Origin of the sequence: Chelativorans xinjiangensis, from assembly GCF_009812055.1 — a bacterium.
Classification (GTDB): Bacteria; Pseudomonadota; Alphaproteobacteria; order Rhizobiales; family Rhizobiaceae; genus Chelativorans; species Chelativorans xinjiangense.
Map to the genome: position 1 here is coordinate 285,371 of NZ_WQNH01000001.1, position 105,141 is coordinate 390,511.

Here is a 105,141-nt window from a genome sequence, read left to right on the forward strand (position 1 = left end):
GAGGATCGACGGCGGGATCAGGGCGCCGAGCGTGCCCGAGGACGCAACTACCCCGGCCGCCAGGCTTGGCGCATAGCCCGCCTTCAGCATCTCGGGAATGGCGAGCCGGCCCATGGTCGCCGACGTGGCGACCGAGGAGCCGGAAGCGGCGGCGAAACCCGCGGAGGCGAAATTGGTCGCCACGGCGAGACCGCCCGGCAAGGCACTGAACCACAGGCGCGCGGCGTTGAATACCGCCGTCGAAATGCCGGATGCATGGGCCACCGCTCCCATCAGGATGAACATGGGCACCGCCGAAAGCTCCCACTTGGCGGCCACTTCGAAGGGGGTGTTCTGCATCACCGCGAAGGCGACGCGTTCGTTGCGCAGAAGCATAAGGCCAAGAAAGGCGACGACGCCGAGCGCCACGCCGATGGGGATGCGGATTGCGATCAGCAGGAGGACGAGGCCAAGACTGCCGAAGCCCAGAAGCTCGTTGCTCATAGCTCGGAGCCCCCTTCCCGCGTATTCCCGCTGCCAAAGCCGCCGGTACCGCCCCGCGGATCCAGGCGCCCGGTGAAGCCGGCGCGAAGATCGCTGACCACATAGATGGCGAGATAGATCGCCATGAGTGCGAAACCCGCCACGACCGTCCAGCGGGAGGGCCATATCTCGATGACGCCTGTGCCGGCTTCCTGGGCCTCGCGTATGCGCGTCTTGCTTACGGCGATCTCAAAGGCCTTCCAGGCGAAAGTGGCGGTATAGGTAAGGGTGACGATACCCACGAGCCCATCGAGCAGCGTCCTTGAGCGCAGCTTCATCCAGCCCGTAAACAGATCCACGATGATGTGGCCCCGTTCGCACGTCACCAATGCTAGCGGCAGAAAGACGATGGCCGCCATGTAATAGGCCGAAACGATCTCGATCGTCCCGACGATCGGACGGCTGAAGAAAGTGCGGCCGATCGCGTCCGCCGTCACGTGGAGCATCATCAGGATGGTTGCCGCGACGGCGACCCAGGCAAAGAACCGGGTCAGCCCGGAAAGAAGGCGCTCGAGCAGAGCCATGGAACGATCCTTGTTTCACGACCGGAAAAGGCTGCCGGATGACGGGAAATGGTGCACCCCGTAGGGGTGCACCAAGCGGGCATCAAAGCGTTTCCGGGTCGACCTTGGAGTAGACCTCGCGCCACAGCGCCTTGCGGAAGGCTTCGCGGTCGTCGCCGACCTCGTTCTCAATGATGCCTTTCCATTTCTCGAAGGCCGCGAGATAGAAGTCGAGGATCGCTTCCGGATTCTTCACACCGGAATCGCGAGCGGCCTCGACATTCTCCTCGTACTGGATCGCGTCCCGCTTTTCCATCACCTCGGCAAAGGGCTCGCCTCCCTCGATGAAGGTGATACCGCGCGAACGCGCCTCCTCGACCGTCTTCTCGTCCACGGCGATTTGCGAATCGAACGTGGTCATCGTCACCAGATCGGGCGCATGGTCGATATGCGCCTTGCGCGCCTCGGGCGACATGGCTTCCCAAACGTCGCGGTTCACGTACATCATCACCGGCGGGCCGCCCATTCCCATCGGCGCGCTGATCACCGTTTCAACGACATCCATGTAGCCGTAGCTTGTAAGCCAGGCGACAGCGCCCAGCACACAGTCGAGCGCGCCGCGCTCGAGCGCCGAGGTCGCCTCGCTCGGCGGCATGGAAACCGGCGTGCCGCCCAGGATATTGGTGATGCTCACCCCGCCGCCGGAACTGCGAATGGCAAGGCCCTGCAAATCCTCGATGGACTGGAGGTTGCCGCGGCACATGAAGAGGTAGGGCGAAGTCCCATAGCCGGCGAAGCTGACAGCGTTGTTGGCGCTGAACTCCTCGTGGCATTCGTCGCAGCCCAGCATCAAAACCTCATTCATCGCGCCAACGGAGGCAAGATAGTCGTCGCCGATGAGGGACTGGCTGAAGATCAGGTTGGTGGCTGGCAGCATCCGCGGCTGATAGGGCGCCATGACGAGACCGGCGTCCATGAGATTGCTGCCCACGGCCTCGGGCGTGCCCGGCCCCGTGGCAAGCTGCGCGCCGCCGACCATCTTCCAGTCAACTTCGCCGTTCGTGGCCTCGCGCACCATGTCAAAGTAGGGCACCAAAGCCTTGGTGTTGGTATAGTTGCTGGCGCCCAACCACGAACCGTAAACAAGTTCCTGCGCGGCGAGCGAGGTCGCGCTGGAAAACTGCAGCGCGAGGGCCACACCCGTCGCCGCAACAAGATATCTTATCTCCCTAATTGGATGTCTCATGTCTTCCTCCTCCTTGCTGAACCTTCGTCCTCCCGGACGCTCGAAATCACGACTGCACGCGTGTGACTTCCACCCTCCCCGCGTCGGCATCCACGCGAACCAGGTCTCCATCGCGGATCACCTCGAAGGGATCGCGGTCGAAATCCGTCATCGCCGGCACACGGGTCACCACCGCGCCGAGCGCAATCTTGGTCGTCATGATGGTGAACAGCATGGCCGCCGGCGCTGTCCCGAGCCGTCTGGTCATGTGGAAGTAATGGGACCAGCCGGACGACCCCTTGGCGCCGGGAAACACCAGCACACGCCCGGCGAAGGATTCGCCGCGCCTTTCATGCCGCATCTCGGTGATGGTGCCGGTCGCAGCATTGATGCCGCCCCAGCCGGAGATCGTCTGGGTGGTCACGAACGCTCTCCCCTCGGCCACGCCGCCCACGACGCAGCGCCCCCGGATTATGACTGTTTCGGTCTCCACCGCCATGATCACAGATCCCCATTCCACCGTCCGGTCATGGCGGCATCGATGCAGTGATCGAGCGAGCCGAACCAGGTCTGCTTGCCCGTGATGGCCGGCAGGTAGTGCGCCTGCTTGCAGCTATCGGTGGCGATGACATTGGTGCCGGGCGGGGTGGCGCGGTTAATCGCCGGGCAACTGTCGGACATGACGTGGCCGCCGGCACGCTCGATGACGGCCGTATAGCCGCAGTCGTCGCACAGCGTGCGAATCTGGCGCGGCGTGTGAACCCAGAGAGCGACATCGGGGCTGATCTTGCGCCCGTCGAGCAACGTCGCGATCTGCCACATCTGCTCGATGGAATTGTGCGGGCAGCCCAGCATGACGAAATCGACACTGCGATTGCTTGCCTGGGCGTTGATATGCTCGAACGCCCGCCGCCGCGCTGCGGCATCGTAGACGCGTTCTTCACGTGGCGCGCGACCGCCGAGCGCCTCTTCCTCGCTCGAGGCTTCCGCCGTCACGCCGGGTATGTGGTACATCTCCACCCCGCCCGAACTCGCCGCCGCGGCGCCGAAATGCTTTAGGTGCATTGGTCGCGGCTGCGGGATCGCGCCGGAGAGAAGGGGAATGTCGTCCATCACCATCTCGCCGACGGCATAGCCCAGGAGGCCCCAGTCCATCATGGTCTCGGGCGTCGCCTCGACCCGGACCCGATGCGTCGCCAGCCGATTTTCTGTGATGTGGAGGCCAAAGTCCGGGATGAGGCCGGTGATCGAGGCCGCACCCGTCGATTCGCGCCCTTCAACATTCGTCCGCGCGCCGAGAACGGCGTTGGCATAGACCACCGCTGAACTCTCCATCCATGCGAGATGCTCTCCCTTCACCGGAACATTGCCCACCTGATAGGGCGTGCAGGTGGACGCCCACTGCACGCCGCGGCGGCCGAAGAATTCTTCCGATTTGCGCTGCAGCTCGGCCTTTTCCCGGCTGAAGCCCTGGAGCGCGTGGTTCCGTGTGTCGATGCCGTGGATCAACTGGCAGGTGGACACCACCGCCTGCGGCGTCTCGACCGTGTCGTCGGAGTCAAGATTGAAGCGGGAAAAGATCGTATCGAAATCGTCCGGCGCATCGAGATCCGCCTGCACCCATGGTGTCGTCGAAGACCACGTGCCCGCCACATTCGTGACGGCGATCAGGCGTTCGGCCCCGAGCGCGCTGCCATAGCGGACGAGAAGGTCCATCGCGCGCTGACGCGCCGGGCCTTCGGCGCCGTCCAGCATCGCCTTCTCACGGTCGTTTAGATGCAATTCGACTCTACCCTCCGTTGCTAGGTCGGATTAGATCGCATTACCCCACCGCGCGTCATCCCGGAAAGCCGCAGGCTTGTCCGGGACCCATTCCGGAACGTCGATGTCACGGAGTGGATCCCGGACAAGCCTGCGGCTTTCCGGGATGACGCGCGGTGGATAGTCCGGCCGCATCTCATCTGGCTTTGGTCCCTCCTCCCATCACGGCGCCACGCTGTCGCAGCGTTCGAGATTATCCGCCAGGCGCTCCTGCAACGCGGCGATATCGATGTCGTGCACGCTTCCCGACCCCGCGAGATCAAGGGCGTTGGCCGCCGCCCGGGCCATGGCCATGCACGGCCCCATGACCCGCACCGAGGAGAGTGCCGCCGGATCGCCGTCGATACAGCGGCCGACCGCGACGACATTTTCGGCTTCGGGCGATAGCATCGCCGACAGCGGAACATAGTGGACGTGGTCTTCGCCAAAGACCTCCCACACGAAGTTCTCCGGCGCGTTGTGCAGTTCGATGGGCCAGGCGGTGCGGGCGATGGCATCGGCATAGCGATGGCCCGATTTGACCTCCTCCGTCGTGATCTGGTGCACGCCCTTGATCCAGCGGGTCTGGCGAATGCCGGGAAAGCCGTAGCTGCGCACGCGGATATTGCCGAAAACCTCCGGAAACTCGTCGCGCAAGAGCCGGACTCCACGGTCCACCTGGTCCTTGCCGATGATGCCGGTCCGGGAGGCCTCGACGGGGTCGAGCGGCGTCTCCACATGCGTCATGTTGAGGACAGCCACATCCTTCCCCGGAAAATAGAAGACCAGGCCGTTGTGGCGGATAAGGCCGTATTCGGCCGCCTTCGCCTCGATGCGCGCCGACAGTTCCTCGCGCGAGGGCGGCTCACTGCTGCCGATGCCCTCGATCACCGCCTGCTGGCTGCCGTAGATCTTCTCCACCGGCTCACGGCAGGCGAACCCTGCGCGGTACATCAGCGCCGCATCGCCCGAGCAATCGGCATAGCTTTGCGCGCGGATCGTCACATCGCCATATCGCGTGATGAAGTGGAGACCGGTGATACGTCGGTCGTCCCGATGCACGGTGCGCAGGGTCGCACCGACGATGGGGGTGATGCCGGCCGCTTCTATCGAGCGCTCCACCCAGCGCGACAGGGCGATCTCGTTATAGTGCACCACCGTCGTCATCGGCCCATGCCGATAGTAGACCGCGTCCTCTGCCCCCAGCGCCGCAAGCATGTCGTCCACCACGCCATAGGTGAAGCGGTAGCCGTGGGTGCCGTTGCGGTAGAGCCCGCAAAACGTGCCGATGATCGAGTTGACCGCCTGTCCGCCGAGCGCGGGGAACGCGTCGACAATGGCGACCTTCATGCCCAGCCGTGCCGCTTCCAGCGCGGTGGTGGCGCCGGAGATCCCTGCCCCGACAACGCACAGATCCACCTCCAGTTCACGGCTTTCGTCGATGCCGTTCCACCGGACGATGGTGGTCTCTAGGTTGATGGGACGCGATGCGGTCATTCCTTCTCCTTCACGGCGGTTTCGATGAGCGAGGCCCCTCGGCGGAGCGATTGAACGTTCTGCCGGTAGATCCTGAGCCACCCGCTGTCGTCCGGCGGTTCAGGCGGCGAGAAGTCCGCCGCGCGGGCAGCGAGTTTTTCGGCATCCACCTCAAGATCGATACGCTTGTCGCGCACGTCGATGTCGATCACGTCCCCATCGCGAACGAGTGCGAGCGGGCCGCCATCGGCGGCTTCCGGCAGCACCTCGCCGACCACCAGCCCCTTGTTCACAAGGCCGGAAAGCTGCCCATCCGTGACCACCGCCACCTCGGCACCCATACCGGCGCCTTCCAGTGCGAAGACCAGCCGCGATGCACCGCCCATGCCGGGCCCGCCGCGAACGCCCTGCCCGCGAAGCACGACCACATCGCCAGCCACGATCCGCCCCGCCGACAAGGCTGCCTCGGCACTGGCGCTGTCTTCGAAAATGCGGGCGCGACCACGAAATGCCAGCTTGCGGTCCGGCGTCCGCAGCCCGACCTTCACGATGGCTGTTTCCGGCGCAAGGCTGCCGCTGAGGAGCACGATCGCCGCCTCCTTCGACCAGGGTCGCTCCAGCGGCCGGATGACCGTGTCATCGGCCAACGCCATGTCCGCGAGTTCGGTGCCAAGGCTCCGGCCGGTTGCCGTCAGCACTTCCGTATCGAGCTGCGGCTCCAGCCGCTTCATCACGGCGCGCGCGCCGCCCGCCGCTTCGAACGCCTCTATGGTGTCGGCGCCGATGGGGCGTACGGCGGCAAGCACCGGTATGCGATCCGACTCCCTGTCGAAGGTCTCGTAGATGTCGATGTCGACGCCCGCCTCCAGCGCTACGGCCTGCAGATGCTTGATGCAGTTGATCGAACCGGCCTCAGCCAGCACCACGCGCGCAGCATTGCGGAAGGCACCTTCGGTCAGGATCTGCCTCGGGCGGAGGTCTTCCCACACCATCTCGACAATCCGCCTGCAGCTTCGCTCGACCATCTTCCACATGCGGGGCGAATTGGCCGCGACAGGCGCGCTTCCCGGCAGCGCCATGCCCAACGCCTCGACCACCGAATGCATCGAGTTTGCCGTTCCCATGCCGGAACACACGCCCGGCGAACGAATGGCAGCATCGGCCATCGCAGTAAGCCGCTCGAGGCTGGTTGCCCCCTGCGCGTGGTGGCCGGCGTGCAGGAAAACCTCCTCGATATCCACATGCTCGCCGTCCAGCTCGCCACTAGACTGATAACCGCAGATCACGACCAGTGCGGGAATGTTGAGCCGGGCAGCCGCCATCAACTGCCCCGGCACGGTCTTGTCGCAGGAGGTCAGAAGGATCATCCCGTCGAGCTGTGCCCCTTCGACCTGAACCTCGATATCATTGGCGATCAGGTCACGGCTCGGCAGGATGAAGGTGGCGCGACGGCCTGCGGAAATAATGAAATCGGACGGAGCCGTGGTGCGTATCTCGAAGGGAAGCCCGCCCGCCTCGCGAATCCATCCCTTCGCTCTCCTGGCGATTTCATCGATATGAGAAAAACAGATGGCTATATCCGACGACGTGTTCACGACCGCGATCTTCGGCTTGAGCATGTCTTCGTCGGTGATACCGAGAGCGCGCCACTGCGCCCGCCGAACCGCCCAACGCGACGTTCCGACCTCGAAATTCGAGCGCAAGTCCCGTTTTCGGCCGCTCATCAAATCTCCTCCTCGGTCATCATTTGACCGGAGACCAAAAAGCCATAGGACGACCGACGACAGAAGGCACCGGCTGCGCCATTCACCTTTCGCGTTTCGAGAAAGATCGCGCTACGCCACCCTTCGCCGCGCCCTCCTCGGGTAGGAGAACCAGCCTGCTCAGCGCATCGCAGAGTTCGACCGCGCCGGACGGCAGGCTTCACCAGCCCCCGTCTATGCCGACCTCCATCGACGTGCTTTGAGGCAGGCGCAGCGGCCGCCGCGCGAGCCTCCGTCAACGATCAGGACGGCCGACAAGTCCCTTTTACCGCTCCGTCTTTATCGCTTCAGCGACGGGACGCCCGTAGGGCCTGGGTTGCGCATCTGCGCTGGCCACCATACGTCAACGGAGCGCTTGAATACCCCGTGTCCCGCATGCGAGCGCGTGAATGGCAGCCCAAAGGCGCTGGGGTCTCGCCGCGTGATAGCCCGGATCGTGGTCTGCGGCTCGATACGGAGGATAACCCTCGATGTCTCAGACCTACCCAGGCCCCATCGCACCGAGTGTCGCCGTCAAGGTGCAGATCGTCGTCATTGGGGCCGGCCAGGCGGGTCTCTCGGCCGCATATCACCTGAAGAGGCGAGGCTTGGCCCCGCACAAGGGTTTCGTGGTGCTCGACCAATCGCACGAGCCGGGCGGCGCTTGGCAACACCGCTGGCCCTCGCTGACTCTCAGCACCGTAAACCGTATCCACGATCTGCCGGGCATGCCCTTTTCCGAGGCGGTCGAGACCAGCGCCACGGAGGTGCCGGCCAGTTCCGCCGTGCCGGCGTATTTCGCCGCATACGAGAAGAGGTTCGAGCTTCCGGTCTACCGCCCGGTGACGGTGAAGATCGTCTGCGAGAGGGACGGTCGCTTCAGGGTCGAAACGGACCGCATCCAGTTCTCGGCACGCGGGCTCATCAACGCCACAGGGACCTGGGAGAGCCCCTACGTTCCCGACGTCCCCGGGCGCGATCGGTTCAAGGGCAGACAACTGCACACGAAGGACTACCACACGGCCGATGAGTTCAGGGGACGGCATGTCGTCGTTGTAGGGGGCGGCATCTCGGCGATCCAGTTACTCGACGAGGTCTCGCGCATCACCACCACCAGTTGGGTGACGCGAAGGCCACCGGCGTTCCGACAGGGACCTTTTGACGAGCGTGCCGGCCGCGCGGCAGTGGCGATGGTGGAGGACCGGGTGCGCCGCGGCCTGCCGCCTGCGTCCGTCGTCTCGGTCACCGGCATTCCGCTCACGCCTGCCATCGAGGCGATGCGGGCACGCGGCGTGTTGAACCGGCTCCCCATGATCAGCGAGGTCACCGAGGATGGAGTGCGCTGGCCCGACGGCACCGCGCTTCGCGCCGACGTGATCCTCTGGTGCACCGGCTTCCGCAGCTCGCTCGATCACCTCGCGCCGCTCATGCTGCGCGAGCCCGACGACGGCATTGTCATGACAGGGCGGCTGGCGACGCAGGTCGCGAAGGACCCCGAAGTGCATCTGGTGGGCTACGGCCCATCCGCCTCCACCATTGGCGCGAACCGCGCGGGCGCCGCCGCCGCGCGAGAACTTATGGCAGTTCTCGGTCTTGCGTGACGAAATCATACCCTCGCCTTTGACGACTTGAAGCAGCCCAGGCGTTCCTTGAACAGTCCGATCTGCTCGCCCATCTCGTTTGGAAGTTGCTGACGTTCGAACACTTCACGGGAACTGCACAGCCATTGTATTGGCGCCGCAGATCAGGACGGCAACGCGCTCGCCCGCGGCGGGCACGTACCTTCCGCCGAGGAGGGCGGCAAATGCTGCCGCCCCACCTGGTTCCACAACAATCCGCGCTGTTTCCCACAGCGCGGCCTGCGCGAGCCTGATCTCCTCGTCGCTGACGAGGATAGACCGCTCCACGAACGCTTGTGCGATCGGGAACACCAGCTCGCCGACCCGCCTCGGCGCAAGGGAATCGGCGGCAATTCCCTCGGCAGGCGCGTCGACAGGCTGGCCCGCATCCAGCGCCATGCGCAGCGTCGGAGAGCCTTCCGGCTCGACCGAGACGATCCGCCTTCTACCAGCGAACCAGGCAGCGATGCCGCCGATCAACCCTCCGCCACCGACTGCGACAAGCAAGGTGTCGAACGCCGGCAGGTCCTCTTCGATCTCAAGCCCGAGCGTTCCCTGGCCGATCAGTGTCTCGGCCTGGTCGTAGGCGTGGATCGCGAGTGCGCCCGACTCCCTGCTGAAGATCTCGCTCGCCACAAGCGCGTCGGCATAGCGCTCTCCCTCCACCACCAGCCTTGCGCCGTAGCTGCTGATCCGCTCCGCCTTGGCGGGCGAGGTAACGCTTGGCACGTAGATTGTTGCGCGCACCCCCACACGTCTTGCCGCATAGGCGACCGCCGCCCCGTGATTGCCGCCCGAAGCAGCCGCCACCCCGGCGTCGGGCACGGCTCTTCCAAGAAGATTGGTGAAGGCGCCGCGGACCTTGAACGATCCGGTATGCTGCAGGCACTCGAGCTTGAGCGCGACCGGCATGGGCGCTCCGCCGAAATCCGCCATGTCGACCTGGAGGACGGGCGTGCGCCGGATATGAGGCCGGATCAGCACCTCCGCATCGCGGATGCGCTCTGGGGTGACTGGCGTATCGATCGTCATAAAAGGGCTCCAAAGGCGGTTGACATTAATTAGTAACTTGGCAAATTAACGAAATGCAAGAGGTCGATGTCATCAAGGCGATCGCTAACGAGCGGCGGCTCCAGATTCTCGACTGGCTCAAGGACCCTCGGTCCCATTTCCGGCCACAGGTCGATGGCGACCTTGTCGAGGATGGCGTCTGCGCAGTCCTGATAGCGGAAAAGCTGGGGATTTCCCCGGCGACTCTCAGCGAGCACATGCGGGTGCTTTCCCAGGCAGGGCTCGTGCGCTCGAAACGGATCAAGCAATGGATTTTCTACAGGCGGGATGAGGAACGAATTAGCGCGTTCAAGACCCTGATCCAGGAGCGGTTGTGACGTTTGCCCCGCGCTCACGCAAAAAGGTCGAACGTGATCGCATATCGGTCTCAGCGCTTGCGCAGCCCGTCGACGAAGACGTCGACGAGGCGCAGGGCGGTCGGCTGCCAGTCGGTCGTGCCCTGGGAATAGAAGATGCCGACGAGGGTGCGCAGCAGATCTTCCGGCGGAACGTCGGAGCGGATCTCGCCCGCCGCGACGGCGCGGTCGAGCAGCAGGCCGATCGAATTGGTCAGCCGCTCGAAGGAATAGGCCTTCAGGTCCGAAGAGCCGTGCGCGACGAGTTGAAGCGCCTCGATCATGCCCTTCTTGGTCGCCACGAGGCGAACGTTGGCTTGTAGCCATTTTCGCAGCGCCTCCACCGGGTCGTCTTCGCGAGCAAGCTGCTCGGCAAGTTCGCCGAGGAGGTCCACTTCATGGCGGTAGACAGCCTCGAACAAGGCCTCGCGCGTCGGAAAATGCCGGTAGAGCGTGCCGATGCCGACGCCGGCCTGGCGCGCGACCGCTTCAAGGCTCGCCTGCGGGCCGCCGGCGCTGAAGATTTGCGTCGCCGCCTCGAGCAGGCGCTCGCGGTTGCGGAGCGAGTCCGCGCGCGGCTTGCGCCTTGTCTTTGCGTTCTCAGGTCTCATTTCCGCCAGACAGGGATCTTTCCCTCTTGATAAACGGAGGCATCCTCCGTATAAATAAGTTCCACACCGGGCGATCGCACAAAGGCACGCATTCCCGGCCAGGGCCGAAGGGCGTTCGCGTCACTTCCTTCCCGCGCCCGCATCCTCTGCCACCCTTGGTGGCTCCGATCCATACATCACAATCACTGAATGGGGTACCATATGTCACTCTCCATCAGCCTCACGATCAATGGTCTCAAGCGCGAGATCGCGCTGGACGACCCACGCGTGACGCTGCTCGACCTGTTGCGCGAGCGGCTCCACCTGACAGGCACCAAGAAGGGGTGCGACCGGGGCCAGTGCGGCGCCTGCACCGTGCTGGTCGATGGGCGGCGCATCAACTCATGCCTCGCGCTGGCTGCCAGCCTCGACGGGGCGGAGATCACCACCATCGAAGGGCTTGCCGATGGTGAGGACCTGCATCCGGTCCAGGCCGCTTTCATCGCGCATGACGGCTTCCAGTGCGGCTACTGCACGCCGGGCCAGATCATGAGCGCCGTCGGTCTCATCTCCGAGGGTAACGCGGGTGACGACCCCGAGCGCATCCGCGAACTGATGAGCGGCAATATCTGCCGCTGCGGTGCTTACCAGGGCATCACCGAAGCGGTGCTGGAGGCGCAGAAGGATCTCGCAGAACGCAACCGGAGGGACGCGGCATGAACCGTTTCGACTATATCCGGCCGGCCAGCGTGCCGGAGGCTGTGGAAGCTGCGGCTGTACCCGGGTCGACCTATCTCGCGGCCGGTACCAACCTGCTCGACCTGATGAAGGGCGGGACAGCACGGCCCGAGCGGGTCATCGACATCACGCGGCTGCCCGGTCTCGATCGCATCGAATGGCTGCCGGACGGCAGTGTGCGGGTCGGTGCGCTGGTTAGAAATTCGGACCTTGCCTATGACGACCGCTTCGCGCGGACCTTTCCGGCCGTTGCCGAAGCGCTGCTTTCGGGAGCCTCGGCACAGCTTCGCAATGCGGCGACCATAGGCGGCAATCTGATGCAGCGTACGCGCTGTGCCTATTTCCACGATCTGGCAAGCGCCTGCAACCGACGGGCACCGGGATCGGGCTGCGACGCGCGCGAAGGGGAAAATCGCCTCCACGCCGTGCTCGGCTGGAGCGAGCACTGCATTGCCACCCACCCCTCCGATTTCTGTGTGCCGCTCGTGGCGCTCGATGCCGTGGCCGAGGTGGAAGGCACGCGGGGCGCCCGCGAGATTCCCGTCGACGCGCTGCATGTCCTGCCCGGCGCCGCGCCGGAACAGGAAACGGCATTGGCGCCCGGCGAACTGATCGTTTCGCTCAAGATTCCAGCCGAAGCGACAGCATTTGCGCACAATGCGCGCTACCTGAAACTGCGCGAGCGCACTTCCTTTGCCTTTGCCGTCGTATCAGTGGCCGCCGCGCTGGAAATGGAAGCCGGTGCGATCCGCAAGGCGCGCATCGCGCTCGGCGGCGTTGCGGCGAAACCTTGGCGGGCGCGCGAGGCGGAGGCTTCGCTGGCAGGCGCTGAGGCAACCCCCGAGGCATTCGCCAAGGCAGCCGAAATCGCGCTCGCGGAGGCGCGCCCCTCCGGCGACAACGCCTTCAAAATCGAACTGGCGCGCCGCATCGTCGCGCGCGCCCTGACCCTCGCGCTCGAGGGCACGCCGGAAGCCATCCCTGCGCTGCCGGCCTCGCCCTTCTCGACAACTCCCGGAGCGAACCATGCCGCTTGAGACCACTTCTCCCCTTCCCCAGCACCGTCGGCACGGGTCCAGTGCCGGCCAGCCGCTGACGCGCCGCGACGGCGTTCTCAAGGTCACCGGGCGCGCGACCTATGCGGCCGACAACCACCCCGATGGCATTCTCTACGCCGTGACGGCCGTAAGCAGCATCGCGCGCGGGCGCGTCACGGCGCTCGACGTCGAGGCCGCCAAGGCGCATCCCGGCGTCGTCGAGGTTCTCACACCGGCCAACCGACCGCCGCTGGCGCATGATCCGGACGAGAAGATGCCGCCCTTCGGCTTCCGCGTGGAGGTGCTGCAGGACGATACCGTGCGCTACGTCAACCAGCCGATCGCGATCGTGATCGCCGAGACGCTGGAGGCCGCGACGGAAGGTGCCGCGCTGCTCAACCCCGTATATGAAGTCGAGCCGGCTCGCACGGACCTGGAAAGCGGCAAACGCTTCGATCCCGAGGGGATCGGCATCGGCGCACCGGCACGCACGGCCCATGGCGACATCGAGGCGGGTCTCGCCGCCGCCGTTCGGGTGACGGAGGCCGACTATGTCACTCCGCCGCAATATCACAATGCGATGGAACCGCACGCCGTCGTCGCCCAGTGGGACGGCGACCGCGTGACGATCGACATGCCGAACCAGACGCTGGCGCTGAGTTGCGCATCCTATGCGGCCTATTTCGGCATTCCGGCCGAGAACGTGCTGATCCGCTCGCCCTTCCTCGGCGGCGGCTTCGGCTCGAAGGCGATCCTCAACGGGCCGCAGATCCTCGCCATCCTTGCCGCGCGCATGCTCAACCGGCCGGTCAAGCTGGCGCTCACCCGAGCGCAGATGTACGGCCCGGTCGGGCACCGCGGCCGTACTTGGCAGAAGCTGCGCCTCGGCGTGGATGAAGAGGGGCGCCTGACCGCACTTCACCATCAGGCGCTTTGCACCACCTCCAGCTTCGACGAATTTCTCGAGCCGGCGGCCAACGCATCGCTGCCGCTCTATGCGAGCCCCGCCATTCTCGCCGAGCATGAAGGCCTGCGGCTCGACGTCGGCACGCCGGGGCCGATGCGTGCGCCGGGCCTCGCATCCGGCTCGGCTGCGCTTGAAGTCGCGATGGACGAGGCGGCCGAAGCCTGCGGCATGGACCCGCTCGACTTCAGGCTCGCCAACTACGCCGAAACGGAGCCGGTTACCGGCAAGCCCTTTTCCTCCAAGGCGCTGCGCGAATGCTATGCCGAGGGAGCCAAGCGCTTCGGCTGGTCCGGACGGCCGCTCGCGCCGCGCACGATGCGCGACGAAAATGGTTTCCTCATCGGCTGGGGCATGGGCACGGCGGTCTTCCATTGTCCGCACTTTCCGGCTGAGGCGCGTGCCACCTTGCGCGCCGACGGCACGGCGCTGATGGAAACGGCAGGCGCCGATATGGGGCAAGGCGCCTGGACGGCGCTTGCCCAGATCGCGGCAGAGGCTCTGGGCCTCGATCCCGACCAGGTCGAGCTCCATTCCGGCATATCGAGCCTGCCCGACGGCGGCATCGCTGGAGGCTCCGGCCATACCGCCAGCGCGGGACTGGCACTGCACAATGCCGGCGAGGATGCGATCGCCCGGCTTGCGGAGCTCGCCACCAACGATCCCGCCTCGCCGCTTTTCGGCGCCGGGAATATCGGCGTTGTCGCCCGCTCCGGCCGGCTTCACCGCCGCGACGACGAGAGCCGCGGCGAGAGCTATGCGGAGATTCTGGCGCGTGCCGGTCGCAGCGACGTCGTCGGCACCGCCAAGACCGCCCGCGACCCGGCGGTTGCTTCGGCCCACGCGATGTACTCGCACGGCGCGGTCTTTGCCGAGGTGAAGGTCGATCCCGACCTCGGCCAGATCCGGGTGGCGCGACTGGTCGGAGCTTTCGCTGCCGGCAGGATCATCAATCCCCGTCTCGTACGCAGCCAGTATTTCGGCGGCATGATCTGGGGCGCCTCCTTCGCGCTGCACGAGGAAGCGATTGCCGACCGCCGGACAGGGCGGATCATGAATGCCGATCTTGCCGAGTATCACGTTCCCGTCAACGCGGACGTGCCCTCGCTCGATGCGATCCTGATCCCGGAGGACGATCCTCACGTCAATCCGATCGGTGTGAAGGGAGTGGGCGAGATCGGCATCACGGGTACGGTGGGCGCTATCGCCAATGCGGTCTGGCACGCGACCGGCGTGCGTGTCCGGCGCTTCCCGGTTCGTGTCGAAGATCTCCTTATCAGCCGGGAATTCGCCTAGAGCATGATCCCGAAAAGTGGATACCGGTTTTCGGAAAAGATCATGCTGAAACAAAGGGATAGATCGGGATGACGATTCAACGAAGCGTCATCATGATCTAAGAGCATAGCCGGCGGAGTGCCAGTCACTTCGCCGGCACCGGCACAGCGGCTAATACCGACCGCCCTTAGCTTTGACCGTTTTGTCTATTGGACCGTTCAGGCATGGGTCCCCAGGCTTGACCCGAGGACCATGCCTGACATCGACACGCCAGCCGCTTTCAACGGGCTTGACAAAATGAATTGTGACGAATATCAATATTCATCATTTTTTGGAGACGCCGATGAGTCGCCCGGTCCGAACGCGAACCGATCCTGACGAGATGCGCGTGCGCATTCTGGAAGTGGCGGAGGATCACTTTCGCCGCATCGGCTACCAGAAGACGTCGGTGGCCGACATCGCCTCCGAACTCGGCATGAGCCCGGCCAACATCTACCGTTTCTTTCCCTCCAAGGGCGCCATCAACGAGTCGATCTGCGGGCGCGTGACACAGGAGATCGTGGATTTGGCTTTTGCCGTCGCGCGGACAAAGGCGACGGCTGCCGAGAAGATCGACCGGCTTTTGACGGCGATCCACCGGCACAACAAATCCACGCTGATCAAGGAAAAGAAGACCCACGACATGATCGCGGTGGCCATGGAGGAGAATTGGCCGATCATCAAGGAACATATCGACCGGATGACGACGATCTTCGAAGCGATCATCCGCGAGGGCGTCGAGGCGGGTGAATTCCAGGTCGATGATCCGGCGGCAGCGGCGCGGGCGGTCAAGATCTCGTTCATCCCGTTCTTCCATCCGCTTCTGATCGAACACTGCATCCGGCACGGTGAAGACACCGAGGCAGACCTGCGCGGGCAGATCCGCTTCATCCTGAAGGCTCTCGGAAAGACGGGCTAGCAAAGCCCGCCCGCCGCGGGGGGACTTCGTGCACCCGGATGCTGATGAATGTAGAGAGTTATCACTAGTAAGTATTCACACCAGTGAGGTGAAACATGAGGCCGGCAGCGGCGAAGTGGATTGCAGTTCTGACGGCGACGGTGGCGCTCGCCTCGTGCCAGGAGGCGGAGGTGGTCGAGCGCCCGGATCCGGTGGTGCGGGTAACCACGGTAGAGCTTCAACCCTTGGCAGAGACGCGCACCTACACGGGCACCGTCGCGCCGCGCATCGAGGTGGCGGAGGCCTTCCGGGTCGGCGGCAAGGTCGCCGCACGGCTGGTCGATGTCGGCGACCAGGTGGAGAAAGGCCAGGTTCTGGCGCGCCTCGACCCCATCGATCTCGGCCTGCAGCTTCAGCAGGGCGAGGCCGAATTGAGGGCCGCACGTGCCGGGCTTGGCACGGCCGAGGCCGACGCCGAGCGGGCGCGCGCCCTCTTCAAGCGTGGCCATGTTGCGCAAGCCGCGCTCGACGCCCGGCTGCTCGCCTTCGACGAGGCCCGCTCGCGGCTCGAGCGGGCGGAGCGCACGGTCGACCTCGCGGCCAACCAAATGGAATACGCGGAGCTCAAGGCCTCCGCCGCCGGCGCCGTCAGCGCCACGTCGGCCGAGGCCGGCCAGGTGGTATCGGCGGGCCAGCCGGTGGTGACCGTCGCCCGCCTCGACGAGAAGGAGGTCGAGGTAGCGATTCCTGAAAGCCGCCTTGCCGATCTCGACGCTTCCACGGCCGAGGTCACCCTGTGGGCAGGCGACGCCACCTATACGGCACGCCTGCGCGAGATCGCGCCGGAGGCTGATCGAACAAGCCGCACCTATCCCGTGCGTTTCTCCATCCCGGACGCGGACGCGACCGTGCGCCTCGGGATGACTGCATCGGTATCGCTCACCAAGGGCGACCGGACGCCGGTTGCGCGCGTGCCGATGACCGCACTTCTCGACGACGGCCGTGGACCGGTCGTATTCGTGGTCGATCCGACCTCCAACGAGCTCGAACGCCGGCCGGTCGTCGTCGAGGCCTACCGATCCGAGGATGCGGTCATCAGCGACGGGCTTAACGAAGGCGAGCAGGTTGTCACTCTCGGCGTGCAGAAGCTCGAAGCGGGCACCACGGTGCGGGTGGCTGAAATCCAATCCGCCAGCACCGAATGATCGGAGGGGAGCCATGCAGAACTTCAATCTTTCGCGGTGGGCGGTCACCCACCAGACGCTGGTTCTCTTCCTGATCATCGTCCTGTCGCTCGGCGGTGTCTATTCCTACGCCCGGCTGGGGCGGGCGGAGGACCCGAGCTTCACCATCAAGGTGGCGGTGGTCACCGCCGTGTGGCCGGGCGCGGCGGCGGGCGAGATCCAGCGCCAGGTCGCCGACCCGATCGAGAAGACGCTGCAGGAAATCCCCTATTTCGACAAGGTCACCACCTATTCCAAGCCCGGCTCCACCTACATGCAGGTGCAGCTTAAAGACACCACTCCTCCAGGTGAGGTGGCCGACATCTGGTACCAGGTGAGGAAGCGCGTGGGCGACATCCGCTCCTCGCTTCCCTCCGATGTTATCGGCCCCTTCTTCAACGACGAGTTCGGCGACGTCGACAGCGCGCTCTACATGCTGTCGGGCGGAGGCGCCTCGATGCGCGACCTGAAGGATGCGGCGGAGGAAATCCGTCAGCGGCTCCTGCGGGTGCCGGATGTGGAGAAGGTCCGCTTCTATGGCGATCAGGGCGAGCGAATCTTCGTTGAGTTCTCCCATTCCAAGCTCGCCACGCTCGGCATCGACCCGCAGGCGATCTTCAACTCCATCGCCGCGCAGAACGCGGTAACGCCCGCCGGCGAGATCGAGACGGCGTCCGACCGGCTCTTCCTGCGCGTCGAAGGCGCGCTCAAGGGAGTGGAGGCGGTCGCTGCCGTTCCCGTCGCCGCGGGCGGCACCGTGTTCCGGCTCGGCGACATTGCCGACGTGCGGCGCGGCTATGAAGACCCGCCGACCTATACGGTGCGGCACGAGGGCCAGCCGGCGATCGCCATCGGTGTCGTCATGGCCGAAGGCGCCAATATCCTGACGCTCGGCGAAAACCTCAAGGAAGCCATGCAGGAGGTGCGCGCCGACCTGCCCGTCGGGCTCGATGTGGAGCTGGTCGCGGACCAGCCGCATGTGGTCGAGGAGTCCGTCGGCGAGTTCGTCAAGGTCTTCATGGAAGCGCTCGCCGTGGTGCTGGCGGTGAGCTTCCTGTCGCTCGGCTGGCGCACGGGCATCGTGGTGGCGCTCACCGTCCCACTGGTGCTGGCGATCGTCATGATCGCGCTCGATCTCCTTGGAATGAGCCTCGAGCGCATCACGCTTGGCGCCCTCATCATCGCGCTCGGGCTGCTCGTCGACGACGCTATCATCGCCGTCGAGATGATGGTGGTGAAGATGGAGCAGGGTTTCGACCGGCTGAAGGCGGCGACATTTGCCTGGACCTCGACGGCCTTCCCGATGCTCACCGGCACGCTGGTAACCGCCGCCGGCTTCCTGCCGGTCGGTTTCGCCCAGTCGACGGCCGGCGAATATGCCGGCGGCATCTTCTGGGTGGTGACCATCGCGCTCGTTGCGTCCTGGTTCGTAGCTGTGATCTTCACGCCCTATCTCGGCGTCAAGCTCCTGCCGAACTTCCATAAGGTGAAGGCGGCCGGCGAAGGCGGGCATCACGACATCTACGATACGCGCCTCTATCACGGGCTACGCACGATGATCGACTGGTGCATCTCCTGGCGTTGGCTCGTCATCGCCGCGGTCGTCGGCCTGTTCACCACCTCGATCTGGGCCTTCGGCTTCGTGCAGCAGCAGTTCTTCCCAACCTCGCCACGGCCCGAACTGATGGTCGAGATCCGCCTGCCCGAGGGCGCCCCATTCAAGGCGACGGAAGCCGCCGCGCGCGAGATGGAAGAGGTTGTCGCAACTGACGAGGAGGTGCTGACCTACGCCACCTATACGGGCGCCGGCGCCCCGCGCTGGTTCCTCGCCTCGAACCCTGAACTGCCCAAGCCGAACTACGCGATCCTGGTCATGTATACGGAGGATGCGGCGGCGCGCGACCGTGTCAAGGCGCGGCTGCAGAGCTTCGTGGACGAAGGCGGCCTGCCGCAAGCGCGCGTGCGCGTGACCGAACTCGTTTTCGGCCCCCCGGTGGGCTTTCCCGTCCAGTTCCGCGTCATCGGGCCGGACCCGCTCGAGGTGCGCCGCATCGCCTATCGGGTGCGCGATATCGTGGCTGAGAACCCGCGCGCGCTCGATCCCAATCTTGACTGGAACGAGCAAGCAAAGTCGATCCGCCTGGAGATCGACCAGGACCGCGCCCGTGCGCTGGGGCTCACGCCGCAGGACATCGGCCGCACATTGCAGACGCTGCTATCCGGCTTTACCGTGACGTCGGTGCGCGACGGTATCGAGGTGGTCGACGTGGTTGCCCGCGCCGTCGAGGAAGAACGCCTCGACGTGGCACATCTCGGCGACCTCACCATCGCCACGCGCGGCGGCGCGCCGGTGCCGCTGTCCCAGGTGGCGCGCGTCGTCTACGGCCACGAGGAGCCGATCCTGTGGCGGCAGAACCGCGACATGCTGATCACCGTGCGCGCCGACGTGCCGGCCGGCGTCCAGCCGCCCGACGTCTCGGCGGAGATCTGGCCGGCTCTGCAGCCGCTGATCGAGGAGTTGCCCGTCGGCTACCGCATCGAGATGGGCGGTTCCATCGAAGAAAGCGCCAAGGCGAACGCGGCCCTGTTCGAGGTCTTCCCCTTCATGGCGCTTGCCATGCTGACGATCCTGATGATCCAGCTGCAGAGCTTCTCGCGCCTGGTGCTTGTCTTCGCCACCGCGCCGCTCGGCCTCATCGGCGCCACCCTGGGCCTCCTGGTCTTCAACCAGCCCTTCGGCTTCGTCGCGCTCCTCGGCCTCATCGCGCTCGCCGGCATGATCATGCGCAACACGGTGATCCTCGTCGACCAGATCAAGCACGACCTCGACGAAGGCAAGCCGGAGTGGGAAGCCATCATCGAAGCGACGGTGCGGCGGTCGCGGCCGGTGGTGCTGACTGCCCTCGCGGCAATTCTCGCCATGGTGCCCCTGTCGCAAAACGTGTTCTGGGGGCCGATGGCCTTCGCCATCATGGGCGGGCTTGCGGTGGCGACGGTGCTCACGATCCTGTTCGTCCCCGCGCTCTATGCCGCCTTCTATCGGGTCCGGCGACCGGACCTGCTGTCGCCGGTCGACGAGGAGGAGGACGTACAGCATTCCCTGCCCCTCCCCCTTCCTCAAGCGGCGGAGTAGAGGTCGTGCGAGGCAAGATGACCGCAGCGAGTGTGAACATCCTCACAGTCTCCATCCAACAGGTGATGTAGAAGAGGGAACCCAACGCGCCTCCTCCCAGGCGATTGTGGAACTTGGAGAGGGCTTCGGCCCTCCCTTTTTTTGTTCCCCCTCCCCTTTTTTGTTCCAATGTAGCCGTTATTGATTGGTATCCCTCTCCGGTCTTGGAGAGACGCGACCTTTCGTTGACATCTTTTCGCCGTTAATTTTCTCATTCTTGCCGCAGCCGCAAACTGTCGTCGGGGCAGCGATGAGACGTATTTTATGATTGCCGGGGGATCGAGGACGCCGCTTGTTCCAAGCCTCATCACGTCGCTCTTGGTGCTTGCGGGGTGTGCCCAGAGCGTTGATGGCGTCGCTACATCGTCCGTCGGCACAAGGTCTCATGCCTATACACAGAAGGACAGGAAGTGCCTGGAGCGCGCCATGTTCTTCGAGTCCAACAGGTCGAGCCGTGACGGGCTGGTGGCTGTCGGCACGGTGGTCATGAACCGGGTCGATTCCGAGGAATATCCCGATACGATCTGCGGCGTCGTTGGGCAAAAGGGGCAGTTCGCGCCTGGCGTGCTTTCCCGGTCGATGAATTCGAAGGCGCTGCCGGATGTGCAAAGTGCCGCCGACGCGGTGCTGAGGGGCGAGCGGCATCCCGGAGTGCGGAAATCCATGTTCTTCCACACCGCGGGGCTCACGTTCCCCTACAAGAACATGCACTATGTGCTCGTTGCCGGCGGCAACGCGTTCTACGAGAAACGAAGCAGGCATCTGGTAACGCAGCCCGTGGCGCCGCCTCCGATCGAGCAGACCGCCGCCGCTGCCCCGCAAACTGTCTCGCAACACAGCGCGCTTTCCTACAACGCGCAGCCAGAGGCGATCGATCCGATCGGCGCGGTGATCCGCGAGCAAAGCCGGTAGCCGGCGCTCCGGTCCGTGTCAGGCGCGGGGCGTTGGCCGATCCTGCGCGACATTCTTAGACCAGTTCATCGTTCATGGAATCGATGAACTGGTCTAACTTATTGTTTTGTCGCAATTCCGGGCGGAAAATCGGTTTCCACTTTTCCTGGAATTGCTCTAGCAGCGCGTTCGAGGACCCGCTCTGACAGGATCCCCCGATTGTTGGCAAACCGCCTGAACGCTTCCCGCGCTTCTTGAACCGTTCTTTCTCCATTGAGGGCTTTGCTGCAGACGTCCACGGCAGCGTGATAGTCCAGGTCGGGAATTCCGTTCCATTCGAGGAGCAGGTCGTAGGCATCCAATACGGAATTGACTTCACGGGGGAAGCCGAGGCCTAAGAAAACTGAAATGGGCTGATCGAACTTGTGAGCGGTCATCGGCTGGAACTCCTTGGTCAGGTCACTGTTTCAGCCTCCAAAGTGGGCAACACCTAGATCCGCTCCGTCACAAATCAAGACCAAGTGGCGCTGGCTCGTGAAGTAACGGTTGCCGGCTCGGCCGCCGATGCCCTGACACGTTTCTCATGCGTTGGCACCGCCGTCGATCGTCAAGGCCGCGCCGGTTACGGAGCGCGCCTCTGACCCGGCGAGCCAGGTAACGAGGCTTGCGACATCCTCCGGTCGGCCGTAGCGGGAAATGGCCATCGCGCCGCGCTGCAGGTCTGACTGCGGTCCGTCTGCGGGGTTCATGTCTGTCTCGGTGGAACCAGGATGGACGATGTTGACCGTTATTCCGCGCGGTCCGAGGTCGCGCGCCAAGCCCTTGGTCAATCCGATGAGGGCGGCCTTGCTGAGCGCGTAGAGGCTGATGCCGGGCCAGGGAACCCGTTCGGCCAAATTGCTGCCGATGGAGATGATGCGGCCATCTTCCCTCATATGCCCGGCTGCGGCCTTTGACGCAGCGAAGACGGCGCGCGTGTTGACGGCGACTGTCGCGTCGAAGTCCTCGAGCGAAATCTCCTCCAGCGTGCCATGAGTGAAGATACCGGCGTTGTTGACCAGGATATCGAGCCGCCCGAAGTCGGCGGCTGCTTTGTCCACTGCGGCCGAGACGGCGGACGCGTCCATGTTGTCGGCAGCAATCGCCAAACCCTTACGTCCCAGCGCCTGGATCTCCGCCGCAACCGCCTCCGCCTTCTCGCTCGACCGTGCATAGGTGACGGCGACATCGGCGCCGTCGCTTGCAAGACGCCGCGCGATCGCGGCACCAATGCCGCGGCTGCCGCCGGTCACCAGCGCTGCCTTGCCTTCAAGTCGTGACATCCCAATTCTCCTTTATGTATCGGTCGATACATATTTCATGCCGATCTTGCATCGCACGGTCAAGCAATTTATGTATCGGTCATCACAGAAAGAGGTTTAATGGTCGAGAGAGGTCGCCCACGCAGCTTCGACCGCGCCGCCGCCTTGCGGCAGGCCATGGAGGTGTTCTGGGCCAAAGGGTATGACGGCGCCTCGCTGTCCGATCTGACCGCGGCGATGGGGATCAACTCGCCCAGCCTTTATGCCGCCTTCGGTTCGAAAGAGGCTCTATTCCGGGAGGCTGTCGCGCTTTTCGAGACGGAAGGCACAGAGATATGGAGCGCGATCCCGGAAGCGTCGACCGCGTACGAAGCGTTCGAACGCTTCCTTGTCGCAACTGCCAGAGCTTATACGCGGCCCGGACAGCCCGCCGGTTGCCTGATCGTGCTCAGTGCGCTCAACGCAACCGACGCCAATGCGAATGTCTGTCGGGAACTGCGGGACAAGCGTGCGGCGAATGTCGCAACGTTGCGCGACCGGCTGGAGCGCGCCGTGCGGGAGGGAGAAATGCCCGAAGGCCTGGACTGTCTTGCCGTCGCGTCGTTTTATGCAACGGTGCAGCATGGCATGTCGATCCAGGCGCGTGACGGCGCCTCGTACGAGACGCTGCTTTCCGTCGCGGCCTGCGCCATGGCCGCCTGGGACGGGCTGGCTGCAGCGGCGCCGGGTGCGGGCGGCACGCGGGTGCGCGAACGCAAGTCATAAACCCTGCGGAATTGGCCGAGGCGGGGAAAGTTCCTGCGAAACGCGCAAAGACCCAATGCGGATTGATCCCCAGTGCGGCGATCATCGTGCGCACCGTGAAGGCGATGCCGACAAGAGAGCACTCTGCACGCAAATTGATGCTTTTCCTCTACCGCCTTCGTGGCCTAGGTCGATGCCATGTCCGACCATCGGGGAAGACCAGTGAGGGCGCCTTTTTTCTGGAACGAGATGACCACGTTCGACTTCGAAGGCCTGTCGCCTGAAGATGCGGTGGCCATCCTGCCGCTTGCCTCCACGGAGCAGCATGGGCCCCATCTGCCGCTTGCCACCGACGCGGCGATCGCGGCCGGCATGCTGCAGGAGCTGCGGGCGGGGCTCCCCGAGCATCTTCGGGTTCTCGTTCTGCCCGTTCAGGAAATCGGCAAGGCGAACGAGCACAAATATGGGCTGGGGACGCTGTCATTGCCGGCGGGGCTTCTCATCGAGGCGTGGACGGCGGTCGGCGAGAAGGTGGCCGAAACCGGCCTGCGCAAGATCGTGCTCGTCAATTCTCACGGCGGCAATGTCGACCTCATGAATATCGTCGCGCGTGAGCTTAGGGTCCGCCACGGCATGGTGGCGGTGACGACGCAATGGAGCCGCTTCGGCACGCCCGACGGGCTCTATGATGCGCGCGAGAACACCTTTGGAATCCACGGTGGCGACGTGGAAACCTCCCTGATGCTCCACTTCCGCCCGGACCTGGTGCGCATGGAGAAGGCTCGGGACTTTGGCTCCGCCAGCGAGAAGATGGCGAAGGAATACCGCCACATCCGCCCCGCGGGACTCCATGGGCTCGCCTGGATCGCGCGCGATCTCAATCCACTCGGCGTGGTGGGCGATGCCTCCAAGGCCACGGCGGAAAAGGGTGCCGCGACCGCCCACCATCAGGTGGCGGGCTTCATTGAACTCCTGGAAGACGTGGTTCGGTTTCCGCTGGCGCGTCTCTATGCCGAGTGAAATTCGGCGGTCAGTTCGGCCAGAACCGACGTCAGATGCTCGACGAACACGCTCGCCGTCGCGTCGAACGGCGCGCGGGCACGCGCGATCAGCTTCAACGGCTGCTTGCGGATATGCCTGTCGGCAAGCGGCAGGAAGGCCAGCTCGCCGCGCCGGCAGTCCTCGATCACGTCGAGCGGATTCATGAAGGTGACACCCGTACCGATCTTCACGAGTTGCTTCAGCATCTCCATCGAATTGGTCTCGAGCAACGGCTCGACCGGCACGTTCAACGGCGCCAAAGCCAGGTTGATGACATCCCGCAGGCTGCTGTCGGTGTGAGCGAGCACCAGCGGCATGCCGATCGTGTCCGCCAGGTGCACCTGCTTCTGACGGGCGAGCGCGTTCCCCGGCGCCACGACCAGACCGAGTGGCACCTCGAAGCTGGCGAGCGCGCGGATGCCGGGTGCGGGCGACAGGTTGAGGCCCAGACCCAGGTCCACCTCCCCCGTAAGCACTGAATTGAGCACACTCTCCGGCCCATCGGTCCGCAGACGGATCGCCATGCGCGGGTGCTGGTCGAGAAAGCGCGCAACGACGCCGGGCAGCGGCCCCGCGGCGAGCCCCACGGTCGTCGCCATGGTCACCTTGCCCGCCTGCGGCATCTTCAGCCCTCGGATACGCGCCTCCAGCCGCTGATAGTCCTTCATCACGCCGCGGATGTGCTCCACGAAGAGTTCCCCCGCCGCCGTCAGCCGCAGGCCCCGCGGCAGGCGCTCAAAGATAGGTGCACCGATCTCCTCCTCGAGCGCGATGATCTGCCGGTTGACGGCGGAGGAAGCCACGTTCAGCCGGCTGGCCGCTTTGCGGATCGAACCGCAGCGGGCGATTTCGTCGATGTATCGGAGCTTGCGGGAGTGCAGCATGGCGGTCTCGGGTGCTGAAATTCCGTGCAGGAAAAGGGAAATGCACAAAACCTATACAGTGATGCCTCAAAGGCAGCAATATGCGCGGAATTTGATGCTTTTCGCAGTGCAAGAGGCGGGCTCAATATACCGCAAAACAAGATGCCGGCTCCCGGCATTCCAAGGGATGAAGGGGAACGAGAATGATGTTTTTGCGCAAACTGAGCATGGCGGCAACCGCGCTCGCGCTTGCCGGCCCAGGTACGGAAAAAGCCTTCGCGTTGGACGAGGTGACCTACGGCACCAACTGGCTGGCGCAGGCCGAGCATGGCGGCTTCTATCAAGCAGTGGCCGACGGTACCTACGAGAAATACGGCCTGAAGGTCACCATCGTGCAGGGCGGGCCGCAGGCGGCCAACAGCGCGCTGCTGATCTCCGGCAAGATCGATTTCTACATGGGCGGCACACTCGGTGGTTTCGACGCTGTCAAGAACGGCATTCCGATCGTCAACGTGGCGGCCATCTTCCAGAAGGATCCGCAGATCCTCATGGCGCATCCGGACCAAGGCATCGAGACCTTCGATGACCTCGCCAAGCTTGACACCCTGTTCATGGGCAAGGACGGCTACGTCACCTATTTCGAATGGATGAAGGCGCGCGGCACCGGCTTCCGCGACGAGCAGTACAAGCCCTACCAGTTCAATCCGGCGCCCTTCCTCGCCGACCCGAAGTCCGGCCAGCAGGGCTACCTCACCTCGGAGCCTTACGAGATCGAGAACCAGGCGGGCTGGACGCCGAAGGTCTTTCTCCTGGCCGATGAGGGCTTTGCTCCTTATTCGACCATGATCACCACCCAGAAGTCGCTGGTCGAAGAGAACCCGGACCTTGTGCAGCGCTTCGTCGATGCCAGCATCGTCGGCTGGTACAACTACCTCTACGGCGACAATGCCGCGGCCAATGAACTGATCAAGACCGACAATCCGGAAATGACCGACGGTCAGATCGCCTATTCCATCGAGAAGATGAAGGAGTACGGCATCATCGAATCCGGAGCCGCGCTCGAAATGGGCATCGGTTGCATGACCGATGAGCGCTACAAGAGCTTCTTTGAGTCCATGGTCGGCATCGGGCTCCTCGACGCTTCGCTCGACTACGAGCAGTCCTATACGACGGATTTCGTGTGCAAGAAGACCGGCACGGACGTGAAAAGCTGAGCCCGGCCTACGGCGGGCAGAGCAAGCGGGTGAAGGGCCGAGACATGAACATAATGCATGCGCCCGGCGAGCTTGTCGTTGGCATGCGCGCCTCCGCCCGGCCGGTGGTGACGATGCGGGAGGTCTCGAAAGTCTTCTCGAACGGGACGCTCGCTCTGTCGGACATGTCGCTCGACGTGAAGAACGGCGAGTTTTTGAGCCTGCTCGGCCCCTCCGGCTGCGGCAAGTCCACGGCGTTGCGCATCATCGCAGGTCTCGGCGTTGCGAGCTCCGGCACCATCGATTGGCCGAGCTCGCGCATCAACAGCAAGGGCCTGCCGCAGGGCGACATAAGCTTCGTCTTCCAGGAGCCGACCCTGATGCCGTGGCAGACGGTGTTCGGCAATGTCTACCTGCCGTTCCGGCTGAGACATCTTCCAAAGCGCCAGGCCCGCGACCAGATCATGGAAACGCTCGCCATGGTCGGCCTTGAGGATTTCGCGGAGGCCTATCCGCGAGAGCTTTCCGGGGGCATGAAGATGCGCGTCTCCATCGCCCGCGCGCTGGTGACCAAGCCAAAGCTCCTGCTGATGGACGAGCCCTTCGCCGCGCTCGACGAGATCACCCGGCAAAAGCTCAACGACGATGTGCTGCGGCTGTGGCGGCAGACCGGCGTGACGGTGATCTTCGTCACACACTCGGTCTACGAGTCCGCCTATCTCTCGAGCCGCATCGTCGTCATGAAGGCTCGACCCGGCCAAGTTTTCGCCGAGGTTCCGCTTGAGCGGGCCGATATGCGCGACGGGTATTACCGCACCTCCGAGGAGTATCGCGCCACCTGTGAGCGCGTCTCGCGCACGCTCCAGGAAGCGATCGCAAGCGCAGAGCCTGTCTCATGAGCGGCGGGGTGCGGATGACGATTGCCGGCGGTAATATCCCGTCGAGGCAGGCGGATGCGCCCGCTCCGGCCAGAGCCAGCACGTCGCAAAAGCTGCTGCGCGTGAGCGTGCCGCTTCTCATGCTTTTCCTGGCTCTTCTGGCGTGGGACCTCTATGTGCGGCTGAACGACGTGCCGCCCTATATCCTGCCCGGCCCGCTGACCGTTGCGGACGCGCTCCTCAACGACTGGGGCACGCTGTGGCCGGCGCTCTTCGTTACGACGAAGATCACCTTCATGGCCCTCGCGCTGGCGCTTTTAGGCGGCGTCGGCCTTGCTGTCTTCCTCGTGCAGTCGCGCTGGGTGGAACTCGCCTTCTATCCCTTTGCGGTGATCCTTCAGGTGACACCCATCGTGGCCGTGGCACCGCTGATCCTCATCTATGCGCCGACCACGCAGGTGGCGCTCCTCATCTGCGCCTTCCTGGTCGCCTTCTTCCCCATTCTCTCCAACATGGTGCAGGGCCTGAAGAGCGTCGACCACCACCTCCTGAACCTTTTCGACCTCTACGGCGCCTCGCGCTGGCAGACGCTGCTTTATCTCAAGCTCCCGGCGGCTCAGCCATACTTCATGACCGGGCTCAGGATCGGCGGCGGGCTGGCGCTGATTGCAGCCGTGGTGGCGGAATTCGCCGCGGGATCGGCAGGCGCCAATTCGGGCCTTGCCTTCCGGCTCCTCGAAGCGCAATACCGGCTCAACATTCCACGGCTCTTCGCCGCGCTCATTCTCCTGTCGCTGCTCGGCGTCGCGATCTTCGCGCTCACCTCGTTCATCGCCTGGCTCTCGCTCCGGCGCTGGCACGAGAGCAGCGTGCGCAGGGAAAACTAGAATGCTGCCATCGTTCCTCGAAATCCCGCAGTCGGAGCGATTCATCCTGCGCAATGCGGCGCTGCCCGCGGTGGCAGCGAGCGGCTATGCCGCACCCGCGCGCGATGGCCTCCTTGCCGCCGATATCGAGATCGCCCACGGCCTGATCGCCGCCATCAGCGAGCCCGGCCAACAGGCGCAGAGCATCCCCGCCGTGGACCTGCGCGGTGGGCAGGTATGGCCGTGCTTCGCCGACATGCACACGCATCTCGACAAGGGACACATCTGGTCGCGCAAGAACAATCCCGACGGCACCTTCGACGGCGCGATCGAGGCTGTGCGCTGCGATCGGGAAGCCAACTGGTCGGCGCTGGACGTCGCCGCGCGCATGGATTTCTCCCTGCGCTCAGCCTATGCGCACGGCACCAAGCTCATCCGCACGCATATCGACTCGTTGCCGCCGCAGCATGAAATCTCCTGGCCTGTCTTCGCCGAGATGCGCGAGAAATGGGCCGGCCGCATTGATCTTCAGGCAGTCGCGCTCTTCCCCTTGGACCTCATGGAGGACCGCGCTGCCTACCTGGACCTGGTTGAGCAGGTAACGGCCCACGGCGGGCTGCTCGGCGGCGTCACCCGCATGGGGCCGATGTTGGAAGAGCAGCTGGAACTTCTGTTCCGGACGGCGATGGAGAAGGGGCTCGACATCGACCTCCACGTCGATGAAACGGCCGATGCGGAAGCGAAGACGCTGCAGGCGATCGCCGAGGCCGTGATCCGCAACCGCTTCGACGGCCATGTTGTCGTCGGTCATTGCTGCTCGCTCGCCCGTCAGGGCGAGAATGAGGCTGCCGAGACCATCGACAAGGTGGCCGAGGCGGGGCTTGCCGTGGTCTCTCTGCCCATGTGCAACATGTATCTGCAGGACCGGCAGGCAGGGCGCACGCCACGCTGGCGCGGGGTGACGCTCATCAACGAGCTGGCCGAGGCGGGAGTCGCAACCGCCATCGCCTCGGACAACACCCGCGATCCATTCTATGCCTATGGCGATCTCGATCCGGTCGAGGTCTTCCGCGAGGGCGTGCGTGTCCTGCATCTCGACCATCCCATCGACCTGGCACCGCGTCTTATAACCGCCAACCCCGCCAAAATCCTCCGGCGCCCCGACGTCGGGACGATCGCCGTGGGCAGGCCCGCCGATCTCGTGCTCTTCAGCGCCCGCGGCTGGACCGAGTTGCTCGCCCGCCCGCAGTCCGACCGGATCGTGATGCGCGGCGGGAAGACGATCGAGCGGCAACTGCCGGACTATCGCGAACTCGACGAACTTCTGGGGGTGTACTGATGCCGGATTACGCGAAGATCAAGGCAGAGCTTGATGGCATTGCTGTCGAGGACAATCCGGGCCTCGTGCGGCAGAAGAGCCGTGACTTCTTCTGGTATTCGCCGATCCTGAAGGAGCAGCTCGACCAGGTGACGGGCGACCTGCTCGTCTCGCCGCAAAGCGAGGAAGAGGTGATCCGCACGCTGAAAGTCGCCTATCATCACGGCATCCCGGTGACCGCGCGCGGTGCGGGTACCGGCAATTACGGCCAGGCCATGCCTCTGTCGGGCGGCATCGTGCTCAACATGGCGCGCATGAACAAGGTCAAGGCCATCTTCCCAGGCCGGGTGATTGCAGAACCGGGAACGGTGATGGCCGCACTCGACCGCGAGACTCGCGCCCATTCGGGGCAGGAGCTGCGCTTCCACCCCTCCACCCACAACACCGCCACTATCGGCGGCTTCGTGGCGGGCGGCTCGGGCGGCGTGGGCTCCATCAAATGGGGCGGCCTGCGCGACCTCGGCAACATCCTGCGGCTGCGCGTCGTAACCATGGAGGCGGAGCCGCGCGTAATGGAGCTCACCGGCTGGGAGCTGCAGAAGGTCAATCACGCCTACGGCACCAATGGCATCATCACCGAGGTCGAGATGCCGCTGGCGCCAGCCTATGATTGGGTGGATGTGCTCGTCGGCTTCGACGGCTTCATGCGCGCGGTCGAGTTCTCCGACCGGCTTGCCGCCTCTAACGGGCTTCTGGTCAAGGAAATCGCGCCGATTGCAGCGCCCATTCCCTATGACAGCTTCTCCCGCCACAAGCGGTATATCCGCCACCGCGACCAGTCCGTGGTCGTTATCATGGTCGCCCCGCACGCCATGGAGCCATTCCGGGCGCTCGTGGAGAAATTCCGCGGCGAGCTTCTCTTCCGCGCCGACGAGGTGGAGAGCATGAAGGGCATACCGGAAGCCTTCGAGCTTACCTGGAACCACACCACGCTTCGCGCGATGAAGGCGGACAAGAGCTTCACCTATCTCCAGGTGCAGTATCCGGGCCCGAACCACGTGGAGAAGGTCCGGCGCATGACGGAGATCCTCGGTGACGAGGTCCCTGGGCACCTGGAATTCATCCGCTTCGACGGGCAGGTGCAGTGTTCCGGCCTGCCGCTGGTGCGCTTCACCACCAAGGAACGGCTGGAGGAGATCATCAGGATCCACGAGGACAATGGCTGCCCGATCTTCAACCCGCACCGCTACACGCTGGAGGAAGGCGGCATGAAACAGACCGACAAGATCCAGCTTGCCTTCAAGAAGCAGACGGACCCCAAGGGCCTGCTCAACCCCGGCAAGATGATCGCCTGGGAGAATCCCGACTTCGACTTCAAATCGGGCAAGACCTATCTCTATCCAGGCCTCGAGGCGCTCATGAGCGCCTGATGCGCGTCCTTGTCCTTTTCGCGCATCCGGTGGAATCGAGCTACAGCGCGGCCCTCCACGCCACGGTGGTGGAAAGCCTCGGCGCAGCCGGCCACGAGGTCGACGACTGTGATCTCTACGCGGAAGGTTTCGACCCGGTGCTCAGCCGTCACGACCGGCTCGTCTACCACGACATCCCGGAGAACCGCGCCCTGATCGAGCCCTATGTGCAGCGGCTGGAGAGCGCGGAAGGCCTGGTGATCGTCTCGCCGGTCTGGAATTTCGGCTTCCCGGCAATTCTCAAGGGCTATTTCGATCGGGTCTGGGTGCCGGGTGTTTCCTTCGATATCGCCGATGGTCGCGTAAAACCCCGGCTCACCAATATCCGCAAGCTCGCCGCGGTGATGACCTACGGCGCAAACCCGCTGCGCGCGTTTCTGGCCGGCGACCCGCCGCGCAAACTGGTCAAGCGCGTGCTGCGCGCCACCGTGCGGCCGGTCGTGCCCGTCAAATACCTCGCGCACTACGACATGAACCGCTCGACACAGGAGACGCGGGCGCGCTTCCTTGCCCGTGTCGGAACGGAGATGGCGCGGTTTTAGAGCATGATCCCGAAAAGTGGATGCCGGTTTTCGGAAAAGATCATGCTCAAACAAAGGGATAGATCGGGATGACGATTCAACGAAGCGTCATCCTGATCTAATCGGCTCTCAGCGCTGTCACCTCCACCTCGACCTTGAATTCGGGCCTGGTGAAGCCCGAGACGATGACGAGGGTGGAGACGGGGAGCGGCGAAGATGTGTAGCGGTCGCGCACGGCCATGTAGGTGGGAAAATCGTCGCGGTTGGTGACAAAGCCGGCGATGCGGATCACGTCGGCAAAGGTCATCCCGGCTTCCTCCAGGATCGCCTTGGCCGCCTCGAAACACAGAACCGCCTGCGCCTCGATATCCTCCGGAATTTCATCATCGGGCTTTATGCCGAGCTGCCCGGATGTGACGAGCAGCCTACCGCCCGAAGGTATCAGGAGCCCATGGCTGTAGTTGCCGAAGGGGCTGCGGATGGTCGGCGGGTTGATCGCTTTCTTCATGTCATCGTCCGGTCGTCCCGGGCGGCCATGCCCGGCTTATCGGTCCCATAGCACGCGTACCGACATGGTGGCCGCAGCGGTGCGGTTTTCCACGCCGAGCTTGTTGAATATCTGCTCCAGATGCTTGTTCACCGTGCGCGGGGAGAGGTCGAGGATCTCGGCGATCTCCTTGTTCGACTTTCCGTGCGTGATCCACAGAAGCACCTCTGCCGCGCGGAGTGACAGATCGAAGGCAGTCGCAAGCCGCTCCTCGTCGGTGCCTGCCTCACGGTCGATCAAGCGGATCAGGCGCTCCGCCCCGCCGGCACCGCCAACGATGCGGCATTCCACCTTTTTGCCGTTGCGGCTGAGAATGTACGGTTCGGTCCGGCCCGGCTTCTGGGAGAGGAGCCAATCGGTGACTTCCCATGGCAGGCGGCCGCCCTCCTCCACCGCGACGCCGCATTTCAGGAGCAGCTCGCTTGCCTGCGGCGTCGCCCACAGGAGCGTGCCCCGATTGTCGGTGACGACGATGCGCCGGCCGGTACTGTCGAGCGCCTGGCGCGCGGAGCGGGCGCGGCGGGCATTCGCCAGATGCACCCGCATGCGCGCCAGAAGCTCCACGATCGGCACCGGCTTGACGACGAAGTCCACTCCGCCGGAGGCGAGCGCGTTGACCACGTGCTCGCTTTCGCCGAAGCCGGTCATGAAGATGATGGGGATGTCGGCCATACCCATCTCCGTCTTGAGGATGCGGCAGGTCTCGAAGCCGTCGATGCCGGGCATCTTGGCGTCCATCAGGATGATGTCCGGCCCGATCTCCTGGGCGATGTTGAGTGCAGCGCGCCCGCTTGTCGCGACCACCACCTTCATGCCCTCCAGGCCCAGCGCGTCGGTAAGCATGCCGAGCGCATCCGGCGAATCATCCACCACCAGCACGACGGGTGGTGCCGAGGAGGCGGCGCTCACGCCCATTCCGGCTGCTCCTTTCGTGTATGCATAGCCATGAAAGCCTCCATCCATCACATGCCCTCACCGCTCTCGGCCAGCGGCCGCTCATGATACGTCCATTCGATGCCGAGCGCCGAGCCGAGCTGTTCCATGAGATCGTCGACACTGAACGGCTTGACGAGATAGCCGTCATGCGCGCGGCGGTATTCCGGCAGGTTGCGCTCGTTGCCCGCGTCGGCGGAAATCATGATGATCGGCAGGTTCGGGTGGAGATGGCTGCGAACCTCCTGCGCCACCCGCCAACCCGAGGCGCCGGGCATGGCGACGTCGAGAATGAGCGCGTCCGGGCGCGCCTCAGCGAGCGCGGCAAGGCAGGCGGTGCCGTCCGGCACGGCGGTGACCGCAAAGCCGAGCGGCTCGAGGACATCTCCGATCAAGGCGCGCTGGGCGGGATCGTCGTCGGCGATCAGCACCTTGAACGCCCTCCCCTTTATGCCGGCGATGGCCGCCGCTGGCGGTTTCTGCTCGTCGGGCCGTGTGGCCGCGCTGAGCATGAGGCGCACGGTGAACGTCGTGCCCCGTCCCCGTTCCGATTTCACGCTGAGTTCCCCGCCCATGATCTCCACCAGAAGCTTGGTGATCGTGAGGCCGAGGCCGGTACCGGGCGGGCTGACGCCACCCGTGCCCTCTATCCTTTCGAAGGGCAGGAAGATGCGGTCTATGTCTTCGGCCGCGATGCCGATGCCCGTGTCCTCGATCTCGAAAGTGGCGATCTGGCTGCGATAGGTGACGCGGAAGGAGACCCGGTCGCGTTCGGTGAACTTCACCGCGTTGGAGAGCAGGTTGATGAGGATCTGCCGCAACCTCTTCTCGTCCGTGTAGACGTATTCGGGAATGTAGGACCCGGGCTCGAAGACAAAGCCGATGCCTTTCTCCTGCGCTTGCAGGGAGAACATGTCGACGAGCTGGTCGAGATAGGGGCGAAGTGCGGTCTTGTCCCGATAGATCTGCAGGCGGCCCGCCTCGATCTTGGAGATGTCGAGAAGCCCCTCGATCATTCCCGCCAGATGCTCGCCGGAGCGCTTGATGGTGCGGGCGGCGTTACCGACGATCTGGGGCGTCGGGTCGTGGCGCTCCAGGAGCTGCGCATAGCCGAGGATGGAGTTGAGCGGCGTGCGCAGCTCGTGGCTCAGACCCACGATGTATTTGCTCTTGGCGAGGTTGGCGGATTCGGCCGCCTCCTTTGCCTTCTGAAGCTGCCGGTCCGTCTCCTCGTGCGCCTCGATCTCCTCCATCAGGAGCGTCGTGTGGCGCCGTGCCTCGTCCTCGGCGAAGACCCGACTTTCATGCGCGAGCACGAAGAGCCAGACCATGATGGCGGCAATGACGAAGATGATGGCGAAAAGCCGCAGGAACATGGGGAAGACGAGGGCGGGCGGCAGGCCGCCGCCCACGGTCGACTGGTAGTAGACCACCGAGAGCACCAGCGCGATCAGCGCCGTGACCATGGTGAGGATGCCGAGATAGCTGCCGATGCGCGAACCGACGAGGTCGGCGACGTGCGGCGGGAAGACGGCGCGGGCGAAGCCGCCGATCTGCTCCGACAGCCTCGCGCCCTCCTTGCAGCGGTCGCCGCAGCGTGCGTCGAGCGAACAGCACAACGAGCAGATGGGCCCACTGTAGATTGGGCAAGCGGCCATGTCCTCCGGCTCGAAGCTGTGCTCGCAGATGCAGCATTGTATGGTGCTGTGTCCATCGGGCAAGTGCGAGGTGCGGGCCAGATAGTAGCGTCCACCCGTGGCGACGGCGATGACGGGCGCAAGAAGGAAGGCGGCGGCGATGGCGACATGGGCGTAGAGCGCGGCCGCCACCGCGCCGAACAGACCGAGATAGGACATCAACGCCAACAGGATGGCGATGGCGGCCGCGCCGAAGCCGACCGGGTTGATGTCGTAGAGGTGGGCGCGTTTGAATTCGATGTGGCGCGGCGACAAGCCGAGCGGCTTGTTGACCGTGAGGTCGGCGACGATGGCGGCAAGCCATGCTCCGGCGATCATGGCGTAGAGGCCCAGGATCTGCTCCAGCGCCTTGTAGATGCCGAACTGCATGAGAAGCAGCCCAATCACCACGTTGAAGACCACCCAGACCACGCGACCGGGATGGCTGTGGGTGAGGCGGGAGAAGAAATTCGACCAGGCGATGGACCCGGCATAGGTGTTGGTGACGTTGATCTTGACCTGGCACAGGACGATGAAGATGCCCGTCAGCCCCAGGGCAAGCTCGGGGCTTGCCACCATCTGCTGGAAGACCGACAGGTACATGCGCGTCGGCTCGGCCGCGTCATAAAAGGCGACGCCGCTCTGGAAGGCGAAGTAGGCGAGGAAGGAGCCGGCCAGCATCTTCATCGCCCCCAGCACCACCCATCCGGGGCCGGCAGCGATGAGCGCACTCCACCAGGCGATACGGTTGGCGGTGAGCTTGCGCGGCAGGAAGCGCAGATAATCGACCTGCTCGCCGATCTGCGCGACAACGGAGAAGACGACCGCCGAGGCCGCGCCGAACATGGCAAGCGAGAAGGTGCCGTCCACCGGCCCCCGAAGGCCCGTGTATCCGGTCCAGCCGCGCATCGCCGGCACGCTTTGGGTGGCGATATAGAGGAAGGGCAGGAGCTGCAGCACGATCCAGAAGGGCTGCGTCCAGGCCTGAAAGCGGTTGATGAAGGTGATGCCGTGGATGACCAGCGGGATGACGAAGAGCGCGCTCACCACATAGCCGGCGGCGAGCGGGATGCCGAAGCACAGCTCCAGCGCCGTCGCCATGATCGCCGCTTCGATGGAAAAGAAGATGAAGGTGAAGCTCGCATATATGAGCGAGGTGACCGTGGAGCCGAGATAGCCGAAGCCTGCCCCGCGCGTCAAAAGGTCGATGTCCACGCCATATTTGGCCGAATTGTAGCAGATCGGGATTCCCATGAGGAACATGACGAGGCAGCTCGATAGAACCGCCCATAAGGTCGTCTCGAACCCATAGTTGAGGGTGAGCGTTCCGCCGATAGCCTCGAGCGCCAGGAATGAAACCGCGCCGATGGCCGTGTTGGCGATGCGCCAGGCCGGCCAGCGGCGGACTTTGGTGGCCGTGAAGCGCAAGGCGAAGTCTTCAAGCGTCTGATTGGCCACCCAGACATTGTAGGTGCGGCGCACGCGGGTGACCTTGAAACCCGCGGTCATGTCCGCCTTGCCCCCCAAACGACTTGCTTCACATGCATCGGTCTACTCCACACGCAACCGATGCCCTCTCCAGCGTCCCTGCCCCGCCCGCGCGTTCCTTGAGCGCCGGCAGCACGATGCTGCGGCGCCTGGGTTATTTTCCGTACCGAAGCCGGTGCGCGGAGTTCCCCTTCGTTATTTGCCGCAGCTTAGGGGGAAAAATGCGCCGCGGGAATACGTCAAATGCCCCGTTGATAGGCAGCAGCCTTAAATGCCCAAAATTGCGGCAGTTGGCGATAGGCCAGCAGGTTTGAGATCAGGCAAGCGAGGCACAAGCATCATGAGCGACGATACCCCTCGGAAGAGTCCCATCGCCACACGCAGGCAGGTTCTTGCCGGCATCAGCGCCCTGCCCTTCATGGGCATGCTGGGCGGCAAAGTGAACGCGGCCGACTATCCGACGGCGGAGGTGAACACCACCGGCCTCGCCGTGACCGACGACAAGGTGACGGTGGGCATCCTGCACTCGGTCACCGGCACCATGGCGATTTCGGAGACCGGCTCCGTGCAGGCGGAAAAGCTCGCCATCAAGCAGATCAACGATATGGGCGGCGTGCTCGGCCGTCAAATCGACTTCATCCAGGAGGACGGCGCCTCCGACTGGCCGACCTTCGCCGAGAAGGCCAAGAAGCTTCTCGTTCAGGACAAGGTGGCGTCCGTGATGGGCTGCTGGACATCGGCCTCGCGCAAGGCGGTGCTGCCGGTTTTCGAACAGTATAACGGCATGCTCTACTACCCGACCTTCTACGAAGGTCTCGAAGAGTCGCCGAACGTCATCTACACCGGCCAGGAAGCCACGCAGCAGATCATCGCCGGTATCGACTGGGTGGCGCAGAACAAGGGCGCCAAGAGCTTCTATCTTCTGGGCTCCGACTACATCTGGCCGCGCACCTCCAACAAGATCGCCCGCAAGCATATCGATAAGCTGGGACTGGAAGTGGTTGGCGAGGAGTACTACCCGCTCGGCCACACCCAGTTCAACTCGGTGATCAACAAGATCAAGCTCCGTAAGCCGGACGTCATCTACGCCATCATCGTCGGCGGCTCCAACGTCGCCTTCTATAAGCAGCTCAAGGCGGCGGGCATCGACATGACCAAGGAGAAGCCGCTGCTCCTCACCATCTCGGTGACGGAGGACGAGATCCTCGGCATCGGCGGCGAGAACATCGTCGGCGCCTATGCCTGCATGAAATACTTCCAGAGCCTGCCGAACGACAACAATGCCGAGTTCGTCACGGCCTTCAAGGAGATGTGGGGCGAAGAGATCGTCATCGGCGACGTGACGCAGGCCGCTTATTTGGGACCGTGGCTGTGGAAGATGGCGGTGGAGAAGGCCGGCAGCTTCGACATCGACAAGGTTCGCGAAGCCTCTCCGGGCATCGAATTCACCAAGGCGCCGGAAGGCTACGTTCGCATCCACGAGAACCACCATCTGTGGTCCAAGACACGGGTCGGCCACGCGCTCGACGATGGCCAGTACGAGGTGGTGTTCGAGACGGAGGACCTCGTGGAGCCCGACCCCTTCCCCGAAGGCTATCAATAAGCCTCCAGCTCGGCCTCTCCGGCGCTCATCCGGGGAGGCTCCCCACGCCACGCGTCATCCCGGCCAAGGGAGCGCAAGCGACCGCGAGCCGGGATCCATTCCGTGACTCGTCCATGTTCCGGCCCGCGTCGCCAGAGCTTCAGCGAGGCGAGAATGGGTCCTGGACAGCCTCCGCTCCGCTTCGGCTTCCGGGATGACGCCACGGGCGAAGGGCGCCGGCGTCAACGCAAACAGCACGAGGCAACCATGATCGGCGACTACACCCTTGTCGAATTCAGCTCCATCCTGGCGATGCAGGGTTTCGCCGGGCTCATCCTCTTCTCCGTCTTCGTGCTGATGGCGCTGGGGCTTGCCATCATCTTCGGCCAGATGGGCGTCATCAACATGGCCCATGGCGAGTTCATGATCCTCGGCGCCTATGTCACCTGGCTCTGCTCGCATTTCGTGACGGCCTATGTGCCGGCGTTGTTTCCCGTCTACTTCTTCGTTGCCATGGCGCTCGCCTTTCTCGTCTCGGGCGCGCTCGGCATGCTGGTCGAATGGGCGATGATCCGGCATCTCTACAAGCGCCCGCTCGACACATTGCTGGCGACCTGGGGCCTGAGCCTCATTCTGCAGCAGCTCTATCGCTCAGTCTTCGGCGCGCGCGAGGTCGGCGTCAGCCTGCCCGACTGGATGATGGGGTCCATCGCACTGACCGACATCATCGAGGTGCCGATCAACGGCATCTTCGTCATGGTGCTGACGATGCTTATCTCCCTTGGCGTCTTTATCCTGATGTTCCGTTCCGCTTGGGGCAGGCGCGTGCGCGCCGTTGTGCAGAACCGCGCGATGGCCGGTGCCGTCGGCATCAATACCAAGAAGGTGGACCGCGTGACCTTCGGCCTCGGATGCGGGGTGGCGGGCGTTGCCGGCTCCGCCTTCACCATGATCGGCTCCACCGGGCCGACGGCTGGGCAGCTCTACATCGTCGACACCTTCCTTGTCGTCGTATTCGGCGGCGCGGCCAGCCTCATCGGCACCATCGCCTCCGCCTTCACTATCAGCCAGGCCCAGTCGACCATGGAGTTCTTCATGTCGGGTTCGATGGCCAAGGTGCTCACGCTTCTGACCGTGGTCGGCATTCTCATGCTGCGGCCCGAAGGCCTCTTCACACTCAAGATGCGCCGCTGAGGGAGACCTTGCGATGAACGCCACTTTCTACACCCGGCGCGAATGGATAGCCCTTGCCGTCCTTGCCGCGCTCATCCTGATCGTCTTCCCCGCCACCATGGACGTCTTCCGCCTCAACCTGGTGGGCAAGTATCTCACCTATGCCTTCGTTGCCGCGGGGTTGGTTCTGTGCTGGGGGCACGGCGGAATCCTAAGCCTCGGCCAGGGCATTTTCTTCGGCCTCGGCGGCTACTGCATGGCCATGTTCCTGAAGCTGGAGGCTTCCAGCCCGGAAAACACGGCCATCCAGTCCACGCCCGGTATTCCCGATTTCATGGACTGGAACCAGGTCACCGAACTTCCCTTCTGGTGGATCCCCTTCAAGTCCTTCCCGTTCACGCTCGCCGCCGTCGTGCTGGTGCCGGTCATCTTCGCCTACATCATCGGCGCGGCCATGTTCAAAAGGCGGGTGGGCGGCGTCTATTTCGCCATCATCACCCAGGCGATCGCCGCCATCCTCACCATCCTCATCATCGGCCAGCAGGGCTACACCGGCGGGGTCAACGGCATCACCGACCTGCGCACCCTGCTCGGCTGGGACATCCGCACCGACAGCGCCAAGTTCATCCTCTACTTCGTCAACGCCGCCCTCCTGATCGTAGTGCTCCTCCTCGGTCAGGCAGTGCGGGTCTCCAAGTTCGGCCGGCTCTTGATCGCCATGCGCGACAAGGAGGACCGGGTGCGCTTCTCCGGCTACAGCGTGGCCGATTTCAAGATCTTCATCTTCTGCCTGGCGGCCGCCTTCTCGGCCATCGGCGGGGCGATGTTCACGCTGCAGGTGGGGTTCATGTCGCCCTCGTTCGTGGGCATCGTGCCGTCCATCGAAATGGTCATCTTTGCCGCCGTCGGCGGGCGCTTGTCGCTCTTCGGCGCGGTCTACGGCGCGCTCATCGTCAACTGGGCAAAGACCAGCTTCTCCGAGAGCTTTCCGGAACTCTGGCTGTTCGCCATGGGCGGCCTTTTCATCGCCGTCGTCATGGCCTTCCCCAACGGGCTAGCCGGCCTCTTCCGCTCCCATGTCGAGCCGCTTCTGGCAAAGCTCACGCGGAAGTCGCCTTCGCCGCCCGCTCCCGACGCTACACCGGCCGAAGCCGTCAAGCTGGCCGCTGAATAGGAGGCCCACCCATGCAACAGGCCAACCCAGCCTCCACACCCAGGGACTTCCTTCTCTCGGTCGAAGGCCTCACCGTCTCCTTCGACGGCTTCAAGGCGGTCAACGACCTTTCCTTCTACGTCGACGAGAACGAGATCCGCGTCATCATCGGCCCCAACGGCGCCGGCAAGACCACCGTGCTCGACTTGATCTGCGGACGCACGACGGCAACCGAAGGCTCCATCCGCTTCCGCGACAAGGAGCTGACGCGGATGAGGGAGCACGAGATCGTCCACGCCGGCGTGGGGCGGAAATTTCAGAACCCGTCGATCTACGAGGATCTGACCGTCTTCGAGAACCTCGAGCTCTCCTTCCCGCGCGGCCGCGGCGTCTTCGGCGCGCTGGCCTTCAAGCGCGACAAGCAGGTGATCGACCGCGTCGAGGAGATCGCCGAGATGATCTTCCTCAGGGACCAGCTCAAGACGGAAGCAGCGATCCTAAGCCACGGCCAGAAGCAATGGCTGGAGATCGGCATGCTCCTGATCCAGAGCCCGGAGCTCCTGATGCTCGACGAGCCGGTGGCCGGCATGAGTGTGTCGGAGCGCGTGAAGACGGCGGAACTCCTGCACCAGATCATCAAGGATCATTCGGTGATCGTGATCGAGCACGACATGAAATTCGTCCAGGACATCGCCCACCGCGTCACCGTGATGCACCAGGGCAAGGTCCTCTCCGAGGGCTCGATGGACCACGTCCAGCACGACCCGAAGGTCATCGAAGTCTATCTGGGCCACTAGGAGGCGGACATGCTCAACGTCGACAATCTCAGCGTCTCCTACGGCCAGAGCGAGGTGATCCACTCCGTCTCCTTCGGCGTGAAGCCCGGTGAAATCGTCGCCATCATGGGGCGCAACGGCATGGGCAAGACCACGCTCATGAAGTCGCTCATCGGCATGCTGCCGGCGCAAGCGGGCGGCATCAGCATCGACGGCGATGCGATCGAAGCTTCGGAAAGCTACGAGCGGGTCGCAAAGGGCCTCGCCTATGTGCCGCAGGGGCGGATGGTCTTTTCCACGATGACGGTGAAGGAGAACATCGAGACCGGCCTCACCGTGACCGGCGAAAGCACGGTGCCGGGCGACATCTATGAGCTGTTCCCCGTGCTTCTCGAAATGAAGAGCCGGCGCGGCGGCAACCTCTCCGGCGGCCAGCAGCAGCAGCTTGCAATCGCCCGCGCGCTCGCCTCGCGGCCCAAGGTGCTGCTGCTCGACGAGCCGACGGAGGGAATCCAACCCTCCATCATCAAGGAGATGGCGCGCACATTGCGCCGCATCCGCGACGAGCGCGGCCTTTCCATCGTCGTCTCCGAGCAGGTTTTAAGCTTCGCCCTCGACATCGCCGACCGCGTGCTCGTCATCGAGAACGGCGAATTCGTCCATGAAAGCCCGCGGGCGGGAATCGACGAGAAGAAAGTCGCGTCCTTCCTGTCCGTCTGACCAAATCCACGTATTCACAAAGAGGAGCCATCCATGCCCGACACATTGATCAAGGTCGATCTCGCGTCTTCGCCTTACGAGAACGAGATGATCCACAACCGCTGGCATCCCGACATCCCCATGGCCTGCTGGGTCGAACCGGGCGACGATTTCCGCGTCGAGACGCACGACTGGACCGGCGGTCAGATCAAGAACGACGACGACGCCGCAGATGTGCGCGACGTGGACCTGAACCAAGTCCATTTCCTGTCCGGGCCGATCGGCGTCAAGGGCGCCGAACCCGGCGATCTCCTCGTCGTCGACATCCTCGATATCGGCGCCTTCGACAATTCGCTCTGGGGCTTCAACGGCTTCTTCTCCAAGAAGAACGGCGGCGGCTTCCTGACCGAGCATTTCCCCGAGGCGCAGAAATCGATCTGGGATTTCCACGGCATGTTCACCTCCTCCCGCCACGTGCCGGGGGTGAAATATGCCGGCCTCATCCATCCAGGCCTCATCGGCTGCCTGCCGGACAGGAAGATGCTGGAGATGTGGAACACGCGCGAGAAGGCGCTGTTCGATACCGATCCCGAGCGTGTACCGGCGCTTGCCACGCTGCCCAATGGCGACAAGTCCGCCCATATGGGCACGCTCAAGGGCGAGGCGCGCGACAAGGCAGCCGCCGAGGGTGCGCGCACCGTGCCGCCGCGCGAACACGGCGGCAACTGCGACATCAAGGATCTGAGCCGCGGCTCGAAGATCTACTTCCCCGTCTATGTGGACGGCGCCGGCCTCTCCATGGGCGACCTGCACTTTTCCCAGGGCGACGGCGAGATCACCTTCTGCGGCGCCATCGAGATGGCCGGCTGGCTGCACATCAAGGTCTCGCTCCTGAAGGATGGCATGGCCAAATACGGCATCAAGAACCCGATCTTCCGCCCCTCCCCCATCACGCCCAAATACGACGACTACCTGATCTTCGAGGGCATCTCGGTCGACGAGGCCGGCAAGCAGCACTATCTCGACGTGCACATCGCCTACCGCCAGGCCTGCCTCAATGCCATCGAGTACCTCACCAAGTTCGGCTACTCCAGGGCTCAGGCCTACGCCATCCTCGGCACCGCGCCCGTGCAAGGGCACATTTCCGGCGTCGTCGACATCCCCAACGCCTGCGCTACGCTGTGGCTGCCTACCGACATCTTCGAGTTCGACATCATGCCGGGGAACGCCGGGCCGGTGAAGCACCTCGACGGCTCGGTCTCCGTACCGCTCGCACCCGATCTGTGAGGCTTCTCCGATGCCCTTCTACGACTACGAATGCGGGGAGTGCGGTGTCTTCACCGCGCTCCGCCCCATGGCGAAGGCGGCCGAGCCCTGCGACTGCCCCGAATGCGGCGCGTCCGCCCCGCGTGTCATCTTGCGCACACCCAACTTCGCCCTCATGGAACCGGGAATGCGCGTCGCGCACGCCACCAACGAGCGCGCCGCCCACAACCCGAAGAGCACCAGGGGTGGCCAAGCGCACGGACCGGGATGCTCGTGCTGCACGGGAAGACGTCCGTCAAAAACCGTCAGCCAGCCAGACGGCGCCAAGACATTTCCGTCCGCAAGGCCTTGGATGATCAGCCACTAGCACTGCATGCTCCTCTTGAACGCCCGGAATCGCCGGAGGTCAGGCCTTTCCGCAAACTTCCGTCTTATCGGGCACGGTCTAAAGTCCGAACCGCCGGCCGTAGAGGTCCGATACCCGGAACAGCGCCGGGAAAGGCCCGTTTAGGCGCAGATTCATCGGCCATTGTACTGCCGGAGAAGCGGCAGCATCGGCCGGTGAATCGCCTATGAAGAGGAGAAACCAATGAAACGGGTACTAGGACTCACGACCGCTGCCTTGATGGCAACCTCCATCCTGGCTTTCCCCGCCCTGGCCGACGATGACGACGATGGCGGCAGCTCGGTTGACGCATCCAGCAGCGCTTCCTCCACATCCGATGCCTCCGGTAGCGTATCGGCCGACGATGGGAGCGTGTCCGGTACGGCGGATGCCTCCACCAGTTCCAGCGGGACGGCCGACGTCTCCGGAACGCTGGACGGCTCCGGTGATCTGTCGGGCAGCGCCAGCGCGTCCACCGCGGCCGAGGCTGACGCCGAGGCCTCGGGAAGCTTGAACGGCGACGACGGGACCGAAGCGGACACGTCCGCGAGCGCCGGCACGGAAGCGGAAGCTGAAGCTTCCGGCACATTGACCGGAGCGGAAGACGAAGGGGCGATGACGTCCACGTCTCCGGAAGCTGACGCGGACGCAGAAGCCACGGTTCCGGGCGACGGCACGACTGAAGCCGCCGCGACTGCAGAGGCTCCGGAGGAAACCGACGCTGTAACCGCAACCGCGACCGCCTCGTCCGAAGAGGTCGTGCAAGCCGTTTCGGCGATCGAGTCGAGCAACACCTTCGTCACACAGATCAACGACGTTGGTGAAGGTGCGACGGTGAGCGTCGTGAATATCGGCTCAATCACCAATATCGAGAACAACACCACGATCGAGAATGCCATCAGCATCCACGCCGATGACATCGCCAATCTGCAAGCCGCGATTGCATCGAATGGATCGCTCAGCGCGACCCTCGAAGCCAACAACGTGAGCGTGTCCTCGATTGTTGGAGCGAGAGCCGAGGGAGACCAGCTGATCCTGTACGGGCAAGATTGCGACAGGATGGGTCCCCTGGGACAGTGTGGCTGACGGTTGACGTCGCGCTTACCTAGCGAAGCCTGCGTGTCAGCCTGCCGGTCCCGGCAGGCTGACCATTGGACCATCGCTTCACGAGGACGGCACTGATCTGACCGCTTCTTGGCACGAAGTCTCCATGATTATTGTCGACAGTCAGGAGTATTCTATCTTCTTGAGTGGATTGAGAGAGCCAAGCGGCTGTAGGGGAATGGAGCCATGTTCTCAGCTGGAAAGCTCACATCCGCACTCCTCGGTGTGTCCCTCACGGCTGCGCTCGTCGCGGCCCCCTATCGCTTCACCTTCACCGACCCCTCGAGGGGACTTCTCCCGCAGACGGCGGCCGCCCAGGACGATTCCGAAGGGAGCGATTCCGGCTCGGGCGAGGATTCACCGAGCAGCGACGGGCCCGGCAGCGCAACCGATACCGAAGGAACCCCCGGCCCAAGCGATACCGTCCAGGAGCCAGGCGGCAGCGGCGACCCTGCGGCCGCGGGCGATGCCGTCCAAGGAAGTCCCGACGAGGAAGTTGAGCAGGGCAGCACCGAACCCGAGCCGGTTGACAGCACCGCGCCCGTTGACAGCGGCAGCACCGACCAAGTCGAGCCCGACCAGCAGGAACCCACCGATGGGACAACCGCCAATGTCCCGACTGAAGAGGTGCCGACCGAAGAGGTAGACCTCGAAGTGCAGTATTCGAACGGGATGCGGGAGGAGATCCGGGACGGTCGCTACGAGATGACCGATGCACATGGCCGCATCATAATCAATCGCCCCGCAACGCAATCCGATCACCTTCGGCTGCGCGCCGTAGGCAAGTGATCGCGAAACCGATCTCCGGGCGCCATGGGCATCTTCGCGGACTTTCACGAGTGGATGCTTCCGGCGCGCCGGTTCATGCCGGAGGATAGCCGTTTTCCATCGCATCGCGCAGCACCATGGCGGCCTGGGTGCGGTTGCTCACATCAAGCTTGGCGAGAATGCGCGTCATGTGGTGCTTGACAGTCTTTTCCTGAAGGTCGAGTCGTCGCGCGACGTGCTTGTTGCTCAAGCCGCTTGCTACCAGTCTCAGGATTTCCCTTTCCCGCGTCGTAAGGGTGGCAAGCGGGTTGGTCATGGGCGGCAGGCCCGATCGCGCGGAGAGGTCCGAAAGCAGCCGCGCCGACAAACTGGGCGAAACATAGCTTTCGCCTGCCGCAACGGCGCGTAGGATTTCGGCAAGCGCCCGCGAGCCGACGCCCTTCAGCACATAGCCCTTGGCGCCACTGTTCAACGCCATTGCGACATCCTCGGTTCTTTCCGATACGGTCAGCAGGAGGATCTTCTGGGTGGGGTGGCGAGCGAGAATCGGCTCGATCGCGTTCAAGCCCCCGCCGGGCATCGATATGTCAAGCAAGACGATATCGGGACGCTTGGCTTCGGTTATTCGCAGCGCGTCCTCCTTCGTCGCCCCCTCACCGACGATCTCAAAGTCGCCGTTTTCCGACAGGCTGCGTATAACGCCCTCCCTGAACAGCGGGTGGTCGTCAATCACCGCAATCCGGATCGCTGCCATCACAACGGCTCCACTTCCTCTATGTCGAGAGACATCCGAACGTTCGTACCCTTCTTAGAGGAGGTGATTTCAAACCGGCCGCCAAGGCTTTCCACCCGCTCGCGAAGGCCGGCGAGGCCGAGCCCCTCGGAGCGCACGTTCGCTGGATCGAAACCGGGGCCGCTGTCGGAAACCTCAACGGCGATGCGGCCGGCGTCCGCAGTCTGCCTCACCGCTTGCCCGATGCCTCCGCCGTGACGGTAGCTGTTGTTCAACGCCTCCTGCACAAATCGATAGATGCAAATCTTTTCCGAAGGCGAGAGGGAATGCGATGTCTGTGACATCGACAGTGCGGCAGCCGTGCCAGTGCGCTGCTCATGCGTGCGGACGGCCAGACGGAGGATTTCCGGCAGCTCCGCCGCCTCGACATGCGGCAGGACGAGACCGTGGCAGATGCTTCTGATTTCGCGCAAGGCTTCTTCCAGAGCGGATTTGATGGCAAGCGCCTCGCGCTCGCGCGCCTTGCTCGCCGCGGGCGCGTCAGTCAGGGCGGCGCTGTCCAGCTTGAGTGCTGCAAGCGCCAGGAGCTGCGAGGGCCCGTCGTGCAGGTCGGCGCCGATGCGTCTCAAGTAGCGCTCGTTGAGCGCGGTCGTGCGCTGGGACGCGCGCTGGACACGCAAGCGTAGTGCCTTGTTCTGGGCAAGCAGATCCAACAGCTCGGAAACGCGTTCCCTGAGGGCCTGGCTCTGGCGGTCGATCAGGCGGCTGCCGCGAAAGACAATCGCTGAAAGCGTGAGGAAGAAACCCGATGTGACGGAAGCTACGGCAAACCAGCTCCAGGCGCGCGCCCGACGCAGGTCGCGTTCGAAATCGGTGGCGATCTCCTGGAATTCGGAAACCGCGACGACATCGCCGGACCATGGCTGCAGCACCGGATTGTAGATTTCCAACAGCGGACCGCTGCCATTAGGCCCCGTCTCGCCCGTGAGGCCGGCGGGCCGATGGAAATCCGCGACCAGCCTCCCTGTGAAAGCGGCCTGGAGATCGTCGCTGGGCTCGAAGCGCTTGCCGATGAGCGTCTTGTCCTTGGAATAAAGGATCGTTCCGTCGCGGCTCCACAGGTTGAACGATGCAAGACGATTGCCGAGCGCGCCCTGTCCGAGTGTCTCGTCGAGCGCACGCTTGACCGGGACATCGAGCACCTTGTTCCTTTGCATGTCCGGCAGTAGCGGGGCGATCACGCTGTCCACGTAACGCGCGGTTGTCGCGGCAGAATTGCGGGTGACGCTGTCCTGGATCAGACTTGTCACAAGAAGGCCGATGATGACCATGGCTGCAACCGAAACAAACCCACCCGCAACCAGGAACTGAACGGCCAGGGACCGCGCATTCCAAAAATCGCGAATCCAGTGCAATTGCAGCGCTGCGCCGCGCTCCGCTTCACGGTGCAGCCGTTGTTCGGATTCGGCACGGTCGGGATCACCGGCAGGAGCTTGCACAATAGGCTTCCCGACCGACATAGCGGCCCGCGGTTTATTGCCGGCGCCAGTTGTCATCGAGCATCAGCGCTTTCTCCCCCAGTTTACAAAACTAGGTGCACCGGTTGAAAGGAACACTCACATCCTGGAATTTTTATGGAATCCAGACGCTCGTAGCGCGGTGGCTCAGGCGCAGGTCTTAAAAACAGAAGAGCCGTTTCGACACCTGTCTCGGCGTGCACGACGCCGTGCATCCAGTATTCAATGTCTGTGCCGCCCCAGGGAGCCGGGAGACCGACGGAAGTGACTACCAGGTGATGCCATTGTCTTCCGGCGAAACAAAAACCTTCCCGCACAAACGGCACAATGCCGGGACCGTAAATCTTTAGGTTGCACCTGCCCGGTATGTGGTCGAAAGTAGGCCGACCATTCACTGGAGGGGCCGCGATGACGCAAAAAGCGGAATCCGGAAACAAGATGAATGTCGTCTTCGCCGTGTCGATGGTGTTTTGCGTCATGATCGGGGGGTGGGGTCTGGTCGATCCCGACAGCATGACCGGCACCATGCTCGGTTTCACAAACTATCTTCTCAATGGCGCCGCCTGGTACTGGCTCCTGATCTGCACCGCCTTCCTGATCCTGAGCATCTATCTTGCCTTTGGACCCTACGGGCACATCCGGCTCGGCAGGGACGATGAGGAGCCGGAGTTCTCCACGCCGTCATGGATCGCGATGCTGTTTGCCGGCGGTATGGGTTCGGGGCTGTTGTTCTGGGGGGTCGCGGAACCCGTCTATCATTTCGAGGATCCGCCCGGGATGGTAGGAGGAACCGCGCTCGCCGCGCGCGAGGCGATGGTCATTACCAACCTTCACTGGGGCCTGCATGCGTGGGCGATCTACGGCGTGTGTGCCTTGGTGATCGCCTATTTCACCTTCCGCCGCGGCGAAAGCTCGATGATCTCGACGCCGATCAAAGCGGTTTTCAAAGGACCGTCGGGAAACGTGGTCGGCAATGTCGCCGATATCCTCGGCGTGCTCGCCGTGGTGTTCGGGCTGGCCGGTTCGCTGGCGATGGGCACGCTTTCAGTGCGCTCCGGCCTCGGCTTCGCATACGGCGTGCCGGAGACGCTGACAACGTCGCTCGGCATTATGGTCGCCCTCTATGTCTGCTATATGCTCTCGGCGACCACCGGTGTCGACAAGGGCATAAAGATCCTGTCGAACCTCAACATGATCATCGCCATCGCGCTGATGCTCATGGTCATGTTCGCCGGGCCGACGGCCTTCATCTTCGAAACGTTCCTCAACACGATCGGCGAATATTTCACCCGCATCGTCGCTCTGTCCTTCCGTCTGTTCCCCTATGAGGGTCTCACAAGCTGGATGACCGGTTGGACGCTGACCTATCTTATCTGGTGGATCGCCTGGGGTCCGTTCATCGGTATCTTCGTGGCGCGCATCTCGCGCGGGCGCACCATTCGGGAGTTCTGTTTCGGCGTCATCATCGTGCCGACGCTGTTCTCGATGTTGTGGTTCGCCGTCTTCGGCGGCGCTGGTATTTACATAGAGTTGTACGGCGGCGGCGGTCTCGCCGATGTCGTCTTCGAGGACGTATCGAAAGCCCTGTTCATATTCTTCGACTATTTCCCCGGAACGGTCGTGCTCAACACGCTCGCGGTGGCCCTCGTCTTCATCTTCCTCGTCACCTCCGCCGATTCGGGCACGTTCGTCCTTTCGATGATGACGTCCGAAGGCAATCTCAACCCGCCGATCGGCCACAAGATGGTCTGGGGGACGTTGATTGCCGCGATCACCGTCGGCACGATCTTTACCCAGTCGGTACCGGTCGCCAAGGCCATGGCTATCACCGGCGCGCTGCCGTTCTCGGTCATCCTGCTGATTCAGATCGTCGGCTTCATGCGCGAAATCCGCAAGGAACGCACCGACCGGCCGAAACCGATCGAGGCGCGCGGCTCGACCGTCGGCCGGGCCAGGGCGTGAAACCGGTCAAGGGAGGAGGAACAGGATATGTCCAAACGCCTTGGCGGAATCCTTGCCTCACTGATCTTTCTGCTGCTTGCCGCCTGTTCCGATAGTCGCGACACGATCACCGTCGGCTCCAAAAACTTCGGCGAAAGCAATGTGCTTGCGCACATGTTCGCGATCCTCATCCGCGAAGAGGCCATTCCCGTTGCCGGCCCGATCGAATATCCGAACACCCAGTCTATCCTCGAGGCGTTGAAACGCGGCGATGTCGACATCTATCCGGACTACAACGGCACCGGACTGGTGATGATCGGCCAGAACCCGCTCTCGGACGGCGATGCGGCGACGACACGGGTCCAGGAACTCTATGCGCCGCTTGGATTGACCTGGCTGCCGCGCCTCGGCTTCGCCAATAATTTCGGCCTCGCCATGCGGGCCGACCGGGCGCAGGAACTGGGTGTCGAAAGCATCTCCGACCTTGCCGCCCACGCCGGTGACTTGACCTTCGGCATAGAAGCCGATTTCGAGACACGGCCGCTCGACGGGCTGCAGCCTCTGACCGCGCGCTATGGCATGGAATTCGGCTCGCTCGACGTCGTGCCTCTGGACGAGCGCAACGTCATCTACGACAAGCTGCTCGACGGCGTCGTGGATGTCGGCGAGGTCTACACGACAGACGGCCAGATCACCGATTACGGCATGGTCGTCCTTGATGACGATCTTTCGTTCTTCCCCGTCTACGAGGCGGCCCCGCTTGCAAGGACCGGAAGCCTGGAAAGGCATCCGGCGCTGCGCGAGGCAATGGAGGCGCTTGCCGGAAAGATCGATGCCGACACCATGCGCACGTTGAACAGCCGCGTCGATATCGACGGGAGGTCGGCCGAAACGGTGGCGCGCGCAGCGCTGGCCGAGATGGGACTGGTCGAAGGCGGGGTAGTCACCGACGAAGAGCCGCTCGTGATATCTGCATCTCCGCTGCTGGCGGAGACCGGCTACGGCAATGCTGCACTCAGGGCCGCGCGCAGGGCGTTCACGGGCCGTGAGGTGGAACTTGCCGCGAGCACCAATCCGCTGTCGGCAATAGGCACGGGCGATGCGCGAATAGCCCTGGTCGAGGCGGACGCCTTTTTCAACCTTTCGGGCGCTGAAGCGGTCCGCAACGAGCGGTTCGAGGCGGTCGCCGCCGTCGGCCAGTCCGTCGTGCACCTTTTGGCGCGCACCGGCACCGATACGCGTGCGATCGGTTCGATCGTCGTCGGCCCGCCAGGTTCGGCCGGCAATCGCCTGGGCACCACGATCGCCGCCGGGCTCGGCCTCGAGGCTACGGTCGAGGCGGCCGAGGAAGAGACCGCCGAGGCATTGCTCGCCACAATGGAATCGAGCGGAGCCGAAGGCATCCTTGTCGTGGCTCCGATGGGGGACGAGACGGTCGCCGCGCTTACGGAAGGAACCGGGCTTACGCTGCGCGCGCTCGACGGCTGGAAGGAGCAGGCCAATCTCGTCCGCTTCCCCTTCTTGCGCGAGGTTCGGGTACCGTCCGGCACGTATCCGCGCCAGTTCACCGCAATCGACACTCTGGGCGAACAGGTCGTGCTCGCGGGCGTCGCTCCCGACACGACCGATATGGTTGGGGACCAGGGGCCGGGCGCGGTGGCGACGTCTATTTCTGCCTTACCCGGTACGGCCGTGACCGCGCTCGTCGATGCGATCCCCGGAACCACGCTGATCGACCCGACGCTGAAGCAGGCGGCCGCGCTGGCGCCGCCGGAACCGGAGCTGCCGGCGGCGATCAATCCGGCCCTCGACGTGTCGCTGCTCAACCTGGCGATCGTCCTCCTGATCTTGTGGTTGGGCTGGCTCTATATACGCCCCGAACACCGCTGATTGCGAAGGAGAAGCACTCCAATGACCAGCAGCATTCTTGTTCCGATCGATCTGGCCGACCTTGAGACCTCGACGAAGGTCCTTTCATCAGCCTTGAGCCAGGCTATCAGCGACAATGCCAAGCTGACCGTCATGACGGTGGTGCCCGACTTTGTCAGCGGCCTCGACTATCGCTACGCGATCCGCGGAGAGACTGGCGGTTCGGTTGACTACGACGTTAGGGAAATCGTCAATGAAGCCCTTCAACGGCTGAACCAGATCGTCAGCGAGAACACCCCCGAGGGCATGCCCGTCGATACGATCGTCCGCCACGGCACGGTCTACGAACAGATTCTCGAAGTTGCCGACGATATCGGGGCCGATCAGATCGTCATCGGCGCGCACCGGCCGCAGATTTCCGACTATCTTCTGGGTCCGAATACGGCCCGGGTGGTCCGCCATGCGAAGTGTTCGGTCAATGTCGTACGATCTTGAAGTCGACAAATGAGCGGTCGCAGATCCTGTCCGATCTCAGGTCGCAGCGGCCGCCCTCCCCGAGAGGCTCTCGATCATACGATACGCAAGAAGGGCTGCGCCTCTTTCCATGTGGCCGGGCTTGGTCGGTAGCGCATCTCGCAACTCGGGCGTCCCAAATAGAAGCCCTGAGCCAGGTCGATGCCCAAGGCGCGCAAGAGCGCCAACTGATCCTCGCTTTCCACGCCTTCCACCAGCACCCTTGAGCCGCGGTTGCGAACGAGACCGGCGATATCCTGGAGCATTGCCTCCCCGCGTGCACCGTGAAGGAACGACTGATCGATTTTCACCGTGTCGAAGTCGATCAGCCGCAGCCACGAAAGCCCTGCAAAACCCGTCCCGAAATCGTCGAGCCAAAACCGGATGCCCAGCCGCTTCAGTTCACTCACGCAGCGGATGATGTCGTTGTGGATCGCCATCTCCACCCCTTCCGTGATTTCGAAGGTGAGCCTGCTGCCGGACACGCCGGTCTCGTCAAGAATGGCCGCCACGGACGCGGCGAAGCCCGGCATTTTCAGTTGGATCGGCGAGACGTTGACGCAGATGGTGGATACCTGAGGCTCCTCCAGGAGTTTCCGGCAGGCAGTGCTTATGGCCCAATGTCCGAGTTTCGCGATGGCGCCGGTCCGCTCCGCTACGGGAATAAACAGGTTCGGCGCAACGGATTTCCCATCGACGGTTCTAAGCCGCATGAGGGCCTCGACAGCCTCGATTCGGCCGTTCGCGAGGTCCTGAATTGGTTGATAGACGAGAGAAATGAGGTTCTGCTCGATCGCGACCTTCAGCAAGGCCGCTATGTCTTCGCCTTCCTCACCGCTCTCGGAATCGTTCGGATCGAACAGCCGAGCGCAATTGCGGCCCTTGCCTTTGGCCAGATACAAGGCCCTGTCGGCCTCGTGGATGATCTTCTCCAGCTTCGTGCCGTCCCCGTTTCTGGTGAAGGATGCGCCGACGCTTGCGGTGACAAAGGGCCGGTCCGGCCGTTTCTCATGTGGCAACGCCAGAGTTTCGACAGTGCGGCGGATCTCCTCGGCAAGATGCGCGACCTGCTTTTGTTCATCGATGCCCGCCAAGACGATAAACTCTTCGCCACCGTATCGTCCGATTGAGGCGTTGTGTCGGGCTGCGGTCCGGCCCAGAGCCTGCGCCACCACGGACAGGCAGCGGTCGCCTTCCTGATGTCCGTAATGGTCGTTGAACTTCTTGAAGAAGTCGATATCGATGAGGATTGCCGCAAATCCTCTCCCAAAGGCGCGCCACTCAAACCAGCGTTGTCGCAGCTTTTCCTCAATGGCTCTGCGATTGTCCAAACCAGTCAGGGGGTCGGTCCTCGACAGCCTCAGGAGAGCCTCGCCCCGTTCGGTCGCCTCTTCGTGCTGAAGCTTCGCTTCCATGGCATTCAAGAAGACGTTGTATCGCTCCTTGTTGAGCTTCCAGTTCACGAACGACGTGAAGATGAAGCAGGAAATGTAAAATGTTCCGAGCGCGATCTGATAGGAGACATCCGCAGGAAACAGCGTCAGGGCCAGCAAAGAGCCGGCGAGAACCGCACCGGACGTGATCACCGAAAGGACGAAGCGGAAGCTGAAGAACAGGTTGGCTCCCATCATGAAGATGGTGCCGAACACCATGTAATGGGAAAAGCTTTGCACATGCTTCGTCATCATCGAGGGGCTAAGCCACCCGAGATAGCCGGCTAGCAGGGCAGCGGCGCAGACCAGGTCGAGCGCATCGGGGCTGGCTTCCGCGCGAACGAGGACTTCGATCAAGATGAGCACGACGACTGCAACCGCAACACGCGCAGCGATCGTGTAGATTGCTACATCGGGAACGAGCAGTATGTCGGTGATCGAATAAAGCAGGTAGGCACCGACCCCCAGCCAGAGGCCATGCCTGGCCGTCGCCCGTCGCCCGCTCTCATCTTGCTCTCGGTAGAGTGCGCGCAGTTCTCCCGTACGCAGGCTCTCCCGCTGCCCTGCGCGCTTGTCGAGCGAATCGGCCGCCCGCTCATCCATCAAATGACGCTCAGATACGGAAAATTCCACACCCCCCACCCTACCGATTGGGCCTTCTGCGCGTGCCCGAACAGACAGAATAACCCGGCCAGCTTACGGAATTCTGGGTGAGAAGCTTTGATTTTTCCTAAAATCGTTGAGGTTTGGTTGACCAAGGTGAGAAGACCAGCCGCGCGTCATGCTTGTCTCATCCTCGGTTGGCAAAAGCCTTCGTCCCCCGGTATGGTTAATACGCATTAACCAAGTGGGGCATAAAATATGAGCGGGATGGTTTTCGATGGGGAGAGTCTCATCACTCCCGAAGCGATTGCGACCGAAGTCGGTTCGGCGGTGGGCAAGCCTCTCGCCGAACAGTTTGCACATGCTCAAGCCCGGCTGGCGCTGGTGCTGAACATCGCCAAGCAGCAGCTGGAAAACGGTCGAGACCCCTCCCAGGTAATCGATCGAACGGCCATAGAACTCCATCATATGCGCCGCAGTTATCGAAACGGGGTTTGGCAAGCCCTGATCCCGGTCGTGCAGGGGCATCCGGTCTCCGAGTTCTTTCTGCAGGATCCGTTTACACGCTGGTCCTTCGAAAAGCCGAGGGGCTATTCCGGCGACGCGCAGTTGCTCGACTTCATATACGGCCATCCCAGTGTGGCGGGAGCGATCGCCAAGGCTTCTCCCCTTGGCCGGGCGCTCTATAGGTACACCTACAACGCCTCGTCGTCGGTCGCCGTGCGGGAACGTCGCGACCTCCTGGCAAAACAGGTCGACGAGATTGCGACCGCCAGGGGCAAGGAGACGGAGATCCTGGCGGTCGCCTGTGGTCACTTGCGTGAGGCGGAACACTCAAATTCCCTTCGGGAAGGGCGCATCGATCGCTGGGTGGCCCTCGACCAGGATCCAATGAGTGTTGGCTCGATCGCACGCGAATTCCAGGCGACATCCGTGGAGGCGGTCGAAGGCTCGGTGCGGGGACTGCTGGCCGACGCCTACAGTCTTGGCCGGTTCGACTTCGTCTATGCGGCAGGACTTTACGATTACCTTTCCCACAAGGTCGCAGTGCGGCTCACGCAGGCCTGCCTTCGAATGCTGAAGCCGAACGGCACGTTCCTGTTTGCCAATTTTGCCGACGACATCAGCGTCGACGGCTACATGGAAACGTTCATGAACTGGGCGTTGCTGCTGCGTTCGGAAGCAGACATGTGGAACATCATCAACGCGAGCGTCGACCGCAACACCGTCGAGGCTTCCGTGCACTTCGGCTCAAACCGCAACGTTATCTACGCAACTCTGAGGAAGCGCGCGTAGGGCGTGAAGCCGAGTACCCCTCGGCTCCCCACGATGTGCCCGCTGTTTCGACAATCCGGAAATGTTCCTGCGTAAAAATTGAGCAGGCCTGGAAAATCCGCAACGAGCCGCTGAAAACGCTCTTGACAGGCTTCGAGCAACGCGGTGTTGATTTGTATAGACAAAATCGGCAACGGGGAACGGTCATGCGTGGAATTGCAAAAGTCGGGTTTCTGGCGGCGGCGGTTATCGGTGTTTCTCCAGCTTTCTCCCAAACGACGGATGTCAACGTCGGCTTGTCCGGGTGGACCGGATTTGCCCCGCTGACGCTTGCAAAGGAAACCGGCATCTTCGAGAAGAACGGGCTCAATGTCACATTGGAGAAGATCCCGCAGGCAAGCCGCCATCTGGCGATCGCCTCGGGCGACATCCAGTGCGCCGCCACGACGGTCGAGACCTGGATCGTCTGGAATGCCAACGGCGTCGACACCAAGCAGATATTCCAGATGGACAAGTCCTTTGGGGCCGACGGGATCGCGGTGCGCGGCGATGTGGAAAGCTTCGCCGACCTGAAGGGCAAAACCGTCGCCGCCTCGACGCCCGGCACGTCGCCATATTTCCTGCTTGCCTGGATGCTGAACGAGAACGACATGGCGATGTCGGACGTGAGCATCGTCAACATGGAACCTGGGCCCGCCGCGCAAGCTTTCGTCGCCGGCCAAAACGACGCGGCGATGACCTATGAGCCCTATCTGTCGACGGTCCGTGAGGCCCCCGATTCGGGCAAGATCCTGGCTACTACGCTGGATTATCCCGCCGTCATGGACACCTTCGGCTGCACACCCGCCTTCCTCGAAGCAAATCCCGAGGCCGCCAAGGCGCTCGCAGACAGCTATTTCGAGGCGCTGGAACTGATCGAATCCGACCAGGACGGCTCTTACGCCACGATGGGCGCCGACGTGAACCAGACGGCCGAGCAGTTTGCCACCTCCGCCCAATATTTGCGCTGGCAGGACCGCGAGGCCAACGAGACCTTCTTCTCCGACGAGTTCTGGAGTTTTTCCGAGGCAGCGGCCGATCTGCTGCTCGAGATCGGCGTGATCCGCAGCAAGCCCGACATCAAGGCAATCGTCGATACCAGCTTCATCGAGTAACGGTTTTCCGGCGCGGGGAAACGCTTGGCACCTCCCCGCCGCCCTCCCGCCGGCAGATGTTCGAGCGGCCGCGCATCCGTCCCCTTGCGGCGGCGCCATGGTCGCGCCGCCGCTCCCAAACGAGGATCATCACCCGCATGTTTCGTCCTTTCCAGCCCGTCGGCTACGGAACCCGCGTTCTGCTCGGAGTAGGATTCTTCGTCTTCTTCGTCGCCTTCTGGTCGCTTGCCACCTTCGGAGGGTTCGTATCGCGGACATTCCTGGCCGACCCGCTGACGATGGTTGCAGACGGCTGGTATCTCCTCAGCCAGCGCGGCTTCCTCTACGACATCGCCATGACGGTATGGCGGGTCGTCGGTGGCTTTGCGATCGCCGCCCTTATCGCCGTGCCCATCGGCATCGCCATGGGCACCTATAAACCGATCGAGGCCATGCTTGAGCCTTTCGTGTCCTTCGCCCGATACCTGCCCGCGTCGGCCTTCGTGCCCCTGCTGATCCTTTGGGCGGGCATCGGCGAGACGCAGAAGCTTCTCGTCATCTTCATCGGCGCCTTCTTCCAGATCATCCTGATGGTCGCCGGCTCGGTCGGCAATACACGGCGGGACCTTGTCGAGGCCGCCTACACCCTGGGGGCCACGGACAGGGGCATCGTCCGCCGCGTGCTCATGCCGGCCAATGCACCGGACATCGCAGAGAGCCTTCGCCTGGTCCTGGGCTGGGCCTGGACCTATGTGATCGTCGCCGAACTCATCGGCGCCTCCTCCGGCATCGGCTACATGATCATCAATTCGCAGGCGCTGATGGCGACCGGCCAGATCATCTTCGGCATCATCGTGATCGGGATAATCGGCCTGATCTCCGATGCTCTCTTCAAGGCGGTCAACCAGTGGCTGTTCTCGTGGAGGCTCGCATGAGCGAGCTCGTCATCGACGGGGTGGGCCGCACCTTTCCCGGCGTGCGGGGCGGCAAGCCCACCACCGCGCTGCAGCCGACCAGCCTCACCGTGCCGGAAAACGACTTCGTCAGCATCCTCGGCCCCTCCGGCTGCGGAAAGTCGACGCTGCTGCGCATCGTCGCCGGGCTTGACCATCCGAGCGTCGGCAAGGTTGTGCTCGACGGCCGGGAGATCAGGGGCCCCGGGCCTGACCGCGGAATGGTGTTCCAGTCCTATACGCTGTTCCCGTGGCTGACGGTGGAGGACAATATCGGCTTCGGCTTGCGCGAAAAGGGCGTGCCGGAGAACGAAAGGCGCGAGATCGTCGCCGACTATATCGACCGCGTGGGGTTGCACGGCTTCGAGCGGCACTGGCCGAAGCAGCTCTCCGGCGGCATGCAACAGCGCACCGCCATCGCCCGCGCGCTCGCCAACAATCCGAAGATCCTACTCCTCGACGAACCGTTCGGTGCCCTCGACAATCAGACCCGCGGCCTGATGCAGGAGATGCTCCTCGGCATCTGGGAGCGCGAGCACAAGATGGTGCTGTTCGTCACCCACGATATCGAAGAGGCGATCTTCGTCGCCTCGCGCGTGGTGACGATGTCGGCAAGACCGGGGCGGGTGAAGTCGATCATCCCGGTCGATCTTCCCTACCCGCGCCACTACACGATCAAGTCGAGCCCGGAATTCAGCGCCCTGCGCTCGCAGCTGACCGAGGAGATCCGCTCCGAAGCGATCCTTGCCGCCCAGGAGCAATGACGAGGCGCGGAGGGCTTCGGCCTTTTCTTGCGGACAACCGGTGCCGGCAGCGCTTCAGGCCGGACGGCCTGTCTCGGCAGCCGGGTGCCGCACCAGCCGGCCCGGCTCGCTTTTCGCCAACCAGCGCTCGCGCAGCCAGATGGTCATGCCGGCCGCAGTGATGATAAGTGCGCCGAGGACGGTCCAGCGGTCCGGCAGATCGCCGAAGACGACGTAGCTCCAGGTCCCCAGATAGATGATGAAGACATAGGAGAACGGCGTCAGCGCGCTGGCCGCCGCGTAGCCGTGGGCGCGTGTCAACATCTCATGGCCGACCCACCCCAAAACGCCGAGCCCGACCATCAGCGTCCAATCCAGCGGTGTGGCGGGGCTTTGCCATGCGGCCATCGCGAAGGGTGCAAGCAGCGCCGCCCCCACCAACCCGCTGTAAAGCTGCATCGTGTCCGACGACACCTTGCCCGAAAGCTTGCGCGTGATGAGCGCATAGATGGCGAAGGCCAGCGCGTTGCCGAGCGACAGGAACACCGCCCAGTGGAAACCGGCGTCGAACGGCCGGATGGCGATCAGGATGCCGCCGAAGCCCGCGACGATCGCCGACCACCGCCACACACCCACCTTCTCGCCCAGAAAAGGGCCGGACAGCGCGCAGATGATGATCGGCGAGGAGAACATGATGGTCGATGTGAGCGTCAGCGGCAGGTAGCGCACGGCGATGAAGTTGAGGACGGTGCAGCTCACCAGGAGGACCGAGCGCAACAGAACGAGCCCCACCCGATCCGTCCCGAACCGGGAAAGTGAAACGCCCTCCCGCGCGATCAGCCCGACGGAGATCACGACATGGCAGAAATAACGCATGAAGGCGAGCTGCGCCGCCGGCAGGCCCGCAAGCGCCAGCCATTTGGCCGACACGTCCACGCAGGAGAATAGAAAATAGGTGAAAAGCATCAGGACGATGCCCAGCATCGGCCTGTCTTCGATCGGGCGTGCGGCTATGCCGGCCATAAGGGCAGGTTCTCCGGGCGCTACTGTCGGAAGAACATCGTCAATTCCGGAAAGAAAAGCACCAGCATCAATATCAGGATCTGGATGGCGATGAAGGGCAGGAACCCTCGGAAAATGTCGGGCAGCGTGATGTGGGGCGGCGCCACGGATTTCAGGTAGAAGGCGGCGGGCCCGAAAGGCGGCGACAGGAAAGACACCTGCATGTTCACGCAGAACAGGATACCGAACCAGACCGGCACATAGGAGCGCGCGTCGGCAAGCGGGCCGAACAGGCCGATCTCCTCGGGCGGCAGCTTCAGCACGATGGGCAGGAAGACCGGCATCACGAGCAGTACGATGCCGACCCAGTCCATGAAGGCCCCGAGAAACAGGAAGATGACCATCATGACCAGCAGGATGCCGATCGTCGGCAGCTCCGCGCCGACGATCAGGTTGGCCACGTAGGTTGGCCCGCCGGCGATCGTATAGGCGCCGGCCAGCGCCGTCGCGCCGAACGTCACCCAGATGATCGTGCCGGTTGACCTGAAGGTGCGCATCAGAGCGTCGCGGACCAGCGCAACGGAAAATTCTTTCCGGATGATGATGAGCGCCAGGACCGCGACCGTGCCCATCCCGGCGGCCTCGGTGATGCCGGTCACGCCGCCATAGATGGAGCCAAGCACCACGAAGACGACGACCAGCGGCGCGACCAGGCCCTTTGACATGGCCCATGTTTTTCTGGCCCTCGCCGCACCGAACATCAGTGTGGGAAGAAAGAGCCCGGCGAGCGCAAGCGCGCCGTAGAACAACAATTGCGAGCCGCTGTAGGGGGCGTAGTCGCTGGGCCTCAGCAAGCCGAAAGCATTCTGGGTCTCGATCAGCGCGGCATGCACCAGCGCACCGCCGCCCCACACGCCGACGAACCAGCCCATGAGGATGGCAAAGGCGCGGTATTTCTCCGCCGGCGGCAGGTCATCGTCCTCCGGCTCCGGCAAAGGCGCCAAAGACGGGTTCAGCCGCGTGCGGACGATGATGTAGATGATGTAGCCAAAGGCCAGGATGAAGCCTGGCACGAAGGCACCGGTGAAGAGGGCCTGGATCGAGGTTTCGGTGATCAGGCCGTACATGATGAGCACGATCGACGGCGGGATCATGGTTCCGAGGGAACCAGATGCGCAGATCGTGCCGATGGCAAGGTTCTGGTTGTAGCCGAGGCGCAGCATCTGCGGCAGGGCGATCAGGCCAAGCAGCACGACCTCGCCGCCGATGATGCCGGACATCGCCGCCATCACCACGGCCATGATCGAGGTCACGATGGCGATGCCGCCACGCGTACGGTTCAGCCAGCGGGTGAGGCTGTCATACATGTCCCGTGCTATGCCCGAGCGCTCCAGCAGCGTCGCCATCAGGATGAACAGCGGCACCGAGATCAGCACATAGTCCGTGCACAGCCCGTACATGCGCTGGGCCAGGATATTCAGCGGGCCAGTGCCGAAACTCGAAAAGAGCAGTTCGGGCCCGAACTTCATCACCATCACGACGACGGCGAGGAAACCCGAGGCGAAACCAAGCGGCATGCCGATGGCCAAAAGCCCGAGCATGCCCAAGAGCACGGTCAAGGAGATGACGCCGATATCCATGGTTCCCCGTCCCCGCTATTATTGTGATCTGGTTGTTTACGGTTGAAGTGGTGCGTCAGCCGCGCGGCTTGTCCGCTTCTTCCTTGATCGCCTCGACATCGATACCGATCTCATCGAGCGGCGTGTGTTCCTCGGGATCCCGGTTCCAGTCGTAGATCAGATTGGAAATCCCCTGGATGGCGGTGAGCACGAGAACGGCAAGGATGAGCGGCTTCAACGTCGCAGGGATCGGCGGGTCCCACGCCGTGCCGAAGGTTTCCCATCGGTTGAGCTTGACCCAGGCCTCCCCGAATCCACCCCAGATCACGGCGAAGACAAAAATCAACAGGAACAGAAGGGCCGCCAGATCGCAGGTCTTGCGAACCCAGCGCGGGAAAGCATCATAGAGCAATGTGATGCGGATGTGGCTTCGCTGCTGCATGGCATAGAGGCCGGCCAGCAGATAGACGGCGCCGGCAAGCCACAGCGACAGTTCATTGGCCCAGAGCGTGGGTCTGGCGAACAGGTACCGCAGCACCACTTCGTAGAACATGACGGCCACGATGGCGACGGGCAGGATCATGCTGACCCGGCTTATGGACCAGGTGACCTTGTCGATGATGCCCGTCTTCTCGTGCTCGACCACGACACCCTCCGTTTCCGCCTTGGTAAAGGAAAGGCGGCCGTGAAGCCGCCTTCCACCTATCGTTCAGCTTACTCGGACAGAAGCCCGAGCTGCTTCAGGTAGGCCTTGTGGCTGTCGACCAGCGCACGGGCCTCCGGGGTCTTTTCGGCCCACCCTTCCCAGGCCTGCTGGGCGACCTTGCGGAAAGCCGCGCGGTCTTCCTCGGACCAGCTATGAACCGTCACACCGGCCTCCGCCAACTCGGCGGCGGCTTCCGCGTTCTCCTTCTCGAAGGTCAGCGCGGTGCGCAGCGCCAACTTCTCCATGGCCGTTTCCATAATGCGCCGGTGCGCCTCCGGCATCGCGTCCCACTTGGCCTTGTTACAGGCAAGATGGTCCGACGGCATGGAGTGGAAGCCCGGGAAATTGGCGTGCTTGGCGATATCGTAGAGGCCGAGGCCCTTGTTGTTGGCAAGGCCGGACGCGTCGGCACCGTCGATGATGCCGGTTTCCAGCGCGGTGAAGATTTCGGTGAAGTCCATCACCGTGGGCTTGGCGCCGAGCGCGGCAAAGATCTCGGTTTCCAGGCCCGGGGGCGAGCGGAACTTCCAGTCTTTCAGGTCGTCGACGCCGGCGATCGGCTTGGTCGAGGCAAGCGATTCCTGACCGTAAATCCACCAGCCGATGAGCTGCATGTCGAATTTGTTGTAAAGCTCCTGGGCCGCCTCCAGGCCGCCGCCGTAGTAAAGCCAGGAAAGCTGCTGGTAGGGCGTGTCGTAGCCGCCCATGATGTCGCCCACGAACTGGAAGGCGGGGTTCTTGCCCGTCTGGTATGCACCGCCCGTCATGTCGCAGTCGAGAATGCCGGTCGCCGCAGCGTCGAAAGCTTCCACGGTCTTTACGACCGCGGACGAATAGAACATCTCGATCTGGATCTCGCCGTTGGACATAACCTGGACGTCGTCGACGAACTGAGCGGCGAGCTGACCCGACGGCGTTTCCGGCGCATAGTGCGTCTGAATGCGCAGGGTGGTCGTTTGGGCAAGTGCGCCGGTGGCAAAAAGCACCGCTGCCGCCGTGGTCGCAAAAAGCGTCTTCTTAAGTTTCATAAAATTTCCTCCCATTTTCCGCGGGCATCTGTTCGGCCCATCGCTCCAGGTGAAGCCGTATCCTCTCCACGGCTGTCGGGAAACTTATCAACGCGTGCTATGCGACACAAGCCAACTTTTAAAAATACAGAAAATTTTGTAATTCCTTGCAGATTACAAAACTTGCAATAAAGTGAGCGCAAGACTCAACGCCGAGGCCCCCTCACCGGGGGGAGTACCGATGAATGCCGAAACAGCCATGAGGCCGTCAGCCATCTACCGCGCCGTCAAGGCGCGGCTCATGGCCGGCGAATTCAAGGCGGGTGAGAAGCTGCGCCCCGACATGCTCAAGGAGGCCTACGGCATCAGCGCCAGCGCAATGCGCGAGATCTTCCTGCGCCTTGCCCACGAAAACCTGCTGACGCAGGAGGAGCAGAGGGGCTTTCATGTCCCCTTCGCCAGTGAGAAGCAGCTCACCGACATGATGAATCTGCGCATTCTCCTTGAGTGCGAGGGCGCGAAGGATGCGATCCTCAACGGCGACCTGGAGTGGGAGGCGCGGCTGACGGCGGCGCATCACAAGCTGGTCCACATCGAACGGAAGATGAAGGCCGCTGCGGACATCGCCCCCTTCGTGCCGATCTGGACGCGCATCGACTGGGAGTTCCACGAAACCCTGCTTTCGGCCTGCCCGTCCGACGTGCTGCGCGCCACCCATCGCAACATCTACGAGCAGTTCCGCCAGCAGGTCGTCGCAGAGCTGAAATTCGCGGGCTTCCGCCCGGAAACGACCTCCGAGCATGCTGCGATCCTGAAGGCGGCAGTCGAGCGCGACGTCCCGGCCTGCCAGTCCGCCATCCACACCCACCTTCAGACCTATCGCGGCGACGTGGGCGAGCGGCTGAAAACCGCCTGAGACCCGAATAGGATTAAGCGGCAAGGAGGGCCGGCCCATGCGTTTTGAATTGTTCGACCTTGCCGGCAGGACGGCGCTTATCACCGGCTCCAGCCTCGGCATCGGCTTCGCGCTCGCCAAGGGCCTTGCCGCCCACGGCGCGGCCGTCGTCGTCAACGGGCGCGAGGAAGCGCGTGCCGAAGCCGCCGCCGGGGTCATCCGCGAGGCCGGCGGGGAGGTCCTCGTCTCATGCTTCGACGTGACCGATGCCGAGGCGGTCAACGCCGCCATCGCCGGCATCGAGGCGCAGCGCCCGATCGACATCCTGGTCAACAATGCCGGCATGCAGTTCCGCACGCCCCTTCAGGATTTTCCCGACGACAAGTGGGAGCTGCTTTTGAAGACCAACGTCACCAGCGCTTATCTCGTGGGAAAGGCCGTTGCCCGCGGCATGATCGCGCGCGGTGCGGGCAAGATCATCAACATTGCCTCGGTGCAAAGCGAGCTGGCCCGGCCCGGCATCGCCCCTTACACCGCCACCAAGGGCGCCATCCGCAACCTGACCAAGGGCATGGCGACGGACTGGGCGCGCCACAACATCCAGGTCAACGCCATCGCGCCGGGCTACTTCAAGACGCCGCTCAATCAGGCCCTCGTCGACGACCCCGCCTTCACCGAATGGCTCGAGAAGCGCACGCCGTCCGGCCGCTGGGGCGAGGTGGAGGAACTCGTCGCCGCCGCCGTCTTCCTCGCCGGCAAGGGTTCGTCCTTCATCAACGGGCACACACTTTATGTCGACGGCGGCATCACCGCGTCGATTTGAGAGGGCGGCGGTGGTGAAAAGGGTGAAAGGGATCGTGGTCATGGGGGTTGCCGGCAGCGGCAAATCCTCCCTCGGCGCGCTTCTAGCCGATGCCCTCGCCTGCCCCTTTCTGGAGGGCGACCAGTTTCACCCGGCCGAAAACATCGCCAAGATGTCTGCCGGCATCGCCCTTGAGGACGAGGACCGCTGGCCCTGGCTCGACCGCCTCGGCGAAGGGATCGGCAGGGCCGCTGGCCCGACCGGCCTTGCCGTCGCCGCCTGCTCGGCACTGCGCCGCACCTATCGCCAGCGCCTGCGCACCCGCTCCGGCGTTCCGCTCGGCTTCATCTTCCTGAAGGGCGCGCGCGGCCTCATCCTGTCGCGCATGGAAAAGCGGACGGGCCATTACATGCCCGTCTCCCTGCTCGACAGCCAGTTCGCCACGCTGGAGGAGCCGCAGGGCGAGCCGCACACGCTTACCCTGGACATTGCCCGTCCGGCCGACGCGCTGATGCGCGACGCGCTTCCCTGGGCGAAAGCATTCAACAGGGCGCCGAAAGACCCATTCCAATGACCACGCTCCAGGATTTCTGGGGCTGATCTCACTGCATCACGCTGCCGCGACTGGTTCCTCCAGCGTGGCGGAGTAACGCTCCTTAGCCCCGGCCGGCGGGATGTTGCCGGCCGGCTGCGGCAGCCGGCGACCCTGCGCTTCACGCCACATCATCGACGTTCACAAATTTGTGATAGCAGTCATGGCTAGAAATTTGGATTTGAGTGTCCATTTAAGTGGAGCAGCGAGGAACCTCCCCTCCTCGCCAAAGACAAGACTGGAGACTATTATGCGTAAGGTAATTCTTCTCACATCCGCCCTCGCCCTGCTGGGCGGCAGCGCCATGGCGCAGGACTTCAAGGTCAGCAATCAGAACGGCGGTCCGGACTCCTACCTGGAGCATCAGATCAAGCCCGCCTCGGACGACCGGATCGTGACCTCCGGCATTGGTGGCCAGACCCGGGCCGGGTTCTCCGCCGCACAGGGCTTCGGCCCCAGCGACGATAACGATCTGCCTGCTCCCCGCTTCCAGCTCGACAACACCGTGCCGGCGATCGCGCCGTCCGATGTCGGCAACGTGCGCACCTACCAGGGCTACAACGCCGCCGACGATTTCGAGCCCAGCTGATAGCTGGGTGAAATCCTCCCCCCGGTGCCGGAGGCTACCCCCCTTGCCTCCGGAGCCGAGAAGCAGCCCGTCAGATGTCGGGCTGCTTTTCTTACCTCACTTTCTCCCACCTGAAACAGGATGACGGCATTGACGGCAATTCGTTTCAAATCCGAGCATTTTTGTTTGCGAAGCCACAATCGACCTGGGTCAGAATTAGCCACAAATGGGCGGGCGCAGATTGTGGTGAGACATGCAAAGCGATTTCGCGGCCGCGCGGCAACTTCTCGAGCGCGCACAGGACGAATTGTGCGGCTCCGATGACACCAGCCAAAAGATACGGGATGGCCTGGACATGCTCATCGAGGCCATTGCCACGGCCGAATATCGCAGGCCACCTGCCGAGATCGTCCCCTTTCCGCGAAAAGCCCGCTTATAGGGTCCTCGCCGGCATCCCGTGAGCCTCTTCATCGAAAGACGCCCAGCGTAGCACGGAAGGCGCTCAAGTGCCGTTCCTTCGCCGGCTCACACCCGGTGCTCACAAGCGCGTGATAGTAATCACGGTAATAACTACAAGTCTGTGAAGTAATCACGATGGTATATACACTTATGTGTAGTACTGTTGAGTAGCAAAAATCAAGAATAGACCGTATATTTACATGACAGCGAGGGACTCCTTCCCCCGCAGAAACAAGACCGGAGACTATGATGTACAAGATCGCTGTTCTCACTTCCGCACTCGCCATGCTTGGTGCCGGCAACGCGTTCGCTTTCGACGCCTCACGGGGTTTCGGCCCCAGTGATGCAAACGACCAGCCAGTTCCACTCTTCCAAATGGACAACCGGGTCGATCGGTCGACCGTAACCGCCGGTATCGGCGGCTCGTCCGGCTCCACCATTCGTGGGCCGGTCGGCTTCTCCGCCGCACAGGGCTTCGGCCCCAGCGACGCCAGCGACCAGCCGGTCCCGCGCTTCCAGATGGGCAACGGCGTTGATCGGACCGTAACCGCCGGTATCGGCAACTCGTCCGGCTCCACCATTCGCGGGCCGGTCGGCTTCTCCGCCGCGCAGGGCTTCGGCCCCAGCGACGCCAGCGACCAGCCGGTCCCGCGCTTCCAGATCGCACGCTAGAAGCGGCTTTCCCGTCTGGCCGGCAGTCCACTCTTCGGACTAGAAAAGCAGCCTCGATCCCGAGGCTGCTTTTTCTTACGCCGCGACACGCACGCTATCGTGCCACGTCCTTCAGGCTTTCAGGTGAATTGTAACGAGCACGGTGCATTCGGCGCCCGCATCGAAGCGCGTCGCCACCCGAAGCCAGTTACCGAAACAGGTCAGACGGGCCACTGCGATCTCGTCCTTCGCGGTCGGCATCTTGAGGCGCGTGCCTTCGGGCACCCAGTGCATCCCGTCGGGCGAAATCTCGATCCAGGCCATCGGCGCCGCCCCGGCCGGTTCCTTGAGCGCACGTACGAAAACGACCGCTTCGCGCGCCCATCCGGCCTCGAAAGGTTCCGTCGCGGCCTCCCCGGTCCATCTTTCGTTGCGCGCAACGATGGCGGTGATGCTCTCCGGCAGCATCAGAAGTCCCCCGAGATGCACACGGAATCGACATAGAGAAAGGCGCGCTTCGCCACGTCCGTCTCGGCAAAGAGGCAGAAATTCAGCATGCACCAGAGGTTCTTCATCGCCGGCATGCGGATCGAATCGAAATCCGACACATCGAAGACCCGGTCATTGCACTGGAGGGACAGTGCCTTCATTGCCGCCAGATCGAAATCGAAGCGCAGGTAGCTCCAATTCACCTTGGTCGCGATCTCGTTGTAGCAGAGCCGCTGCTGGCCGCCCGGTAGATCCTGCCAGCCATCGGGTGCCAGGTGATAGTGGCTCAGCGTCTTGTCGCTGTTGCCGATCGGCTTGAACTTGGTCGACTGTCGCTTGTATTGCCACTTCTGCACATGATCGCCGTCGGAGGCGTTCAGAAAGCGGATATGCGGCATCACCCTTTCGGCATCGCCGTCGCGGTCGCCGCCCTGCAGGTCGAACAGGAAGCCGACGGACCGCACGTCGGTCTCCCCCAGTGTCAGCTCCGTCGCCTCTGGCTTGAAGGTGAAATACATCTCGAACCGGATCGGCCCGCGCTTGCGGAAGGTGAGCCGCTTGATCGCTACATTCTGGGCCCCCGGCCGCGGCCTGGTGGCGACCTTCAGCGCGTAGGAGCTGCCATAGCCTCCATGCGAGCCCGCGTCCCAGTGTGCAAGCGTCGAGAGCATTGGGCTGGAATGCTGGGCGTAGCCCGGCAGCATGGTGTCGAGGTCGCCTTCGTAATTGCCTACAAGCTGCGACCATCCACAGTGGCCGCGCGAAAAATCATCGTGACTGATGATCCTCGGCAGGGGGTCGAACCGGCTGAGCCTCGGGTCCGCTTCGAGCAATGCGGTGCGCAGCGCCTCCGCCAGCTCGGTTCTCATAGGGCTTTCGGTCAATTCTCGATCCCCCGACTACCGGCTGCGGAGCCGCGCAACCGCGTCCCAGTCGACCTCGATACCGAGGCCGGGCCCGGTCGGAACCGGCAGCAGCCCGTTCTTCTGCCGGTCGGCTCCCGGAGCAGCTCCGGTGATCGCCGTCTTGAACGGGCTGGAATCGGTCTCGCACTCCATGGCGCGCAGATTGGGCATCGCCGCCGCAAGATGCACGCTCGCCGTCTCGCAGACGATACCGGACATGCCGATGTGAGGCGCGTAGGCCACGTCGTGGGCCGCCGCGAATTCCGCCATGCGGCGCGTCTCGCTGATGCCGCCCGCGCGGGCGACGTCCGGCTGCAGAAACGACAAGGTCCGGTTGGCGAGGAGACGCATCGCCTGGTCGAGCGAGTAATTGCTCTCGCCGGCGGCAAGCGGCGTGGCGCAGCGCCGGTGCAGTTCCTCGTAACCCTGCTCGTCTTCCGGCCGCAGCGGTTCCTCGAACCAGAAATAGTCGTTGTCGGTGAGCGCGCGGCCGACCTCCACCGCCTCTTCCAGCGTGTAGGCCCAATTGGCGTCCACGCATAATTCGATGCCGTCGCCTGCTCGCTTGCGCAGCCGTTCGATGCGCTTGCAGGCCTCGCGCACGGGATTGGCGATCTTGACCTTGATCCGCGGGAAGCCCTTTTCCAGGTAGCGGTCGAGCTCCTGGTCCATGAACTCGTCGGTGCCCCAATTGACGGAAGCCGCGTAGACCGGCACCTCCGCGCGCCCGACACCGCCCAGCAGGCGATAGATCGGCTGGCCGGCGACCTTTCCCAAAATATCCCACAGCGCGATATCGACGCCGGCGATCGCCTCGATCAGCATGCCGCCCGCGCGGCCCGAAAGGGCGCGCCGCATCGACTGCCAAAGCGCGCCGATATTGCGCGCGTCCTGGCCGACCAGCCGGGGCTTCAGCGAGGTCTCGATCAGCTCTGCATAAGCCTTCGGTGAAAAGCGGGCCAGCGTCTCGCCTACGCCGGCGATCCCCGCATCGGTGCGCACCTCGACAAGGACGATGGAGACCTCGCTATAGGCGCCCCAGGAGGTGATGGTGGGCCTCGGCAGCGTCTGGGTCAACGGATGCGCGATCACATCGGTGATGCGGATGCCCGGCACTGTGTCCGTTGTCGCAGCTGCCGCCCCTGTCGCCATGGGTCTTATCCCTCCGTCGGTCATCGTCGCATCCTTTTATAGGTCACCAAGATGCTTTGCAACTAACAAACTTAGTTGCTAAGTTGGAGGCTAGCTGCTAGGTGATGGCCCAACAAGGGGTGAACATGGCCACTGGCTCGACCAGAAAACCGCTTTTCTCCGCCAAACTGGCCGCGCCGTCGCGCTTGGCCGATACGGTGTCGGATGCCATCGCCGCGGCCCTCTTCGACGGCCGCATCTCGCCCGGCGAGCCGCTGCCGCCCGAAGGCGAAATCGCCAAAGAGTTCGGAGTGAGCAAGCCGATCGCGCGGGAAGCGCTGCGGCAGCTTTCGGCGGCGGGGCTGATCTCCACCCAGCAGGGCAAGGTCGCCCGGGCCAAGGCCCTCAACGGAGAGCCGTTGGAGCGGATCTACGGCTATGCGGTGCGCTCGAGCCTCGAGCGCCTGCGCGAAGCGAACGAAATGCGGCGGGTGGTGGAAACCGGCATTGCCCGTCTCGCCGCGCAGCGCCGGGGAAAGGCCGGGCTTGCGGCCATGGAAAGAGCGTTGGCCGACATGCAGAGCTCCCTTGGGGACCCCGCCGGCTTCACCGAGGCGGATATCCTGTTCCATATCGGCCTTGCGCTGGCGACCGGCAATTCGATGATCCGCGTGCAGATGGAGGGGCTGCGCTCGGTGCAGCGCGAGGTTTCGGAACTCTTTTCCCGCCGCGCCAACCGCACCCCGGCGGACTGGAACGCCACCATCGACCGTCACCGCGCAATCTATGACGCGATCGCTGCCGGCGATGCGGAACTGGCCGAACGGAAGATCATCGCCCACTTCGAGGCCGCCGACATCGCCTCCCTCGAGGTGGTCGGCAAGCTCGCGCCCGCAGCGGACGGTACGGCATGAGCGGCGCAGCGTTCTCCCTGACCGGCCGCAGGGCCCTCGTCACCGGCGCCAATACCGGCATCGGCAGGGCACTGGCGCTAGGGCTTGCATCGCACGGCGCCGATCTCGTTCTGCATCATCTTGGCGATGCCGATGGAGCCGCCGAAGTGCGCCGCGAGATCGCCGCCATGGGTCGTGATGCCGCCGTGATGGAAGCCGACTTTGCCGAGGCCGGAGCGGCGGGAGATCTGGCGGACAAGGCCGTAGCCAGGCACGGCCCGCTCGACATCCTCATCGCCAACGCGGCAATCGAGCAGCGCCGACCGTGGGAGGACGTGACGCCGGCCCATGTCGAGGCCCATGTCACCGCCAATTTCGCCTCTCTCCTGGCACTCACGCGCAGGCTCGTGCCGGCCATGGCCGAGCGCGGCTGGGGCCGCGTCGTGGCGATTGGAAGCGTGTTGGCGACGCGGCCGCGTGCCGAAACCGTGGTCTATGCCGCATTGAAGGCGGCGCAGCTCACCGCAATTCGTGCCATCGGCCGCGAAGTCGCCCATCGGGGCGTAACCATGAACGTGATTTCCCCCGGCGCCATAGAGACCGAACGCACGGCGGAGCGCTACGCCGATCCGGCGTTCCGGCAGGCGGTCACAGCGAAGATCCCAGTCGGGCGCACCGGCCGCCCCGAAGACTGCGTAGGACCGGTCATCATGCTTTGCAGCGATGCCGGCGGCTATATCACCGGCGCCGATATCCCCGTCGACGGAGGCTGGACCATCGGCGATGCACCCGGAGCGCTGCCCGAGGCGGCCTCATGACAGCGGTGGCGGAGCCCCGCGTCAAAGCAATACCCGCCAGGTCGTCGACCGCGGCGGGCATGTTCGAAAACGGCTAAAAATCCAGGGAGGAGTTCATGAAAGCCGCAAGGAAAAGTCTGGTAGTCCCGGCGCTGATGGCGCTGGGTATGATGACGACGACTTCGCTATCGGCGGAAGAGTTGCGCTTCACCGTTTGGACCGGAAGCGACGCTCATCTGGCCATGCTCAACGGCATCGCCGAAAGCTTCAAGGAAACGCATCCGGACGTCACGGTGCGGTTCGAAACAATCCCGGCCGCCGACTACACGCAGAAGCTGACGTTCCAGCTCGCAGGCGGCAATCCGCCCGATCTCGGCTGGATCATGGAAGACGCGGCGCCCACATTCGGGGCGGCCGGCGTGCTCATGGACCTCGGGCCGGCCCTGCGCGGGATCGAGGGCTATGGCCTGGAGGATTTCTCGCCAAGCGCGATGGGCCTCTGGGTGGACGGCGAGAAGGTCTATGGCATTCCGTTTTCCACTTCACCCTTCATGATCTTCTACAACAAGGCCATGTTCGATAAGGCGGGCCTGGAAGACCCGCTCGCGCTCGCCGCCAAGGGCGAATGGGACATGGATAAGTTCCAGCAAGTCTCCAAGGCGCTCACCGAGGCGAATCCGGGCAAATGGGGCTTCGAATTCAAGGACGGCCAAGGCTACGATTCCCGCATCATGCACGCGTTGATGCCGCCGATCCGCGCCTATGGCGGAAACGCCTGGACGAACGGCGAATGCGGCTTCGATGATCCCGAGGCGGTCGCCGCGGTCCAGCAGCTGCACAATATGGTGTTCAAGGACAAATCGATCGTGCCGCCGGGAGAGCAAGGCGACTACTTCTCCGGCGGCTCCGCGATGACGATCAACCAGATTTCCCGTGCTTCGAAGATGCCGGAAGCGGGCTTCGAGTGGGGCATCGCGCCCTTGCCGAGCGGTCCGGGCGGCGAATCTCCCGTTATCGGCCAGGCGGCAATCGTGGTCTTCGACCAAGGAAAGCAGAAGGAACTTGCCGCCGAGTTTCTGGCGCACATGACGAATGAGGAGAATGTGGCCACCATGGCCCAGTTCTTCCCGCCGGCACGCCAGTCCGTGTTGAACAGCGACGCCTTCACCCAGAGCAACGAGCTGATCTCGGCCGAGCAGATGGCCCGTGTCAGCGATGCCATCGCCAAAGGCAAGGTTCTGCCCAGCCACGAGCGCAGCCCTCAGATCCTGGCGGCCATGGCACCCCGCGTCGATGCGCTGTGGAAGCCGGATGCGGACGTCGCCAAAGCCCTGGAAGCCGTCTGCGCGGCGGTCCAGCCGCAACTTTGACCGGTGGAGTGGATGGCCGTACCCGCCACCGATAAGAACTCGGCACGCTTCCTGCGCGTGCCGAGGCTTGCCCTGAAGCATAGGGAAGCCGTAGAGGCCTGGCTCTTCGTCAGCCCGATCCTCACCGGCTTCCTGATCTTTTTCCTCGGCCCGCTGATCGCGGTCTTCTTCTACAGCATGACCGAATGGAACCTGCTGACCCAGCAGGCGGCCTTCGTCGGCATGGAGAACTACGCGGACGCCCTCTCCAGGAACCCCGACTTCTGGCACGTGGTCCGCAACTCGCTCATCTTTGCAGCCGGATTGGTTCCGCTGAACATGGCGCTTGCGCTGACGCTCGCGCTTGCCCTGTCGCGCCCCTTTTTCGGCGTGGTCTTCTTTCGCGCCGTCTTTTTTGCGCCGGTCGTCACCTCCGCGGTGGCCTGGGCGATCGTCTGGAAATTCCTGCTGCAGAACGAGGCCGGGGCGGTCAACCAGATCCTGGCCGTCGTCGGCATCGATGGTCCCAACTGGCTGCGCGAGCCGGATTGGGCGATGGCCGCGGTCATCGTCACCCGCGTCATCAAGATGGTCGGGCTGAACATGATCCTCTATATCGCCGCGCTGCAAACCATTCCGCGCGATTATGAGGAGGCGGCGCGGCTGGAAGGGGCGTCCAACTGGCAGATCTTCCGCATGGTCATCTGGCCGCTTTTGGCACCGACCACGCTCATCATCATGGTCATCACCACGATCGGCTCGTTCAAGGTGTTCGACCACATCTACCTGATGACCGGCGGCGGCCCGGAGAACGGCACGCTGGTACTCGCCTTCTACATCTACGAGCAGGGCTTCAAGTTCTTCAATGTCGGCTATGCCTCGGCCTTGGCCATGATCATGTTCGTCGTGGTCATGGTCCTCACCATCGTCCAGCTGATGCTCAGGCGGAAGGACATGCAATGACGCTCACGGTCAGGCAAATCCGTACCCTCAACCGCATCTGCTGGACGATCTCGCTTCTCGTCGTGGCGATCCCCTTCGTCTTCCCGTTCCTTTGGATGATCTCCTCCGGATTCAAGAGCGCGACCGAAATCTTCGGACAGCCCAGCCTGATCCCACGCGTCTGGCGCTGGCAGAATTTCGTGGAAGTCTTCGAATATCAGCCCTTCGCGCGGCAGTATTTCAACTCGCTCTACATCGCGCTTGCCGTGACAGCGTTGACGCTGGTGTTCTCGTCTCTGGCCGGCTACGCGCTGGCGCGGATGCGCTTTGCCGGGGCGGGACTGCTGATGCTCTTCCTCATCTCGGCCTTGATGGTGCCCGAGGAAGTCACGATCATCCCGAACTTCTTTCTCATCCGCTGGATGGGGCTGATGGATACCCACTCACCGCTGATCCTGCTGCCGGTGTTCGGGCCGCACGGAGTGATGGCCACTTTCCTGATGCGTCAGTATTTCCTGGCGCTGCCCAAGGAGCTGGAGGAGGCCGGCAAGATGGACGGTCTGTCGCGCCTCGGCATCTGGTGGCGCATCGCGCTCCCCATGTCGCGGCCGGCGCTTGCCGCGGTCGCGATCATCACCTTCCTGTTTTCCTGGAACCTGTTCCTGGAGCCGCTGGTATTTCTGAGTTCGCTCGAGCTCTTCACCCTGCCGCTGGCGCTCAGCAACTTCACGGACGCCTACGGCCTGCCGCTCTGGCATTTGCAGCTCGCCGCAACCAGCCTCGCGGTGGTGCCCATCCTGGGCGTCTATCTGATCGCCCAGCGCCAGATCATTGAGAGCTTCGCCCTGTCGGGGGTCAAGGGATAGCCGCACGGCCGGCACAAACAACGGAACCACACATGACAAGCCTGACACTAAGCAATCTGGAGAAGCGCTTCGGCAATGTCGAGATCATCCGCGGCGTGGACCTGACCATCAAGGATGGGGAATTCGTGGTCTTCGTCGGTCCCTCGGGCTGCGGTAAGTCCACGCTCCTGCGCATGATTGCGGGGCTGGAAGATATCACCAAGGGTTCGCTCTATATCGGGGACCGCCTCATCAACGACGTGCAGGCAGCCAAGCGTGGCGTCGCCATGGTGTTTCAGTCCTACGCGCTCTACCCGCACCTCAATGTGCGCGACAACATGGGTTTCGGACTGAAGGTGCGCAAAGTGCCCGTCGAGGAGCGCCAGCGCCGCGTCAAGGAAGCCGCTGCCGCGCTCAAGCTCGAAGCCTTGCTCGACCGCTACCCGCGAGAGCTTTCCGGCGGGCAACGCCAACGCGTCGCCATCGGCCGGGCTATCGTCGGGAACCCGCAGGTTTTTCTCTTCGACGAGCCGCTGTCCAACCTCGACGCCGAGTTGCGCGTTCACATGCGCTCTGAAATCGCATCCCTGCACAAACGTCTCGGCAACACGATGATCTATGTCACCCACGACCAGATCGAGGCGATGACGCTCGCAGACAAGATCGTCGTATTGCATGACGGCCGGATCGAGCAGATCGGCACGCCGCGCGAACTCTACACGCGTCCAGGCAACCTCTTCGTCGCGCAGTTCATCGGCAGCCCGAAGATGAACATCATGCCTGCCGCGGCCATCACCCTAAAGCCGGCTGGCAGGGAAGTGGGTACGGGCGCGGCCCACAGCATCGGCATGCGTCCCGAGCACCTTTCGGTCGTCGCGCCAGGCGAAGGCATGTTGCGCGGGAAGGTCGTGATCAGCGAATACACCGGCGCAGCTTCGCTGCTTCATGTTGCGCTCGACAACGATGAGACCTGCCTCGTCACTCACGACGGTCCGGCACCGGCGGCGGATACCGAGGTGGGGCTCGAGATCGCGATCGAAAACCTGCATTTCTTCGATCGGGAAGGCAACGCGATCGACGGAAAGGCAATCGCGGAGCCCGCCCCCCTCCCCTGATTGGGCGCGATCACGCCCTGGCGGTCACAATCTTATCCAGCGCCTTTGCCAGCCCGAGAATGCGCGCGTCATCCCCGTTGCGCCCCGCCAGCATGAGGCTTCCCGGCAATACGCCGTTGCCCTTCGTGGGCATGGCCATGGCACAGCCGTCCGCGAGATTGATCAGGGAGCAGTTGCGCAGCATCATCGCGTTGACCGCGTCGAAATTCTCGTTCGCCTCGGCAATCGTCGGCGGCATGATCGCCAGCGTCGGCGCAATCAACGCATCGTAGCCTTCCATCACATCGGCAAATCGGCGCACGACATCGGCGCGTTTCCGGCGCGCGTCTTCCAGGTCTCTGGCGGAAAGCGTCTCGGCGAAACGGATGCGTTTCAGGATGCGCGGGTCGCCCACGGTCTCAAGCTCGTCGAGGTGGTCGCGGTAAAGCGCATGGGCCTCGGAGGCGATGATGACGCGGTTGAGCCCCAGCGCCTCCGGCAAAAAGCCCAGATCGAGCTCCGCCAACTCATGCCCGGCTTGGCGAAGCAGGTCACAGGCGTGCATGAAATGATCGCGCGTGAAAGCGTCGATGTCGTTGACGAAGGCATGGACCGGAACCGCCAGGCACAGCGGCCGCTCCGGAGCCTGTAGAGGCTCCAGCCCGTCCCCCAGAACGCGCATGAAAAGGAGCACCCTTTCAAGATCGGCGCAGAGCGGGCCGACACTGTCCAACAGATCGGACAGCGGATGAACGCCTTCGCGCGGCACGGCGCCTTGCGAAGGCTTGTAGCCGTAGAGCCCGTTGACCGCCGCGGGGATGCGGACGGAACCGCCCGTATCCGTCCCGAGACCCGCATCGCACAGTCCATGGGCAACGGTGAGTGCCGCCCCCGACGAAGAACCGCCGGGAATGCGCGATGCGTCGAAGGCGCTTCCCGGCGTTCCGTAGTGAGGGTTGAGGCCGACGCCGGAATAGGCGAACTCGCTCATCGACGTGCGGCCGAAACACAGCGCCCCGGCCGCCTTCAGACGCGCCACCACGGCGGCATCCGCTTTCGCGGGGGGAGCGTTTTTCAGAAGCTTCGAGCCGGCGCTCGTCACATGGCCTTCTTCGTCGAAAAGGTCCTTGAGGGAGACCAGCATGCCATAAAGGGGCATCGCTTCCCCGGCCTTCCTGCGCGCCTTGAGCGCGGAAGCGTCGGCCAGGATCCTGTCGGGATCGAAGGCGGTGAATATCCGGCCGGCCTCATCGCCCAGCCCCTCCACCTTGGCGATGGCCTCCTTGGCCTTGGCGACGATATCGGTCATATCTTCGATCCCTCTCCTGTCAGGCAACTGCCGGCAATGTCCTTATAGAATAGCTATGGGCGATCGTGCGTCCGTTATGCGGGTCGCGCATCTCCATGCGGAATTCGGCGGCCGGTCGCACGCCGCCTGACGTGACGCCGAGCGTCCCGCCCAGCATGGCCGCGGGCCCTTCCCTGGACAACACTTCCAGCTCCGCGCCCTCCATCAGCTCCGCCATGGGCCGCATCGCGCTCAGTGTTCCTTCCTGGTAGAGGGTCCAGTCGCCGTTCTCCTTGATCCAGGAGCGCAGCTCGAGAGCGTCCAGACGGTCCGCGACCTGTTCGAAATCCCAAAGCTCGCCGGCGCACGGCTTGGCGCAAACCTGCTTCGACAGGGCCACCGAGTGCGCTTCCAGCTCCCGGTCGGTGTGGTCGGAGGCAAGACCCAGATAGGTTTTGCCCCCCGCGCGCACGATGAGCGGCTCCACCTCGCCGGACGTGTTAGCCCCCACGAACTGGAGCGACCGCGCCTGTGTGAGAAGGCCCGCGGAAACGCGGTAGTACAGCGGAACGGCGGACGGCGGGGCTACGCCGATGGCCGCGAGCTCGTCGATATGATGCTGGATGGCGTCCGGGTTGCGGCCCGTCCAGCCGGCCACGACGCAGTGGGCGAAATCGAGGTCGAGCGTGCTTTCGGCGCATGTGAAGCGCATGGAGATACTCCTTCTTGAAGAGGGTTACAGCGCGGCAGGCAGGAACAATGCCAGGCCGGGAAAGAGGACAAGCATCCCCACCATGGCCAGCATGACGAGCGCATAGGGCAGAGCGCCCACCATCACCTCGGTCAGCGTTCCCGATTTGCGCGCGCCTTGAACGACATAGAGGTTGAGGCCCACCGGCGGCGTGATCAGCGCCATCTCGATGAGCACGATCATCAGGACGCCGAACCAGACCTTGTCGAAGCCGAGTTCGGCGACGATCGGCACGATGATGGGAATGGTGGCGACCATCAGGGACAGGGTTTCGATGAAGAAGCCGAGAACGATGTAGAGCAGGATCACCAGGAACAGCGTTCCCATTGGCGACAGGCCGGATCCCTGCAGCAGGCCGGTGAGCTCGCGGCCGAGACCCGCCGAGGCCAGGGTGAAATTGAGGAAATAGGCGCCGATGATGACGAGCATGATCATCGCGGTGATCCTGATCGTGCCCAGCAGCGCTTCGCGCAGCATGTTCAGCCCCACCCCGCCACTGATCGCGGCGATCAGCAGCGCCATGGCGACGCCGATGGCGGCCGATTCCGTCGGCGTCGCCCATCCGGCATAGATGGAGCCGATGACAACCGTGAAGAGGGCGATGATGGGCAGAAGCTGAATGAGGCTTGCGAAGCGCTCCCCCCAGCCGAAGCTGCGGCTCGAACCGCCGAGAGCCGGCCGGAACCAGCAGATGAGCGCGGTTATCGCCATGAAGGCGGCCGCCATCAGGAGGCCGGGTATGAGACCTGCCAGAAAGAGCCGCGGAATGGAGGTCTCGGTCAGGAAGCCGTAGACGATCAGGTTGATCGATGGCGGTATGAGAATGCCAAGCGTGCCTCCCGCCGCAATCGCCCCCGAGAAGAGGCGCGGGTCGTAGCCGAGCTTGTCGGCCTGCGGCATGGCGACCGTCGCCACCGTGGCCGCCGTCGCCACCGAAGAGCCGGAAGTGGCCGAAAACAGGGTGGCGGTGCCGATATTGGCGTGAACCAGGCCGCCCGGCAGCCAGGAGAACCATTTGTCGAGGGAAGAATAGGTCCGCTCGGCCACGCCGCCGCGCACGAGGATTTCGCCGAGCAATACGAAGAACGGGATAGCGATCAGCGTGGAGCTGTTGGACGACGACCAGACCACCTGACCGAGCCCGCGGATCAGCGGGAATGGCGAAGCGAACAGGTCGATGCCGAATCCCAGGATGAACAGAACGATCCCAACCGGGATGGAGAGGGAGAGCAAGCCAAGAAGCGCGATGGAGACGGACCAGATCACGGCTCAAGCCTCCACTTCCGTCGCGGTACCGAAGGAGCGCTCAAACGAAGCAGTCTGGCGCCGGGCGATGAGCCCGATCGCGCAGAAGAGCAAGACCGTCGACACGAACGCGAACCAGACCCAGCCGGAGAACCAGATCACCTGAGGAATCCACAGCGGCGTTTCAAGGGGCGTATTGGCGCGCGAGCCGCGGTCGATGGTTTTCTCGAGCACCGGCCAGGCCTGCCAGGCGACGACCGACGTGACGGCGGCCGTCGTTGAGATCGCCAGTATGTCGAGCACGCTCCGGCCGGTCGTCGCCAGGCGCAGGCGCAAGAGATCGATGCGCACATGGGCCAGTTCGAGAAGCGCGAAGGGAAGGCCCCAGCTTGCGACCATCGCCATCACGTAACCGGATATCTCGTCCGAGCCGCCGAAAGAGCGGCCGAACTGGCGCAGGGTGATATCGACGAGGATGAAGACCACCGTGAGCGCCAGAACGACACCCACGATGAGCGCTATCAGCCGGTTCAAGCGCCGGAGGGCGTCTACGGTTTTCTCAAACATATTTCGCCCTCCGGCCCCGGTTCCACCTATCAGAGCGGGATTTGCACGCCCACGGTCTCGCCGACGCTCTCGTTCCAGCGCTTTGCCCAGTCGGCGCCGGCACGGTCGGCCCATTCGGGAAGAACGGTTTCCTGCAGGATCGCCCGCGCGGCTTCGGCATCGGCCTCGGTCGGCTCGACAAGCGTCATGTCGGCCGGCTCTCCAGCCGGGCAGTCGCCGTTGCCGGTAAGGCAAGCAACGTCCGTGGCGAGCGCACCGGAGGCCGCTTCCCAGGCCGGTGCCTCGAACTGGCTCTCGATCTGGGTTGAGAGCAACTCCTTCTGCTCGCCTGTAAGCGCTTCCCACTTGTCGAGGTTGATGGCGGTCACCACCGGGTCCCAACCGCCAAGCGGCAGGGTCATCAAGTGGGAGGAAACCTCCCACCAGCCGGCACTGTAGCCCGAGCCGGCACCGGTAACCGCGCAGTCGATCACGCCACGCTCGAGCGCACCTGGAACCTCCGAGAAGTCGACATTGATGCCTTCGGCGCCAAGCGCTTCCAGCAGCTTTGTGGTCATGCGACCGGAGCCGCGGATCTTCTTGCCCTTCAGGTCCGCAAGCGAGGACACGGGCTGCTTGCAGAACACCACCTGCGGCGGGTACGGCGCGATTGCCAGAAGCTTCGCGTTGAAGCGTTCGGTCATGATCTCTTCGACCATGGGGCGGGCCGCCTCGACCATCTTGCGCGCCTCTTCCGCGGTCGTCGCCACCAGGGGCACATCCAGACCCTCCAATTCGGGCGCATCCCCGACAGTGTAATCGGCAACCGTCATCCCGACATCGAAGACCCCATCGCCGAGCATCCGATAGACATCCGCGCCGGCGACGCCCATCTGGTCGAACGTCGTCATGCTGACTTCGAAGTCGCCTGCCGCCGGCAGGGTCTCGGTCCAGAACGGCGCCTCATATTGCTTGTAGAGCGGCAGGCTGCTCCAGCTTCCCACGACGGAGAGTTCCTCCGCGTTGGCAGCGGCCGCGCCGACGAAGAGCGCCGCGCCGGCCAGAAGTGCGTTGCGAATGGTATTCATGGCTCTATCCTCTGTTGGGTTCGCTTATCTGTTTATGGCGAGCGCCGCGCCGATGCCGGAAAGACGGTTCTCCGCGGCTTCAGCGGGGATGTCCGTCACCAGCATGTGGCCGGGCTCGTGGGTGATGGCGAGGTCGGCGCCACAGGTGCGTATGGCGATCTGCGGTGTGACGCCACAGGCCCAGAACACCGGAATGTCGCCTTCCTCCATCACGGGTGTGTCCCCGAAGTCGGGGCGCATGATGTCGGCGATACCGATTTGCGCGGGATCGCCGATGTGAACCGGCGCGCCATGGGCCAGGCGCTGCCGGGCCGAAAGCAAAATGGCCTGAATGGCATCGGAAGGCTTGAAGGCGCGCATGCTGACGACCAGAGGACCCTTGAAAGGCCCGGCCGGAACGGTGTCTATCGAAGTCAGATACATCGGCGCGTTGCGCCCGGCATCGATATGGCGCACGGGGATCCCGGCCGACGCCAGGGCTTCCTCGAAGGAAAATGAGCAGCCGAGCACAAAGGTGACGAGATCCTCGCGCCACACCTCGTTGAGGTCCTCGACGCTCTCGAAGTCGGCGCCGCCGCGAAATACGCGGTAACGGGGCACGTCGACCCTTATGTCGATGTCGTCGCCAAGGTCCGGCAGCGCCGGCGAGCCGGCCTCGCCGATGCCGATGATGGGGCACGGCTTCTGGTTCTTCTGGCAAAAGAGGAGGAAATCGGGTGCGAAGGCCTTCGGCAGGATGGCCAGGTTGCCCTGCAGATAGCCGGGCGCCTTTCCCGCCGTGTCGCTCCGCATGAGGCCTGCACGAACCGCCCGGCGCAAGGCACAGGCCGAACCGAATGTCTGCTGGCCGGCCTTCGATGCCCCGGCCTTTGATGCCATTGCCTGGAAATGCGTCGACGCCAAAATGTTCTGTCCCCTTCCACTATCTTGAAAAGGGATTCCAAACTTCATTGATCTTGTCAATCGATCATTTTTATAACTTATCGATCTCTACAACAGATCATTTTGATCGGCTTCCAAGGCCGCTTCGCTGATGATACGGCCCGCCTCACGGTTGCGCTCGGGAAAGTACGCCACCACGAAATTCAGGTCCTCCGGCGCAGCGCGGGGCTCCACCTCCAGTTGCTGTACGTGATCGGCGGCGCCGAGCTGGTGGGACGTCGCCATGCGGCAGGGCAGAACGCCAATGCCGAACTGGTCGGCAACGAGATGAAGCACGGTGGAGAGCGACGCCGAACCATGAAGAATGGGCGCATCGCCAACGGACCCGGTGAAGAGCCGCTCAACCTGCTTGTAAGGCGGCGTCCCCTTGGGAAACGTGACGATGGGGTGGGCAGCCAACTCCGCCAGGGTCAAAGGCGCGGCCGGCGTGGGCAGGCGATCGGAGGCATACCAGCCGAGCGCGATGGGCCGCAGCGGCGCCGCCACCACATCCCGCGGTTGCAGGTCCCTGAGGAGGATGGCGACGTCGATCTCGTCCTCCACAAGCTTGTTGGCAAGCTGCTCGGACGTATCGACGGAGAGCTCGAAACGGACATGGGCATGCTCGCGCCGCAGCCGTTTGAGCATTGCCGTCAGGATCGTATGGACAATGGTCTCGGCGACGCCGATGCGCACGGTGCCGTTGAGCCCGCTCGTCTGCGTGATCTCCTGGACGATCCGATCGCGGCTGTGCACGAGACGATCCGCCTCTTCGAGGAACCGGCGGCCGGCCGGGGAGAGACGAACCTGGCGGCCCACCCGGTCGAACAGCCTGACCCCCAGCCGCTTCTCCAGCGCGGCAATGCGCGCGGAAATCGCCGACTGCGCCAGGCCGAGCCTTTGCGCGGCCGCACGGAAGCCGCCTGCCCGAACCACCGCATGTACGATCTCGACATCGCGAAAGCCAAACATCTGATACCCGCGTCAGGAAGCCGCCTTCAACCTTGTGGACCAGTTCGCCGCGCAGGACAATCGTCAGGGATCGATCGCCGGTAGGCTCCCTCAATGCTCCATCACGAAATGCTCCGGTCCCACGGTCACCATGCGCCGCTCGGGCCGCGTCCAGCCAACCGGCCGGACGGGGCTTTGCAGCTCGTCGGCGATCAGGCCGCGCCGCCGGCCACGGGTCGCCGGGTCGGGCACCGGCACGGCTTCGATGAGCTTGCGCGTATAGGGATGGCGCGGGTTTGAAAGCACGGCGTCGCGCGGGCCGATCTCGACGATCTCCCCCAGAAGCATCACCGCGATGCGGTGGCTCACCCGCTCCACCACGGCGATGTCGTGGCTGATGAAGAGATAGGCAAGCCCGAGCTCGCGCTGCAGATCGAGCATGAGATTGACCACTTGAGCCTTGATGGAGGCGTCGAGCGCGGAGACGGATTCGTCGGCGACGATCAGGCTCGGCTCGAGCGCCAGGCCACGGGCAATGCAGATGCGCTGGCGCTGGCCGCCGGAAAATTCGTGCGGGAAGCGCAGCGCGTGCTCGCGCGTCAGCCCGACCAGATCCAAGAGGCGCGCCACCTTCTCCTCAACCTCCACCCCGTTTGCCAGCCCGTGCACGCGGATCGGCTCGCCGATGGCCGAGCCGACGGTCTGCCGCGGGTTGAGCGAGCCGTAGGGATCCTGGAAGATCATCTGCATGCGCCGCCGCGCCGCCCTTAAGGCGGCGGCGTCGGCCTCCATCAGGTTCTCGCCCTCGAAGCGCACCTTGCCGGCCGTCGGCTCGACCAGGCGCAGGATGGAGCGGCCGGTGGTGGACTTGCCGCAGCCCGATTCCCCCACCAGCGCCAGCGTCTCGCCGGCGCGCACGGCAAACGAGACATCCTCCACAGCATGCACATAGCCGGTGGTGCGGCCGAACAGCCCGCCATGCATGGAAAAGCGCGTCGTCAGCCCCTCGACATCCAGAATGGCATCGCCGCGCCTGTCCGGCTCGCCGTCCGGCTCCGGCCCGGGGCCCGTCTGCGCCATGGCGGGAAAGCGGCGCGGGGTAGCCGTCTCGGCAAGCGCCCCGAGCTTGGGCACCGCGCCGAGCAGCATCCGCGTATAGCCGTGCTTCGGCGCGGTGAAGAGCTCGGCGGCCGGCGCCTCCTCCACCTTCTCGCCCTTCAGCATCACCACCACCCGGTCGGCGATCTCTGCCACCACGCCCATGTCGTGGGTGATGAACATCACCGACATGCCGATCTCGTTCTGCAGTTCGCGGATCAGCTCCAGGATCTGCGCCTGGATGGTCACGTCGAGCGCGGTGGTCGGCTCGTCGGCAATGAGCAGCTTCGGCCGGCAGGCGAGCGCCATGGCGATCATCACGCGCTGGCGCATGCCGCCGGAAAAGGAGTGCGGATGCTCGCCGGCGCGCCGCCTGGCGTCGGGAATGCGCACCAGATCGAACAGGCGCAGCACCTCGGCCCCGGCTTCCGCCCCGTCCATGCCGCGATGCCGGGTGAGCGCCTCGGCCACCTGGAAGCCGACCGTCAGCACCGGGTTGAGGCTTGTCATCGGCTCTTGGAAGATCATGCCGATCTCGCCGCCGCGCACATCGCGCATGGCTGCATCGTCGAGCGTCAGCAGCTCCCTGCCGCCCAGCTTGACGGATCCCTCGACCCGCCCCACCCCCTGTTGCACCAGCCGCATGATGGAGAGTGCCGTGACGGATTTCCCCGAACCCGATTCCCCCACCACGGCCACGGTCTCGCCCTCGCCGATGGCAAAGCCGACATTGCGCACCACCGGCAGCCATTCGCCCTCGACGCGGAAGGAGGTGGTGAGCCCTTCGACGGATAGGATAGGCATCTTCATTCCTCACCCCTCAGCCGCGGGTCGATGGCATCGCGCAGCCCGTCGCCGAGAAGGTTCAGCGCGAAGACGACAACGAGAATGGCGAGCGACGGAAACAGCGCCAGCCAGAACGAATCGAGGATGTTCTCGAACCCCTCGCGGATCATGCCGCCCCACGTGGCCGTCGGCGGGCTGACGCCGAGGCCGATGAAGGCGAGCGAGGCTTCCACGCGGATCGCGGTGGCAAGCCACAGCGAGCCCATGACGAGGATCTCCGGCGCGATGTTGGGCAGGATATGGCCGAACATCAGCCTCAGATCGGAATAGCCCAGCGCCCGGCCCGCCTCGATGAACTCGCGGTTCTTCACCGCGATGGTCGGCGCCCGCGCGATACGGGCGAAGGGCGGCACGGCGGTCAGCGCGATGGCGATCACCAGATTGGCGATGGATGGCCCCAGCATGGCGACGACGATCAGGCCGAGGATGAGCGAGGGAAAGGCCAGAAGCACGTCCATCACCTGCATGACGATGATATCGGTGCGGCCGCCGTAATAGCCCGCCACCATGCCGATCAGCGTGCCGATCACCATCGCCGAGCCGATGGCGATGAGCCCGATGGCAAGCGAGATGCGCGCGCCCCACAGGATGCGCGAGAGCGTATCGCGGCCATAGAAGTCCGTACCCAGCCAATGCTCGGCCGAGGGCGGCTTGAGGCGGTAGAGGATGTTCTGGTCGAGCGGGTCGTAGGGCGCGATCGCCGGCGCCAGGACGGCCAGCAGCACGACGATGAGGAAACCGCCGAGCCCGACCCAGGAGGTCTTGTTGGCGTTGAACGCCTTGATGAGACCGCCGCCCATGGCAACGGCGGCGCTGCGCAGATAGGCGGCGCGCGAGAGGGGCGCTGTCGCAGCATCGGTCATGAGTATTTGATCCTCGGGTCGATCAGGCCGTAGGTGAGGTCGGTGATCAGGTTCACCAGAACGACGATCAGCGTATAGATCACCATCATCCCTTGCAGCATGGTGTAGTCGCGCTGGTTGAGCGCGCCGATGATGAGCTTGCCCAGGCCCGGCCGGTTGAAGACGATCTCGGTGAGCACGGAATTGCCGATCAGGATGCCGAGATAAAGGCCCACCACCGTCACCACCGGGATCAGCGCGTTGCGCAGGCAGTGGCGCCAGATGATGGTGGCGAAGGCCAGCCCCTTGGCATGCGCGGTGCGCACATAATCCTGGTTGAGCACTTCCAGCATGGCCGAACGGGAAACGCGGGTGATGTAGGCGGCCATGATGAGGCCGAGGTTGACCGCCGGCAGCGCCAGATCGCGCAGCCGATCGGAAAGGGTCGTCCCCTGCCCGGAGGAAATGACGGGAAACCAGCGAAGCTGGATGGCGAAGACGATGAGAAGCAGCACCGCCGAGACGAAGGCCGGGAAAGAGAGCCCCAGAAGCGAGGCCATGCGCGTGATGTAGTCGGGCAGCTTGTTGCGCCTGACCGCCGACCACACGCCGAGCGGAATGCCGACCGCGGCCCCCAGCACAAGCGACACGAAGGTAAGTTCCAGCGTCGCCGGCAGCACCTTCAGGATCTCCTGGATCACCGGCCGGCCGGAGACCATGGAAACACCCCAGTCGCCGACCACGACGCCGCCGAGGAACTGAAGATACTGCACATAAAGCGGCTGATCGAGGCCAAGCCGGGCACGCAGCGCGTTAAGCGCCGCCTGGCTCGCCTGATCGCCGAGAATGGCCATGGCCGGATCGCCGGGCAAAACCCGCACGATGAAGAAGACGATGGTCAACACCGCGAAAAGCGTGATGACGGCGAAACCGAGCCGCTTGAGGACGAATGCTGTCATGGTGTGTTCCGAAGGGGCTTAGGAGGATTGATTGGAGTCAACGGGCAGCCCCCTTTCTTGCGGTTTCTAACACTTAGCGCAAGACGCGCTCCGGTTGAGTCAACCCCACCGCCGTCATCCCGGCCGAACGAAGTGAGGGCCGGGATCCATTCCGTGACATCGACGTTCCGGAATGGGTCCCGGACAGCCTCCGCTTCGCTGCAGCTTCCGGGATGACGGCACCGGTTTGGCCTGCACCATCCTCTATTCGCTAAACCGCGCCGCTTCAGTCACCGGCGGGCTCAGGTTGAGCGAGCCGTTGACCTCGACGCCAAGGTCGAGCGTGTCCTTCCACGCCCACAGCTGCAGGCTCTGGACAAGCGGCACCGCGCACACCTCGTCCATGATCTTGCGCTGCGCCTCCGCCCACAGTTCGAGCTGCTTCTTATCGTCCGTCTCCACGCGCGCTGCGGTGATCTCCTCGTCGGCCACATCGCAGTGCGAGAAGTTCGCGACAGCGGTCGGCTTGCCGACGATGGCATCGGAGTGGAAGAACTGCGACAGATAGACGTCGGCCACCGGGAAGCGGGCCGCGGCATAGTGGGTGACCTGGCTCAGGTCCTTGCGGATCTGCTCGTGGAAGGTGGCATGCTCCACCGTCTCGATCTCCAGGTTGATGTCGGCCTCGCGCAACAATGCCTGCACCGCCTCCATGGTGGTCAGCATGCCGGGCAGCGTCGTGTGGATGGCCTTGATGGTCACCCCGTCGGGATGGCCGGCCTCGGCCAGCAGCGCCTTCGCCTTCTCCACCGAGAACTCATAGGTCGGCACGTCGCCCGTGTAGCCGAGATTGCCTTCCGGCACCGGCGAGACGGCGGCCAGCGTCACGTCCGGCCCCTTGAACTCGACCAGGGCGTCGCGGTCGATGGCATGGGCGACGGCGCGGCGCACGCGCACGTCGTCGAGGGGCGGCATCGTCATGTTGAGATGGATGACCGACATTTCGCCCGGCGTCATCACCGCCACCTTGGTGCCCGGCACCTCGGAGATGCGCTCCACCCAGGTCTGGTCCTGCTTGCCGTAGATCATGTCGATCTCGCCGGACTGGAAGGCGAGGTCGCGCGAGGAATCCGATGGGATGTAGCGGTAGAAGATCTCCTTGATCTGCGGCTCGCCGCGGAAATATTCCGGGTTCGCCACCAGCTTCACATACTGCTGCGGCTGATACTCCTCGAACATGAAGGGGCCGGTGCCGATCGGCGTGCGCTCGAACTCCGTGCCGAGCGCCTCGACAGCGTCTTTGCACACGATGTTGCCCCCGTGATAGGGCACCAACAGGCCGAGCAGGCTCGGCACCGGGTTCTTCAGCTTGATGGTGACCTCATGGTCACCCGTAGCCTCCACGCTTTCGAAAGCCGCGTAGCCGTCGGCAAAGGCCGAGATGTCGGGATCGGCCGCGCGGTTGAGCGAGAAGACCACGTCTTCGGCATCGAGCGGACCGTAGTCGCCGTGGCAATCGACATCCTGGCGCAGCGTGAAGGTCCAGGTCAGCCCATCCTCGGAGGAGGTCCAGCTTTCGGCGATGTCGGGCTCGATATCGGCCGGGTTCGCCTCGCCCGGCTTGATGCGCACCAGGCCGTTGAACATCCAGTGTAGGAGGCCCTTGTCCGGCGTCGATGTCGCCACATGCGGGTCGAGCTTGCCGGCATCGGCACTGGCCATGCCGACATTCAGCGTCTCACCCGCCGCGTGGGCGCTGCCTGCCATGGCCAGGCTCATGAGTGTTAATCCGATCATTTTTCTCATTGGTTCCACCTCTCTTCCTTGTTGTTGTCCGCACGTGTCGTTGAATGCTCCTTAAAGCGTGTCCTCGAGCCGGCAATTGACCAGCATTTCGGCGATCGCCGCGCTGTTGGGAAGCGCAATCGCCGTGGCGGCAAGCTCGGCCAGGTCGCCGGGCTCTATCATCTCCTCGCGGCTTACCTTGGTGACGCCGGCGGTGAGATCGGTGGCGACGAAGCTTGGGCAAAGCGCGGTCGCCCGCACCCCGTGCTCCCAACCGATGCGGCGCGTGCCGTGCGTCAGCGCCATCACCGCGTGCTTGGTCATGTTATAGGCGATGTTGTCGTTGCGCACCCGCTTTCCCGAAAGCGAGGCGACGTTGACGATGCGCCCGCTGCCCGCGGCCTTCAGGTGCGGCAGGCAGGCTCGGGTGAGGAAGAGCGGGCCTTTGACGTTGATCGTCCAGAGCGCGTCGAGATCGGCCTCCTCCCCTTCCTCTATGGAAAATGTGTTGGTGGTGCCGGCGTTGTTGACCAGCGCATCGAGCCTGCCATATCGCTCCAGCGTCACGGCAAGCCAGGCGGCATGGCTTGCCCGGTCCGCCGCCTCGTAGCGCGCGCATAAAAGCCGCTCGCCGGAGAGCGGCGCAAGGGCGGCTTCGAGCGCCGCCACGTCCCGCGCCCCGGCGCTCACCGCATAGCCCTTGGCGTGCAGGGTCTCGGCGATGGCACGGCCGATGCCGCGGCTGGCGCCGGAGATCATGACGACACGGCCTTTCGGATCGAGCACTTCTAGTCCCTTTCGTTCCTCTCCATGGTCTCAGCCATGCAGCGTGAGTTCGGCTTCCTGCCGGGCGCTCTTCGAAAAGCGGTCGAAGCGGAAAGCCTCCAGTGCCAGCGCCGGCCGGCGCCCCAAGGCAATGTCGGCGGCGAGCGGTCCCGTGACGGGACCGATGCCGAAGCCGTGGCCGGAGAAACCCGCCGCCACCACCAGATTGTCGCAGCCCGGCGCCCGGTCGATCACCGGCAGCGCGTCCGGCGTCAGGTCGAGCACGCCGCCCCACACATTCTCCACCTCGGCCTCGGCCAGCGCCGGCAGCACCGCGGTCACCCTGTCGATGGTTTCCATCACCCGGCGGGCGGTGGGGCGGACAACCGGACCTCTGTCGGTCTCGGAGAGCGCACCCGCCCACACCTCGGCGCCGCTCGTCACGCGCAGCCGGCCGGAGACCTCCTGCCGCGCCGCCATGTCCGCATTGGCCACGCCGAGGACGGGCCGCAGCAGCGGCGCGCACGGTGCCGTCCGCACCACCGTCACCATCGGCCGGCGCAGCGGGATCTGAAGCCCGAGCGGCTCCAGCACCGCGTTGACGAAGATGCCGGGCGCGGCGAGCACCGCGCCGGCGGCGATGCGGCGCCGGTCGGTGACGGCCTCGGTGATGCGCCCGCCTTCCGCCTCCAGCCGCAGGATCCGTTCCCCCATGGAAACGCGCGCGCCGAGCCGCTCGGCCCGGTCGAGAAAGGCCAGAACCGTTGCCACCGGATCGGCATGCCCGTCCGTCGGGCACCACGAAGCCGCAAGCACCGTGGACGACAGGGCCGGCGCCACCTCGCGCACGGCGGCAAGGTCGGGCAAAAAGGCGAGGTCGAGCCCCGCCGCCTTCTGCTCGGCCACCAGCGCCTTCAGCGTCTCGACTTCCCTCGCGTCGCGCGCAAGCCTCAGGTTGCCGTGCTGGCGATAGCCGGTGTCGGCCTCCAGCCTGCGGTCGAGCTCCGGCCACAATGCCACGGCCGCCCGCGCGAGCGGCAGTTCGGCGGCGTGCCGGCCGGACTGCCGCACGCCGGCAAGGGTCCAGCCGGAGGCCATCGCCGCCGGCCCGTAGCGGTCGACGATCTCCACCCGCGCCCCCGCTTCAGTCAGCGCAAGGGCAGCCGCCGCACCCGTGATGCCGGCACCGATGACGAGGACGTCCGGTGCGCTCATGCCGCCGCCCTCCGCTCGAAACGCGACAAGGCGAAGGGCGCGGGATCGACCAGCGGCGCCTCGCCGAGAACGGCCTGCGCCGCCATCAGGCCGACGCCCGGCCCGATGCCGAAGCCATGGCCGGAAAGCCCGGTCGCAATCAGCAGTCCTGCCCAGCCGAGCGGCGTGTCGACCACCGGAAGCTCGTCCGGCATCACGTCGATCATGCCGCCCCAGCTCTGCACGGGGCGGGCCTCGGCGAGCTGCGGATGCAATGCCCGTGCGGAAGCCATGACGTCGGCAAGCAGCTTGCCGTCCGGCTCCGGGTCGAGCACGCGCACCTTCTCGAACGGGCTCGTCTCGTCGGCGCGCCAGCGCACCGCGCCCAAGGGCCCGAAGAAGTCGCGGCCGGCCCTGATCTTCATGATGCGCCAGCGCTGCCTGAGCACCGGCAGGAAGGCGCCGAAGTGCCGGAAGGCGGCCGGGATGAGCTGGAACTCCGCCGCCCCGCTGCGCGCAATCGTATAGCCGCCGTCGAGCCGCCGCCGCACGGAGGCGCCCGCCGCCCCCAGCGCGCCGGGCGTGATCTGCGGCGCCGGCGCGGTCCTCAAGACCGAGGACTTGACGGCGAGCTGCGGCAGGCCGAGCCCGAGATTTTCAAGGAATGTGCGCGACCAGACGCCGCCCGCAAGGATCGCCGCCTGGCAGGCGATCTCCCCACGCTCTGTAACGACACCGCTGACACGCCCGCCGGCGCGCTCGACCGTGCGCACGGCACAGTTCTCCAGAACGGTGACACCCAGCTTGGCCGCGTACCGCGCCATCGCCGGCACGGCCAGCGACGGCTCGGCCTGGGCATCCGACGGCGTGTGCAGCGCGCCCTTGAAGCGCCGGTCCTCGCGGCCGAGCAGCCCGTCGGTCTCTGCCGGGGAAAGCAGCGCCGTGTCGAGCTGGAATGCACGGACCTTCTCGAGCCACGCCGCATGCGCGGCCAGCTGCTCCTCCGTATCGGCCAGATACGTGATGCCGCACACCCGGTAGCCGATGTCCGTCCCGAGCTCGGGCACGAGCCGCGCCCACAGCCGGGCGCTCTCGATCATCAGCGGCAATTCGCCGGGGTCGCGCCCCATCTTGCGGATCCAGCCCCAGTTGCGCGACGACTGCTCGCCGGCGATGCGGCCCTTCTCGCACAACACCACGCGCATGCCGCGCTCGGCGAGATAAAGGGCCGCGCAAACGCCGACCACCCCGCCACCGATGACGACGACGTCGGTCCTTGCCGGAAGAGTTGCGATATCGGTCTTGGTCCCGCCCACTGCGGATGTCCCTCACACGAGCCGGAAAAACCTCGTCAGTGAATGGGTGGCCTTGCTATAAGGCAAATAAGGAATCATTACGCGAGTATCACGAAACCTTATAGGCGCGCATGCGCGTGCCGCTTTCTGGTACTGCGATCGTGTTTCTCGTTGCGCCCTTTCGCGCCCCCCTCTGCCCTGAGCTTGCCGAAGGGGCACGGACATTTCATGCAACTGTGATGCTGGAACCCCGCCATGCTCAGCCAACGATCCCTGGAAGCCTTCCGTGAGGTGATGCGCACCGGCACCGTTTCGGGCGCGGCGGAGGAGCTTCTGATCTCGCAGCCGGCCGTGAGCCGGCTCATCCGCGAGCTCGAGGAGCGCTCGGGCCTGCGCCTCTTCACGCGCCACGGCGGGCGCGTGGTGGCAACGCCGGAGGCGCACGAATTCTGGCTGGAGGTGGAGCGCAGCTTCACCGGCCTGAAGCAGATCGAGCGCGCGGCGGACCAGATCAAGCGCGGACAGCGCACCACCCTGAGCATCGCCGCCGCCCCCGCCTTTGCCCACACCGCGCTGCCGCAGGCCGTCGCCCAGCTGCATGCCAAGCGGCCCGAGTTCCGTGCCGAGTTCTTCGCCATGACCACGCTGCCGGTGGTGCGCCAGGTGGCGCTCAGGCAATGCCAGATCGGCTTCGGCATCCCCACCCAGCACAAGTTCGAGATCGACGTGGTGCGCACGGGCGCCCTGCCCTATCGCTTCATCGCCCCGGCGGGCCACCCACTCGGCGAAAAGGAAACCGTCTCCTTCAACGACCTTTCCGGCGTCGACTTCGTCAGCTTCGTCGATTCCACCATGACGGGCCGGCTCTTCGACCGCCGCTTCGCCAAGATGGGCCGGCCGCCGCTGGTGAAGATGCGCGCCTATCTTTCCATCGTCATCTCGGCGCTGGTGCTGCGCGGGCTGGGCGTCGCGCTGATCGATCCCTTCACGGCGGAGGACCATGTGCGCCTCGGCGGCATCTCGCGGCCGTTCGAGGCGGAAGAGCGGTTCGAGTACTCGATCATCAAGCCGCTCGGCGAAAAGCTCGGCGCCGAATGCGCGGCGCTGGTGGAGCATTTCGAGGCCCTGGCGGATGTGCACCGGGTTTGAGCAGGCCAGCTATCTTCAGATAGATTTTGGCCAGATGGATATGCGCGGCACCCCGTCGCGCGCCCCTCTGTCCTGAGCTTGTCGAAGGGGCCGGACATCTCCCCCGCGAGGGGGGAGATTGGCCGGCCGCTTGTCCGGCACTTATTCTGCAATGCTGGTGATTGGCGAAAGTCGTCGTGACGGCCAATCTCCCCCCTCGTGGGGGAGATGTCCGGCAGGACAGAGGGGGGCGCGACAGGGCGCCGAGCTATCCGAAAAACCCGCGTCAAACCAGGTGCCGAACACCCCTACCCCGCCCCGCCGTCGCCGGCTTCCACCACCGTCGCCACCTTCGCCTTGGCCTCCAGCGTGCGGTGCACCGGGCACTTCCCGGCGATCTCCGCCAGCTTGTCCCGCAGTTCCTCGGAGACTTCCCCTTCCACCGAGATCACGCGCTCGAAACGGTCGATCCTGCCGCCGCCCTCGCGCTCCTCATCCGTACATTCCGCGCAGTCGCGGGCGTGCATCTTGGCGTGCGAGACGTCGACGCTGACGCGCCCGAGCGACAGGCCCTTGCGGTCTGCATACATGCGCAGCGTCATCGACGTGCATGCGCCCAGCGCGATCGACAGGAAGTCGTAGGGCGAGGGCCCCGAATCGAGCCCGCCCACGCTTTCCGGCTCGTCGGCGAACAGCCTGTGCCGGCCCGCCAGCACCGTGTTCTGGAAGGCGCCCTCCCCCGCTCCGTGACGCGCACGTGCTCGATCGCGACACGATCCTGCGGCACGTCGCCGACGATGTAGCGCGAAAGCCACCCGGCGATCACGCTCGCCGCGAAGGCCGCATCCTCGGGCCGGGTGAGAAGATGGTCGGCGGTATCCAGCGACACGAAGCTCTTGGGATGCTTGGCCGCCGTGAAGATCTCCGTGGCATTGTCGATGCCCACCGTCTCGTCGCGCGGCGCGTGCAGGATGAGGAGCGGCTTCCTCATCGCCGCCACGGCTTTGGAGATATGCTGGGCGCGCACATCCTTTACGAACTGCTTGCCGATACGGAACGTGCGCCCGGCGAGATCGACCTGTGCATCGCCGTCCCTGTCGATCGCCTCCAGGCTGGCGCCGAAGTTCTTCAGCACATGGGCGGCATCGGCCGGGGCGCCGATGGTGACGACGGCGCGCACTTCCCGAATGTCCTTGGCCACGGTCAGCACCGCCGCACCGCCCAGCGAGTGGCCGATCAGCACCGATGGCGCCAGATAGTGCTCGCGCAGATAATCGGCGGCCGAGACGAGATCGGCAACGTTGGAGGAAAAGTTCGTGGACGCGAACTCCCCCTCGCTCGATCCCAGCCCGTGAAATCGAAGCGCAAAACGGCGATGCCCTCGCGCGCCAGCTCCGCGGCGATGCGGCGTACCGCGGCCAGGTCCTTCGAGCAGGTGAAGCAATGGGCAAACAGCGCATAGCCGCGCACCGGCCCGCCCGGCAGGTCGAGGCGTGCAGCCAGCGTGGCGCCGGAGTGGCCGGTAAATTCAAGCCGCTGGGTCAACGAGGTCATGGCGGGGCCTTTCGATATTGGAGAAAAAGCATACCGTATGTGCGCGCGGGCTTCACGTCGGGCTATCCGTCGGCAGCGGCCGTGCAAAATTGGCCGCGATTATACGGAAGTAATCAAAGGCTTTTCTTCCGCTGGTCGGGATTTGCTCCTCACCCGGATATGGCCGAATCGAGCAGCGCGGCCACCGCCACCTCCGAACTTTTCGATTCACGTCACCCTTTTACCCACGGAACGCGACTCGCTCCTCGCGACTCGGCACCGACAGCGCTGCCAACGCTCATCCCAGTGAGTGGAAAAGGCCGAAGACGGGGACGACATCCGACAGCGCCCCTCCCCTCCCCGCCCGAATCCGCCAGCGGATTCATAGGCTTCCGCACCCTTTGGAAGCCGTTAACCCTTTGTTAACCAAAAACTTCTTGACGAAGCCGGCACGCGCCATTCCAATAGTTACGGAAACAACCGCGTTTTGGCGGCAGGGGCGTAACCGTATGCCGGGCCCGGAGATGGTGGGTTGTTTGCGTTAATGCCGGATCGCTGTCGTTACGGCTTCGAAAAGGAGCATGTGCGGCCGCCGGCGTAGGCGGCTCGCCCGTCGGGGGCGAATCGCGGTATGGTGCGGTCGTTGTAGAGGGGTTGCCGTCCGCTGGGCGGCATGGAGGGAATTTTATCCCCGCCCTTTCGTGTGCGCGTAGAATGTGCAGTCGGTGGGCATGGTGCCGCCGATGAGCCAGGGATGGGCCGTGCGCCCGAAGGGAGTTCGATGTTGGACAACGCGGTGGACCGGACGATAAGCGTTAGCGTGGCGGCCGACGAGCGGATCGCCGCCGACGCCGCGCTGCTTTCCGAGCAGCTTCGCGCCTTGCGCGACCGGGTCTTCCCGCCCTCCTCGCAAAAGTCGCTGCGCACCTTTTCGAGCGGCGAGGCGGCAAAGCTCGTGGGCGTCTCCGACGGCTATCTGCGCCAGCTTTCCATCGCCGGCGATGGGCCGCAGCCGGATACGGGGCCCAGTGGCAGGCGGTTTTATTCGCTCGCCGACATCAACGCGCTGCGCCGGTATCTGGCCGAGCAGGCCCGCGCCAAGGGCAACCTCGCCAAGGCGCGCTCCTACGTGAAATGGCGGGATCTCGATACCGAGCACCTGCAGGTGATCGCCGTCACCAACTTCAAGGGCGGCTCCGGCAAGACCACCACCAGCGCCCATCTGGCCCAGCACCTGGCGCTCGCCGGCTACCGGGTGCTGGCCGTCGACCTCGACCCGCAGGCCTCCCTTTCCGCGCTCTTCGGCTATCAGCCGGAGTTCGACCTTTCCGGCAACGACACGCTCTACGGCGCCATCCGCTATGACGAGGAGCGGCGGCCGCTTTCGCACATCATCCGCAAGACCTATTTCGACGGCCTCGACATCGTGCCGGGCAATCTGGAACTGCACGAGTTCGAGCACACCACGCCGCGCATGCTGGCCGATCGGCAGGTCGGCAGCGGCGCCGACGAGTTCTTCTTCGCCCGCATCCAGGCAGCCCTTGCCACCGTGGCCGACGATTACGACGTGGTCGTCATCGACTGTCCGCCGCAGCTCGGCTTCCTGACGCTGTCGGCGCTCTGTGCGGCCACGTCGGTCATCGTCACCGTGCACCCGCAGATGCTGGACGTGGCCTCCATGAGCCAGTTCCTCTTCATGACCGCCGACCTTCTGTCGGTGGTGCGGTCGGCTGGCGGCACGCTCAATTTCGATTTCCTGCGCTATCTGGTGACCCGCTACGAGCCCAACGACGGGCCGCAGACGCAGATCGTCGGCTTCCTGCGCTCGCAGTTCGGCGAGCGGGTGCTGACGGCGCCGATGGTGAAATCGACGGCGATTTCCGACGCCGGGCTGACCAAGCAGACGCTCTACGAGGTCGGCCGCGACAGCTTCACCCGCTCCACCTACGACCGGGCGATGGAAGCGTTGACAGCTGTCAACTCCGAGATCGAGGGCCTCATCATCGAAGCCTGGGGCCGGGGCGAGGGAGGCGGCGCATGAGCAAGCGCAAGGACCATCTGAAGGCGCTGTTCGGCGGCGCCCCGCTGCCCGGAGAGGAAGCGCCCTCCGCGGCCCCGCAGACGGGCCGCGCGCCGGAGACGAAATCCTTTCCCTCGCCGACCAAGGCCGGCCCGCCCCGCAGCGCCTCGGGCGCGGTCAAGGCGATGGGGCTGACGCTCGACGGCGTGACGCGCGAGATCGACGAGGCGCGCGCGATCCGCGATACCCTCGCCAAGGGCGAGCACATGGTGGCGGTCGACACCGCGCTGATCGACCCCTCGCCCGTGCGCGACCGGCTCTCCGGCGAGGAGACGGGCGAGGAGGATTTCGAGGTGCTGGTGGAAAGCATGCGCGAGAGCGGCCAGCAGGTGCCGGTGCTCCTGCGCCCGCATCCCGAGAAGGCCGGCCGCTATCAGGTGGCCTACGGTCATCGCCGCGTGCGTGCCGCCGCCCGGCTGGCAATCCCGGTGCAGGCCGTCGTGCGCCAGCTCGCCGACGAGGAGCTGGTGCTCGCCCAGGGCAAGGAAAACAGCGAGCGGCGCAACCTCTCCTTCATCGAGCGCGCCTTCTTCGCCAAGTCGCTCATACGCCATGGTTTCGACCGCGCCATCGCCCAGCGCGCGCTGTCCGTCCACAAGGCCGACATCACGCGGCTCTTGGCCGTGGCCGACGCCGTGCCGGAGCGGGTGGCGCAGGGCATCGGCCCGGCGCCCAAGGCCGGCCGCGAGCGCTGGATGGCGCTGGCCGAGTACCTGCAGCGGGAATCGGCCGCCGTCATCGCCGACGATCTGGTCACCTCCGAGAGCTTCTTGAAACTGCCGACAGACGAGCGCTTCCGCTCGCTCTTCGAGCGCGCCGCGCGGCTTTCGAGATCGCAGCGGCCCGGCAAGCCGGCGCCCCAACAGATCGCCGACGAAAAGGGCAGGGTGCTCGCCCGGCTCAGCGAGGGGAAGAAGCCGAAGCTCGAATTCGACGAGACGGTTGAGCCGGGCCTTGCCCGCTACATAGCCGAGCGCCTGCCGGAGCTTGCCGCCCGCTTTGCCGAGGACAAGGCCGACAGGACGGATTGAGGATCGCCGTGGCTCTGGCCACGGTGCGTATGGAGTGAAACGAGGACCAACGGAAAGAGGAAAACCGCGCAAGAAAAAGGCCCCCAGAACGTCGCCATTCCGGAAGCCCCTTTCGATGTAGCAATCTGAAAGAATCACTTCCGACCGGTAATGTCAAGCATCGGCGTGCTCCGGTGACGTCTTTTTCTTGCCTTTTGAGAGGCAGGAGCCATGTCGGAGAGATTTGCCGTCTCGCCATTCGGCGGGAAGGGGTTGGTGCGCGCGCAATTTGCCCTCAACGAGCAGGTTTTGCGGGCACGCCGGAAGAGCCAGGCCGGCCACACGGCTGCAGTTGCCAACGGAGAGCGCGGAGAAGGGAGCGGCCCCGACAAGTGGAAGCTCCTGCGCGCCATCACCGAGGCGCGCACGGCACTGAAGCTTTCCAACCGCACCATCATCGTGTTGGAAGCGCTGGTGAGCTTCCGCCCGGAGCGCACCCTTGCCGTCGGGCGGCCGCTGGTCGTCTTTCCGTCCAATGCCGAATTGTCGCTGCGCACGCGCGGCATGGCGCCGGCTACCCTGCGCCGCCATCTGGCCACCCTGGTGGAGGAGGGCCTCGTCCTGCGGCGCGATAGCGCCAACGGCAAGCGCTACGCCTGCCGCGATGAGGAAGGGCGCATCAAGACCGCCTTCGGTTTCGACCTGTCGGCGCTTGCCGTGCGCGCGCCCGAGATCGAGCGGCTGGCCGCGGAGGCCCGTCGCCGGGCAGCGGCCGTCCGCACGCTCAGGAGCGAGATCACCATCCACCTTCGCGACGTGGCGGCCATTCTGCGGGCCGCGGAGGAGGAGGGCAGGGGAGATGCCTTCTCCGCTCTCCGGCAGGAGCTGGAAGCGCTTTCCGGCCGGCTCGGCCGCAACACGGATATGGAGATGCTTCAGGCGCGCCGCGACCACCTGGTGACGCTGCGTGCGCGGGTGGAAACCGAGTGGCTTTCCGGAACGCCGGAGCCCGAGGAGGCACCGGAGTTGACAGCTGTCAACTCTGCGGCCCAGCCCATGGAAACGCTATCGAAAAACGGAAAAGTGAGCGCCAATGACGCGCAAAATGAGCGCCATATAGAGAGTTCAGAATCCGAAGACTCTTCTAAAAATAGAGGGGATTTTCCTGAATTCGCCGACCGCGCGCGCAGCGCTTCGTCCCTAAAAGTTGACAGCTGTCAACGCTCGCTACCCGACGCGCCGGACATCGCCCTTACCTCGGTCCTCTCCGCCTGTCCGCAAATCGGCGATTACGTCCCCGGAGGCATTCGGGGCTGGCACGATCTTGCCAAGGCAGCCGATCTCGTGCGTACCATGCTGGGCATCTCCGGCGAGACATGGCTGCAGGCGCGGCGAGCCATGGGAGACGTCAACGCAGCCATCGTGGCGGCGGCAATGCTGGAGCGGGCGGACGAGCTCAAGTCCCCCGGCGCATATCTGCGCGACCTGGCAAAGCGCGCCAAGGAAGGCGGGTTCTCGCCAAAGCCGATGCTGAGCGCGCTGGTTTCGGCACGGCTGCGAAAGGGGCGGAGAGCGCGGGTCGATGCTTGAGTTCGAACACGAACTGCGCCATAGGGTTGAACCCGCAGCAGCGATGAACGCGACGGCACATCTCGACCGCGTTTGCCGTGATGCCGCCGCTTAGACCGGTGCCGTTGCCTCAAAAACGCAAATCCCGACGAGCGGAAGAAAAGGCCGAGATAACTTCCGTATGATAATATGCTAAGTGTCCCTCTATGGGGCATGATTCGCTTGATCTTTCGAGCCATGGGTTGCTTAAGCCGCTGGTCCGCGCCGAGGATCTGCTGGCGCGGCTGGACGAGCGGGTGGCGCGCAGCAATCAGGGGCCCGGCTTTGTCGAGAGGCAGCACTTCACTGATGCCGCCGCCGCCCTGTGGCTGGCGGGCGAGCTGGTCCATGTGGAGGACCTGGTTCTGCATGACGGGCGCATGGACGTGCGCGCGCCGACCCACGAGATCACCCGCGCCCATGGCGTCCTGCGTGCCCGCCGGCGCATTGCCGGCAACCGTCCGGACTGGGCGCTCTCGCCGGCCGGGCTGGGCGTGCTCGTCGCGCGGGAAGGGGAGGGGGCTCCCCCGCCGGTGATGCCGGCCGAGGCGCCGGGACACGCGGAGCGTGCGCGGGAGGACGACGAGCCGGAGCCGCTGGCCGAGGAATTCGCGGAGATCGACGCCGTGCTGGCGCGCGCCGGCCGGACGCTTGCGGAAAAGGGTGCGGTTCAAGGTGCCGACACGCTCTCGGCGCCGTGGCCGCTGCCGGCGCCCGCCGCTTCGGGCGGCTTCGCGGAGGCCGGCGAAGCTGCGCTCGGCGCCCTGATGCGCGATCCTGACCGGGATGAGACCGCCCTTCTGGGTGAATGGCTCACCGTGGTGCGCCGGGCCGAGGCGGAGGCGCTGCCCCCCGTCATGGCCGCCTTCCTCGCCTGGGAGGCATGGGAGCGGATCGAGCCGCTGGAACGCCAGCGCTGGCTGGGCAACCTCCTGGTGGCGGCGCTGTTGCGCAAGAGCGGCAAGACCGGCGCCCATCTGGCGGGGCTTTCGGCGGGCCTGCGCGACATTTCGCGCGAACGCCGGCAGAGCCGCGACCGGGCGACACGCTGCCTGGCCTTCCTCGAAGCGTTGAGCACGGCCGCACTGGCCGGCGCCAAGGAGATCGACCGGCTGGAGCTGGCGGCCGCCCAGATGGAGCGGCGGCTGAAAGGCAAGCGCCGCAACTCCAGCCTGCCGAGGCTCGCAGAGCTGATCCTGTCACGCCCGATGGTCTCGGCCGGTCTCGTCGCCGCCGAGTTGAAGGTCACCCAACGCGCGGCGCTGAACCTGATCGACGAGCTCGGCGTGCGTGAACTGACCGGCCGCGGACGCTATCGGGCGTGGGGAATCGTGTGAGGGGCTTTTTCAGAATACTCGCATAAATTGAATTTTGTTCGCATCAACACTTGCTTATGCGACGCTAGTCTGGCAAATAGCGGCCCGCGGGGCTAGGCGAAATGGACGTGCGTTGCGCGGCCAATGGCACTTAGGCTGCTGAGATGAAAGACTGTCTCCCGCCGTATCTTCGGCTCCGCGCACACCTATCGACATTCATTCTCGTTGCATCGGCCGCCGCGTCCGGGTCCGCGATTTTCGCTCCCGCCGCTATTGCTTCGACGCGGTTCGACGACTGGGAACTGGTCTGCCCGGCAGAGGGGGAAGCCGCGGCGTCGGCAGCCACCGAGGCGGAAGGGGCATGCCGGCTGCAGCAGGCGCAGGCGGTGAACGAGGGCAAAGACGTGGTGTTCCTGTTCAACGTGGTGATGCAGGAGAACAAGCCGATCGCCATCATCTCGACGCCGCTGAACGTCTATCTGCCGGCCGGCCTGGAACTGCGGATCGATGGCGGCGGTGCCAGGCGGGCCGCCTTCGAGACGTGCAACATTTCGGGATGCCACGCCGGATTTGCGCTGGAAGGGCCACTTCTGGCGGGACTGCGCCGCGGCAATGTCCTGTCCGTGACAATGAAGGATTCCAAGGCGAGCCAAGTCCCCGTCGAGGTATCGCTGAAGGGGATAACCGCCGGTCTGGAGGCGCTCGCGGAGCAAAATTGAATCACCTGTGAATTCTGTCTGTAAATTTTGAACGCGTTGATTTTTAAGGTCGGAACGGTAGTGCAGCGAAAGATATCCCCAAACACATGCGCATGGTTGCAGGCGGCGCCAGTCCTCCTCCTTCTTCTGGCGGCGAGCGCGGTCGGCCCGGCACTGGCCGAGCCCGGCCTATACGCCCGGTGCGAGGAAGGGCGGATCGTACGCGCGGCGACCGGCGTCGAAATGGATTTCTCGTCGCTTGCGCCGGAGCTTGCCGAGGCGGGCTTCGTGCTGTTCGGCGAGCGCCACGGGGTGCGTGCGCACGCCGAGGCCTCGGCCTGCGTCCTGAGCGCCATGGCGGCGGACAGGCGCCCGGTGGTGCTGGTGATGGAGATGCTGTCGCGCGACGACCAGGATGCGATCGACGGCTGGCGCCGGGCGCATCCGGAGAACGCGGCCGGCCTCGGCGCGGAACTCAAATGGTGGCAGCGCGGCTGGCCGCCCTTCGACAGCTGGCTGCCGCTGATCGGCCGGGCCTTCGGCCTGCGCGTACCGCTCTACGGCGGTGACCTGCCGGCGCGCGAAAGCCAGCCGCGCGACCTGACGCGCGAGGAACGGACAGCCCTGCTGCAGCGCCTCGGCGAGGGCAGTGAGGCGATCCTCGAGAACTGGCGGGCGGCCATGCACGCGGCTCACTGCGGGCTGCTTTCGCCGCAGGAGGCCGAACGCCTCGGGCTGCACCAGGTGCGCCGCGACCTTTCCATTGCCGATGCGGCGCTTGTCGCCGCTGCGGGGGGCGGCGCGGTGTTGCTTGAGGTGGGGCGCGGGCACAGCCGCAAGGACCGCTCGCTTCATGCCGTCCTTGCCAGCGGGTCGGCCGGCGGACCGAAAAGCACCACGCTCAGCATCGGCGCCTTCACGACGAACGAGGCGATAACGCCCGCCGACCGCGCGGCCCACGACTTCCTTTGGGTCGTCGGCGAGGACAGGGCGGCGGTGGAGCCCTGCGTGCTCGGCGACACGCCGGCCAAGGAGAAAAAACCGTGACTTTCAGACCCGGCTTCCGTTGCGCGGCCCTGTGCTGCGGCCTTTTCCTGGCGGGCATGGCGCGGGCCCAGGTGGAGCCCGACGGCGGCACCGCGACGAGCGTGACGACCGATCCGGTCTCCGGTGCCGCCAACGTGTCGATTGCCCCGCCCCCGAACACCGCGGGGATCAGCCACAACACCTATTCGCGCTTCTCAGTCGCGCCGGCGGGGGTGAACCTCGACAACAGGAGCGTCAACGCCCGCACCATCCTCAACGAGGTCACCTCCTCGCGCATTTCCAACCTCAACGGCCCCCTGGAGGTCCTGGGCGCGCGGGCGCATGTGATCCTCGCCAATCCCAACGGCATCTCGGTCGACGGCGCCAGCTTCAAGAACACGGGCGGCGTCGTGCTTTCGACAGGGCGCCCTTCCATCGTTGCCCGGCCGACCGCACCCGGCTTCACCCAGGACAATGTGGTTCTCAACACCGGTGGCGGCCGGATCGACGTCGGAGGGGGCGGGCTTGCCGGTGCCATGACCAGTCTGCAGCTGATCGCCGGGCGCATCCGCGTCGACGGGCCGGTCGAGAACACGTCGGAGAACGAGCGGGCGGATGTGCGGCTCCTGGCCGGCGGAAGCCGCGTGGAATACGATTCGGCCATCCTGCCGATCTCCGATCTTGAGGACTGGGGCGAGGTGACCGAGGAAGGCACGGCAGACGACGGCATGGCGGTCGAGATCACCTCGCGCGGTTCGCTGAAGGCGAACAGGGTCCGCATCCGGGCAACCAACCGGGGCGCCGGCGTCAGCCATGCCGGAAGCGGGCTCGCCTCGCGCGGCGACTTCATCATCGACGCCAGCGGCAAGGTGACGACGAAAGGTTCGATCAAGGCGGCGAAGGATGTGCGCATCACGGCGGGATCCATCGCCTCCTCCTCCTTGCCCGGCAAAGAGCAGGCGACGATCGAGGCCGTCAACGGCGCGCTGACGCTGCTCGCGACCTCGGGCGGCATTTCCAACACGGGCGTCCTGATGCAGGGCAGGAGCCGCAACGCCGCCGACGCGAACTCGCTCGGCGGCGCCACGCTGCGGGCGGCGGGCGACATCGATCTCCTGACGGAGAATGCCGAGCAACTGGCAATCGTCTTTTCCTCCGTGGACGACCTCGTGGTCCAGGCAAACGGAAACGTGACGAACGACACGGGGAGGCTTCTGTCCAACGCCACGGCCCATGTGTCGGCCGGCGGGAACATCGCCAACGTGACCGACATGGTGGCGCCGGGCGAGACGATCGGCGAATGGAAGCGCGAGACGAGGCGCGGCAAGCGCTTATGGTACACGCTGTGGCTGGAGCGCGAGCGCACCGAGACGATCAGCGTCACCTATGGCGACCCGCGGGTCCAGGACCAGCAAGCCTATATCGTGGGGCTGGATGTCGATTTGCAGGCCGGCGGCGACGTCATCAACCGCGGCAGCTCGATCAACGCCGACATCCCCGACGAGGGCGCTCCGGAAGGCACGACGGGCGGGTCGCTCACCGTCGCTGCGGGATCCTCGATCCTGAACGAGGCTACCGCCAGCGGATCCCTGCGCTTCACCAAGACCTGCCGCCTGACCTGCGTCGGCTACGGCTCGTCCGACGTGAGCCTTGTGGGCGGACGGCTCAACGCCGACGGCGACATCCTCCTCAGCGCCGGGGAGCGCATCGACAACAAGGGCGGGCAACTGACCGGGCTTCGCAATTCCGTTTTGTCGGCCCCGGAGGTGACACTTACGGGCCTGCGGGTGCCGAGCATCCATACCCGCCCGCCCGGCCTCTACAATTTCTGGTCGGGATCCTCGGCCTGGATCGGCACGGAGGATCTGGGCGGTGTCTTCACCGTGCCTGAGGGCAGCCTCCTTATCGACGCCGTCGAGCCCGTCAAGGTCGACGCCGGCATCCTCGACGCGCAGGAAGACATCATCATCCCGAGCGGCGTCGAGATCGTCGCCCCGCCGTCCAGGGACCTGCCGTTCGGCAAGGACCCTATCGGCCTCTTCCGCAAGTTGAGCGGAAACTAGATGGAGGCTGGCGAACGCTGGGGGACATTGGCGAAGGCGTGGGAGCCCCGCCGGCACTGGCCGGTGGGCCTCGCCGCCGTTCTGGCGTCGCTTGCCTGGGATGGCGCGCTGGCACAGGCCATCGTCCCCGCGGGGCAGCAGGCGCCGGGCGCTTCGGGGCTGCTTGCGGCGGAGGGCGAGCCGGAGCCGATCCGCATCCCCACCGGCGGGACGGCTGCCGATGACGGGGAAGGGGCGGCCGAGCCGTGCTTTCCGGTCGACACGATCGAGATCGCCGGCGATCACACGCTGGTGACGCGCCAACAAATCGTCGAGGCGGTCAGGCCGCACGCCGTTTCCTGCCAGGGCAACACCAGCGTCGGCGGCCTTCTGGAAGCCGTCAGCGGGCTGTACGCGGAAAACGGGTTCGTCACCACCCAGCCCTGGCTGCCCGAGCAGGACATCGCCGCCACGAGGACCCTGACCCTGCGCGTCGTGCCGGGCCGGGTCGACGAGATCGTCTATATCGAGAAGCACAAGCCCTGGCGGTGGTTCCTGCCGCGCATGGCCGACAGCACCTCGCGGCTCTTCAAGGCGGAAGGCCCCGGCGATCTCGTCGGGAGAGCGGGGGACTGGTGGGACGCCGTCGACGACGATCTCGACCGCTTCGCCCTTTTGCCGCCGTCGGCGCGCATCGCCATGGCAAGGACCGTCGAGGACGGCGATGTCCTGCAGCTCGACGCGCTTCAGGGCACGCTCGATGCGCTCAACAGCGTGTCCTCCCACGACGCGAAGGCGGATCTGGCGCCCGGGCGCGTGTCCGCCACTTCGAAGGTCACCATCGAGAACCGCGTCGAGGACACGTTCCGGCTGTACGCCGGCTACGACAACAAGTCGGCCTCCGGCATCGACCGCCGGCGCTTCGGCATCACGGCCGAAAAGGACAATCTGATCGGCATCAACGACAGCTGGTCGGCGACCTTGCGCAGCGACGTCGACAGCAATGAGCTGTCCGGCAGCGTTTCCGTTCCGGTGGGCAGCCTGACGTTCACGGGCAGCGGCACCTGGTCGGAGAACACGACGGAGCTCGATGGCCTGACGGAGTTTTACTACACCATGTGGAGCGCCTCCGCCGGCGTCTACTGGACGGTGCAAAACACCAAGACGGCGCGCACGACGCTCGACCTGACCCTCGATCACCGCGAAGAGAACCGCTACATCGGCGGCCTGAGACTGGACGAGCAGCGCGTCACCACCCTTGCCACCGGCGTCACCTACACGCGTCTTTTCGAGCAGGGCTCGGTGTCGGGCCGTCTCGGCGTGACGGTCGGCCTGCCGATCCTGAACGCCAACCGGGACCCGGACGACGCCGCTTCCGACACGGCGCGCTATCAGTTCGCCAAGCTCGACGGCGAACTCACCGCGACCTACACCATTCCGCAGACGGCCTCGCTGTCGTCCTCCCTCAAGGGGCAATGGACGGAGCGCCCGCTCCTGTCGAATGATCAGATGACGATCGGCTCGGTGGAGACCGTGCGCGGGTACTCCAAGGATTTCATGAAAGCCGACAGCGGCTTTGTCTGGCGCAACGAGGCCGCCTTCGCCGTACCTTCGCAACTCCTCGTCAAGGGAGAGACGGCGTCCGCCGAATGGGCCCGCGCGGTGCTTTCCCGCGTCAACCCTTACGTCTTCCTGGACGGCGGCCTCGGCCACGACAACGCCAACGACATCACCGGCTACCGCGTCTCCGCCGGGCTCGGCGTGCGCTATGGCGGCCGGACATTCAGCTACGACGTCGGCTACGCGTTCCGCCTTGCCCACGACGACAAGACGACCGACGGCGACGCCACCGGCGAGCTGTTCTTCAACCTGCGCCTGAAGGTTTTTTGACTGAAAAGGATTTGGCTCATGCATTTTCATATTCCAGGAAAGAAAGAGATGACCGGGCTCCTGCGGAGGCTGGCAATCGCGGCGGCCCTCGCCACCACTGGGCCGGGCCTTGCCCATGCCGACGCGCTGGAGGAAGGCAAGGTCCTTCTGGAGAAGAAGGATTTCGCCGCGGCGGCGGAAAAATTCGCCGAAGGGTTCGACGCGGGCGATGCCGAGGCGGGCTTCCATCTTGCCCGCATGGTGGAGCTCGGCGTCGGCTTCGCGCCGGACCTCACCAAGGCGCGGGCGCTTTATATCGCCGCCGCCGAGAAGGGCTCGGCCGCGGCCATGAACCGGCTCGGCCTCATGCATCTGCGCGGCGAGGGCGTGCGCCAGGATTTCGCCGCCGCCGCCGAGCTCATCTGCAAGGCCGCCGACCTCGGCAACCCGGAGGGCCAGTTCAACTGCGCCGGCCTCTCCCTTGAGGGCACGGGCCGCGAGAAGGATCCCGCCGCCGCTTTCGCCAACTATGAGAAAGCGACCGAAAGCGGCCATACGGGCGCCCGCAACATGGTGGCCGTCCTTCTGCGAACCGGCACTGGAACCGAGCAGGACCCCGAGAAAGCGCTCGGATATTTCGAGAAGGGGGCTTCTCTCGGCAATCCCGTGGCGCTGTTCAGCTTTGCCGAGATGTTGGAAAACGGCGAGGGCACGGCGGCCGACCCCGTGCGCGCGCATCTTTACTACAACCTGGCCAACGAGCGCAGCCACCCCGGCGCCAAGGCCGCCCTCGACCGCCTCACCACGACGATGACGCCCGAACAGATCGAGGAGGCGCAGGCGCGAGCCAGGAACTGGAAGCCGGCCGGGGGCGCGACGGGGCGCAACGGGAAACGCAACTGTAGTGCGAGGGCGACATGACTCATCTGGAATCGAGAGGCCTGGCGATGACTGC

General features: G+C 64.5%; 93 protein-coding genes and 2 pseudogenes (1 of these 95 running past the window's edge). 55 read left to right on the top strand and 40 right to left on the bottom strand.

Annotated features, from left to right (window positions below):
* From GM910_RS01290 to ilvD, 7 genes are all read right to left on the bottom strand, one after another.
* A protein-coding gene (locus GM910_RS01290; protein ID WP_159585664.1) for a TRAP transporter large permease crosses the window boundary here: on the bottom strand, positions 1–483 show its 5' portion. It extends 840 nt beyond the left edge of the window; only the first 483 of its 1,323 coding nucleotides appear in the window; the start codon lies at positions 481–483; the stop codon falls past the left edge of the window.
* Entirely contained in the window at positions 480–1,046 is a 567-nt protein-coding gene (locus GM910_RS01295) for a TRAP transporter small permease (protein ID WP_159585665.1), read from the bottom strand. Before GM910_RS01295 ends, GM910_RS01290 begins: the two co-directional genes overlap by 4 nt.
* 82 nt (positions 1,047–1,128) lie before the next feature.
* Positions 1,129–2,271, bottom strand: a complete 1,143-nt coding sequence (locus tag GM910_RS01300) for a type 2 periplasmic-binding domain-containing protein (protein ID WP_159585666.1) — start codon at positions 2,269–2,271, stop codon at positions 1,129–1,131.
* Between the two features lie 46 nt (positions 2,272–2,317).
* Entirely contained in the window at positions 2,318–2,749 is a 432-nt protein-coding gene (locus GM910_RS01305; RefSeq protein ID WP_159585667.1) for an aconitase X swivel domain-containing protein, read from the bottom strand.
* Between the two features lie 2 nt (positions 2,750–2,751).
* A complete protein-coding gene (locus GM910_RS01310; RefSeq protein ID WP_159585668.1) occupies positions 2,752–4,032 on the bottom strand; it encodes an aconitase X in 1,281 nt (426 codons plus the stop codon).
* A 201-nt stretch (positions 4,033–4,233) separates the two neighbouring features.
* Positions 4,234–5,547 carry an FAD-dependent oxidoreductase gene (locus GM910_RS01315; protein WP_159585669.1) on the bottom strand — a complete coding sequence of 438 codons (1,314 nt, stop codon included), beginning with the start codon at positions 5,545–5,547 and terminating at the stop codon, positions 4,234–4,236.
* Positions 5,544–7,250: a dihydroxy-acid dehydratase gene (ilvD, locus tag GM910_RS01320; protein ID WP_201285380.1), complete on the bottom strand. Its 1,707-nt coding sequence runs from the start codon at positions 7,248–7,250 to the stop codon at positions 5,544–5,546. The genes GM910_RS01315 and ilvD overlap by 4 nt, the downstream gene beginning before the upstream one ends.
* A 509-nt stretch (positions 7,251–7,759) precedes the next feature.
* On the opposite strand from ilvD, the gene GM910_RS01325 reads away from it, so the two are divergent.
* A complete protein-coding gene (locus GM910_RS01325; RefSeq protein WP_159585671.1) occupies positions 7,760–8,869 on the top strand; it encodes an NAD(P)-binding domain-containing protein in 1,110 nt (369 codons plus the stop codon).
* 105 nt (positions 8,870–8,974) lie between these two features.
* Here the strand turns inward: GM910_RS01325 and GM910_RS01330 are convergent, their stop codons facing one another.
* Positions 8,975–9,919: a threonine/serine dehydratase gene (locus GM910_RS01330; RefSeq protein WP_159585672.1), complete on the bottom strand. Its 945-nt coding sequence runs from the start codon at positions 9,917–9,919 to the stop codon at positions 8,975–8,977.
* Positions 9,920–9,972: 53 nt separating this feature from the next.
* On the opposite strand from GM910_RS01330, the gene GM910_RS01335 reads away from it, so the two are divergent.
* Complete coding sequence (locus GM910_RS01335; protein WP_159585673.1) at positions 9,973–10,275, top strand: ArsR/SmtB family transcription factor; 303 nt, start codon at positions 9,973–9,975, stop codon at positions 10,273–10,275.
* Positions 10,276–10,325: 50 nt separating this feature from the next.
* On the opposite strand, the gene GM910_RS01340 is transcribed toward GM910_RS01335, so the two are convergent.
* Positions 10,326–10,904, bottom strand: a complete 579-nt coding sequence (locus GM910_RS01340; protein WP_159585674.1) for a TetR/AcrR family transcriptional regulator — start codon at positions 10,902–10,904, stop codon at positions 10,326–10,328.
* A gap of 201 nt (positions 10,905–11,105) precedes the next feature.
* Between GM910_RS01340 and GM910_RS01345 the strand changes: the two genes are divergently transcribed.
* From GM910_RS01345 to GM910_RS01375, 7 genes and pseudogenes are all read left to right on the top strand, one after another.
* Positions 11,106–11,603 (top strand): (2Fe-2S)-binding protein, encoded by a 498-nt coding sequence (locus GM910_RS01345; protein WP_159585675.1) that lies wholly within the window; start codon positions 11,106–11,108, stop codon positions 11,601–11,603.
* Positions 11,600–12,658 (top strand): FAD binding domain-containing protein, encoded by a 1,059-nt coding sequence (locus GM910_RS01350; RefSeq protein WP_159585676.1) that lies wholly within the window; start codon positions 11,600–11,602, stop codon positions 12,656–12,658. Before GM910_RS01345 ends, GM910_RS01350 begins: the two co-directional genes overlap by 4 nt.
* Positions 12,648–14,918 carry a xanthine dehydrogenase family protein molybdopterin-binding subunit gene (locus GM910_RS01355; protein WP_159585677.1) on the top strand — a complete coding sequence of 757 codons (2,271 nt, stop codon included), beginning with the start codon at positions 12,648–12,650 and terminating at the stop codon, positions 14,916–14,918. Before GM910_RS01350 ends, GM910_RS01355 begins: the two co-directional genes overlap by 11 nt.
* 322 nt (positions 14,919–15,240) lie before the next feature.
* Positions 15,241–15,855: a TetR/AcrR family transcriptional regulator gene (locus GM910_RS01360; protein WP_159585678.1), complete on the top strand. Its 615-nt coding sequence runs from the start codon at positions 15,241–15,243 to the stop codon at positions 15,853–15,855.
* A 95-nt stretch (positions 15,856–15,950) separates the two neighbouring features.
* Positions 15,951–17,039, top strand: coding sequence for an efflux RND transporter periplasmic adaptor subunit (locus tag GM910_RS01365; RefSeq protein ID WP_159585679.1), 1,089 nt, complete (start codon positions 15,951–15,953; stop codon positions 17,037–17,039).
* A 13-nt stretch (positions 17,040–17,052) separates the two neighbouring features.
* Entirely contained in the window at positions 17,053–20,190 is a 3,138-nt protein-coding gene (locus GM910_RS01370; protein ID WP_159585680.1) for an efflux RND transporter permease subunit, read from the top strand.
* A gap of 303 nt (positions 20,191–20,493) precedes the next feature.
* A pseudogene (locus tag GM910_RS01375) lies at positions 20,494–21,111 on the top strand (cell wall hydrolase); the annotation flags it as partial.
* Between the two features lie 128 nt (positions 21,112–21,239).
* Here the strand turns inward: GM910_RS01375 and GM910_RS01380 are convergent.
* Together GM910_RS01380 and GM910_RS01385 are read right to left on the bottom strand one after the other, a co-directional pair.
* Entirely contained in the window at positions 21,240–21,557 is a 318-nt protein-coding gene (locus tag GM910_RS01380) for a DUF982 domain-containing protein (RefSeq protein ID WP_159585682.1), read from the bottom strand.
* Positions 21,558–21,701: 144 nt separating this feature from the next.
* Complete coding sequence (locus GM910_RS01385) at positions 21,702–22,448, bottom strand: 3-oxoacyl-ACP reductase family protein (protein ID WP_425482643.1); 747 nt, start codon at positions 22,446–22,448, stop codon at positions 21,702–21,704.
* 93 nt (positions 22,449–22,541) lie between these two features.
* Here GM910_RS01385 and GM910_RS01390 point away from each other — a divergent pair, with 93 nt between their 5' ends.
* Together GM910_RS01390 and GM910_RS01395 are read left to right on the top strand one after the other, a co-directional pair.
* Positions 22,542–23,186, top strand: coding sequence for a TetR/AcrR family transcriptional regulator (locus GM910_RS01390; protein WP_159585684.1), 645 nt, complete (start codon positions 22,542–22,544; stop codon positions 23,184–23,186).
* Between the two features lie 177 nt (positions 23,187–23,363).
* Positions 23,364–24,185: a creatininase family protein gene (locus GM910_RS01395; RefSeq protein ID WP_159585685.1), complete on the top strand. Its 822-nt coding sequence runs from the start codon at positions 23,364–23,366 to the stop codon at positions 24,183–24,185.
* Here GM910_RS01395 and GM910_RS01400 read toward each other — a convergent pair.
* Complete coding sequence (locus GM910_RS01400) at positions 24,173–25,090, bottom strand: LysR family transcriptional regulator (protein WP_159585686.1); 918 nt, start codon at positions 25,088–25,090, stop codon at positions 24,173–24,175. The two genes, GM910_RS01395 and GM910_RS01400, sit on opposite strands and share 13 nt — an antisense overlap.
* A 206-nt stretch (positions 25,091–25,296) precedes the next feature.
* Between GM910_RS01400 and GM910_RS01405 the strand changes: the two genes are divergently transcribed.
* From GM910_RS01405 to GM910_RS01430, 6 genes are read left to right on the top strand one after another with little or no spacing between them, the layout of a single operon-like run.
* Positions 25,297–26,283: an ABC transporter substrate-binding protein gene (locus GM910_RS01405; protein ID WP_246225817.1), complete on the top strand. Its 987-nt coding sequence runs from the start codon at positions 25,297–25,299 to the stop codon at positions 26,281–26,283.
* A 53-nt stretch (positions 26,284–26,336) separates the two neighbouring features.
* Positions 26,337–27,161, top strand: a complete 825-nt coding sequence (locus GM910_RS01410) for an ABC transporter ATP-binding protein (RefSeq protein ID WP_159585772.1) — start codon at positions 26,337–26,339, stop codon at positions 27,159–27,161.
* Between the two features lie 14 nt (positions 27,162–27,175).
* Positions 27,176–28,027 carry an ABC transporter permease gene (locus tag GM910_RS01415; protein ID WP_159585773.1) on the top strand — a complete coding sequence of 284 codons (852 nt, stop codon included), beginning with the start codon at positions 27,176–27,178 and terminating at the stop codon, positions 28,025–28,027.
* Between the two features lies 1 nt (position 28,028).
* Complete coding sequence (locus tag GM910_RS01420) at positions 28,029–29,345, top strand: cytosine deaminase (RefSeq protein WP_159585688.1); 1,317 nt, start codon at positions 28,029–28,031, stop codon at positions 29,343–29,345.
* Entirely contained in the window at positions 29,345–30,754 is a 1,410-nt protein-coding gene (locus tag GM910_RS01425) for an FAD-binding oxidoreductase (RefSeq protein WP_159585689.1), read from the top strand. The genes GM910_RS01420 and GM910_RS01425 overlap by 1 nt, the downstream gene beginning before the upstream one ends.
* On the top strand, positions 30,754–31,335 hold the full coding sequence (locus tag GM910_RS01430) for an NAD(P)H-dependent oxidoreductase (protein WP_159585690.1): 582 nt from the start codon (positions 30,754–30,756) through the stop codon (positions 31,333–31,335). The genes GM910_RS01425 and GM910_RS01430 overlap by 1 nt, the downstream gene beginning before the upstream one ends.
* Before the next feature lie 97 nt (positions 31,336–31,432).
* Here GM910_RS01430 and GM910_RS01435 read toward each other — a convergent pair whose 3' ends face one another.
* Genes GM910_RS01435 through GM910_RS01445 form a run of 3 tightly spaced genes read right to left on the bottom strand, consistent with a single transcriptional unit; the run spans position 31,433 to position 35,979 of the window.
* Positions 31,433–31,822 carry a RidA family protein gene (locus GM910_RS01435; RefSeq protein WP_159585691.1) on the bottom strand — a complete coding sequence of 130 codons (390 nt, stop codon included), beginning with the start codon at positions 31,820–31,822 and terminating at the stop codon, positions 31,433–31,435.
* A gap of 36 nt (positions 31,823–31,858) precedes the next feature.
* Positions 31,859–32,776, bottom strand: a complete 918-nt coding sequence (locus tag GM910_RS01440; RefSeq protein ID WP_159585692.1) for a response regulator transcription factor — start codon at positions 32,774–32,776, stop codon at positions 31,859–31,861.
* 47 nt (positions 32,777–32,823) lie between these two features.
* The gene (locus GM910_RS01445; RefSeq protein WP_159585693.1) at positions 32,824–35,979 is read right to left on the bottom strand and encodes a hybrid sensor histidine kinase/response regulator; all 3,156 of its coding nucleotides are present in this window, start codon (positions 35,977–35,979) and stop codon (positions 32,824–32,826) included.
* A gap of 319 nt (positions 35,980–36,298) precedes the next feature.
* Here GM910_RS01445 and urtA point away from each other — a divergent pair, with 319 nt between their 5' ends.
* From urtA to GM910_RS01490, 9 genes are all read left to right on the top strand, one after another.
* A complete protein-coding gene (gene urtA / locus GM910_RS01450) occupies positions 36,299–37,561 on the top strand; it encodes an urea ABC transporter substrate-binding protein (protein ID WP_159585694.1) in 1,263 nt (420 codons plus the stop codon).
* A gap of 246 nt (positions 37,562–37,807) precedes the next feature.
* The gene (urtB, locus tag GM910_RS01455; RefSeq protein WP_159585695.1) at positions 37,808–38,734 is read left to right on the top strand and encodes an urea ABC transporter permease subunit UrtB; all 927 of its coding nucleotides are present in this window, start codon (positions 37,808–37,810) and stop codon (positions 38,732–38,734) included.
* A gap of 13 nt (positions 38,735–38,747) precedes the next feature.
* Positions 38,748–39,887 (top strand): urea ABC transporter permease subunit UrtC, encoded by a 1,140-nt coding sequence (urtC, locus tag GM910_RS01460; protein ID WP_159585696.1) that lies wholly within the window; start codon positions 38,748–38,750, stop codon positions 39,885–39,887.
* Between the two features lie 11 nt (positions 39,888–39,898).
* On the top strand, positions 39,899–40,663 hold the full coding sequence (urtD, locus tag GM910_RS01465) for an urea ABC transporter ATP-binding protein UrtD (RefSeq protein WP_159585697.1): 765 nt from the start codon (positions 39,899–39,901) through the stop codon (positions 40,661–40,663).
* A gap of 9 nt (positions 40,664–40,672) precedes the next feature.
* Positions 40,673–41,362, top strand: coding sequence for an urea ABC transporter ATP-binding subunit UrtE (urtE, locus tag GM910_RS01470; protein WP_159585698.1), 690 nt, complete (start codon positions 40,673–40,675; stop codon positions 41,360–41,362).
* Between the two features lie 33 nt (positions 41,363–41,395).
* Positions 41,396–42,628, top strand: coding sequence for a formamidase (fmdA, locus tag GM910_RS01475; RefSeq protein ID WP_159585699.1), 1,233 nt, complete (start codon positions 41,396–41,398; stop codon positions 42,626–42,628).
* A gap of 10 nt (positions 42,629–42,638) precedes the next feature.
* Positions 42,639–42,974 carry an FmdB family zinc ribbon protein gene (locus tag GM910_RS01480; protein WP_159585700.1) on the top strand — a complete coding sequence of 112 codons (336 nt, stop codon included), beginning with the start codon at positions 42,639–42,641 and terminating at the stop codon, positions 42,972–42,974.
* A gap of 222 nt (positions 42,975–43,196) precedes the next feature.
* Positions 43,197–44,078 (top strand): hypothetical protein, encoded by an 882-nt coding sequence (locus GM910_RS01485; protein WP_159585701.1) that lies wholly within the window; start codon positions 43,197–43,199, stop codon positions 44,076–44,078.
* A 204-nt stretch (positions 44,079–44,282) separates the two neighbouring features.
* On the top strand, positions 44,283–44,885 hold the full coding sequence (locus GM910_RS01490) for a hypothetical protein (RefSeq protein ID WP_159585702.1): 603 nt from the start codon (positions 44,283–44,285) through the stop codon (positions 44,883–44,885).
* Between the two features lie 73 nt (positions 44,886–44,958).
* On the opposite strand, the gene GM910_RS01495 is transcribed toward GM910_RS01490, so the two are convergent.
* Together GM910_RS01495 and GM910_RS01500 are read right to left on the bottom strand one after the other, a co-directional pair.
* Complete coding sequence (locus GM910_RS01495; protein WP_159585703.1) at positions 44,959–45,621, bottom strand: LuxR C-terminal-related transcriptional regulator; 663 nt, start codon at positions 45,619–45,621, stop codon at positions 44,959–44,961.
* On the bottom strand, positions 45,618–47,153 hold the full coding sequence (locus tag GM910_RS01500; RefSeq protein ID WP_246225803.1) for a sensor histidine kinase: 1,536 nt from the start codon (positions 47,151–47,153) through the stop codon (positions 45,618–45,620). The genes GM910_RS01495 and GM910_RS01500 overlap by 4 nt, the downstream gene beginning before the upstream one ends.
* 369 nt (positions 47,154–47,522) lie before the next feature.
* Between GM910_RS01500 and GM910_RS01505 the strand changes: the two genes are divergently transcribed.
* From GM910_RS01505 to GM910_RS01515, 3 genes are read left to right on the top strand one after another with little or no spacing between them, the layout of a single operon-like run.
* The gene (locus tag GM910_RS01505) at positions 47,523–49,076 is read left to right on the top strand and encodes a BCCT family transporter (RefSeq protein ID WP_246225804.1); all 1,554 of its coding nucleotides are present in this window, start codon (positions 47,523–47,525) and stop codon (positions 49,074–49,076) included.
* A gap of 27 nt (positions 49,077–49,103) precedes the next feature.
* A complete protein-coding gene (locus GM910_RS01510) occupies positions 49,104–50,945 on the top strand; it encodes a glycine betaine ABC transporter substrate-binding protein (protein ID WP_159585704.1) in 1,842 nt (613 codons plus the stop codon).
* 21 nt (positions 50,946–50,966) lie between these two features.
* Positions 50,967–51,419, top strand: a complete 453-nt coding sequence (locus GM910_RS01515; protein WP_159585705.1) for a universal stress protein — start codon at positions 50,967–50,969, stop codon at positions 51,417–51,419.
* Positions 51,420–51,493: 74 nt separating this feature from the next.
* On the opposite strand, the gene GM910_RS01520 is transcribed toward GM910_RS01515, so the two are convergent.
* Positions 51,494–53,473, bottom strand: coding sequence for a putative bifunctional diguanylate cyclase/phosphodiesterase (locus tag GM910_RS01520; protein ID WP_159585776.1), 1,980 nt, complete (start codon positions 53,471–53,473; stop codon positions 51,494–51,496).
* Between the two features lie 258 nt (positions 53,474–53,731).
* Between GM910_RS01520 and GM910_RS01525 the strand changes: the two genes are divergently transcribed.
* The 4 genes from GM910_RS01525 (at position 53,732) to GM910_RS01540 (ending at position 57,598) form a co-directional block, all read left to right on the top strand.
* Positions 53,732–54,769, top strand: coding sequence for a class I SAM-dependent methyltransferase (locus GM910_RS01525; RefSeq protein WP_159585706.1), 1,038 nt, complete (start codon positions 53,732–53,734; stop codon positions 54,767–54,769).
* A gap of 194 nt (positions 54,770–54,963) precedes the next feature.
* The gene (locus GM910_RS01530; RefSeq protein ID WP_425482644.1) at positions 54,964–55,902 is read left to right on the top strand and encodes an ABC transporter substrate-binding protein; all 939 of its coding nucleotides are present in this window, start codon (positions 54,964–54,966) and stop codon (positions 55,900–55,902) included.
* 137 nt (positions 55,903–56,039) lie between these two features.
* Positions 56,040–56,816 (top strand): ABC transporter permease, encoded by a 777-nt coding sequence (locus tag GM910_RS01535; RefSeq protein ID WP_159585708.1) that lies wholly within the window; start codon positions 56,040–56,042, stop codon positions 56,814–56,816.
* Positions 56,813–57,598, top strand: coding sequence for an ABC transporter ATP-binding protein (locus tag GM910_RS01540; protein ID WP_159585709.1), 786 nt, complete (start codon positions 56,813–56,815; stop codon positions 57,596–57,598). Before GM910_RS01535 ends, GM910_RS01540 begins: the two co-directional genes overlap by 4 nt.
* 54 nt (positions 57,599–57,652) lie before the next feature.
* Here GM910_RS01540 and GM910_RS01545 read toward each other — a convergent pair whose 3' ends face one another.
* From GM910_RS01545 to GM910_RS01560, 4 genes are all read right to left on the bottom strand, one after another.
* Positions 57,653–58,600, bottom strand: coding sequence for a DMT family transporter (locus tag GM910_RS01545; protein WP_159585710.1), 948 nt, complete (start codon positions 58,598–58,600; stop codon positions 57,653–57,655).
* Between the two features lie 20 nt (positions 58,601–58,620).
* Positions 58,621–60,219, bottom strand: coding sequence for a TRAP transporter large permease (locus GM910_RS01550; RefSeq protein WP_159585711.1), 1,599 nt, complete (start codon positions 60,217–60,219; stop codon positions 58,621–58,623).
* A gap of 55 nt (positions 60,220–60,274) precedes the next feature.
* Positions 60,275–60,844, bottom strand: coding sequence for a TRAP transporter small permease subunit (locus GM910_RS01555; protein ID WP_246225805.1), 570 nt, complete (start codon positions 60,842–60,844; stop codon positions 60,275–60,277).
* Between the two features lie 68 nt (positions 60,845–60,912).
* Positions 60,913–61,932 (bottom strand): TRAP transporter substrate-binding protein, encoded by a 1,020-nt coding sequence (locus GM910_RS01560; RefSeq protein ID WP_159585712.1) that lies wholly within the window; start codon positions 61,930–61,932, stop codon positions 60,913–60,915.
* A gap of 220 nt (positions 61,933–62,152) precedes the next feature.
* Here GM910_RS01560 and GM910_RS01565 point away from each other — a divergent pair, with 220 nt between their 5' ends.
* The 6 genes from GM910_RS01565 (at position 62,153) to GM910_RS01590 (ending at position 65,899) form a co-directional block, all read left to right on the top strand.
* Positions 62,153–62,827: a GntR family transcriptional regulator gene (locus GM910_RS01565; protein ID WP_159585713.1), complete on the top strand. Its 675-nt coding sequence runs from the start codon at positions 62,153–62,155 to the stop codon at positions 62,825–62,827.
* Positions 62,828–62,864: 37 nt separating this feature from the next.
* Positions 62,865–63,629, top strand: a complete 765-nt coding sequence (locus GM910_RS01570; RefSeq protein WP_159585714.1) for an SDR family oxidoreductase — start codon at positions 62,865–62,867, stop codon at positions 63,627–63,629.
* Positions 63,598–64,182 carry a gluconokinase gene (locus tag GM910_RS01575; protein WP_201285381.1) on the top strand — a complete coding sequence of 195 codons (585 nt, stop codon included), beginning with the start codon at positions 63,598–63,600 and terminating at the stop codon, positions 64,180–64,182. Before GM910_RS01570 ends, GM910_RS01575 begins: the two co-directional genes overlap by 32 nt.
* A 268-nt stretch (positions 64,183–64,450) precedes the next feature.
* Complete coding sequence (locus GM910_RS01580) at positions 64,451–64,789, top strand: hypothetical protein (protein WP_159585715.1); 339 nt, start codon at positions 64,451–64,453, stop codon at positions 64,787–64,789.
* A 232-nt stretch (positions 64,790–65,021) separates the two neighbouring features.
* Positions 65,022–65,207: a hypothetical protein gene (locus GM910_RS01585; protein WP_159585716.1), complete on the top strand. Its 186-nt coding sequence runs from the start codon at positions 65,022–65,024 to the stop codon at positions 65,205–65,207.
* Positions 65,208–65,476: 269 nt separating this feature from the next.
* Positions 65,477–65,899 carry a hypothetical protein gene (locus tag GM910_RS01590; RefSeq protein ID WP_159585717.1) on the top strand — a complete coding sequence of 141 codons (423 nt, stop codon included), beginning with the start codon at positions 65,477–65,479 and terminating at the stop codon, positions 65,897–65,899.
* A gap of 111 nt (positions 65,900–66,010) precedes the next feature.
* Here the strand turns inward: GM910_RS01590 and GM910_RS01595 are convergent, their stop codons facing one another.
* From GM910_RS01595 to GM910_RS01605, 3 genes are read right to left on the bottom strand one after another with little or no spacing between them, the layout of a single operon-like run.
* Positions 66,011–66,346 carry a hypothetical protein gene (locus GM910_RS01595; protein ID WP_159585718.1) on the bottom strand — a complete coding sequence of 112 codons (336 nt, stop codon included), beginning with the start codon at positions 66,344–66,346 and terminating at the stop codon, positions 66,011–66,013.
* Positions 66,346–67,212, bottom strand: a complete 867-nt coding sequence (locus GM910_RS01600) for a DUF6772 family protein (protein WP_159585779.1) — start codon at positions 67,210–67,212, stop codon at positions 66,346–66,348. Before GM910_RS01600 ends, GM910_RS01595 begins: the two co-directional genes overlap by 1 nt.
* A gap of 54 nt (positions 67,213–67,266) precedes the next feature.
* The gene (locus tag GM910_RS01605) at positions 67,267–68,424 is read right to left on the bottom strand and encodes a mandelate racemase/muconate lactonizing enzyme family protein (protein ID WP_159585780.1); all 1,158 of its coding nucleotides are present in this window, start codon (positions 68,422–68,424) and stop codon (positions 67,267–67,269) included.
* A gap of 125 nt (positions 68,425–68,549) precedes the next feature.
* Between GM910_RS01605 and GM910_RS01610 the strand changes: the two genes are divergently transcribed.
* From GM910_RS01610 to GM910_RS01635, 6 genes are all read left to right on the top strand, one after another.
* Positions 68,550–69,317, top strand: a complete 768-nt coding sequence (locus GM910_RS01610) for a FadR/GntR family transcriptional regulator (RefSeq protein WP_159585719.1) — start codon at positions 68,550–68,552, stop codon at positions 69,315–69,317.
* Positions 69,314–70,114, top strand: a complete 801-nt coding sequence (locus GM910_RS01615) for an SDR family NAD(P)-dependent oxidoreductase (RefSeq protein ID WP_159585720.1) — start codon at positions 69,314–69,316, stop codon at positions 70,112–70,114. The genes GM910_RS01610 and GM910_RS01615 overlap by 4 nt, the downstream gene beginning before the upstream one ends.
* A gap of 95 nt (positions 70,115–70,209) precedes the next feature.
* Entirely contained in the window at positions 70,210–71,463 is a 1,254-nt protein-coding gene (locus tag GM910_RS01620; protein WP_159585721.1) for an ABC transporter substrate-binding protein, read from the top strand.
* A gap of 12 nt (positions 71,464–71,475) precedes the next feature.
* The gene (locus tag GM910_RS01625; protein WP_159585722.1) at positions 71,476–72,405 is read left to right on the top strand and encodes a carbohydrate ABC transporter permease; all 930 of its coding nucleotides are present in this window, start codon (positions 71,476–71,478) and stop codon (positions 72,403–72,405) included.
* Positions 72,402–73,250, top strand: coding sequence for a carbohydrate ABC transporter permease (locus GM910_RS01630; RefSeq protein ID WP_159585723.1), 849 nt, complete (start codon positions 72,402–72,404; stop codon positions 73,248–73,250). Before GM910_RS01625 ends, GM910_RS01630 begins: the two co-directional genes overlap by 4 nt.
* Positions 73,251–73,282: 32 nt before the next feature.
* On the top strand, positions 73,283–74,344 hold the full coding sequence (locus tag GM910_RS01635; RefSeq protein ID WP_159585724.1) for an ABC transporter ATP-binding protein: 1,062 nt from the start codon (positions 73,283–73,285) through the stop codon (positions 74,342–74,344).
* 10 nt (positions 74,345–74,354) lie between these two features.
* Here the strand turns inward: GM910_RS01635 and GM910_RS01640 are convergent, their stop codons facing one another.
* The 14 genes from GM910_RS01640 to GM910_RS01705 form a co-directional block, all read right to left on the bottom strand.
* Positions 74,355–75,632, bottom strand: coding sequence for an amidase (locus GM910_RS01640; RefSeq protein ID WP_159585725.1), 1,278 nt, complete (start codon positions 75,630–75,632; stop codon positions 74,355–74,357).
* Between the two features lie 19 nt (positions 75,633–75,651).
* On the bottom strand, positions 75,652–76,323 hold the full coding sequence (locus tag GM910_RS01645) for a DUF2848 domain-containing protein (protein WP_159585726.1): 672 nt from the start codon (positions 76,321–76,323) through the stop codon (positions 75,652–75,654).
* 24 nt (positions 76,324–76,347) lie between these two features.
* Positions 76,348–77,628, bottom strand: coding sequence for a TRAP transporter large permease (locus GM910_RS01650; protein ID WP_159585727.1), 1,281 nt, complete (start codon positions 77,626–77,628; stop codon positions 76,348–76,350).
* 3 nt (positions 77,629–77,631) lie between these two features.
* Complete coding sequence (locus tag GM910_RS01655) at positions 77,632–78,174, bottom strand: TRAP transporter small permease subunit (RefSeq protein ID WP_159585728.1); 543 nt, start codon at positions 78,172–78,174, stop codon at positions 77,632–77,634.
* 29 nt (positions 78,175–78,203) lie between these two features.
* On the bottom strand, positions 78,204–79,241 hold the full coding sequence (locus GM910_RS01660) for a TRAP transporter substrate-binding protein (RefSeq protein ID WP_159585729.1): 1,038 nt from the start codon (positions 79,239–79,241) through the stop codon (positions 78,204–78,206).
* A gap of 24 nt (positions 79,242–79,265) precedes the next feature.
* Positions 79,266–80,120, bottom strand: coding sequence for a putative hydro-lyase (locus tag GM910_RS01665; protein ID WP_159585730.1), 855 nt, complete (start codon positions 80,118–80,120; stop codon positions 79,266–79,268).
* A 111-nt stretch (positions 80,121–80,231) separates the two neighbouring features.
* On the bottom strand, positions 80,232–81,134 hold the full coding sequence (locus tag GM910_RS01670; protein WP_159585731.1) for a LysR family transcriptional regulator: 903 nt from the start codon (positions 81,132–81,134) through the stop codon (positions 80,232–80,234).
* A 90-nt stretch (positions 81,135–81,224) separates the two neighbouring features.
* The gene (locus tag GM910_RS01675) at positions 81,225–83,021 is read right to left on the bottom strand and encodes an ABC transporter ATP-binding protein (protein ID WP_159585732.1); all 1,797 of its coding nucleotides are present in this window, start codon (positions 83,019–83,021) and stop codon (positions 81,225–81,227) included.
* Positions 83,018–83,920, bottom strand: a complete 903-nt coding sequence (locus GM910_RS01680) for an ABC transporter permease (protein ID WP_159585733.1) — start codon at positions 83,918–83,920, stop codon at positions 83,018–83,020. Before GM910_RS01680 ends, GM910_RS01675 begins: the two co-directional genes overlap by 4 nt.
* Complete coding sequence (locus GM910_RS01685) at positions 83,917–84,858, bottom strand: ABC transporter permease (protein WP_159585734.1); 942 nt, start codon at positions 84,856–84,858, stop codon at positions 83,917–83,919. Before GM910_RS01685 ends, GM910_RS01680 begins: the two co-directional genes overlap by 4 nt.
* 243 nt (positions 84,859–85,101) lie before the next feature.
* Positions 85,102–86,634, bottom strand: coding sequence for an ABC transporter substrate-binding protein (locus tag GM910_RS01690; protein ID WP_246225808.1), 1,533 nt, complete (start codon positions 86,632–86,634; stop codon positions 85,102–85,104).
* Positions 86,635–86,694: 60 nt separating this feature from the next.
* The gene (locus GM910_RS01695; protein WP_246225809.1) at positions 86,695–87,408 is read right to left on the bottom strand and encodes an SDR family NAD(P)-dependent oxidoreductase; all 714 of its coding nucleotides are present in this window, start codon (positions 87,406–87,408) and stop codon (positions 86,695–86,697) included.
* A 30-nt stretch (positions 87,409–87,438) separates the two neighbouring features.
* Complete coding sequence (locus GM910_RS01700; protein WP_159585736.1) at positions 87,439–88,602, bottom strand: NAD(P)/FAD-dependent oxidoreductase; 1,164 nt, start codon at positions 88,600–88,602, stop codon at positions 87,439–87,441.
* Positions 88,599–89,897 carry an NAD(P)/FAD-dependent oxidoreductase gene (locus GM910_RS01705; RefSeq protein WP_159585737.1) on the bottom strand — a complete coding sequence of 433 codons (1,299 nt, stop codon included), beginning with the start codon at positions 89,895–89,897 and terminating at the stop codon, positions 88,599–88,601. Before GM910_RS01705 ends, GM910_RS01700 begins: the two co-directional genes overlap by 4 nt.
* A gap of 234 nt (positions 89,898–90,131) precedes the next feature.
* Between GM910_RS01705 and GM910_RS01710 the strand changes: the two genes are divergently transcribed.
* The gene (locus GM910_RS01710; protein ID WP_159585738.1) at positions 90,132–91,025 is read left to right on the top strand and encodes a LysR family transcriptional regulator; all 894 of its coding nucleotides are present in this window, start codon (positions 90,132–90,134) and stop codon (positions 91,023–91,025) included.
* A 287-nt stretch (positions 91,026–91,312) separates the two neighbouring features.
* On the opposite strand, the pseudogene GM910_RS01715 reads toward GM910_RS01710, so the two are convergent.
* Positions 91,313–92,558 (bottom strand): annotated as a pseudogene (locus tag GM910_RS01715) (bifunctional alpha/beta hydrolase/OsmC family protein).
* A gap of 760 nt (positions 92,559–93,318) precedes the next feature.
* Here GM910_RS01715 and repA point away from each other — a divergent pair.
* From repA to GM910_RS01760, 9 genes are all read left to right on the top strand, one after another.
* Positions 93,319–94,578 carry a plasmid partitioning protein RepA gene (gene repA / locus GM910_RS01720; protein WP_159585739.1) on the top strand — a complete coding sequence of 420 codons (1,260 nt, stop codon included), beginning with the start codon at positions 93,319–93,321 and terminating at the stop codon, positions 94,576–94,578.
* Complete coding sequence (gene repB / locus GM910_RS01725; protein ID WP_159585740.1) at positions 94,575–95,648, top strand: plasmid partitioning protein RepB; 1,074 nt, start codon at positions 94,575–94,577, stop codon at positions 95,646–95,648. Before repA ends, repB begins: the two co-directional genes overlap by 4 nt.
* Before the next feature lie 210 nt (positions 95,649–95,858).
* Positions 95,859–97,217, top strand: coding sequence for a plasmid replication protein RepC (repC, locus tag GM910_RS01730; RefSeq protein WP_159585741.1), 1,359 nt, complete (start codon positions 95,859–95,861; stop codon positions 97,215–97,217).
* 185 nt (positions 97,218–97,402) lie between these two features.
* Positions 97,403–98,572 carry an RHE_PE00001 family protein gene (locus GM910_RS01735; RefSeq protein ID WP_159585742.1) on the top strand — a complete coding sequence of 390 codons (1,170 nt, stop codon included), beginning with the start codon at positions 97,403–97,405 and terminating at the stop codon, positions 98,570–98,572.
* A gap of 143 nt (positions 98,573–98,715) precedes the next feature.
* Complete coding sequence (locus GM910_RS01740; protein WP_159585743.1) at positions 98,716–99,270, top strand: invasion associated locus B family protein; 555 nt, start codon at positions 98,716–98,718, stop codon at positions 99,268–99,270.
* Between the two features lie 96 nt (positions 99,271–99,366).
* Entirely contained in the window at positions 99,367–100,296 is a 930-nt protein-coding gene (locus GM910_RS01745; RefSeq protein WP_246225810.1) for a ChaN family lipoprotein, read from the top strand.
* Entirely contained in the window at positions 100,293–102,338 is a 2,046-nt protein-coding gene (locus GM910_RS01750; protein ID WP_246225811.1) for a filamentous hemagglutinin N-terminal domain-containing protein, read from the top strand. Before GM910_RS01745 ends, GM910_RS01750 begins: the two co-directional genes overlap by 4 nt.
* Complete coding sequence (locus GM910_RS01755) at positions 102,339–104,207, top strand: ShlB/FhaC/HecB family hemolysin secretion/activation protein (RefSeq protein ID WP_201285382.1); 1,869 nt, start codon at positions 102,339–102,341, stop codon at positions 104,205–104,207. It abuts the gene before it with no gap.
* Between the two features lie 48 nt (positions 104,208–104,255).
* A complete protein-coding gene (locus GM910_RS01760; RefSeq protein ID WP_159585744.1) occupies positions 104,256–105,107 on the top strand; it encodes a tetratricopeptide repeat protein in 852 nt (283 codons plus the stop codon).
* Positions 105,108–105,141 lie beyond the last annotated feature (34 nt).

What these genes read in the sequence shown, in the direction of transcription:
- urtC (WP_159585696.1), top strand. Translation starts at nt 38,748, where the DNA reads ATGAACGCCACTTTCTACACCCGGCGCGAATGGATAGCCCTTGCCGTC.
- GM910_RS01660 (WP_159585729.1), bottom strand. Translation starts at nt 79,241, where the DNA reads ATGAATACCATTCGCAACGCACTTCTGGCCGGCGCGGCGCTCTTCGTC.
- GM910_RS01505 (WP_246225804.1), top strand. Translation starts at nt 47,523, where the DNA reads ATGACGCAAAAAGCGGAATCCGGAAACAAGATGAATGTCGTCTTCGCC.
- GM910_RS01480 (WP_159585700.1), top strand. Translation starts at nt 42,639, where the DNA reads ATGCCCTTCTACGACTACGAATGCGGGGAGTGCGGTGTCTTCACCGCG.
- GM910_RS01545 (WP_159585710.1), bottom strand. Translation starts at nt 58,600, where the DNA reads ATGGCCGGCATAGCCGCACGCCCGATCGAAGACAGGCCGATGCTGGGC.
- GM910_RS01305 (WP_159585667.1), bottom strand. Translation starts at nt 2,749, where the DNA reads ATGGCGGTGGAGACCGAAACAGTCATAATCCGGGGGCGCTGCGTCGTG.
- GM910_RS01300 (WP_159585666.1), bottom strand. Translation starts at nt 2,271, where the DNA reads ATGAGACATCCAATTAGGGAGATAAGATATCTTGTTGCGGCGACGGGT.
- GM910_RS01610 (WP_159585719.1), top strand. Translation starts at nt 68,550, where the DNA reads ATGGCCACTGGCTCGACCAGAAAACCGCTTTTCTCCGCCAAACTGGCC.
- GM910_RS01655 (WP_159585728.1), bottom strand. Translation starts at nt 78,174, where the DNA reads ATGTTTGAGAAAACCGTAGACGCCCTCCGGCGCTTGAACCGGCTGATA.
- GM910_RS01590 (WP_159585717.1), top strand. Translation starts at nt 65,477, where the DNA reads ATGTACAAGATCGCTGTTCTCACTTCCGCACTCGCCATGCTTGGTGCC.
- GM910_RS01350 (WP_159585676.1), top strand. Translation starts at nt 11,600, where the DNA reads ATGAACCGTTTCGACTATATCCGGCCGGCCAGCGTGCCGGAGGCTGTG.
- GM910_RS01445 (WP_159585693.1), bottom strand. Translation starts at nt 35,979, where the DNA reads ATGACCGCGGGTTTCAAGGTCACCCGCGTGCGCCGCACCTACAATGTC.
- GM910_RS01380 (WP_159585682.1), bottom strand. Translation starts at nt 21,557, where the DNA reads ATGACCGCTCACAAGTTCGATCAGCCCATTTCAGTTTTCTTAGGCCTC.
- GM910_RS01615 (WP_159585720.1), top strand. Translation starts at nt 69,314, where the DNA reads ATGAGCGGCGCAGCGTTCTCCCTGACCGGCCGCAGGGCCCTCGTCACC.
- GM910_RS01585 (WP_159585716.1), top strand. Translation starts at nt 65,022, where the DNA reads ATGCAAAGCGATTTCGCGGCCGCGCGGCAACTTCTCGAGCGCGCACAG.
- GM910_RS01535 (WP_159585708.1), top strand. Translation starts at nt 56,040, where the DNA reads ATGTTTCGTCCTTTCCAGCCCGTCGGCTACGGAACCCGCGTTCTGCTC.
- GM910_RS01755 (WP_201285382.1), top strand. Translation starts at nt 102,339, where the DNA reads ATGGAGGCTGGCGAACGCTGGGGGACATTGGCGAAGGCGTGGGAGCCC.
- repA (WP_159585739.1), top strand. Translation starts at nt 93,319, where the DNA reads ATGTTGGACAACGCGGTGGACCGGACGATAAGCGTTAGCGTGGCGGCC.
- urtE (WP_159585698.1), top strand. Translation starts at nt 40,673, where the DNA reads ATGCTCAACGTCGACAATCTCAGCGTCTCCTACGGCCAGAGCGAGGTG.
- GM910_RS01390 (WP_159585684.1), top strand. Translation starts at nt 22,542, where the DNA reads ATGGTCGAGAGAGGTCGCCCACGCAGCTTCGACCGCGCCGCCGCCTTG.
- GM910_RS01340 (WP_159585674.1), bottom strand. Translation starts at nt 10,904, where the DNA reads ATGAGACCTGAGAACGCAAAGACAAGGCGCAAGCCGCGCGCGGACTCG.
- GM910_RS01365 (WP_159585679.1), top strand. Translation starts at nt 15,951, where the DNA reads ATGAGGCCGGCAGCGGCGAAGTGGATTGCAGTTCTGACGGCGACGGTG.
- urtD (WP_159585697.1), top strand. Translation starts at nt 39,899, where the DNA reads ATGCAACAGGCCAACCCAGCCTCCACACCCAGGGACTTCCTTCTCTCG.
- GM910_RS01685 (WP_159585734.1), bottom strand. Translation starts at nt 84,858, where the DNA reads ATGACAGCATTCGTCCTCAAGCGGCTCGGTTTCGCCGTCATCACGCTT.
- GM910_RS01595 (WP_159585718.1), bottom strand. Translation starts at nt 66,346, where the DNA reads ATGCTGCCGGAGAGCATCACCGCCATCGTTGCGCGCAACGAAAGATGG.
- GM910_RS01525 (WP_159585706.1), top strand. Translation starts at nt 53,732, where the DNA reads ATGAGCGGGATGGTTTTCGATGGGGAGAGTCTCATCACTCCCGAAGCG.
- GM910_RS01335 (WP_159585673.1), top strand. Translation starts at nt 9,973, where the DNA reads ATGCAAGAGGTCGATGTCATCAAGGCGATCGCTAACGAGCGGCGGCTC.
- GM910_RS01735 (WP_159585742.1), top strand. Translation starts at nt 97,403, where the DNA reads ATGGGGCATGATTCGCTTGATCTTTCGAGCCATGGGTTGCTTAAGCCG.
- GM910_RS01605 (WP_159585780.1), bottom strand. Translation starts at nt 68,424, where the DNA reads ATGGCGACAGGGGCGGCAGCTGCGACAACGGACACAGTGCCGGGCATC.
- GM910_RS01710 (WP_159585738.1), top strand. Translation starts at nt 90,132, where the DNA reads ATGCTCAGCCAACGATCCCTGGAAGCCTTCCGTGAGGTGATGCGCACC.
- GM910_RS01570 (WP_159585714.1), top strand. Translation starts at nt 62,865, where the DNA reads ATGCGTTTTGAATTGTTCGACCTTGCCGGCAGGACGGCGCTTATCACC.
- GM910_RS01740 (WP_159585743.1), top strand. Translation starts at nt 98,716, where the DNA reads ATGAAAGACTGTCTCCCGCCGTATCTTCGGCTCCGCGCACACCTATCG.
- GM910_RS01295 (WP_159585665.1), bottom strand. Translation starts at nt 1,046, where the DNA reads ATGGCTCTGCTCGAGCGCCTTCTTTCCGGGCTGACCCGGTTCTTTGCC.
- ilvD (WP_201285380.1), bottom strand. Translation starts at nt 7,250, where the DNA reads ATGAGCGGCCGAAAACGGGACTTGCGCTCGAATTTCGAGGTCGGAACG.
- GM910_RS01580 (WP_159585715.1), top strand. Translation starts at nt 64,451, where the DNA reads ATGCGTAAGGTAATTCTTCTCACATCCGCCCTCGCCCTGCTGGGCGGC.
- GM910_RS01700 (WP_159585736.1), bottom strand. Translation starts at nt 88,602, where the DNA reads ATGAGCGCACCGGACGTCCTCGTCATCGGTGCCGGCATCACGGGTGCG.
- GM910_RS01400 (WP_159585686.1), bottom strand. Translation starts at nt 25,090, where the DNA reads ATGCTGCACTCCCGCAAGCTCCGATACATCGACGAAATCGCCCGCTGC.
- GM910_RS01625 (WP_159585722.1), top strand. Translation starts at nt 71,476, where the DNA reads ATGGCCGTACCCGCCACCGATAAGAACTCGGCACGCTTCCTGCGCGTG.
- GM910_RS01630 (WP_159585723.1), top strand. Translation starts at nt 72,402, where the DNA reads ATGACGCTCACGGTCAGGCAAATCCGTACCCTCAACCGCATCTGCTGG.
- GM910_RS01325 (WP_159585671.1), top strand. Translation starts at nt 7,760, where the DNA reads ATGTCTCAGACCTACCCAGGCCCCATCGCACCGAGTGTCGCCGTCAAG.
- GM910_RS01440 (WP_159585692.1), bottom strand. Translation starts at nt 32,776, where the DNA reads ATGGGCGTGAGCGCCGCCTCCTCGGCACCACCCGTCGTGCTGGTGGTG.
- GM910_RS01395 (WP_159585685.1), top strand. Translation starts at nt 23,364, where the DNA reads ATGTCCGACCATCGGGGAAGACCAGTGAGGGCGCCTTTTTTCTGGAAC.
- GM910_RS01370 (WP_159585680.1), top strand. Translation starts at nt 17,053, where the DNA reads ATGCAGAACTTCAATCTTTCGCGGTGGGCGGTCACCCACCAGACGCTG.
- urtB (WP_159585695.1), top strand. Translation starts at nt 37,808, where the DNA reads ATGATCGGCGACTACACCCTTGTCGAATTCAGCTCCATCCTGGCGATG.
- GM910_RS01640 (WP_159585725.1), bottom strand. Translation starts at nt 75,632, where the DNA reads ATGACCGATATCGTCGCCAAGGCCAAGGAGGCCATCGCCAAGGTGGAG.
- GM910_RS01635 (WP_159585724.1), top strand. Translation starts at nt 73,283, where the DNA reads ATGACAAGCCTGACACTAAGCAATCTGGAGAAGCGCTTCGGCAATGTC.
- GM910_RS01485 (WP_159585701.1), top strand. Translation starts at nt 43,197, where the DNA reads ATGAAACGGGTACTAGGACTCACGACCGCTGCCTTGATGGCAACCTCC.
- GM910_RS01425 (WP_159585689.1), top strand. Translation starts at nt 29,345, where the DNA reads ATGCCGGATTACGCGAAGATCAAGGCAGAGCTTGATGGCATTGCTGTC.
- GM910_RS01550 (WP_159585711.1), bottom strand. Translation starts at nt 60,219, where the DNA reads ATGGATATCGGCGTCATCTCCTTGACCGTGCTCTTGGGCATGCTCGGG.
- GM910_RS01345 (WP_159585675.1), top strand. Translation starts at nt 11,106, where the DNA reads ATGTCACTCTCCATCAGCCTCACGATCAATGGTCTCAAGCGCGAGATC.
- GM910_RS01675 (WP_159585732.1), bottom strand. Translation starts at nt 83,021, where the DNA reads ATGAAGATGCCTATCCTATCCGTCGAAGGGCTCACCACCTCCTTCCGC.
- fmdA (WP_159585699.1), top strand. Translation starts at nt 41,396, where the DNA reads ATGCCCGACACATTGATCAAGGTCGATCTCGCGTCTTCGCCTTACGAG.
- GM910_RS01670 (WP_159585731.1), bottom strand. Translation starts at nt 81,134, where the DNA reads ATGTTTGGCTTTCGCGATGTCGAGATCGTACATGCGGTGGTTCGGGCA.
- repC (WP_159585741.1), top strand. Translation starts at nt 95,859, where the DNA reads ATGTCGGAGAGATTTGCCGTCTCGCCATTCGGCGGGAAGGGGTTGGTG.
- GM910_RS01360 (WP_159585678.1), top strand. Translation starts at nt 15,241, where the DNA reads ATGAGTCGCCCGGTCCGAACGCGAACCGATCCTGACGAGATGCGCGTG.
- GM910_RS01680 (WP_159585733.1), bottom strand. Translation starts at nt 83,920, where the DNA reads ATGACCGATGCTGCGACAGCGCCCCTCTCGCGCGCCGCCTATCTGCGC.
- GM910_RS01645 (WP_159585726.1), bottom strand. Translation starts at nt 76,323, where the DNA reads ATGCGCTTCACATGCGCCGAAAGCACGCTCGACCTCGATTTCGCCCAC.
- GM910_RS01760 (WP_159585744.1), top strand. Translation starts at nt 104,256, where the DNA reads ATGACCGGGCTCCTGCGGAGGCTGGCAATCGCGGCGGCCCTCGCCACC.
- GM910_RS01515 (WP_159585705.1), top strand. Translation starts at nt 50,967, where the DNA reads ATGACCAGCAGCATTCTTGTTCCGATCGATCTGGCCGACCTTGAGACC.
- GM910_RS01355 (WP_159585677.1), top strand. Translation starts at nt 12,648, where the DNA reads ATGCCGCTTGAGACCACTTCTCCCCTTCCCCAGCACCGTCGGCACGGG.
- GM910_RS01565 (WP_159585713.1), top strand. Translation starts at nt 62,153, where the DNA reads ATGAATGCCGAAACAGCCATGAGGCCGTCAGCCATCTACCGCGCCGTC.
- GM910_RS01415 (WP_159585773.1), top strand. Translation starts at nt 27,176, where the DNA reads ATGACGATTGCCGGCGGTAATATCCCGTCGAGGCAGGCGGATGCGCCC.
- GM910_RS01430 (WP_159585690.1), top strand. Translation starts at nt 30,754, where the DNA reads ATGCGCGTCCTTGTCCTTTTCGCGCATCCGGTGGAATCGAGCTACAGC.
- GM910_RS01500 (WP_246225803.1), bottom strand. Translation starts at nt 47,153, where the DNA reads ATGACAACTGGCGCCGGCAATAAACCGCGGGCCGCTATGTCGGTCGGG.
- GM910_RS01410 (WP_159585772.1), top strand. Translation starts at nt 26,337, where the DNA reads ATGCATGCGCCCGGCGAGCTTGTCGTTGGCATGCGCGCCTCCGCCCGG.
- GM910_RS01520 (WP_159585776.1), bottom strand. Translation starts at nt 53,473, where the DNA reads ATGGATGAGCGGGCGGCCGATTCGCTCGACAAGCGCGCAGGGCAGCGG.
- GM910_RS01510 (WP_159585704.1), top strand. Translation starts at nt 49,104, where the DNA reads ATGTCCAAACGCCTTGGCGGAATCCTTGCCTCACTGATCTTTCTGCTG.
- GM910_RS01560 (WP_159585712.1), bottom strand. Translation starts at nt 61,932, where the DNA reads ATGAAACTTAAGAAGACGCTTTTTGCGACCACGGCGGCAGCGGTGCTT.
- GM910_RS01405 (WP_246225817.1), top strand. Translation starts at nt 25,297, where the DNA reads ATGGCGGCAACCGCGCTCGCGCTTGCCGGCCCAGGTACGGAAAAAGCC.
- urtA (WP_159585694.1), top strand. Translation starts at nt 36,299, where the DNA reads ATGAGCGACGATACCCCTCGGAAGAGTCCCATCGCCACACGCAGGCAG.
- GM910_RS01575 (WP_201285381.1), top strand. Translation starts at nt 63,598, where the DNA reads ATGTCGACGGCGGCATCACCGCGTCGATTTGAGAGGGCGGCGGTGGTG.
- repB (WP_159585740.1), top strand. Translation starts at nt 94,575, where the DNA reads ATGAGCAAGCGCAAGGACCATCTGAAGGCGCTGTTCGGCGGCGCCCCG.
- GM910_RS01315 (WP_159585669.1), bottom strand. Translation starts at nt 5,547, where the DNA reads ATGACCGCATCGCGTCCCATCAACCTAGAGACCACCATCGTCCGGTGG.
- GM910_RS01435 (WP_159585691.1), bottom strand. Translation starts at nt 31,822, where the DNA reads ATGAAGAAAGCGATCAACCCGCCGACCATCCGCAGCCCCTTCGGCAAC.
- GM910_RS01420 (WP_159585688.1), top strand. Translation starts at nt 28,029, where the DNA reads ATGCTGCCATCGTTCCTCGAAATCCCGCAGTCGGAGCGATTCATCCTG.
- GM910_RS01665 (WP_159585730.1), bottom strand. Translation starts at nt 80,120, where the DNA reads ATGGCATCAAAGGCCGGGGCATCGAAGGCCGGCCAGCAGACATTCGGT.
- GM910_RS01330 (WP_159585672.1), bottom strand. Translation starts at nt 9,919, where the DNA reads ATGACGATCGATACGCCAGTCACCCCAGAGCGCATCCGCGATGCGGAG.
- GM910_RS01540 (WP_159585709.1), top strand. Translation starts at nt 56,813, where the DNA reads ATGAGCGAGCTCGTCATCGACGGGGTGGGCCGCACCTTTCCCGGCGTG.
- GM910_RS01620 (WP_159585721.1), top strand. Translation starts at nt 70,210, where the DNA reads ATGAAAGCCGCAAGGAAAAGTCTGGTAGTCCCGGCGCTGATGGCGCTG.
- GM910_RS01690 (WP_246225808.1), bottom strand. Translation starts at nt 86,634, where the DNA reads ATGATCGGATTAACACTCATGAGCCTGGCCATGGCAGGCAGCGCCCAC.
- GM910_RS01490 (WP_159585702.1), top strand. Translation starts at nt 44,283, where the DNA reads ATGTTCTCAGCTGGAAAGCTCACATCCGCACTCCTCGGTGTGTCCCTC.